Source organism: Streptomyces sp. NPDC055013, from assembly GCF_053608645.1.
The window spans coordinates 115343-229796 of record NZ_JBSGVW010000011.1 but is presented as its reverse complement, the minus strand read 5'-3'; the positions used below and the strand labels follow the sequence as shown (position 1 = coordinate 229796).

Genomic DNA, 114454 nt, shown 5'->3' with positions numbered 1-114454 from the left:
ACCGCGGCCGACCGCGCCGGAATGCGCGAGCACCTGCTGGCCGAGGGCCTGCTCGACGGGTACGAGACCGTCGATCAGGCCCTCGTGCGCTGGCGGCAGGTCACCGATCAGCAGTGGGCACGGTTCTCGGCGGGGGAGGCGACCTTCGAGGGCCAGCGGCGTGATCGCGTACGGGTCTTCCTGGGCGAGGAGCTGACGGACGCCGAGGCGGAGGCGTGGTTCCGGCGGTACATCACGCACTACGAGGCCGCCTGGGCCCTGTTCCCGGACGTCCTGCCCGTCCTGGACGCCCTCGCGACCAGTCATCGGCACGCCGTCCTGTCCAACTCCAGCCTCGTCGTCCAGGACCGCAAGCTCCGGGTGCTCGGGGTCCACGACCGGTTCGAGGCGATCCTGTGCGCCGCCGAGCTCGGCATCTCGAAACCGGAGGCCGGCGCCTTCCACGCCGCCTGCACGGCACTGGAGCTCGCCCCGCACCAGGTGGCGTACGTCGGTGATCACCCGGAGATCGACGGGCGGGGTGCCGCCGACGCCGGACTGCTGTCGGTGTGGATCAACCGTGACGGCGTGTACACCAGCGATGACGCCCCCGGCGGGCCGCAACGGATCGCCTCCCTCGCCGAACTCCCCGCGCTCCTCCGCGCGGATACCCGTTTTGGAGCCCCGTCCACCTTCGGGTAATGTTCTTCCTGCGCCGCCGGAGAGCGGGCCGAAAGGCCGGAATCCGGGGGAGCAAACTAGAACGACATCGCCCTCAGGGGCTTGCGTTCCAGTGGCCTATGGTGTAATTGGCAGCACGACTGATTCTGGTTCAGTTAGTCTTGGTTCGAGTCCAGGTAGGCCAGCTCGCAGAGCTCATCTGCGTCGCGGATCTCATCCGCAAAGCCCCCGTTGTGTAGCGGCCTAGCACGCTGCCCTCTCAAGGCAGTAGCGCCGGTTCGAATCCGGTCGGGGGTACAGATCCTTCCCGCGAGGACGGCTCGGGTAGCTCCCACCGACTTCGATGCAGGATCGCTAGGGCCCCCGTTGTGTAGCGGCCTAGCACGCCGCCCTCTCAAGGCGGTAGCGCCGGTTCGAATCCGGTCGGGGGTACTGACTGGTCTAAACCACATTGGTCTATGGTGTAATTGGCAGCACGACTGATTCTGGTTCAGTTAGTCTTGGTTCGAGTCCAGGTAGACCAGCTCGGACCTGCGGAAACGCAGTGTCCAGGCCCCCGTTGTGTAGCGGCCTAGCACGCCGCCCTCTCAAGGCGGTAGCGCCGGTTCGAATCCGGTCGGGGGTACAAAAACGAAGGCCCTCCGCTCAGGCGGAGGGCCTTTCGCTGCGTCTGGGGCTTTCCCGGGCCCCTCAACCGGGCGTACGCCAGCAGCAGTTGAGGGACCGGTCGTAGGTGGGCCGGGGGGCGACGGCTCCCCGTCGGTCAAGAACCTGCCGCGGCGTTGAGGCTGGTCCTGTTCCGGCGGGGGCACGACGCCCCGCGACTGATCAGCCCGAGCGGCGCAGGGCCTCGGAGAGACGGGCTGCCGCGTCGATGACGGCCTGGGCGTGCATACGGCCGGGGTGGCGGGTGAGGCGCTCGATGGGGCCGGAGACCGACACGGCGGCCACCACGCGGTTCGACGGGCCGCGTACCGGCGCGGAGACGGACGCGACGCCCGGCTCCCGCTCGCCGATCGACTGGGCCCAGCCTCGGCGTCGTACGCCGGAGAGGGCCGTCGCCGTGAAGCGGGCGCCCTGCAGGCCCCGGTGCAGGCGCTCCGGCTCCTCCCAGGCCATGAGGATCTGTGCCGAGGAGCCCGCCTTCATCGTGAGCGTCGAGCCGACCGGGACCGTGTCCCGCAGGCCGGACAGACGCTCCGCCGCGGCGACGCAGATGCGCATGTCGCCCTGGCGGCGATAGAGCTGTGCGCTCTCGCCGGTCACGTCGCGGAGGTGGGTGAGGACCGGGCCCGCCGTGGCGAGAAGGCGGTCCTCACCTGCCGCCGCGGCCAGTTCCGAAAGGCGGGGGCCGAGAATGAAACGGCCCTGCATGTCACGCGCCACCATGCGGTGGTGTTCCAGAGCCACGGCCAGTCGATGGGCCGTGGGTCGTGCCAGTCCGGTGGCCGAGACGAGCCCTGCGAGGGTGGCCGGACCGGACTCCAGGGCGCTCAGGACAAGGGCTGCCTTGTCCAGAACGCCGACGCCGCTACTGTTGTCCATGAAACGATACTCGCGTCTCACTCTGTGAAACGCAAGTTCAATTTTCCGTGGAACACGCCACTCTGGAAGAACGAAGGCAGAGCGGCCCGTAAACCAGAGCGGGCCTGGCGGCGGACGCCCGGAAAGCAGGGGCGCGGGCGCAGGTCGCCTTCTCAAGATCTCTAGTTGGGCCGGCAGACCGTAAGCCGGCCGGAGGGAAAGCGATGGGTAGGACACTCGCGGAGAAGGTCTGGGACGACCATGTCGTCCGGCGCGCCGAGGGCGAGCCCGACCTCCTCTTCATCGATCTGCACCTGCTGCACGAGGTGACCAGCCCGCAGGCCTTCGACGGCCTCCGCAAGAGCGGTCGCCAGGTGCGCCGGCTCGACCTGACCATCGCCACCGAGGACCACAACACCCCGACCCTCGACATCGACAAGCCCATCGCGGACCCGGTCTCCCGCGTCCAGCTGGAGACGCTGCGCAAGAACGCCGCCGACTTCGGTGTGCGCCTGCACCCGCTGGGCGACGTGGAGCAGGGCGTCGTGCACGTCGTCGGACCCCAGCTGGGACTGACGCAGCCCGGCATGACCGTCGTCTGCGGTGACTCGCACACCTCCACGCACGGCGCCTTCGGCGGTCTGGCGTTCGGTATCGGTACCTCCCAGGTCGAGCATGTGCTGGCCACCCAGACGCTGCCCATGGCCCGTCCGAAGACCATGGCCATCACGGTCAACGGCGAACTGCCCGAGGGCGTCACCGCCAAGGACCTGATCCTGGCGATCATCGCCAGGATCGGCACCGGCGGCGGCCAGGGCTACGTCCTGGAGTACCGCGGCTCCGCCATCGAGAAGCTCTCGATGGAGGCCCGGATGACCATCTGCAACATGTCGATCGAGGCCGGCGCCCGCGCGGGCATGATCGCCCCCGACCAGACCACCTTCGACTACCTCGAGGGCCGTCCGCACGCCCCCAAGGGCGAGGACTGGGACGCGGCCGTCGCGTACTGGAAGACGCTGAAGACGGACGAGGGCGCCGAGTTCGACGCCGAGGTCGTGATCGAGGCCGCCGAACTGTCGCCGTTCGTCACCTGGGGCACCAACCCCGGCCAGGGTGCGCCGCTTTCGGCGGCCGTCCCCGATCCGGCTTCGTACGAAGACGCTTCGGAGCGCTTCGCCGCCGAAAAGGCCCTGGAATACATGGGGTTGGAGGCCGGTCAGCCGCTGCGCTCCATCAAGGTGGACACCGTCTTCGTAGGCTCGTGCACCAACGGCCGCATCGAGGACCTGCGCGCCGCCGCGGAGCTCGTGAAGGGCCGCAAAGTCGCCGACGGCGTACGGATGCTGGTCGTCCCCGGCTCCGCGCGGGTGGGTCTGCAGGCCGTTTCCGAGGGTCTGGACGTCGTCTTCAAGGAGGCCGGCGCCGAGTGGCGGCACGCGGGCTGCTCGATGTGTCTGGGCATGAACCCCGACCAGCTGGCCCCGGGTGAGCGCTCCGCGTCCACCTCCAACCGCAACTTCGAGGGCCGGCAGGGCAAGGGCGGTCGTACGCACCTGGTGTCGCCGCAGGTCGCGGCGGCCACCGCGGTCCTGGGCCACCTGGCCTCCCCGGCCGACCTGTCCGACGCCGAGACCCGTACGCCCGCTGGAGTCTGATCAGCCATGGAAGCATTCACCACGCACACCGGCCGGGCCGTCCCGCTGCGCCGCTCCAACGTCGACACCGACCAGATCATCCCTGCTCACTGGCTCAAGAAGGTGACCCGGGACGGGTTCGAGGACGGGCTTTTCGAGGCCTGGCGCAAGGACCCGGAGTTCGTGCTCAACCGCCCCGAGCGCGAAGGCGCCACGGTGCTGGTCGCCGGTCCCGACTTCGGCACCGGTTCCTCCCGTGAGCACGCCGTGTGGGCGCTGCAGAACTACGGCTTCAAGGCCGTCATCTCCTCGCGTTTCGCGGACATCTTCCGCGGCAACTCGCTCAAGAACGGCCTGCTCACAGTGGTTCTGGAGCAGAAGATCGTGGACGCGCTGTGGGAGCTCACCGAGCAGGACCCGCAGGCCGAGGTCACCGTCGACCTTCAGGCCCGTGAAGTGCGCGCCGAGGGCATCACCGCCTCCTTCGAGCTGGACGAGAACTCCCGCTGGCGGCTGCTGAACGGCCTCGACGACATCTCGATCACCCTGCAGAACGAGGCCGACATCGCCACCTACGAGGCGAAGCGGCCGTCCTTCAAGCCGCGCACCCTTCAGTCCTGATCCCAGGGCCTGACCCCGAGGCGCGAGCCGAGACTTCGAAACAAGGCCACTTTCGGCCACCACAACACCCCCGCAGTACCCCCGATCAGCCCGATCGGGGGTACTGCCATGTCTGCACCCGAACGGCCCTGCGCCGCTCGCCGGTGGCGCTCAACTTCCCACGTTACGAAGGATGTTGAAGGGGTACGCGAGTGTTGTCATCGCGGCTTCCGCAAGTGCCCGGAAGGCCATTTGAGGCCGGAGTTGCACCCCTGGCAGGCGACAACTCGCCCCAGATGGCACAATCTGTGCATGGAACACGACGGCCAACTCGAGCTCTATGCGGCAGTCGCGGACCAACTCAAGGAAGCGCATGGAAGGGTGCGCGCACTGCAAGTCCCGGAGGGCGTACGGATGGCGCTGACCCGGAAGCTGCTGGTCATTACGGCCGCGGCCAAGCACGACGTCGCCGAAGCGACAAGGCGTCTGGAGCGGTTCATGGCGGACCTCGACGCGGGGCGATTCCCCGAAGAGGAACGCTGAAACACCTTCGAGACTGTCGAGTCTGTTGCGGCACAAGGGTGATTAGCCCGTTTCGTGTTTGATTTGCGGTATATATCTGCCTAACGTGCGAAAAAGCTTGAACACTTTCGTTCTGGCGATGTCTCCGAAGGGGAAGACGTGAACAAGGCGCAGCTCGTAGAAGCGATTGCCGACAAGATGGGCGGCCGCCAGCAGGCCGCCGAGGCTGTCGACCACGTACTGGACGCCATCGTCCGCGCGGTCGTCTCGGGTGAGCGGGTCTCCGTCACCGGCTTCGGTTCGTTCGAGAAGGTCGACCGGCCTGCTCGCTACGCCCGTAACCCTCAGACGGGCGAGCGGGTTCGGGTCAAGAAGACCTCCGTTCCGCGCTTCCGTGCGGGTCAGGGCTTCAAGGACCTGGTGAGCGGCTCGAAGAAGCTCCCCCGGGGCGGCGAGGTCGCCGTCAAGAAGGCGCCCAAGGGCAGCCTGACCGGTGGTGCCTCGGCGACGGTCAAGAAGGCCGCCGCGAAGAAGACCACCAAGGCGGCGGCGAAGAAGACGACCGCGAAGAAGACGACGGCCAAGAAGACCACGGCTGCCGCCAAGAAGACCACCGCGAAGAAGACGACGGCCAAGAAGACCACGGCTGCCGCCAAGAAGACCACCGCGGCGAAGAAGACCACGGCCAAGAAGGCGACGGCCAAGAAGGCCCCGGCGAAGAAGGCGACCGCCAAGAAGGCGCCCGCAAAGAAGTCGACGGCTCGCAAGACCACGGCCAAGAAGGCCACCGCCCGCAAGAGGTAGAACTGCGGGTCACAGGTAGAACCGCAGGGCACTCACGCGCCGGGCCGGACTCCGAGTGGAGTCCGGCCCGCGGCGCGTTCTAGAGCGTCACCAGCGTGATCCGCAGGGCCTCGCCGTCGCCTTCCGTCTCGATACGGACCCGCTGCCCGGGGCGCAGCAGCCTCAGGCCGCCCGCGTCGAACGCCGGGGCGTCGAAGGAGACGGGGGTGCCGTCGTCCAGGAGGACGCTGCCGGAGCGGGTGGCTTCGTCGTAGGTGTAAGCGGTGGCCTGCATGGTTGCAACCCTACGACGGGTTGTGGTTCGGGTGCGGTGCGGTGAGCAGACGTGCAGCGGCCGCCGTCGTTCGCGGGCCCACGCCCAGGGCCAGTGCGGCCCGCAGATCCTCGCCGGTGTCCACGTCCTGGCGTACGGAATCCACCTCGTCGAGGCAGAGTTCCGCTGCCCCCGACTCACGATGGCGGGCCCGGGAATCCTCGCCGAATGCCGGCCGCAATTCATGTCCGGGGGCAGCGGCCAGCAGAGTGGTGCCGATTGTCGCGGCGTCCGGGAGAAAAGCGCGGGAAAATTCCGCCGCCGCGTCCAGGACGCGGGCCAATTCCAGCGGGCGCAGGGCGGGGAGATCGGCGTTCAGGGCCGCCACGGGGCTTTCGGGACGGGATGACCGTACGAGTGCCGCCGCGTGTGCCAGTGCCGCGTTCAGGCCGCCGCCGGGCTCGTCGGGGACGATGTGCGCGCCAAGTGCGCCCAGCTCGCGGCCTGCCAGTGTGTCGCCCGTGACGACTGCCACATCCTTCACCGCCGGGCAGGCCAGCGCCGCCACCACGGTGTCCTGGGCGAATGCGAGGGCCAGGCCGGGGCGCAGCCCGTCCGAGGCGGTGTCCGAGAGCCTGCTCTTCGCCCGCGCCAAGGGTTTCAGGGGTATGACCAAGGTCCACTGCACGCGCGTTCCGTCCCTCTCTAGTCGCGGCCATTGTCACTCAGCCGTCACCGGGGCCATGTGGCAGCCGCGGCAATGGGAGGGGTGCGAAGCTCCATGCAAGGGTGGGGGCGGGAGACGGGCGGGCGTACGGTGTTCTCGACAGACCGGCGGCCTGGGGCGACACTTGTGCGGCTCCCGGGTCCGATGTCCTTGATTCCTAGAGGAAGGTGCTCCGCGTGCCCCGCCGCAGAATCGGCTTCTGGTACCGCTTCGCAGCGGTGCTCTGCAAACCGCCGCTGGTGGTTCTGATCAAGCGGGACTGGCGTGGAATGGAGCACATTCCGGCCGAGGGCGGATTTATCACCGCGGTGAACCACAATTCGCACATCGATCCCTTCGCGTACGCGCACTTTCAGTACAACACCGGCCGGGTTCCGCGATTCCTGGCGAAGAGCGGGCTTTTCAAGAAGGGATTCGTCGGCGCCGCGATGCGCGGTACCGGCCAGATCCCCGTCTACCGGGAGACCACGGACGCGCTGAGTGCCTTCCGCGCCGCGATCGACGCCGTGGAGCGCGGTGAATGCGTGGCGTTCTATCCCGAGGGCACCATCACCCGGGACCCGGACCAGTGGCCCATGACGGGCAAGACCGGTGCCGCACGCGTCGCCCTGCAGACCAAGTGCCCGGTGATCCCCGTAGCGCAGTGGGGCGCCAACGAGTTGCTGCCGCCGTACGCCAAGAAGGCCGACGTCCTTCCGCGCAAGACCCACCGGGTGCTCGCGGGTCCGCCGGTCGACCTCGTGCGCTTCTACGACAAGGAGATGACCCCGGAGTTGCTGAAGGAGGCGACCGAGGTCATCATGGCCGCCGTCACTCGCCAGCTGGAGGAGATCCGCGGCGAGAAGGCGCCCGAGACGCCGTACGATCCGCGTCAGGAGCGCATCGAGCAGCGGCGCCGGACCGCCGCGCAGAACCAGCAGACGCCGGTCCAGCCCAAGGCCGGGCAGGAAGAGGGGCAGGGCACGTGAGCAAGCCCGTCAAGGCGGCCGTCATGGGCACCGGATCGTGGGGCACCGCCTTCGGCATGGTCCTCGCCGACGCGGGCTGCGAGGTGACCCTGTGGGCCCGCCGTCCCGAACTCGCGGAAGCGGTCAACTCCACCCGTACGAACCCCGACTACCTCCCCGGCGTCGAGCTCCCGGAGAACCTGCGGGCGACGCCCGACGCCGCCGAGGCCGCGCACGGCGCCGACTTCACCGTCCTCGCGATCCCCTCGCAGACGCTGCGCGGCAACCTCGCCGAGTGGACCCCGCTCCTCGCGCCCGGCACGGTCCTCGTCTCACTGATGAAGGGTGTCGAACTCGGCTCCGCGATGCGGATGAGCGAGGTCATCGACGATGTCGCCAAGGTCGGTTCGGACCGGATCGCCGTGGTCACCGGACCGAACCTCGCCCGTGAGATCGCCGCGCGGATGCCCGCCGCGGCCGTCGTCGCATGCACCGACGAGGCCGTCGCCCAGCGTCTCCAGGCCGCCTGTCACACGCCGTACTTCAGGCCGTACACCGAGACCGACGTGGTGGGCTGCGAGCTGGGCGGTGCCGTGAAGAACGTCATCGGGCTCGCCGTCGGCATCGCGGACGGCATGGGGCTCGGCGACAACGCCAAGGGCTCGCTCATCACGCGCGGCCTCGCCGAGACCGCGCGGCTCGGAGTCCGGCTGGGCGCCGACCCGCTGACGTTCGCCGGACTCGCCGGCCTCGGCGACCTGGTGGCGACCTGCTCCTCTCCGCTGTCGCGCAACCACACCTTCGGCACCAACCTCGGCAAGGGCATGACCCTGCAGGAGACCATCGCGGTCACCAAGCAGACCGCCGAGGGCGTCAAGTCCTGTGAGTCCGTGCTGGATCTGGCCCGCCGGCACGGCGTCGACATGCCCATCACCGAGACGGTCGTCGGCATCGTGCACGAGGGCAAGCCGCCCGTGGTCGCCCTGAAGGAGCTCATGTCGCGCAGCGCGAAGCCCGAGCGACGCTAGGCGCTCCGCTGGGGGCACCGGGCGGGTCGTTGTCCGGGTGCGGCCCGGTGGGGGCTGGTGGCGCAGTTCCCCGCGCCCCCAGAAAGGGGCGCTGCGCGAACCGCCAGCCGTCAACGGACGCTGACTCCGGCCCCTACCACCGGGTACCCTCAACGCGATATGAGCACCGAGAACCTCCCCCAGAGCCCTGACCAGCAGCCGCGCAAGCCGCGCGTGGCCGTCGTGTTCGGCGGCCGCAGCTCCGAGCACGGGATCTCCATGGTCACCGCCGGCGCCGTGCTGCGTGCGATCGACCGGACGAAGTACGACGTCCTGCCGATCGGCATCACGCAGAGCGGCCGCTGGGTGCTCACCGCCGACGAACCGGAACGCATGGCGATCACCGAGCGCCGTACGCCCAACGTCGAGGAGCTGGCCGAGTCGAGCGAGGGCGGCGTGGTGCTCCCCGTCGACCCGGCGAACCGCGAAGTCGTCTACACCGAGCCCGGATCGGTCCCCAAGGCGCTGGGCGAGATCGACGTCGTCTTCCCGGTGCTGCACGGGCCCTACGGCGAGGACGGGACCCTCCAGGGCCTCCTGGAGCTCTCCGGGGTGCCGTACGTGGGCGCGGGAGTGCTCGCCTCGGCCGTCGGCCAGGACAAGGAGTACATGAAGCGGGTGTTCACCTCGTTCGGGCTCAAGGTGGGCCCGTATGTGGTGATCCGGCCCCGCGAGTGGGAGCGGGACGAGTCCGCCGCCCGCAAGAAGATCATCGACCTCGCCGGCGACCACGGCTGGCCCCTCTTCGTGAAGCCCGCGCGTGCGGGTTCGTCGATCGGCATCACCAAGGTCGAGGACCTGTCCGGCCTGGACGAGGCGATCGCCGAGGCCCGGCGGCACGACCCGAAGATCCTCGTCGAGGCAGCACTGCGCGGCCGTGAGATCGAGTGCGGGGTGCTGGAGTTCGAGGACGGCCCGCGCGCCTCCGTCCCCGCCGAGATCCCGCCGCCGGACGCGCACGCGTACTACGACTTCGAGGCCAAGTACATCGACTCGACGCCGGGGATCGTGCCGGCGCCCCTGACGCCGGAGGAGACGGCGGAGGTCCAGCGCCTGGCGGTGGACGCCTTCGAGGCGGCTTCGTGCGAGGGGCTGGTGCGGGCGGACTTCTTCCTCACCGAGGACGGGGAGTTCGTGATCAACGAGATCAACACGATGCCCGGTTTCACGCCGATTTCGATGTACCCGCAGATGTGGCAGGCGAGCGGGATCAGCTACCCGGACCTGGTGGACCGGCTGATCGAGGCGGCTCTGCGCAGGTCGACGGGTCTGCGGTAGGAGCGGGACGGTTCCGGTCGGTTCCCGTCAGACCCGCACAGTTCAGTTGGCGATCCCCTCGGGGATCGCCTTCTTGATCGCCGGGGCCAGATCGATCAGCACACCCGAGCTGTCCCGGCCCTCCGGCACGCTGACCTCGACATACGCGAGACGACTGGCGGTCGTGAACCGGTACCCGCCGTCGTCCTGCTTCTCCATCAGCCATTTGACGTCTTCCACGCCACCGGCCACCGCGTCCGGATCCCGGCCCTCGGCCACCTTCGGATCGACCATCTTCGGCGGCTGCGGTACACCGCACCGCAGTATGATCGCCGAGTCCCCCCAGCCCGCGGTCAGCGCGGACGCGGGCGAGGGGTCCTCACGGCTCTCACCGTCCACCTTGGCCGGCAGCACCTTGTCGAGGTTCCGGCACAGTTGCCCGGCCTTCGCGCCGGGGCTGGGAACCGCCGCCGACGCGCTGCCGTCTGCTGATGAGCAGCCCGCTGCGGTGATCAGCAGGACGAGCGCGGGCAGCCCGAGGACAGAAATGTGCCGGTGACGCAAAGAGTTCACCGGCCAAGGGTAGACGGGGGCTACAGATGTACGACCGGGCAGGTCAGGGTGCGGGTGATGCCGTCCACTTGCTGGACCTTGGCGACCACCAGACGACCCAGCTCGTCGACGGTGTCGGCCTGGGCGCGCACGATGACGTCGTACGGTCCTGTGACGTCCTCGGCCTGGATGACTCCAGGGATCTTGCTGATCGTCTCGGCGACGGTCGACGCTTTGCCGACCTCCGTCTGGATCAGGATGTACGCCTGTACCACGGAACCTCCAGGGCGGCCACGAGGATCATGTGGGGAAAAGGAACGCCACGGTATCGCGTCGCCGCTCGCCGCGGGGAGACCTGCGGTGGCCGGGGCTTGCGCGCCGGGGTGCAGGCACGACAGAAGTTGACGTACACGTCGACCGTAGCGAGGACAGTAGTGACGCGCGACCGGGTGCGGACAGGGACAGAAGGGGCGTAAGGGCAATGAAGGGCACTGTTGGTGAGCTCGGCGAGTTCGGGCTCATCAGGGAGCTCACCTCCCGTCTGACCACCACCCCGGCGGTCCGGGTCGGCCCGGGCGACGACGCCGCGGTGGTGGCCGCGCCCGACCGCAGGGTGGTCGCCAGCACCGACATCCTGCTGGAGGGGCGGCACTTCCGCCGCGACTGGTCCACGGCGTACGACGTGGGCCGCAAGGCCGCCGCGCAGAACCTCGCGGACATCGCCGCCATGGGCGCGGTGCCGACGGCGCTGCTGCTCGGCCTGGTGGTCCCCGCCGAACTCCCGGTGACCTGGCCGACCGAGCTGATGGACGGCCTGCGCGACGAGTGCCAGGTCGCGGGTGCCTCCGTGGTCGGCGGGGACGTCGTACGGGGCGACACGATCATGGTGTCGATCACCGCGCTCGGCGATCTGCGCAACCAGGAGCCCGTGACCCGGGCGGGCGCGCAGCCCGGCGACCTCGTCGCGGTGACGGGCTGGCTGGGCTGGTCCGCGGCCGGATACGCCGTGCTCGCCCGCGGTTTCCGCTCGCCGCGCGCCTTCGTCGAGGCACACCGGCGCCCCGAGCCGCCGTATCACGCGGGTCCGGCCGCCGCCGGGCTCGGCGCGACCGCGATGTGCGACGTGAGCGACGGGCTGATCGCCGACCTCGGGCACATCGCCGAGGCCAGCAAGGTCCGTATCGACATCCGCTCGGGTGCGATCGACATCCCCTCCCAGATGAACGACATCGGCCAGGCCGTCGGCGTCGATCCCATGCAGTGGGTGCTGACCGGGGGAGAGGACCACGCGATCGTGGCGACCTTCCCGCCGGACGTGAAGCTGCCGGCCCGCTGGAAGGTCATCGGCGAGGTCCTCAACCCCTCGGCGCTGCCCCAGGTGACGGTGGACGGGGCACCGTGGACCCGCAAGGGCGGCTGGGACCACTTCGGAGGGGACATCGAGTCATGATCGCCAACGTCCTTACGGTCGCCGGCTCCGACTCCGGCGGCGGCGCGGGCATCCAGGCCGACCTGAAGACGATGCTCGCGCTCGGCGTGCACGGCATGAGCGTGATCACCGCTGTCACCGCCCAGAACTCCCTTGGTGTGCAGGGCGCTTGGGAGCTGCCTGTGGAGGCGGTGCGGGCCCAGTACCGCAGCGTCGTCGACGACATCGGCGTACAGGCGGTCAAGACGGGCATGCTCGCGTCGGCCGAACTCGTCGAGACGGTGGCCGAATTGATCGCCGGCACCGACGTGCCGGCCGTGATCGACCCGGTGGGCGTGTCCAAGCACGGCGACTCGCTGCTGGCGGCGTCCGCGCTGGATTCCGTACGTACGAAGCTGCTGCCGGTGGCGACCGTGGCGACCCCGAACCTCGACGAGGTGGCTCAACTCACCGGAGTGCACGTCGAGGCGGAGGACGACCTCAGGCGGGCCGCGGCGGCCGTGCTGGCGTACGGGCCGCGGTGGGTCGTGGTGAAGGGCGGCCATCTCGCGGGCGACGCCGTGGATCTCCTCACCGACGGCTCCGAGGAGCACTGGCTGCGGGCCCCGCGCCACGACAACCGCCACACCCACGGCACGGGCTGCACCCTCGCCTCCGCGATCGCGTCGCATCTCGCGAAGGGGCTGTCGGTGCCGGATGCGGTGGCGGCCGCCAAGAAGTACGTCACGGGCGCCATCGCCGCCGGTTTCGCACTCGGCGGGGGGATCGGGCCCGTGGATCACGGCTGGGCGCTCACGCGGGGTAGCACGGCCCGTTGACCCCGCGGGGAATCTTGCCTCGCGCACGGTGAAAAGGCCGGTCCACGGGCATGCAAAAAGCCGGTCCACCCTGCGGTGGACCGGCTTACTGCAGCGAACCAGCTGTGGCCGCGCGCTTTAGCTGTGCGTCAGCGCGAGACCTTGCCGGCCTTGATGCACGAGGTGCAGGCGTTCACGCGCTTCGGCGTCCCGCCGACCACGGTACGCACGCGCTGGATGTTCGGGTTCCAGCGACGGGACGTACGGCGGTGCGAGTGCGAGATGTTGTTGCCGAAGCCCGGCCCCTTGCCGCAGACGTCGCAGTTGGCAGCCACGGGTCACTCCAAAGACTTCAGATGCTCTTACGGATAATCCCGGCATGCCGGGATCGAGATCTACGATGAGAGATCTGAGTGGCGTTGCCAGGGGAACGGCCCGATTTTCATCGGGCAACCGGAGCAGCATACAACGACTGCGCCAGTCCAACGAAACTACCATGCCTGATCAGGGGCCCGCTCCCGGCCCGCTTCCGGCGCGCACCGTCCCTGGGTCTACGCTGCGTGCCACGGTCGGCAGCTCAAGGAGGCGCAGGTGGCGCAGGTGCCGCAGACATTCTTCGATGCTCTCGCGGTGCGCACCTGGTGCGGCCTCGCGCTCGACTCACTCGGCCGGGCGCGTGAGGAGATCGACGCGATCAACGTCTATCCCGTGGCCGACGGGGACACCGGGACGAACCTGTACCTGACGGTGGAGTCGGCGGTCGCGGCGGTGGAGGCCGTGTTCGCCGCGTACGAGGTCGGCAAGCCCACCCTGGCGGACGCCGCCCGAGCGATGGCGCACGGGGCCCTGATCGGCGCCCGGGGCAACTCCGGGACGATCCTCGCCCAGCTGCTGCGTGGCATGGCTCAGGTGCTCGCCGCCGAAGGTGAGTCGGCTCACACCGATGGCACCGGCCTCCGCCTCGCCCTGCGGCAGGCCGCGGACGCCGCCCGCCAGGCCGTGGCCCACCCCGTCGAGGGGACCGTCCTCACGGTCGCCTCGGCAGCCGCCGACGCGGCCGACGGGGCCCCGCACGACGACTGCGGGGCCGTCGCGCGGGCCGCCTACGAGGGCGCGCGCGTGGCGTTGGCCGAGACGCCCGGGCAACTGGCGGTCCTGGAGCGGGCGGGGGTCGTCGACGCCGGCGGACGGGGGCTGCTGGCGGTTCTGGGCGCGCTGGTGGAGACGTTCACGGGGGAGGCGGCGGCCCCGGTGGCCCACCAGGCCTCCGGAACGCACGCGCGCGTGCAGAGCGGTTCACCCGGTGACGGGACCTCCCTCGCCGACGTCGAGGACTGCACCGACGTCGTCGCGGCGGGCGCGCCCGCCTTCGAGGTGATCTACCTGCTGGAGGCCGAGGACGCGGCCGTGGCGCGGCTGCGGGGGCGGCTCGACGCCCTCGGGGACTCGCTTGTGATCGTCGGCGGTGACGGGCTGTGGAACGTGCACGTGCACGTCGACGACGCCGGGGCCGCTGTGGAGGCCGGCGTCGAGGCGGGGCGGCCGTACCGGATCCGGATCACCCACTTCGGTGCCGGGGACGTGCACACCACCGGTGCCGAGCGGCCGCCCCGGGAGCGTGCCCAGCGTGCCGTCGTCGCCGTCGTGCCCGGCGAGGGCCTGGCCGGGCTGTACAGCGAGGCCGGCGCGACCACGGTCCTCGCGCGCCCGGGGGAGCCGCCGGCGAGCGGGGAGCTCGTGCAGGCCGTACGGCGTGCCCACGCGCGTGAGGTCGTGCTGCTGCCCAACGACGCCGAACTGCGCCACACCGCCGCCGCGGCGGCCGAGCAGGCCCGCACGGAGGGCATCCGCGTGGCACTGATCCCCACCCGCTCCGCGGTCCAGGGCATCGCGGCGCTCGCCGTGCACGAGCCGGACCGCCGCTTCGACGAGGACGTCGTGTCGATGACCTCGGCGGCCGGCGCGACCCGCTACGCCGAGGTCGCCGTCGCCGAACGCCAGTCCTGGACCATGGCCGGCATCTGCCAGGCCGGCGACGTCCTCGGCCTCATCGACGGGGACGTGGCCGTGATCGGGACGGACGTCACGACCACCGCCGGGACGGTCCTCGACCGGATGCTCTCGGCCGGCGGTGAACTCGTCACCCTCGTCCTCGGCGACGAGGCGCCCGAGACGATCGCCGAGCACCTCGAAGCACGCGTGCGTGAGTCGTATCTCGCCGTCGACACCGTGGTGTACCGGGGCGGGCGGCAGGGAGCGCTCCTGCTCATCGGCGTGGAGTAGCGCCACGCCGAAGGGCCCGCCCGGCCGGGGCTACGCCCTGTCCCGCTCCGCGTCGGCCTGCTCCTGCACCACCTGGAGCATCTGCCCGGCCTCCGCCCGCCGCTCCTGCGCCGCCTCGTCGTCCTCGTCGTGGCCGTCGTACGCCACCAGCACCGCACGTGCGCGTGCCGCGGCCTCGGCCGGGCGGCTCAGGTCGGCCTCCAGCCAGCCCGCGGCGAGTTCGGCGCCGGTGCGGCTGTGCAGGGCGTCCTCGCCGAGGGAGCCGAACACCGCGACGGCCCGCGTCATTTGAGACAGGGCCTCCTCCAGCGCGGTCCGGATCGACTCGTCCTCGGCGTCCTCCGTCGCCGAACGGGCGAGCAGGTCACCGAACTGCCGGTGGGTCTGGCCGAGTTCGGCGACCAGTCGTTCGCGCGCCTCGTCGTCGTCGACGGCCTCCAGCGCAGCCCTGCACTCCTCGACCGCGCTCGCCATCAACTCGGACGCGGTGTCCGCCCCGCCCTGTCCGTCCTCCACCCGCAGCGCCAGCCACGCGCGGGCACGCAGGGAGCGGACCAGGCCGTGCACATTGCCGAGGGTGCGCCACAGCGCACCCGCGCGCGCGTACGCCTGGTCGGCCTCGGCATGCAGGCCCGCGTGGCCGAGGGACTCGGCGGCGAGGTGGGCCAGCGTGGCGTGGTCGTGCTGCTCGGGCCAGTGCCGGGCGATCTCGGCCGCCTGCAACCGGCGTTCGGCCGCCTCGCGGTGCTCGCCGAGCTCGCTCAGGCAGTCGCCGAGCCACCACTGCGTCTGGACGACCGCGCCGTCGCCATGCGTCTCGGCGGTCACGTCGGGCAGCGCCGACTCCAGCACCTCGGCGGCCTCGGCGAACCGTCCCTGCCGCAGCAGGAGCCCGCCCAGCTGCTGCCGCGCCCAGGCGCCCAGCGTCCGGCTCTCGCCCGCCTCGTCGGCCCAGTGCGCAGCCTCCAGGGCGTGTTCGGCAGCCTCCTCGGACAGCCCACGGCCGCCGAGCACCTCGGCCAGCTGAAGATGCAGCTGGGCCCGCCCCGTCGCCTCCAGGTGCGGCCCGCCGTGCTCCAGGGCCGCCCGCAGCGCCCGCTCGGCCTCCGCGGTGTCGCCGAGATGGTGCGCGAGCCCGGCCAGCCGGGCCTCGTACTCCACCGCGAACCACGGCAGCCCGGCCCCGACGAACTCCGCCGAAGCCCGCGCGAACAGCTCGGCGGCCCCCTCCACGTCCCCGGTGAGCGCCGCCAGCTCCGCGAGCATCGCCTGCGCCTCCGCGGCCCGCGAAGCAAGCCGTACGTCGTCCCCGGCCCGCCCGTCGACGAGCGCGAGCACCTCACGGGCGGCGGTCTCCGCGTCGGCGAGAACAGCCTCCGGCACCGCGTCGTCCGCCTCGTGCACCCGCCGCATCACAATCCGCGCCCGGCTCATCAGCACGGCCGCCGTCTGACGTACGCCCGTGCCGTCCTCGGCGTACAGCGCGAGAACCCGGTCGTACAGGTCGGCGATCGCCGTGAGGGCCCGCGGCACCTCGCCCGTGAGAGCGCCTACGTACGCCCCACGCGCGCGTGCCGCCAGCGCCTCCCCGGGGTCGCCCGCCGCCGCGTACAGCTCGGCGGCCTCCTCGAAGAGAGGGATGCCCTCGGGGCCCAGGTCCATCGCCCGGTGGTCCGCGATCTCCGCGCGGTCGAGGGCGTGCAGCTCGACGCCCTCGGCGGCGCGGGAGACGGCGGCCCAGGCCTCGATGGCGTTGGGCTGCAGGGTGTCCGACAGCCGCCGTGCCTCGGCGAGCAGCGCGGGCAGGTCGGCCTCCGCGTCGGCCCCTTCGCCGGCGCCGGGTGCGGCGGCCGCAGCCGGCGCGGGCATCGCCACCGCCTTCGGGCGGGCAGCCGTACGCACCCCCAGCGGCAGCCGCTCCACCAGTGGCCGCTGTTCCATACGCGCGCGTGCCCGCTCGCTGACGTGTTCCGTGCCGTTGCGCCCGTCGAAGCCCGCCGCCAGCGCGAGGGCCTGCGCACGCGCGTGTGCGGCCAGCTCACCGGCGGTCCAGTCGCGGCCCGCCGGCCCCGGAACCCGCTGCTCGGACAGCCCCAGCTCGGTGAGGCGGTCCATGAGCAGGGCCACGACCGCCATGAACTCCAGCTTGCTGCGCGGATGCCCGGCGTCCGTGAAGTAGGCCGGCCGCTCCGCGAGCAGCTCCAGGCCGCGCGCCTCGTTGCCGGTCAGCACACAGAACTCGACGTGGTCCGCGTAGGCGCCACGCATGCTCTCCATGGCCCGTACGAGCCTGAAGCCCCGCAGATGGTTGGCGCGGGCCTCGTCCACGCGGCCCAGACGCAGCAGCGGCGTCAGGGAGGACGCGAGGACCGTGTGCGGCTCGTGGGCGCAGGCGAACTCGCCCTCCAGGACCGGCGCCCACAGTTCGAGCGCCTCCGTGTCTCGGCCCTGCTCGGCCTGCCACCAGCCCTGCCCGTGCAGCTCGCACGCGTGGCAGTCGGCCATGCCGTCCCGGTCGGCGGCCAGCCAGGCGCCGTAGGCCCGCTCGGCCCGCGCCACGTCCCCGACATGCGCGGCCACACTGAACTCGGCGCTGCGCACGGCCCGTTCGGAGTGCCCGGCGAGCCGGTAGCGGTGCTCCATCTCGCCGAGCCACTTCTCGACCGAGGCGAGCGGGATGTGCGGCTGGTCGAGCATGCCGGACGACATCCACTTGAAGACCCAGTGCAGCGAGTGCGTCTCGTACTCGTCGAAGTCCTCGGGCCGCTCGTCCCACATGCGCAGCAGACGCGCGAAGGGGACGAACATCTTGTCCTTCTCGGAGCTGTAGTTGTAGACCTTCAGCTGGTGTCCGAGCGCCTCGATCACGGCGAGCGGGATGCCCAGCTTCTCGGCCTCGGCGAGCAGCTGCTCCGCGCGCGCGTTGCGGGCGGGACCCTCCGGCTCCTCGGAGTTCTCCGCCATCGCCCGGCGCAGCGAGTCGAAGTCCGTGACGTCGCTCATCGGCGGCCCTCCTCGCCGTTCGTGGCCCACTCCAGCAGGCCGATGAAGGCCCGGTTCAGCAGCGCGGAGTCCGCCGGCCTGAGCGGGCGCTGCGCCATCAGCAGGGCCTGCCCGTAGAGGGACTCGGTGGCGGTGCCGATCAGCTCCGGATCGCCCAGTGAACTGATCCGCCGGATCAGCGGGTTGAGGTGGTTGAGGACCAGACGCGCGCGGGGCGCGCTGCCGCGCAGCGAACCGAGGATGCCAGCCCACAGGTCGTCGGCCTGCTCCTCGGCCTCCGCGCGCGCCTGCTCGTGCCGGGCCGCCCGGTCGTCGAGGTGCAGCGCGGGCACGGACAGCGGATGGAAGGCGCGCAGGACGACGTCACAGCCCAGCGGGTCGAGCTTCGCCCGCGCGGCCGCCAGGAAGCCCGCGAGGGCCAGCTCCTCGGCCGGGTCGACCGAGTCCAGATGGGCGGTCACGGTGTCCGCGTCGAGCTCGGCGACGACCGTCCCCGGCCGCACCGACGGCAGCGCCTCGACGAGCTCGCTGTCGTACGTGTACCCGCCGTTGATCACCCCGACGCCCTGCGCGGACGCGATCGGCGCGACCTGCCGGTACTCCTCGACCGTCCGCGTGAAGTGCACCACCGGGTGCCGCTGCGCGAACTCCTCCAGGGACAGCCGCCCGTCGGTCGTCTCGAAGGGCAGCCACGGCAGCATCGTGCGCAGCATCTCCTTGTCGTGCCGCGCCAGCGATTTCACGCCCAGGTGGTGCACGGACAGGAACGCCGCCAGCCGTTCCGGATCACCGGCCGCCAGCCCCGTCAGCCAGGACCGAATCCTTTCGCCGAGCGCTTCCCGTACGCCCGCCAGCGTCTCGTCCTCGTACAGCGACTCGCGCGAGGCCGTCGGTCGCAGGCTGTCGGTGTCCAGGACGCAGCGTACGAAGAACGCCCAGTCGGGCAGCAGCTGTTCGGCGCGCTCGGTCAGCAGCATGCCCTTGAGGTGGACGCGATGGCCGGCCCGCTGGGCGGGGCTGACCGCCGACGGAAGGACGTACGCCACACCACGGATCCCCGCGAGCGGCACGTCCAGCTCGATCGAGTCCAGCGGCGTGAAGCCGAACAGGTCGTGACAGTGCCGGGCCAGGGCCACCCTGCGGTTGGCGGGGGAGGGGTAGGGCCGGTCCCAGGGCGCTGGCAGGTCGGTGACCGCCTCGTCGCCGACCCGGACGTCGTACGGCAGCAGCGAGCCGAAGTCCCGCGCCAGCACCAGCACCCGGTCCTGCGCCAGCCACTCGCCGGCCCCTGCCCGCGCCACCAGGTGCACGGTGGTGCCCGGTTCGGCGCGTGCGTCGTGGGGCAGCGTCCGCACGGTGTACGAACCGTCGTCCGTCGCCGTCCACTCCACGGGCGCCGCGTCCGGCGTACGGGCGCTGCGGCTGACCACCCGGATGCGCTCGGCGACCACGAAGCAGGCCAGCAGACCGATGCCGAACTGGCCGAGGAAGTCGGACCGGGCCTCCTGAAGCCCCTCGGCACGCTTGGAGCTACGGCCGATGGTGGCGAGGAGGTTGTGCACGTCCGCCTCGGTCAGCCCGACTCCGGAGTCCTCGACCCGCAGGGTGCCCGACTCGGCGTACAGCCGGACCTTGGCGGGCGCGTCGGGCTCTTCGGCGCGTCTGGCGGTGATGGCGTCGACCGCGTTCTGCAGCAGCTCGCGAAGGTAGACCTTCGGGCTGGAGTAGAGGTGATGAGAGAGCAGGTCCACCAGACCGCGCAGGTCGACCTGGAACGTATGAGGTGACTGGGACGGCTGAGGTGCCTGGGATGACTGTGAGGTCTGGGAGTCCATCGTCGCTGCGCCGGTGGGGGGACTTCGCGACGGCGCGGGGTCGGGCGGTCCCGGTGAGGCGGTGACCGCGAAAGGATGGCCGGAGCGCGTCATCCTAGGGCCGAAACGAACCGTCTGACCAGGGGTTTCCGGGACGTTTACCCGGACTGCCGCGCTGACCTCTACGGCATTGTCAGTGCCGTGGTGTGGAATGGATCTCGTGCCCGCACTGGAAGAACCACTGAAGAAGGTGCTCGGCCCTCCCACCGCGAAGGTGATGGCCGAGCACCTCGGCCTGCACACCGTCGGCGACCTTCTGCACCACTACCCGCGCAGATACGAGGAGCGCGGCCAGCTCACCCACCTCGCCGACCTCCCCATGGACGAGCACGTCACGGTGGTCGCCATGGTCGCCGACGCGCGCCTGCACACCTTCGCCTCCAGCAAGGCCCCGCGCGGCAAGGGCCAGCGCCTGGAAGTCACGATCACCGACGGCAGCGGCCGGCTCCAACTGGTCTTCTTCGGCAACGGCGTTCACAAGCCCCACAAGGAGCTCCTGCCGGGCACCCGTGCGATGTTCGCGGGCAAGGTCTCCGTCTTCAACCGCCGCCTCCAACTGGCGCATCCGGCATACGAGTTGCTGCGCGGTGACTCGGAGGAAACGGTCGAGACATGGGCCGGCGCCCTCATCCCGATCTACCCCGCCACCGCCAAGCTGGAGTCCTGGAAGATCGGCAAGGCCATCCAGACCGTCCTGCCCAGCGCCCAGGAGGCGGTCGACCCCGTCCCGGCCACTCTCCGCGAGGGCCGCGGCCTGGTTCCCCTCCCCGAAGCGCTCCTCAAGATCCATCGACCCCACACCAAGGCGGACATCGAGGACGCCCGCTCCCGCCTCAAGTGGGACGAGGCCTTCGTTCTCCAGGTGGCCCTGGCCCGCCGCCGTCACGCCGACGCCCAACTCCCGGCGGTCGCCCGCAAACCCAAGCCCGACGGCCTCCTGACCGCCTTCGACGACCGGCTCCCCTTCACCCTCACGGAGGGCCAGCAGAAGGTCTCGAAGGAGATCTTCGACGACTTGGCCACCGTGCATCCGATGCACCGGCTGCTTCAGGGGGAGGTCGGTTCGGGGAAGGCTCAGCCGATGGACTCCCTCGTGCTCACGCCCCGCGGTTTCCGGCGGATGGGCGACCTCGGGATGGGTGATGAAGTCGTCGTGCCCTCCGGAGAGATCGCTCTGATCAACGGGATCTTTCCCCAAGGCGAGCGAGATGTGTGGCGCATCGTGCTCTCCGACGGAAGTTCGGTGGAGTGCGATGACGAGCACCTCTGGATCGTCGGTACGAGTTGCGGCTGGGACCGTGGTCAGCCTCCGAAAATGCTGACCACCCGAGAAATCCGACATGACCTGTTCAAGGCCAACGGCTCGTCGAAGTGGTACATCCCGGCAGCGACCCCCGTGGACCTTGGCGACGACTCCGGGCTCCCCCTGGATCCCTATCTGTTCGGGCTCCTGTTGGGTGACGGCTCGTTCCGGCGCAACCTGCGGTTCTCCACCGTGGACGCGGAGATCCGCGATGCCTTGGCGGCCTCGGTGGCCCCGGACTGTCGCATGGTCCCTGTCACCGGTTCGCGGTGCGACTACACGATTCAGCTGACCCGACGCTCGGGCGGCAACCGAAATCCGGTCATCCAGGCCCTGCGTGATCTGGGGCTTTGGGGACTGACGTCACACGGCAAGTTCATTCCCGCCGAATTCAAGAACACGTCGATCAAGAACCGCCTTGCTCTCCTGCAGGGGCTCATGGACACCGACGGCACGGTTGATCAGAACGGTATGAGCATTTCCCTCTGCTCGGCCTCGTCGACCTTGGCGCAGGACGTGGCCTGGCTCGTGCGCTCCCTGGGCGGCCGGGCGCGTGTTCTGCCCAAGAAGGCCGCTTTCAACGTCTCGGTTGCCTTGCCCGAGTCGTACCCCCCGTTCCGGCTCACCCGCAAAGCCGAACGCGTACGCCCACGACCGAAGTACAACACGTTCCGCCGGGGTATCCGCGCTGTGGAGCATGTAGGTCGAAAGCCGGTCCAATGCATCAGCGTCGCCCACCCCAGTCACGCCTACGTCACGGATCACTTCACGGTGACCCACAACACGATGGTGGCGCTGCGCGCCATGCTCGCCGTCGTCGACGCGGGCGGGCAGGCCGCCATGCTCGCGCCCACCGAAGTGCTCGCCCAGCAGCATCACCGGTCGATCGTCGAGATGATGGGCGAGCTCGCCGAGGGCGGCATGCTGGGCGGGGCGGAGCAGGCCACGAAGGTGGTCGTGCTGACCGGGTCCATGGGCGCCGCCGCCCGCCGGCAGGCGCTGCTCGATCTCGTCACCGGCGAGGCCGGCATCGTCATCGGCACACACGCCCTGATCGAGGACAAGGTGCAGTTCCACGACCTGGGCCTGGTCGTCGTCGATGAACAGCACCGGTTCGGCGTGGAGCAGCGCGACGCCCTGCGCAGCAAGGGCAAGCAGCCGCCCCACCTCCTGGTCATGACGGCCACCCCCATCCCGCGCACCGTCGCCATGACCGTCTTCGGCGACCTGGAGACCTCGGTCCTCGACCAGCTCCCGGCCGGCCGCTCACCGATCGCCAGCCATGTCGTCCCGGCCGCCGACAAGCCCCACTTCCTGGCCCGCGCCTGGGAACGCGTGCGCGAGGAGGTGGGCAACGACCATCAGGCGTACGTCGTCTGCCCCCGCATCGGGGACGAGGAGGACGACCCGAAGAAGGCCGGCAAGAAGAAGTCCCCGGAGGACGAGGCGGAGAAGCGCCCGCCGCTCGCCGTCCTGGACGTGGCGGACCAGCTCGGCAAGGGACCTCTCCAGGGCCTCGCGGTCGAGGTCCTGCACGGTCGTATGCACCCCGACGACAAGGATGCGGTCATGCGCCGCTTCGCCGCCGGCGAGACCGACGTCCTGGTCGCCACGACGGTCATCGAGGTCGGCGTGAACGTCCCCAACGCCACCGCGATGGTGATCATGGACGCCGACCGCTTCGGCGTCTCCCAGCTCCACCAGCTGCGCGGCCGGGTCGGCCGAGGCACCGCCCCCGGCCTCTGCCTCCTGGTCACGGAGATGCCCGAGGCCAGCGCGGCCCGCCAGCGCCTCAAGGCCGTCGCCGCCACCCTCGACGGCTTCGAACTCTCCCGCATCGATCTGGAACAGCGCCGCGAGGGCGACGTCCTGGGCCAGGCCCAGTCCGGGGCACGTTCCTCGCTGCGCGTCCTGGCCGTCATCGAGGACGAGGAGATCATCGCCGAGGCACGGGACGAGGCGACGGCGCTGGTGGCGGCGGATCCGGAGCTGGAGCACCTCCCGGGCCTGCGCACAGCCTTGGACGCCCTCTTGGACGAGGAGCGGGAACAGTACCTGGAGAAGGGGTGAGGGACGCCGGCCCCTGGGCGCGGGGCTGTATGGACCCATGCGGCTACCGCCTCGGGGGCGCGACCAGCCACACTGAACCCAAAGCCGCTCACACCCAAGGACCAAAGATGACCCGCGTGATCGCCGGCGCAGCCGGCGGACGTCGTCTAGCCGTGCCGCCAGGCACGGGAACCCGGCCAACATCAGACCGCGCACGCGAAGGTCTCTTCTCCACCTGGCAGTCCCTCCTCGGCGGCCCGCTGGACGGCGTGCGCGTCCTCGACCTCTACGCCGGTTCGGGCGCCGTCGGCCTGGAGGCGCTCTCCCGCGGCGCCGGCCACACCCTCCTGGTCGAGGCCGACGCCCGGGCCGCCAGGGTCGTCCGCGAGAACGTGAAGAGCCTCGGACTCCCCGGCGCCGAGGTCAGGTCGGGCAAAGCCGAACAGATCATCCAGACCCCGGCGCCGACCGAGCCGTACGACCTCGTCTTCCTCGATCCCCCGTACGCCGTCTCTGACGACGATCTTCGGGAGATTCTCCTCACACTCCGCTCGGGGGGCTGGCTCGCGGCCGAAGCGCTCGTCACCGTGGAGCGCAGCACCAGAGGCGGAGAGTTCCGGTGGCCGGACGGTTTCGAAGGGATCCGGGCCCGTCGTTACGGCGAGGGAACGTTTTGGTACGGTCGCGCCGCCTCCACGTGCGAAGACGCACGATGACCGGACCCGAGAGCGAGGGATCACAAGTGCGCCGAGCCGTATGTCCCGGGTCGTTCGACCCGATCACCAACGGACACCTCGACATCATCTCCCGCGCCTCAAGGCTGTACGACGAGGTCTACGTCGCCGTCATGATCAACAAGGCCAAGAAGGGCCTGCTCGAGGTGGACGAGCGGCTCGACCTGATCCGCCAGGTCACGGCCGAGTACGGCAATGTCCGCGTCGAGGCCTTCCACGGCCTCCTCGTCGACTTCTGCAAGCAGCGCGACATCCCGGCCATCGTCAAGGGCCTGCGTGCCGTCAGCGACTTCGACTACGAGCTGCAGATGGCCCAGATGAACATCGGCCTGTCGGGCGTGGAGACGCTCTTCGTGCCGACCAACCCCACCTACAGCTTCCTGTCCTCCTCCCTGGTCAAGGAGGTGGCGACCTGGGGCGGCGACGTCTCCCACCTCGTGCCGCCGGTGGTTCTGGAGGCCCTCAACAAGCGCCTGCGCAAGGACTGATGGGGCTACAGTCGTCCCGTCCGTCTCCATCACAGCAGTAGAGAGTGGCGAGCACACGGTGGACGTGCAGAAGAAGCTCGACGAGATCGTCTCCTCGGTCTCGGGTGCCCGGTCGATGCCCATGTCGGCCTCGTGCGTGGTCAACCGCGCGGATCTGCTCTCGATGCTGGAAGAGGTCCGTGCGGCCCTGCCCGGCTCCCTCGCCCAGGCCCAGGAGCTGATCGGCGGCCGTGAGCAGATGGTCGAGCAGGCCCGTCAGGAGGCCGACCGGATCATCCAGGGCGCGCATGCCGAGCGCGGTTCGCTGATCTCCGACACCGAGGTCGCCCGCCGCTCCCAGGCCGAGGCCGACCGCATCCTCGCCGAGGCCCGCAAGGACGCCGAGGACATCCGCGCGGAGGCCGACGACTACGTCGACTCCAAGCTCGCCAACTTCGAGGTCGTCCTCACCAAGACCCTCGGCTCCGTCGGCCGGGGCCGCGAGAAGCTCCTCGGCACCGGACCCGGCACCGACGAGCACGGCTACGAGGACGAGGACGCCCCCGAGCGCAGCCACGACCCGGAGACCCTGCGCCGCAACGCCGACGAATACGTTGACGTGAAGCTGGGCGCCTTCGAGGCGGTCCTGGCCAAGACCCTGGAGGCGGTCGGCCGCGGCCGGCAGAAGCTGCACGGCCGTATCGCCAGCGACGACCTCGGCGCCCTCTCCGACGACCCCAGCACCGTCCAGCACTCCAGCGACGCCGACTACCTCGCCGACCTCGCCGCGCTCGCGGAGCAGGACGCCGCGGCCGCTCCGCCGGCGCCGGCCCAGCAGCCCGCCGTACCGGCGCAGCAGCAGTACGACCAGCAGGCCGTACAGCCCGCGTACGGCTATCAGCAGCAGGCCGCGGACCCGTACGCCGGCTATCAGCAGTACGCGGCCCAGCAGGATCCTTACGGCTACCAGCAGGCCGATCCCTACGCCTACCAGGGCTACGACCCCCAGCAGGCGGCCTACGACCCGCACCAGGCCCAGCACGCCCAGCAGCAGGTCCCGCAGCAGGCCGCGCAGGGCGGCCAGGGCTACGCCCTCGACGAGACCAGTCTCTTCGACACGAGCATGATCAGCGCGGAGCAGTTGCGGGCCTACGAGCAGGGGCGCGGCCAGTGAGATGCCACCGGATTGGGCCGTGAGCGAAAGGTCCAGTATCCTGGCTCTTCGGTCGTGTGTACGTCCGCGATCAACGCTGCCCGGGAACATCCAAGGGCAGTAACCCCCTGAGCTCAGCAGATCGAAAGCAGGAATGGCGTGACAGCCCGCCTCGACCACCGCAACCCTCTCGTGTTCGACACGCACGAGCTGGGTCGGCGGCCCGGTGCGCTGCAGCGCCTGACCCGCACGGTCGACGCCCCCAAGGATCTCGGTATCCAGAAGGTCATCGGAGTGCCGGAAGGTGCCCCGGTTGAGCTCGAACTCCGACTCGAGTCGGTCATGGAAGGTGTGCTTGTCACAGGCACCGGCCGTGCACAGGCCGAGGGGGAGTGCGTAAGGTGTCTGGAGCCGCTTCAGCTCGACGTCGAAGCGGAATTCCAGGAGATGTTCTCGTACCCTGACGCCGATGACCGGGGCCGTCACAGCACGGAACCCGGCGACGACGCCGAGGACGACGAGGACAGGCTCTTTCTCGAGGACGGCTTGTTCGACCTCGAACCAGTGCTGCGTGATGCGGTGGTGCTCGCACTGCCGATGCAGCCGGTGTGCCAGGAAGACTGCCCTGGACTGTGCGCCGAGTGCGGAGCACGTCTCGCGGACGACCCGGACCACCACCACGACGCCGTCGACATCCGTTGGGCGGCACTGCAGGGACTCGCCGAGACCATGACGGACGGCGAGAAGGACGAGATGAGCGGCGCCGAAGCGGGCGTCGACGAGAAGCAGGAGAAGTAGCCGTGGCTGTTCCGAAGCGGAAGATGTCGCGCAGCAACACGCGCCACCGCCGGTCGCAGTGGAAGGCTGCGGTCACCCCCCTGGTTGCGTGCGAGCGCTGCCACGAGCCCAAGCAGCAGCACATTGCGTGCCCGTCTTGCGGCACCTACAACAAGCGCCAGGTCCTCGAGGTCTGAGCGGCTGGTGAGAGGCACTGTGTCCACTGCCAAGAAGGCGGAAGACGCCAAGGCGGACCCACACGCCCGTAAGAAGGCGGACAACCAGGCCTCGTCCCACACGCTGTTGGAAGGGCGGCTCGGGTACAAGCTCGAGTCCGCCCTTCTGGTGCGTGCGCTGACCCACCGTTCGTACGCGTACGAGAACGGCGGCCTGCCCACCAACGAGCGCCTGGAGTTCCTCGGGGACTCCGTCCTGGGCCTCGTTGTCACGGACACGCTGTACCGCACCCACCCCGACCTGCCTGAAGGCCAACTGGCCAAGCTGCGGGCCGCGGTGGTCAACTCGCGTGCACTGGCGGAGGTCAGTCGCGGGCTCGACCTGGGCTCCTTCATCCGGCTCGGCCGCGGTGAAGAGGGCACGGGCGGCCGGGACAAGGCGTCCATCCTTGCCGACACCCTGGAAGCGGTGATCGGCGCGGTCTATCTCGACCAGGGCCTGGACTCGGCGGCGGAGCTGGTGCACCGCCTGTTCGATCCCCTGATCGAGAAGTCCTCGAACCTCGGAGCCGGCCTGGACTGGAAGACCAGTCTCCAGGAGCTCACCGCGACCGAGGGGCTCGGCGTGCCCGAGTACCTGGTCACGGAGACCGGCCCCGACCACGAGAAGACCTTCACTGCTGCCGCCCGCGTCGGAGGCGTCTCGTACGGCACCGGCACCGGCCGCAGCAAGAAGGAGGCGGAGCAGCAGGCCGCGGAATCCGCGTGGCGGGCCATCAAGGCCGCCGCGGACGAGCGCGCCCGCAAGTCGGCGGCTGATGCCGCCGAGCCCGACGCAGATGCGTCGTCGGCCTCCGCCTGACCGAACAGCGCGATCCGAGCGCCCGTACCCCGCCGTGGGGCGGGCGCTCGGCCCATTGAGCGGCCCTGCCGGGCCACCCAGGTGTTACAGGGGATCCCCATGCCCGAGTTGCCCGAGGTCGAGGTCGTACGGCGCGGACTGGAGCGGTGGGTCGCCCACCGTACGGTCGCCGATGCCGAGGTGCTGCACCCGCGTGCCGTACGCCGGCACATCGCGGGCGGCGACGACTTCGCGCACCGCCTCAAGGGCCACCGCATCGGCACGCCGAGCCGCCGCGGCAAGTACCTGTGGCTGCCCCTGGAGGACACGCACCAGTCGATCCTGGCCCACCTCGGCATGAGCGGCCAGCTGCTGGTCCAGCCGAGCACCGCGCCCGACGAGAAGCACCTCAGGATCCGGGTGCGGTTCGCGGACACCCTCGACACCGAACTGCGCTTCGTCGACCAACGCACCTTCGGTGGCCTGTCGTTGCACGACAACACCCCTGACGGCCTGCCCGACGTCATCGCGCACATCGCCCGCGACCCCCTCGACCCGCTCTTCGACGACGAGGCGTTCCACCAGGCCCTGCGCCGCAAGCGCTCGACCATCAAACGGGCCCTGCTCGACCAGTCGTTGATCAGCGGTGTCGGCAACATCTATGCGGACGAGGCCCTTTGGCGTGCCCGCCTCCACTACGATCGCCCGACCGCGACCTTCACGCGCCCGCGCAGCCTCGAACTCCTGGGCCACGTAAGGGACGTCATGAACGCCGCCCTCGCGGTGGGCGGCACCAGCTTCGACAGCCTCTACGTCAACGTCAACGGTGAGTCGGGCTACTTCGACCGGTCGCTCGACGCGTACGGCCGTGAAGGGCTGCCGTGCAAGAGGTGCGGTACGCCCATGCGCAGGCGGGCCTGGATGAACCGGTCCAGCTACTTCTGCCCGAAGTGTCAGAGGGCGCCGCGCGTCTCGTCGTAGCGCGCACGGGCTCCGAGGACGTCGTCCATCTGCCCCTCCACGAAGTGGATGAGGTTCAGCAGCCGCTCCGCCACTCCGCGTCCCAGAGGCGTCAGTTCGTAGTCGACGCGCGGCGGGTTCGTCGGCTGGGCGTCGCGGTGCACCAGGCCGTCCCGCTCCAGGGCGTGCAGTGTCTGGGACAGCATCTTCTCGCTGACGCCGTCGACGCGGCGGCGCAGCTCGTTGAAGCGCAGCGAGCCCTCGTACAGAGCACCGAGCGTGAGCCCGCCCCAGCGGCCCGTGACGTGCTCCAGCGTGCCGCGCGAGGGACAGGCCTTGGCGAACACGTTGTACGGGAGGTCCTGCGCCTCCGTGCGCTCCTGCGTGGTGTCCATCCCTCAAGCGTACTCGAACGCAGCGCTAACCGGTAGGTTGCACTAACTAGAAGTTAGTGCTTTCCTTTCGTCATCGCCAGCGAGCTGCTTCTCGCTGGGCTGCCTACGTTCAGGAGCGCCCAAGTGACCACGCCCGTCGTCTCCATCGCCTACCACTCCGGCTACGGCCACACCGCCGTCATCGCCGAGGCCGTCCGCTCCGGTGCCGTCGAGGCCGGTGCCGAGGTGCACCTGATCAAGGTGGACGAGATCACCGAGAAGCAGTGGGCGACCCTCGACGCCTCGGACGCGATCGTGTTCGGCTCGCCCACCTACATGGGCACCGCCTCCGGCGCCTTCCACGTCTTCGCCGAGGCCACCTCGAAGCGCTGGGCCGACCAGGCCTGGACGGACAAGCTGGCCGCCGGCTTCACCAACTCCGCCTCCAAGAGCGGCGACAAGCTGCACACCCTGCAGTACTTCCAGATCCTGGCCGCCCAGCTCGGCATGCACTGGATCAACCTCGGCCTCCTCCCCGGCTGGAACAGCAGCGCCGGCTCCGAGAACGACCTCAACCGCCTGGGCGTCTTCACGGGGGCCGCCGCCCAGACCAACGCCGACCAGGGGCCGGAGGCCGTCCACAAGGCCGACGTGGCGACCGCCGAGCACCTGGGTCGCCGGGTGGCGGAGACGGCCAAGGCGTTCGCGCGGGGGCGCGTGGCCGCCTGAGCGACGCCGTAATGAGCGCGCACGAGGCGCCGTCCCCGCTGTAGCCTGCCGACCGAGCCGGCCGCGGGGGACGGTGTCTTGGGGGAAGCATGTGGGACGGCCCGTTCTATCGGGTGCGCAGGGACGGATACGAGATCTGCTTCGTACCGGACGCGGGGGAGGGCCTCGACGAGGTCTGCAACGTCGACATGTGGGTGACGTTCGCCGATGGACAGCGCTGGTCCGGGACGGTCTTCACCCTCGACGAGGCGCGCCGCCTGATGGACCGCTGGAAGGGCACCGGGGAGTGTCTCGACGGCCGGTACTTCTACTGCTGGGACAACCTGATGGTCCGGGACGCCGGCATCCCCGCGATGGTCGAGGTCATCGACCACCTCGTGGTCACCGGCGACTACACGTCGGCTCTGCGGCCCCTGGGGCTTGCCGAGGACTGAATCGGCAGCCCGGTCCGTCCAGGGGTCGTCGGAGGGTGCCCCACGACAACGCGGGAGCGCCTCGGCGCCGGAATGCCGACGGAGTGCCGTCGTGCCACGCTGAGATCAGGGGATCGAGTCAGTCAGTCGAGGAAGCTCGGCTGGCCGGATGGCTTTGCGACCCAAGGAGGCCGACATGGCCCGTGACGTCCCCCAACCCGAATGGGCCAACGCCGAACCGCGCCCCTGGCATGCGCCCACGTCCGGTACCACCGTCCTTGCGGCAGCACTGATGATCTTCGGTGGGGCAATGGCGATCTTCGAGGGAATCGCGGCCATTGCTGAGGACGACCTGTTCCTCGCGACACGTCACTATGTGTTCGAGTTCAGCCTGGCGGGCTGGGGCTGGGTCCACCTGATTATGGGAATCCTCCTTGTCATTGCAGGCTGCTCCGTACTCAGCGGAGCGCTGTGGGCACGCTTCTTCGGCGTCTTCGTGGCCGGGCTGGGCGCGCTCGCCAACTTCCTGTGGGTGCCGTACTACCCCCTGTGGGCCTTGACGCTGGTGGCCGTCAACCTCTTCGTCGTCTGGGCCCTGTGCGCGGGCATGCACAGGGAGGCCGACGACGGCCGGACGGCCTGACGCGCGGGCCGGTGGGCGCGCCCCCGGTTCGAATCCGGGTGATGGCCACCTCAGCCACCCCGCTTCCCAAGCGACAGGATCGGAGAAAGGCCCGGTCGTGACGATGCGGCCCGCAGGTCCGAGATTTTGATGAGCGGCCTCATCCTCATCAGGTCGATCATGGGGTGCCTGGAACGTCGGCCGTCTCCCCAGCACGGGCAGGGGTGGCTTTCCTGAAGCTCGGCACCCGGAGCCGGAGAGGACGATCCAGGCGGGCATGGTGATCGCCGACGGTCGCCGGACCGCTCGCCTCGCCTGCAGCGCACCTCCGTGCTGCGATGGAAAGGGGCGTCGGAGGGAAAGAGCGATGATCCCACCAACAGCGGAGCGCAAGAGTGACGCGGCCCCGGTCCCAGTCCGCCCGCTGGGTGAGGCGGACCTGGATCGGGCCGATGAGATCTGCAGGGTCGCTTTCGGGACGTTCCTGGGGGTCCCTGATCCTTTCGGGGCCGTCGACTATGTTCGTACGCGTTGGGCGGCCGATCCGCGGGCGGCATTCGCGGCGACGGTCGAGGGCGAAGTAGTCGGATCGAACTTCGCCACCAACTGGGGCAGCGTCGGGTTTTTCGGACCGCTGACCGTGCGTCCGGATCTGTGGGACCAGGGCATCGGCAGGCGTCTGATGGAGCCGGTCATGGACTGCTTCGACGCCTGGGGGAACCGCCACCTCGGCCTGTTCACCTTCGCGCACAGTCCCAAGCATCTTGAGCTCTACCGCCGGTACGGTTTCTGGCCTCGATTCCTCACAGCCATCATGAAGAAGCAGGTCGCAAACGGTGCCGCAGTCCCCGGCCGGGTGCTCTACGGCGAACTGCCCACTGCCGAGCGGCCTGACGCGCTGAGTCTCTGTCGCGCACTGACCGGAGCCGTGTACGAGGGCCTGAGCCTGGAACGCGAGATCGTGGCCGCGCACGCGCAGGGAGTCGGTGACACCATCCTGCTCCAGGGCGCTGCCTCCGAGCTCGACGGCCTGGCCGTCTGCCACTGCGGAGCCGGGTCGGAGGCCGGCGCAGACGTGTGCTTCGTCAAATTCGGGGCCGTACGTCCTGGTCCGGAGGCCGCCGACCGGTTCGATCGACTGCTCGACGCGTGCGAGCTGCTGGCCGCCGAGCGCGGCCTGGGGCAACTGGACGCCGGCATGAATCTGGGCCGCCCGGATGCCTACCGGCGCATGGTCGACCGCGGTTTCCGCACCTGGTTGCAGGGCGTGACCATGCACAGGCCCAACGAACCCGGGTACAGCCACCCCGACGCGTATGTGATCGACGACTGGCGCTGAGACCTCCGCCGAGCTCGGCTGGGTAGCGGCGTCTTCGTGGCCGGGCTGGGCGCGCTCGCCAACTTCCTGTGGGTGCCGTACTACCCCCTATGGGCCCTGACGCTGGTGGCCGTCAACCTCTTCGTCGTCTGGGCCCTGTGCGCGGGCATGCACAGGGGGGCCGACGACGGCCGGACGGCCTGACCCGAGCGCCCGCCCACCGGCCGCGACCTTCTGCGGCCGGCTGGCTCAGTACCCGAAGTCCTGCGTCCACCAAGGGCCGCCGGCGCCGAGCTGCACGCCCACGCCGAGGGTCTTGAAGTCGCAGTTCAGGATGTTGGCCTTGTGGCCCGGGCTGTTCATCCAGGCCTCCATCACGGCGGCCGCGTCGGACTGGCCGCGGGCTATGTTCTCGCCGCCGAGGTCGGTGATGCCGGCCTTTGCGGCCCGGTCCCACGGGGACGCGCCGTCGGGGTCGGTGTGGTCGAAGAAGCCCCGATTGGCCATGTCCGCGCTGAAGTCCTGGGCGAGCTCGGTGAGCGAGCTGTTGGCGGCGACGGCGCTGCAGCCGACCTGAGCGCGCTCCTCGTTGACGAGCTTCAGCACCTCGGCCGCGGCGGCGGCCTGTGCGGACACCGTCACGGGAGCGCTGGTCTGCTCCTTCGCGGGCTTCTTCTCAGGCTCCTTCTCCGGCGTCTTCGTGGCCGTGCGGGAAGGGGTGTCCTTCGGCTTCTGGCTGGGCGTGGCCGAGGGCTTCTTCGACGGGGTCTTCGTCGGTGCGGCCGACGAGGTCGACGGGGCCGGCGAGGTGGGGCGTTCGTTGTCGCGGCTCGTCGAGGCGCCGTTGTCGTGGCTGTCGGCGCTGCCGGACGTGCCGCCCTGCTCGTTGGGGGAGTTGGTCGGGGTGTCGGCGGCCTGCACCTTGTCCGCGCCGTTGCCGCCGCCGAGCCTGTAGTTGTCGATGCCGGGCACCACACCGGTGGCGACCGCGACCGTGCCCAGGGCGACCGCCGCGGAGACGCCGAGCAGACCGGTCTTCACCGGCGCCACCGCCTTCTTCTTGCGGCGGCGGTGCGTGCCGCTCCCGGGGCGACGGGAGCCGGAGCTGGGCGTGAAGCCGTCACTGCGGAAGACCGCGGTGTCCGCACCCGAGGCCGATCCGCCCATGGAGCCGGCGTCGCCCGGGAAGGTCGCGGTGTTGGTGATCCGGTCGTAGTCGTCGTCCTCGGCGAAGAGGTACGCGTCACTCTTCGCGTAGGCCTCGGCGTACGCCTCCGGGTTGAGATACGGCGCGATGCCCATCGTGGGCCGGTCGCCGTCGTACGAGTTGAGCGGGTCGTGGCCCTCCGTGAAGGAACCGTCCGTATGTGTGACCCCCGTGGCGCGGCCCGTGGCGGCGCGTCCGGCGGCGGAGCGTCGGTGGCGTCCCATGTCCTGGCCTTCCTCGTCCTTGCGGTCTCAACGTCCTCACAGAACTCACTCCATCGTGTGAGTTTCATATGAGATTCATTGGGTGGGGACGGTACCGCATGGCGCCTGTGGAGGAAGTGCCCGAAGAGACATTGGCCCGTTAGGTTGCAGTCATGAGCGAGGATGTGCGGCTGGTCGCCTGGGTGCGTGGACGCGTCCAAGGTGTGGGTTTTCGCTGGTTCACGCGGGCCAAGGCCCTCGAGATCGGCGACCTGAGTGGTTTTGCTCTCAATTTGGCCGACGGCCGGGTCCAAGTGGTCGCGGAGGGTCCGCGCAAGGGTTGTGAAGGACTCCTCGACTGGCTCCAGGGCGACGACACGCCCGGGCGGGTGGACGGTGTCACCGAGATCTGGGACACGCCTCGCGGGGGCTACGACGGCTTCGCCATCCGCTGAGCCGGTTCTGTAAAGCGGCCCTGGCGCGAGCGGAGGAACCTGCCACCGGCAACTGCCCCAAGCAGAAATGGGCAGGTGGTTGCCAAGAACGGCTCGCGATGGCAGGCTCCGCCCTTAAGGATGATCGCCACGCCCCGAAGGGCCCGCAGGAGTCGCCGCGCAGCCGTCTGAAGGCCGTGTGCCCCCGGGTTTGCCCGCCAGTACGGGGCGTGATCGTGTTGACCGTCAAACTTTTTGGTGAGACGCTGAAAGCCCCGCGCACCTTAGCTGTTTGGCGTGGCTGAACGGCAGCACAACTCCGGTCCTGCCAAGCAACCGCGGGTGCGAATCCCTCACGACCCACACCGCTTCGGTCGGTCACTCATTGTGGAGGACCATCCATCATGGCAAAGGCGCTTCTCGGTTACGTCGGCGGCTCCGACCCTCGACTCCTCGCCGAGATGCGACGGCTCCAGCAGCGTGTCCAGGACCTGGAATCCGAGCTCGGACGGATCCAGGCGGAGAACGACGCGCTGACGGCTGCCGCTTCTCACGACAGGATCATGGAGAGCATCGACGCACACCAGGCGGAGCCTGCGCTCACCTGATCACTGCACCGCTCCACGACAGCACAAGCAGTGGTTTGGGCGGCTCATATCCAACCGCTAGGTAGTTGTCAGGCGACTGGTCAGCCAGTCGTCAGAAGTTGCAAGGGACGCTTCGGCGTCCCTTCTTTCTTGCCCCCGGCTTACTGCCCCGCGCATCCTTTCACCCTCTTTAACGTCTGGTGTGCCCTGCACGTTCATCGGTGAAACCGCGGGTTCATGGAGCGAGATAGAGGCGGACGGTAGAGTCCAGCGGCGTGCACCTCAAGGCCCTGACCCTCCGTGGGTTCAAGTCGTTCGCCTCGGCGACCACGCTCCGGTTCGAGCCGGGCATCACGTGCGTCGTCGGACCGAACGGCTCGGGCAAGTCCAACGTGGTGGACGCGCTCAGCTGGGTCATGGGTGAGCAGGGCGCCAAGTCGCTGCGCGGCGGCAAGATGGAGGACGTCATCTTCGCCGGCACGACCGGCCGTCCGCCACTTGGCCGAGCCGAGGTTTCGCTGACCATCGACAACTCGGACGGCGCACTGCCCATCGAGTACGCCGAGGTCACCATCACGCGGATCATGTTCCGCAACGGCGGCAGCGAGTACCAGATCAACGGCGACACGTGTCGCCTCCTCGACATCCAGGAACTGCTCTCCGACTCCGGCATCGGCCGCGAGATGCACGTCATCGTCGGCCAGGGCCAGCTCGACTCCGTCCTGCACGCCGACCCGATGGGCCGCCGCGCCTTCATCGAAGAGGCGGCCGGCGTCCTCAAGCACCGCAAGCGCAAGGAGAAGGCGCTCCGCAAGCTGGACGCCATGCAGGCCAACCTCGCGCGCGTGCAGGACCTGACCGACGAGCTGCGCCGACAGCTCAAGCCCCTGGGCCGCCAGGCGGCGGTGGCGCGCCGGGCCGCCGTCATCCAGGCGGATCTGCGCGACGCCCGCCTCCGCCTCCTCGCCGACGATCTCGTACGGCTCCGGCAGGCGCTCCAGACCGAGGTCGCCGACGAGGCCGCGCTGAAGGAGCGCAAGGAGGCCGCCGAGCAGGAGCTGAAGAAGGCGCTCCAGCGCGAAGGACTCCTGGAGGACGAGGTACGGCAGCTCACGCCGCGCCTGCAGCGGGCCCAGCAGACCTGGTACGAACTGTCCCAGCTCGCCGAGCGGGTGCGCGGCACGATCTCGCTGGCCGACGCACGCGTGAAGAGCGCGACCTCCGCGCCGCCGGAGGAACGGCGGGGCCGCGACCCCGAGGACATGGAGCGCGAGGCCGCCCGCATCCGCGAGCAGGAGGCCGAGCTCGAAGCGGCCCTGGAGGCGGCCGAGCGAGCCCTGGAGGACACGGTCGCGCACCGCGCGGAGCTGGAACGCGATCTCACGCAGGAAGAACGGCGCCTGAAGGACGTCGCCCGCGCCATCGCCGATCGCCGCGAGGGTCTCGCCCGGCTGAACGGGCAAGTTAACGCGGCCCGTTCCCGTGCGGCCTCCGCCCAGGCCGAGATCGACCGCCTGGCCGCCGCACGGGACGAGGCCCAGGAGCGGGCCTTCGCCGCCCAGGAGGAGTACGAGGCGCTGAAGGCCGAGGTCGACGGCCTGGACGCCGGCGACGCGGAACTCGCCGATCAGCACGAGGCCACCAAGCAGCAGCTCGCCGAGGCCGAGGCGGCCCTCACGGCAGCCCGCGAGGCGGCCACCGTGGCGGAACGGGGCCGCGCCGCGACGCAGGCCCGCCACGAGGCGCTGGCGCTCGGCCTGCGGCGAAAGGACGGCACGGGCGCGCTGCTGGGCGCGAGGGACCGCCTCGCCGGCCTGCTGGGCCCGGCGGCGGAGTTGCTGACGGTGACGCCGGGCCACGAGGTGGCACTGGCGGCGGCGTTCGGCGCGGCGGCGGACGCCCTGGCGGTCACCTCACCCTCGGCGGCGGCGGACGCCATCCGCATGCTGCGGAAGCAGGACGGCGGAAGGGCGTCACTCTTGCTCGCCGGGTCACCGGAGGCGCCGCAAAGGGGCGCGGGGCTGTATCAATCCGCGGCTCCGCCGCAGGGCGCGACCAGCGACGACGAGCTCGCGGACGGCACCCAACAACACGCGGCGGATCTGGTCCGCGGGCCTTCCGACCTCATGCCGGCAGTACGACGCCTCCTGCACGGCATCGTCGTCGTCGGCACGCTCGAAGACGCCGAAGACCTCGTCTACAACCACCCCCACCTCACCGCCGTGACCGCAGAAGGCGACCTCCTCGGCGCTCACTTCGCCCACGGCGGCTCCGCCGGCGCCCCCAGCCTCCTCGAAGTACAGGCTTCTGTGGACGAGGCCGCCGCCGAGCTGGAAGAGCTGGCAGTGCGGTGCGAGGAACTCGCGGAGGCCCAGCACGCGGCTGCCGAGCGGCGCAAGGAGTGCGCCGGGCTGGTCGAGGAGCTGGGGGAGCGGCGCCGGGCGGCCGACCGGGAGAAGTCGGCGGTCGCCCAGCAGCTCGGCCGGCTCGCAGGCCAGGCGAGGGGCGCGGCCGGCGAAGCGGAGCGCTCCGTCGCCGCCGCCGCGCGGGCGCAGGACTCGCTCGACAAGGCCCTCCAGGAGGCCGAGGAACTGGCCGAGCGGCTGGCCGTCGCCGAGGAGATGCCGGTCGAGGAGGAGCCCGACACGTCGGTACGGGACCGTCTGGCCGCCGACGGTGCCAACGCACGGCAGACCGAGATGGAGGCCCGGCTCCAGGTCCGTACGCACGAGGAGCGCGTCAAGGGGCTCGCCGGACGGGCCGACTCCCTCGACCGTGCCGCCCGCGCCGAACGCGAGGCACGCGCGCGTGCCGAGCAGCGGCGGGCCCGGCTGCGCCACGAGGCGGCCGTCGCGGAAGCCGTCGCCTCCGGTACCCGGCAGCTCCTGGCGCACGTCGAGGTCTCCCTCGCCCGCGCCGACGAGGAGCGCACCGCGGCCGAGGCCGCCAAGGCGCGCCGCGAGCAGGAGCTCACCGTCGCCCGGAACGAGGGCCGCGACCTCAAGGCCGAGCTCGACAAGCTGACCGACTCCGTCCACCGCGGCGAGGTCCTCGGCGCCGAGAAGCGGATGCGGATCGAGCAACTGGAGACCAAGGCGCTGGAGGAGCTGGGCGTGGAGCCCGCCGGGCTCGTCTCCGAGTACGGGCCCCACCAGCTCGTTCCGCCGTCCCTGGCCGCCGAGGGCGAGCAGCTCCCCGAGGACCCCGAGCATCCCCGCAACCAGCCCAAGCCCTTCGTCCGGGGCGAACAGGAGAAGCGGCTCAAGGCCGCCGAGCGCGCCTACCAGCAGCTCGGCAAGGTCAATCCGCTCGCGCTGGAGGAGTTCGCGGCGCTGGAGGAACGGCACAAGTTCCTCAGCGAGCAGCTGGAGGACCTGAAGAAGACCCGCGCCGACCTGCTGCAGGTGGTCAAGGAGGTCGACGAGCGCGTCGAGCAGGTCTTCACCGAGGCCTACCGGGACACCGCCCGGGAGTTCGAGGGCGTCTTCAGCCGGCTGTTCCCCGGTGGCGAGGGACGGCTGATCCTGACCGATCCCGACAACATGCTCACCACGGGTGTCGATGTCGAGGCGCGTCCGCCCGGCAAGAAGGTCAAGCGGCTGTCGCTGCTCTCGGGTGGTGAGCGTTCACTCACCGCCGTCGCGATGCTGGTCTCGATCTTCAAGGCCCGCCCGAGCCCGTTCTACGTCATGGACGAGGTCGAGGCCGCCCTCGACGACACCAACCTCCAGCGGCTGATCCGCATCATGCAGGAGCTGCAGGAGGCCTCGCAGCTGATCGTGATCACCCACCAGAAGCGCACGATGGAGGTCGCCGACGCGTTGTACGGCGTCTCCATGCAGGGTGACGGGGTGTCAAAGGTCATCAGCCAGCGACTGCGTTGACGCCGGTCACTGCCGACCTTCGGGCGCGATCAACTTTCGCCTCCACCTAGCCTCCGCCATTGCCTTCACCTTCACTTCAAGAAGTGAACACAATTCACTTGCTCGCGTCTCCAAGGTCACAGCTTCCTGGGTATTGACTTCGATACTTGAAGGCATAGTCTCTGCAACGTTGCTTTTAACTTCAGGTATCACTACTTGGAGCGGCTGACCCCCCACCCGGCAGCGTTGCCGGCGCCCGAGGAGTACACGTGACCAGCACAGCGCAGGCATCCACGGCAGGAGCGAGGACGGCGCACCCCGAACATCTCGGGCACGTCGTCTTCATCACCGCGGCGGCCGCCATGGGCGGCTTCCTGTTCGGCTACGACAGCTCCGTCATCAACGGAGCCAACGGCGGCATCCAGGCCCGGTTCGACCTCAGCTCCGGCGTCACCGGCACCGTCGCCGCCAGTGCCCTGCTCGGCAGCGCCCTCGGCGCCGCAATCGCCGGCCGCATAGCCGACCGCATCGGCCGCATCCGCGTCATGCAGATCGCGGCGGTGCTGTTCGCTGTGAGCGCCGTCGGCTCCGGCCTCCCGTTCGCCGCGTGGGACCTCGCCGCCTGGCGTGTCCTCGGCGGCATCGCCATCGGTATGGCTTCGGTCATCGGCCCCGCCTACATCGCCGAGGTCGCCCCGCCCGCGTACCGAGGCAGGCTCGCCTCCTTCCAGCAGGCCGCCATCGTCATCGGCATCGCCGTCTCGCAGCTCGTCAACTGGGCCATCCTCAACATGGCCGACGGCGAGGAGCGCGGGACCGTCGCGGGCCTGGAGGCCTGGCAGTGGATGCTCGGCGTGATGCTCGTGCCCGCCATCGTCTACGGTCTGCTGTCGTTCGCCATCCCCGAGTCCCCGCGCTACCTGATCAGCGTCGGCCGTACCGAGGACGCGAAGAAGGTGCTCGCCGACGTCGAGGGCGGCGTGGACCTGGACGGCCGCGTCACCGAGATCGAGCAGGCCATGAAGAGCGACCACAAGTCGACGTTCAAGGACCTGCTGGGCGGCCGGGCCGGCCTGCTGCCGATCGTGTGGATCGGTATCGGCCTCTCCGTCTTCCAGCAGCTGGTCGGCATCAACGTCATCTTCTACTACTCGAACCTGCTGTGGCAGTCGGTGGGCGTCGACCCGTCGAGCTCGTTCTTCTACTCGTTCGAGACCTCGATCATCAACATCATCGGCACCGTGATCGCGATGATCTTCGTCGACCGCATCGGCCGCAAGCCGCTGGCCCTCATCGGCTCCGTCGGCATGGGTATCTCCCTCGCGGCGGCAGCCTGGGCCTTCTCCTTCCAGAACGGCAGCGATCCGCTGCCGACCGCGCAGGGCTACGTCGCGCTGATCGCCGCCAATGCCTTCGTCCTCTTCTTCGCCCTGTCCTGGGGCGTGGTCGTCTGGGTCATGCTCGGCGAGGTCTTCCCGAACAAGATCCGTGCCGCCGCCCTCGGTGTGGCCGCCTCGGCCCAGTGGATCGCCAACTGGGTGATCACGATCACCTTCCCGGACCTGTCGGACTGGAACCTGTCGCTCACCTACGTCATGTACGCGGTGTTCGCCTTCCTCTCCATCCCCTTCATTCTCAAGTTCGTGCCCGAGACCAAGGGCAAGAAGCTGGAGGAGATGGGCTGAGCCTCCAAGGCTCCCCGGACTCGGGGGGAAGGGCCCAATCCCCGCTGCCCCTCTCCCCGTAACCCCGCCGCCGCCCCGGCTCGGCCACTGCCCGAGCCGGGGCGGCGGTGTCGTGTGCGAGGGGACACGACACCGCAGACGACGGGATCAGTCACCGAGCCCCGGCAGCACCCGCTCGCAGAACAACCGCAGGCTCCGCCACCCCTCCTCCACCGGCATCCCGCCGGACAAGGGGTGCAGTACGTAGTTGGCGTGGCCCAGCGCCACGCACTCCTCCGGCGTCACGATCCGGTACACGCCCTCCGCGCGCAGTTCCTCCACCGTCGAGGCCCCCGACTTCACCGCCGACCGGATGTCGCCGGACTGCCAGGAGGCGTACGTCCGTGCCTCGTGCAGGAAGTGCCTCCCGTACTGCGCCCACGCCCGGTCGGGATCCTCGGCCACGTGCAGCAGCGGCGTCTCGGCGGCCGGCATCATGGTCCAGCCCTCGGTGCCGTACTCGACGAGCCGCTCCTTGTAGTACGCCTCCAGCTCCGGCAGATGCGCGCTGGGGAAGAACGGCAGGCCGAGCCGGGCGGCCCGGCGGGCGGCCGCCTTCGAGGAGCCGCCGACCAGCAGGAGGGGGTGCGGATCGGTGTACGGGCGCGGCGTGACCCGTACCGTACGGCCCCGGTACTCGAAGGGCTCGCCGGTCCAGGCCTTCAGCAGTGTCTCCAGCAGTTCGTCCTGGAGCCTTCCGCGCCGCTTCCAGTCCACGTCGAACAGGGCGTACTCCTCGGGCCGGTACCCGATCCCGGCGACCGTCACCAGCCGGCCGCCGCTCAGCAGATCCAGTACGGCGATCTCCTCGGCGAGCCGCAGCGGGTCGTGCAGGGGGCCGATGATCGCCGAGACCGTGACGGCGAGGCGGCGCGTCGCGCCGAAGACCGCGGCCGCGAAGGCGAACGGGGACGGCAGCCAGTTGTTGTCGGCGCCGTGGTGCTCCTCGGTCTGCACGGTGGTGATGCCGTGCTCGTCGGCGTACGCGGCCATCTCGAGGGCCGCCCGGTAGCGGGCGGCGAGTGAGGCGGGGGTCGCGTCGGGCTCGACGAGGTTGAAGCGTACGACCGTGACGGGCATGGGGGTCCCCCTTCACCGGGCGGGTGTGAAGGCGGACGTTAGCTGACGGTGTGTCAGACATCCAGAGCGGTGTCGCCGGGCTCCATGGCCGATACTGGACGGGTTATGGACATCGTCATCCTTGCTGTAGTCATCGCCGTGGTCGTGCTCGGCGCGCTCGGCGGGCTCATCATCGGCAGCAGGCGCAAGAAGCAGCTGCCCCCGCCGCCGCCCGCCGCCCCCGACATCACCGCCCCTCCGGCCGAGCCGCACGTCGGCGACGAGGCCGAGACACCGCGCGACGAAGAGCGCCGGACCATAGAGGAGGTGGATCTTCCCGACGGCTCGACCGGGGTCGCCGTCGAGGAACCGCCCGTCGTCGAAGAGCCCCCGCCGATCGAGATCGAGGTACCGGAGCCCACCGCCGGCCGCCTGATCCGGCTGCGCGCCCGGCTCTCCCGCTCCCAGACCGCCCTCGGCAAGGGACTGCTCACGCTTCTGTCGCGCGAGCACCTCGACGAGGACACCTGGGAGGAGATCGAGGACACGCTGCTCACCGCCGACGTCGGTGTGCAGCCCACCCAGGAGCTCGTCGACGGGCTGCGTGAACGCGTGAAGGTGCTCGGCACCCGCACCCCCGACGAGCTGCGCGGCCTGCTGCGCGAGGAGCTGCTCAAGCTGATCGGCACGGACATGGACCGTGTGGTCAAGACCGAGCCGGAAACCAGCAAGCCCGGCATCGTGATGGTCGTCGGCGTCAACGGCACCGGCAAGACCACCACCACCGGCAAGCTCGCCCGCGTCCTCGTGGCCGACGGCCGCAGCGTCGTGCTGGGCGCCGCCGACACCTTCCGTGCCGCCGCCGCGGACCAGCTGCAGACCTGGGGCGAGCGGGTCGGCGCCTACACCGTGCGCGGGCCGGAGGGCGGCGACCCCGCCTCCGTCGCCTTCGACGCGGTGAAGGAGGGCAAGGAGATGGGGTCGGACGTCGTCCTCATCGACACCGCCGGGCGCCTGCACACCAAGACCGGCCTCATGGACGAGCTCGGCAAGGTCAAGCGGGTCGTCGAGAAGCACGCGCCGCTCGACGAGGTGCTGCTCGTGCTGGACGCGACGACGGGGCAGAACGGCCTGGTCCAGGCCCGTGTCTTCGCCGAGGTCGTCGACATCACCGGCATCGTGCTCACCAAGCTGGACGGCACGGCCAAGGGCGGCATCGTGATCGCGGTCCAGCGCGAGCTGGGCGTGCCGGTGAAGCTGGTCGGACTCGGCGAGGGCGCCGACGACCTGGCGCCGTTCGAGCCGGAGGCGTTCGTGGATGCCCTTATCGGAGAGTGACCTACGAGATTCGTACCTGCTCGAATCGAAGAAGCGCCCGCCTCCCAAGGTGCAGTTGGGGGACGGGCGCTTCGCTGTGTACGAGTGTGACGGTTGTGCCCGTTGGTACGTGCTAGGCCCGCGACCGATGTGCCACGTAGGCCAGGGTCCCGAGCAGCAGTCGCGCGGCGGGTGGCTTCGTGGTCGTGTCCAGCTGGGGCGCCCGCAGCCAGCGCACCGGTCCCAGTCCGCCCCGGTCGGACGGCGGGGCCGTGATGGACGTGCCGGGGCCGAGGCCGCGCAGGTCGAGGTGGGTCGGGTCGTCCCAGCCCATGCGGTAGAGGAGCTCGGGGAGCTCGGCGGCGGCGCCCGGGGCGACGAGGAACTGGGCGCGGCCCTCGGGCGTGGCGGTGACCGGGCCGAGGGGGAGACCCATCCGCTCGAGTCGGGCCAACGCTCGGCGTCCGGCCGGCTCGGCCACCTCGATCACGTCGAACGCCCGGCCGACCGGCAGCATCACCGAGGCACCCGGGAACTCCGACCACGCCTTGGCGACCTCGTCGAGCGTGGCCCCGGCCGGGATCTGCGGTGCGAAGTCGAGGGGGTGTGCGCCGGGTGCGCCGCAGTCGGAGCGGCCGCACGAGCAGGCGCCTGCGGCGGCTCGCGCGCCGGGCGCCACGTCCCAGCCCCACAGCCCGGTGAACTCGGCGACGGCGGTGCACTCCGAGGCGCGGCCGCGTCGACGCGTGCCGGACCGGATCTCCCGGATGCCGCCGATCGTGAAGCCCATGCCCCCTCCAACGGGTCCAGCGCGCCGGTGGTTACGGCGCGAAACCGGAACGTGACCCTATGTGTTCCTGGGGAGCCGGTTACCCTCCGGCGCCGTTCGGTTCACACGGCGCTTGGAAGCATCCAGGGTTGTGGACTCGGCGACGCGCGCCTCGGGGTGCTTCGCTCCGCCCACTTCCGGCCGTCCTATGTCAAGTGAATCGCGTGGCGGCGTACGTTAGTTCATTCGAAGGGGTGGCGAATGGTGGCGTTTCCCGGATCGCCATGGCTGGAGGCGTGATCGTAGGATTACCGTGTGTGCACGGGACCTCGGGGCACATGCACTTGTGGGTATGCCGGGGGCAAGTCGGCTTTCCGTTCGAAGGGTGACAACTGCCGGACGGGAGACCGTATTTACCGGCATTCTGATAGGGCTTGGCGCACTCGGTGACAAGTGGTCCAAGGGATGGGGGCGTTCCAGTGAGCGGCAACAGCGGAAGCGGTACGAGCGCCGGTGGCGCAGCGCACGCTGCCAAGAGCCCGAACGAGCTGCTCGCGTCCTGGTTCGTGCGCAGCGGCTGGTCGAAGGGCGAACTGGCCCGCCAAGTGAACCGCCGCGCACGCCAGTTGGGTGCCAACCACATCTCGACCGACACCTCGCGGGTACGCCGCTGGCTCGACGGTGAGAACCCCCGCGAGCCGATCCCGCGGATCCTGTCCGAGCTGTTCTCGGAGCGGTTCGGCTGCGTCGTCTCCGTCGAGGACCTCGGCCTGCGCGCCGCCCGCCAGTCACCCTCCGTGTCCGGAGTCGACCTGCCCTGGACGGGTCCGCAGACGGTGGCCCTGCTCAGCGAGTTCTCGCGCAGCGACCTGATGCTGGCGCGGCGCGGCTTCCTCGGGAGCTCGCTGGCCCTGGCTGCGGGCCCGGCTCTCATCGAGCCGATGCAGCGCTGGCTGGTCCCCGCGCCGTCCGCCCCGCGCCAGGAGTCCCGGCCCGTCCCGTCCTCCCGCGCGCGTGGCCGGCTGTCCAAGCCCGAGCTGGACCTGCTGGAGTCCACCACCGTGATGTTCCGGCAGTGGGACGCCCAGTGCGGCGGCGGCCTGCGCCGCAAGGCGGTCGTGGGGCAGCTGCACGAGGTGACCGACCTGCTCCAGGAGCCCCAGCCCGAGGCCACCACCAGGAAGCTGTTCAAGGTCGCCGCCGAGCTGGCGGAGCTGGCCGGCTGGATGTCGTACGACGTGGGGCTCCAGCCCACCGCCCAGAAGTACTTCGTCCTCGCGCTGCACGCCGCCAAGGAGGCCGGTGACCGGCCGCTCGGCTCGTACATCCTGTCCAGCATGAGCCGCCAGATGATCCACCTCGGCCGGCCCGACGACGCCCTGGAGCTGATCCACCTCGCGCAGTACGGCAGCCGGGACTGCGCGAGCCCGCGCACCCAGTCGATGCTGTATGCGATGGAGGCCCGCGCCTACGCCAACATGGGCCAGCCCGGCAAGTGCAAGCGGGCGGTCCGGATGGCCGAGGACACTTTTTCCGAGTCCGACGAGTGGGACGAGCCGGACCCCGACTGGATCCGCTTCTTCTCCGAGGCCGAGCTCTACGGCGAGAACTCCCACTCCTACCGCGACCTCGCCTATGTCGCCGGCCGCAGCCCGACGTACGCCTCGCTGGCCGAGCCGGTCATGCAGCAGGCCGTGGACCTGTTCGCGAAGGACGGCGAGCACCAGCGGTCGTATGCGCTGAACCTCATCGGCATGGCCACGGTGCATCTGCTGCGCCGCGAGCCCGGGCAGAGCGCGGTGTACGCCGAGCACGCCATGCAGGTCGCCAAAAAGGTGCGCTCCGAGCGCGTCAACACTCGTATTCGAAAGACGGTGGACACGGCCGTGCGCGACTTCGGGGATCTCGCCGAGGTCGTGGACCTGACGGACAAGCTCGCCGTGGAGCTGCCGGAGACCGCGGAAGCGGTCTGACGACCGCGGGCGAATCCCGCGAAACCCCAGAACCCCGGCCGCGGCCGGCCCTCCCGAACTGCCCGACTCGGCTCCCCCATGCCAGGTCATCGGAAGGCCGCCCGCGGCCGGTCCTGCGTACCTTCAGTGAAGGTTGCGCCACGATAACGATCCGACAGCCGGAGATCAGGCAGTTCATCGACGCGTAACACGCAAGGCGCCTTCGTCACGGCGGCGAAACAACGAGGGGCTTCGACCGAAACCGCGCTGCGCCAATCTCATGGCGCATAACCGGCCCACCCCTCAATCCGCTCAGGCTTCGCCCGCACGGGGCCGTACCAATGACGAGGAGACGCCGATGGCCCCAGCCATCACGCTTGCCGCAGAGACGGAGCTCTCTGCCGCGAACACAGGTTTCATGCTCATCTGTTCCGCCCTGGTGATGCTCATGACCCCGGGCCTGGCCTTCTTCTACGGAGGCATGGTCCGCGTCAAAAGCACCCTGAACATGCTGATGATGAGCTTCATCAGCCTGGGAATCGTCACCATCCTGTGGGTGCTGTACGGCTTCTCCATGGCGTTCGGCACCGACTCCGGCAGCCTCATCGGCTGGAACTCGGACTGGGTCGGCCTCAGCAACATCGGCCTGACGCAGCTGTGGGACGGATACACCATCCCGATCTTCGTCTTCCTGGTCTTCCAGCTGATGTTCGCGATCATCACGCCGGCCCTGATCAGCGGCGCACTGGCCGACCGCGTGAAATTCACCGCGTGGGCGCTGTTCGTCGCCCTGTGGGCCACGGTCGTCTACTTCCCGGTCGCGCACTGGGTCTGGGGTGCCGGCGGCTGGGCCTTCGAGCTCGGTGTGATCGACTTCGCCGGTGGTACGGCGGTCCACATCAACGCGGGTGCCGCGGCGCTCGGCGTGATCCTCGTCATCGGCAAGCGCGTCGGCTTCAAGAAGGACCCGATGCGTCCGCACAGCCTCCCGCTGGTCATGCTCGGCGCCGGTCTGCTGTGGTTCGGCTGGTTCGGCTTCAACGCGGGCTCGTGGCTCGGCAACGACGACGGCGTCGGCGCGCTGATGTTCGTCAACACGCAGGTCGCCACTGCCGCCGCCATGCTGGCCTGGCTCATCTACGAGAAGATCCGCCACGGCGCGTTCACCACGCTGGGCGCCGCCTCCGGCGCGGTCGCCGGTCTGGTCGCCATCACTCCCGCCGGTGGCGCGGTCAGCCCGCTCGGCGCGATCGCCGTCGGCGCCATCGCCGGTCTGCTGTGCGCCATGGCCGTGGGCCTGAAGTACAAGCTCGGCTACGACGACTCGCTCGACGTCGTCGGTGTCCACCTGGTCGGCGGTGTCGTCGGCTCCCTGCTGGTCGGCCTCTTCGCCAGCGGCAAGGGCCAGTCCACGGTCGAGGGCCTCTTCTACGGCGGTGGCCTGACCCAGTTCTGGAAGCAGTGCGCCGGTGTCTTCGCAGTCCTGGCCTACTCGCTGATCGTCTCCGCGCTCCTCGCCTTCATCCTCGACAAGACCATCGGAATGCGGGTCCCCGAGGACGACGAGGTCGCCGGCATCGACCAGGCCGAGCACGCCGAGACCGCATACGACTTCAGTGGCGCCGGTGGCGGTGCCGCCCGTACCGCCGCCGGCCCGGCACCGGTCGCCGCGGCCGCGAGCAAGAAGGTGGACGCATGAAGCTCATCACCGCCGTCGTCAAGCCCCACCGGCTCGACGAGATCAAGGAAGCCCTCCAGGCCTTCGGCGTGCACGGCCTGACGGTCACCGAGGCCAGCGGCTACGGTCGTCAGCGGGGCCACACCGAGGTCTACCGCGGTGCCGAGTACACCGTCGACCTGGTCCCGAAGATCCGAATCGAGGTCCTGGCCGAGGACGACGACGCCGAGCAGCTGATCGACGTCATCGTCAAGGCCGCCCGCACCGGCAAGATCGGTGACGGCAAGGTCTGGTCCCTCCCGGTCGAGACGGCCGTACGGGTCCGCACCGGCGAGCGCGGCCCGGACGCGCTCTGAAGCAGGGCAACAGAACAGGAGTCGCTGGGTGACGGGTACGGACGTTCGTAAGGATGCAGAGGACTCGGGACCCAGCGGCTATGCGGCGGCCCGGCTGCGCCTCCTCACCGAGGGGGCGCGGTCCGGGCCGCCGCGCCGTACCGCCCTCGCCGAACTGACCGACGACTGGCTGACCGGCCTGTTCGCCGCCGGCGCCGAGGGGCTGCGCGGGGTCTCCCTGATCGCCGTCGGCGGATACGGCCGCGGCGAGCTGTCCCCGCGCAGCGACCTGGACCTGCTCCTGCTGCACGACGGCGGCGACAGCACGGCGGTGGCCGCGCTGGCCGACCGCATCTGGTACCCGGTCTGGGACCTCGGCCTCGCCCTCGACCACTCCGTGCGCACCCCCGCCGAGGCCCGCAAGACGGCCGGCGAGGACCTCAAGGTCCAGCTGGGCCTGCTGGACGCCCGGCACATCGCGGGCGACCTGGGACTCACGGCCGGGCTGCGGACGGCGGTCCTGGCCGACTGGCGCAACCAGGCGCCCAGGCGGCTGCCCGAACTCCAGGAGCTGTCCGCCGAGCGCGCCGAGCGGCAGGGCGAGTTGCAGTACCTCCTGGAACCCGACCTCAAGGAAGCCCGCGGTGGCCTGCGGGACGCCACGATCCTGCGCGCCGTCGCCGCCTCCTGGCTGGCCGACGCCCCGCGCGAGGGCCTCGACGACGCCCGGCGCCGACTGCTCGACGTGCGGGACGCCCTGCACCTGACCACCGGGCGCGCGACCGACCGGCTCGCACTGCAGGAGCAGGACCAGGTCGCCGCCGAGCTCGGCCTGCTCGACGCCGACACGCTGCTGCGGCAGGTGTACGAGGCGGCGCGGGTCATCTCGTATGCGAGTGATGTCACGTGGCGTGAAGTGGGACGCGTACTGCGCTCTCGCGCCGTGCGGCCCCGTCTGCGCGCCATGCTGGGTGGTGGGAAGCCGACCACCGAGCGCTCCCCGCTGGCCGAGGGCGTGGTCGAGCAGGACGGGGAGGTGGTGCTCGCCCGCGCCGCGCGCCCCGAACGCGACCCCGTGCTTCCGCTGCGCGCCGCGGCCGCCGCCGCGCAGGCCGGACTCCCGCTCTCCCTGCACGCCGTTCGGCGCATGGCTGCCACCGTCCGCCCGCTGCCCACGCCCTGGCCCGCCGAGGCGCGCGAGCAGCTGGTCACCCTGCTCGGCTCCGGCAGCCCCACCGTCGACGTCTGGGAGGCGCTGGAGGCCGAGGGGCTGATCACCCGCCTGCTGCCCGACTGGGAGCGGGTCCGCTGCCGTCCGCAGCGCAACGCCGTGCACATCTGGACCGTCGACCGGCATCTGATCGAGACGGCCGTGCGCGCCTCCGAGTTCACCCGCCGCGTCCACCGCCCCGACCTCCTCCTGGTCGCCGCGCTGCTGCACGACATCGGCAAGGGCTGGCCCGGCGACCACTCGGTGGCCGGCGAGATCATCGCCAGGGACGTGGCCGGGCGCATCGGCTTCGACCGCGACGACGTGACCGTGCTCGCCACCCTCGTACGCCATCACCTGCTCCTCGTGGACACGGCCACCCGGCGCGACCTGGAGGACCCGGCCACCGTGCGCTCGGTCGCCGAGGCCGTCGGCTCGCAGGGCACGCTGGAGCTGCTGCACGCCCTGACCGAGGCGGACGCCCTGGCCACCGGTCCGGCGGCGTGGTCGTCGTGGCGCGGCTCCCTGGTCGCCGACCTGGTGAAACGGGTCGCGGCCGTACTCGCCGGGGACGACCCCGACGAGCCCGAGGCCGCCGCGCCGACCGCCGAGCAGGAGCGGCTCGCCCTGGAGGCGATCGCCACCGGCAGCCCGGTGCTGGGGCTGCGCGCCCAGACCGAGCCGCCGATCGAGGAGCAGCCTGCTGGCGACCCCGAGCCGCTCGGCGTGGAGCTCCTCATCGCCGTACCGGACCAGCCGGGCGTGCTGCCGGCCGTGGCGGGCGTTCTGGCGATGCACCGACTGACCGTCCGCACCGCGGAACTGCGCGCCCTGGATCTCCCGGACGGCGTCGACGGCTCCGTCCTGCTGCTGAACTGGCGGGTCGCCGCCGAGTACGGCTCCCTGCCGCAGGCCGCCCGGCTGCGCGCCGACCTCGTACGCGCCCTGGACGGCTCACTGGACATCGCGGGCCGTCTGGCCGAGCGGGACGCGGCGTATCCGCGCCGCCGGGGCGTGGTGGCGCCGCCACCGAGGGTGTCCGTCCATCCGGCCGCCTCCCGGCTGGCCACGGTGATCGAGGTACGGGCCCAGGACGCTCCCGGGCTGCTGTTCCGGATCGGCCGGGCGCTGGAGGACGCGAGCGTGCGGGTGCGCAGCGCCCATGTCAGCACCCTGGGCGCCAACGCCGTCGACGCGTTCTATGTCACAGGGCCGGAGGGGGCTCCGCTGCCCAGGGAAGAGGCGGCATCCGTGGCCCGCAAGCTGGAGGAGACACTGCGGGGCTGAACGGGGGATCCCGGCAACCTGTGCCGCCGGGATACCCTGGAGGGCGATTGCCAGCCGCCACCGACCCCGAGGACCGCGAGCGCCGTGTTCGATACTCTTTCCGATCGCCTCTCAGCGACTTTCAAGAACCTGCGCGGCAAGGGACGGCTCTCCGAGGCGGACATCGACGCGACCGCGCGCGAGATCCGCATCGCCCTCCTCGAAGCGGACGTGGCGCTGCCCGTCGTCCGCACGTTCATCAAGAACGTCAAGGAGCGTGCCCTCGGCGCCGAGGTCTCCAAGGCGCTGAACCCGGCCCAGCAGGTCCTGAAGATCGTCAACGACGAGCTCGTCACGATCCTCGGCGGGGAGACCCGCCGCCTGCGGTTCGCCAAGCAGCCGCCCACCGTGATCATGCTGGCCGGTCTGCAGGGTGCCGGTAAGACCACCCTCGCGGGCAAGCTCGGCCGCTGGCTGAAGGAGCAGGGCCACTCGCCGCTGCTGGTGGCCTGTGACCTCCAGCGCCCGAACGCCGTGAACCAGCTGAGCGTCGTCGCCGAGCGCGCCGGCATCGCGGTCTACGCGCCCGAGCCGGGCAATGGCGTGGGTGACCCGGTCAAGGTCGCCAAGGACTCCATCGAGCACGCCAAGGCCAAGGTCCACGACATCGTGATCGTGGACACCGCCGGCCGCCTGGGCATCGACCAGGAGATGATGCAGCAGGCCGCCGACATCAGGGACGCGGTCTCGCCGGACGAGATCCTGTTCGTCGTCGACGCGATGATCGGCCAGGACGCGGTCAACACCGCCGAGGCCTTCCGCGACGGCGTCGGCTTCGACGGCGTGGTGCTCTCCAAGCTCGACGGTGACGCCCGCGGTGGCGCCGCCCTGTCGATCCGGCAGATCACCGGCAAGCCGATCATGTTCGCGTCGAACGGCGAGAAGCTCGACGAGTTCGACGCCTTCCACCCGGACCGGATGGCCTCCCGCATCCTCGACATGGGTGACCTGCTCACCCTGATCGAGCAGGCGGAGAAGACGTTCGACCAGGCCGAAGCCCAGAAGATGGCCGAGAAGCTGGCCTCCAAGAAGGGCCAGGACTTCACCCTCGACGACTTCCTGGCCCAGATGGAGCAGGTCAGGAAGATGGGCTCCATCTCCAAGCTGCTCGGCATGCTCCCGGGCATGGGCCAGATCAAGGACCAGATCAACAACCTCGACGAGCGGGACGTCGACCGCACGGCCGCGATCATCAAGTCGATGACCCCGGCCGAGCGCCAGGAGCCGACGATCATCAACGGCTCGCGGCGCGCCCGTATCGCCCGCGGTTCCGGTGTCGAGGTCGGCGCCGTCAAGAACCTCGTCGAGCGGTTCTTCGAGGCCCGCAAGATGATGTCCCGCATGGCGCAGGGCGGCGGCATGCCGGGTATGCCGGGGATGCCGGGCATGGGTGGCGGTCCCGGCCGGACGAAGAAGCAGCCGAAGAAGGCCAAGGGCAAGCAGCGCTCCGGCAACCCGATGAAGCGCAAGCAGCAGGAGCAGGAGGAGGCCGCCCGCCGGGCCGCCGCCGCTGAGGGCGGCGCCTTCGGGCTGCCGGGCCAGCAGGCCGGGCAGGACTTCGAGCTGCCGGACGAGTTCAAGAAGTTCATGGGCTGACGGTTCGTTTCGTACGGCTGACTCGTCCCGTACGGCCATCCCGTCTCCTGCGTCACTGGGGGCGCCCCCTCGCTCTGGGGGGCGCCCCCAGCGCATGCCACGGCTCGGTATCTGCCGTAACGTCCAGATATGAGCAATGCCGCGCCGCCGCGCAAGGCTCCTGACCAGCCGTGGCGCTCCGAGGGCACGCCGGACGAGCCGCCCGGGCGCCCCCGCGGTCGACGGATGCGCGGTCGCTGGTGGGGTCTGCTCCTCACCGCGGTGATCGTCTTCCTGCTCGCCTATGTGGGGCTGACCTATCTCGACCGGGGCAACGAACCGACCATCTCGTACACGGAGTTCAGCAGGCAGGTCGACGCCGGCAACGTCTCCAAGATCTACTCCAAGGGCGACGCGATCCAGGGCGAACTCAAGAGCGCCCGGGACAACCCCGACGGCGACGGCGACTACACCAAGTTCAAGACCCAGCGCCCGGCCTTCGCGGACGACGAGCTCTGGCAGGACCTGAGCAGCCGCGATGTGACGGTGACCGCCGAGCCGGTCGTGCGGGAGCGCGGCGTCCTGTCCAACCTGCTGTTCTCCCTGATCCCGATCGTGCTGCTGCTCGCCGTCTGGATCTTCGTCGCCCGGCGGATGGGCGCCGGCCTCGGCGGCGCGGGCGGCATGCTCGGCCGCAAGGCGCCCCCGAAACCGGTGGAGCTCCAGCCGGGCACGGAGCGCACGACCTTCGCCGACGTCGCCGGCATCGACGAGGTCAAGGGCGAGCTGGACGATGTCGTCGACTTCCTGGAGCATCCCGACGCCTACCGCAGGATGGGCGCGAAGATGCCGCGCGGCGTGCTGCTGGCCGGCCCGCCAGGAACCGGCAAGACCCTGCTGGCCCGCGCGGTGGCGGGCGAGGCGGGCGTGCCGTTCTTCTCCGCCTCCGCCTCCGAGTTCATCGAGATGATCGTGGGTGTCGGCGCCTCCCGCGTCCGGGAACTGTTCGCCGAGGCCCGCAAGGTGGCACCGTCGATCATCTTCATCGACGAGATCGACACCATCGGACGGATGCGCGGCGGCGGCGCGTCGGTGAGCGGCCACGACGAGCGCGAGCAGACGCTGAACCAGATCCTCACGGAGATGGACGGCTTCTCCGGCTCCGAGGGCGTGATCGTCATCGCGGCGACGAACCGCGCCGACATCCTGGACCCGGCGCTGACCCGGCCCGGCCGCTTCGACCGGGTCGTCAACGTCGCACCGCCGGACCGCGGGGGACGCGAGGCCATCTTGCGCATCCACACCCGCGAGATCCCGCTCGCCAAGGACGTGGACCTGACCCAGCTGGCCCGCACCACCCCGGGCATGACGGGCGCGGATCTGGCCAACCTCGCCAACGAGGCCGCCCTCCTCGCCGTCAAGCGCAAGCAGGACCGGGTGACCCAGCCGGACCTGTCCGAGGCCCTGGAGAAGGTGCAACTGGGCGCCGAGCGCACCCTGGTGATGCCTGAGGAGGACCGCCGGCGCACCGCGTACCACGAGAGCGGACACGCCCTCCTCGGCATGCTGCAGCCGGGTGCCGACCCCGTCCGCAAGATCACCATCGTGCCCCGCGGCCGGGCGCTCGGGGTGACGATGTCGACCCCCGAGGTGGAGCGGTACGCGCACTCGGAGGGCTACCTGCGCGGGCGGATCATCGGTGCCCTGGGCGGCATGGCGGCGGAACAGGTGGTCTACGAGGTCGTCACCACAGGTGCGGAGAACGACCTCGAACAGGTCAGCAACATCGCGCGCGCCATGGTCGCCCGCTGGGGCATGAGCGAGCGCGTGGGCCGGCTGTCCGCCCTGCCCAGCGACGCCCAGCAGGCGTACGGGCTCGCGGCGGCCCCGCAGACCCTCGACGTGATCGACGCCGAGATGCGCCGGATCGTCGACGAGTGCTACGAGGAGGCCTGCCGCAAACTCCGGGACCACCGCGGGCAGTTGAACGCCCTGGCCGAGGCGCTGCTGGAGAACGAGACGCTGGAGGAGGCCGAGGCGTACCGGATCGCCGGGATCACGCGGCTGAAGAAGGACGACGCCCAGTAGGGCTCAGGGCACGCGGGCGATCAGATACCGGAACACGTTCGGCATCCATACCGTGCCGTCCTGCCGCAGGTGCGGATGCAGCGCCTCCGTCACCTCCTTGTCCACCTGGGCCTGGTCGGTCGCCGCGATCGCCGCGTCGAACAGCCCCGTCGACAGCAGCCCCCGTACGGCACTGTCGACGTCCGCGTACCCGAACGGGCAGGCCACCCGCCCGGAACCGTCGGGCCTGAGGCCCGCGCGCTGGGCGACCTCCTCCAGGTCGTCGCGCAGGGCGGGGCGCCAACTGCCCGTACTGCGCAGGGGATCGGCCAGCTTGGTGGCCACCCGCAGCACGGACGACGTGGCGCAGCGCTCCGGCGGACCCCAGCCGGCGAGCACCACGGGCGCCCCCCGCTCGGCGAGCGGCGTCACGGCCGCGAGCGCCTCACCGAGCCCTTCCGAGTCACCCGCCAGGCACCCGATGGGCTCGAACGCGGTCACCAGGGTGTACGCGGGCGTCCGCGCGTCGGCCGCGGCGACCAGATCGCCGGGCGTGCCGTCCACGAGCCGTGCCTCGCCATGCGCGCGCGTGCCCGACGCCTCGGGCAGCAACCGCTGCCGCGCGAGGGCCAGCCGTTCGTGGGAGGAGGACTCGACACCGGTGACGGCCGCGCCTCTGGACGCCGCCATCAGCAGGGCGAGGCCGCTGCCGCAGCCCAGACCCAGCAGCCGGGTGCCGGCGCCCACTTCCACTCGCTCGTAGACGGCCTCGTAGAGCGGAACCAGCATCCGCTCCTGGATCTCGGACCAGTCACGCGCGCGTGCACTCGGGTTCACGCGGGGCGTCGCGCCCGCATGAGGTGGGTGCTGCCGCACGAGCGTAGGTGTCATCTAAAGCGCCCCAATCGCCGTGAGTTGCCGCTGTACCTGATTCCGTGGCCCCCGTGACATGCGCTCACATCCCCCCGTATGCCAGGAAACTCCGCACCCGTCGTTGCGTCCAGGGGTCGCGGAGCCCGGCTTGTGAGATCCCTGCGTTCGTGGCCAAAATTCACATTCCGGCAACGTGGACCCGTACCATCGCGCCATGGCAAAGGCACCCGTACTCACGCCACGGGCGGACGACTTCCCGCGCTGGTACCAGGATCTGATCGCCAAGGCGGAGCTGGCCGACAACGGCCCGGTGCGCGGCACGATGGTCATCCGGCCGTACGGGTACGGGCTGTGGGAGCGGATGCAGGCCGAGATGGACTCCCGGATCAAGGAGACGGGCACGCAGAACGCGTACTTCCCGCTCCTCATCCCGCAGTCGTATCTCACGCGCGAGGCGGACCACGTCGAGGGCTTCGCGCCGGAGCTCGCGGTCGTCACGCACGGCGGCGGCAAGGAGCTCGAGGAGCCGGCGGTCGTCCGCCCCACCTCCGAGATGATCATCAACGACTACTTCTCGAAGTGGGTGCAGAGCTACCGCGACCTGCCCCTGCTGATCAACCAGTGGGCGAACGTGGTCCGTTGGGAACTCAGGCCGCGCCTCTTCCTGCGCACGACCGAGTTCCTGTGGCAGGAGGGCCACACCGCGCACGCCGGCTACGAGGACGCCCGCGACTTCGCCGCGCACATCCACCGCGCGGTCTACGAGGACTTCATGGTGAACGTCCTCGCGATGGACGTCGTCCCCGGCCGCAAGACCGTCAAGGAGCGCTTCGCCGGCGCCGTCAACACCCTCACGCTCGAAGGCATGATGGGCGACGGCAAGGCCCTGCAGATGGCCACCAGCCATGAGCTGGGGCAGAACTTCGCCAAGGCCTTCAACACCTCGTACCTGTCGAAGGACGGCACCCAGGAACTGGTCTGGCAGACCTCCTGGGGCTCGACCACCCGCATGATCGGCGCCCTGGTGATGATGCACGGCGACGACAACGGCCTGCGGGTCCCGCCGCGCCTCGCGCAGATCCAGGCCGTCGTCCTCGCCATCAAGGGCGACGAGGCGGTTCTGGCCAAGGTCCGCGAGATCGGCGACCGGCTGAAGGCGGCCGGCATCCGCGTCCACGTGGACGACCGCACCGACACCCCTTTCGGCCGCCGCGCGGTCGACTGGGAGCTCAAGGGCGTGCCCGTTCGCATCGAGGTCGGGCCCCGTGACCTGGAGAACGGCACCGCGATGCTGGCCCGCCGCATCCCCGGCGGCAAGACGCCGATCGCGATCGAGGATCTCGTACGGCTGCTCCCCGCCGTCCTCGAGGAGGACCAGGCGCTGCTGCTGACCCAGGCCCGCGAGCGCCGCGAGTCCCGCACCACCGACGTGACGACGATCGAGGAGGCCGTCGAGGCGGCCGTCGCCGGCGGCTGGGCGCGCATCCCGTGGGCGACGCTCGGCGAAGAGGGCGAGGTCAGGCTGGCCGAGCACGCGGTGACCGTACGGTGTCTGGTCGCCGAGGACGGGTCGGTGCCGGACGCCGATGACGCACCCGGTAACGTCGCCGTCGTGGCGCGCGCATACTGAGACGACGCCCGTGTGGAACGAGAGCGGCCGAAACGCCTCTTGCGCATTCGCGGACCACAGTCGCACCGGCGCGTGGACGGGGCGTACGCGCCGGGGCGTACGTCAGGCTACGCACCGGCTTGGTATGAGCTGTGAGGCTTCTCCGCAGATCAGCGCACCCGCCCTCGTCCGGGCGCATCATTCGGAACTGACGGGTACGTGCAAATTATTTGGGATGCCCCGGAATCGGAACACAGCGGCACTCCGGCTCGTTGTCATTACGTGAGCACGACACAGACACCACCTGTACTCGCCGCAGAGCTGGCGCAGGCGTGGGCCGACATTCAGCGGTACCACCCCGAGCTGCCGGATCTCGCCGCGCCAGAGTCCCTGATCGGGGAGTCGTCGTCCGCGTGCGGTCACGAGCTCTCCTTCGAGCGACTGCTTCACGAGGCAGTCCATGGCATCGCCGCCGCACGCGGCGTCCGCGACACCTCCCGGGCCGGCCGCTACCACAACCGCAGATTCCTCGCCGTCGCCGAGGAGCTGGGCCTGGACCATCCCGAGGAGCCGCACCCGAGCAGCGGCTTCTCCCTGGTCACGCTCAACCCCGAGGCCAAGCGCCGCTACCGCCCGACCATCGAACGCCTCCAGCGCGCCCTGAAGGCCCACACGGCGGCCACCTCCGCCGACACGAGCAGGACCTTCCGGGGCCCGGCCGCCCGTCACGGCTCCTCCGGGGGCGGGGTCCGCGTCAAGGCGGTCTGTGACTGCGGCCGTAACGTCCGGGTCGTCCCGTCGGTGCTGGCGCAGGCGCCGATCGTATGCGGCGGCTGCGGGAAGCCGTTCCGGATTCCCGAGGTGGTCGGAGCGGCGTAGCGACGCCTCGTCGGACACCGGCATCTCGTGGCTGCCGGTTCACTACGTGGCGTCGACGCCGGGGTGCCGTTGTCCAGCCGTATCGACGGCACCCCAGCAGCGTCGGCCTGCGCGCCCCACCCGACGCCATCCGTGTCGCCGGGTGCCTCTCAGTCATGCCCGGGCACCCTCCCGGCCCCCTCGGCTCAAAAGCGCTCCGCAGGGTGTGGCACAATGGCTAGCTGTACTCGACAGCCGCACAGGAACCCTCTCGCCTCCGGCTGACGCGTCCATCGGGCACTCGGGTACCGCAACCCCACGCGGCAGTCTCGCCGTGCCCAACCACGTCAAAACCAGGAGAACCCACTCCCGTGGCAGTCAAGATCAAGCTGAAGCGTCTGGGCAAGATCCGTTCGCCTCACTACCGCATCGTCGTCGCCGACTCCCGCACCCGCCGTGACGGCCGTGCGATCGAGGAGATCGGCAAGTACCACCCGACGTACAACCCGTCGGTGATGGAGGTCGACGCCGAGCGTGTGGCGTACTGGCTCGGCGTCGGCGCCCAGCCGACCGAGCCCGTCCTCGCCATTCTGAAGAAGACCGGCGACTGGCAGAAGTTCAAGGGCGAGCCCGCCCCGGCTCCGCTGCTCGTCGCCGAGCCGAAGAAGGCGCGCCCGACGTTCGAGGCCCTCAGCGGCGAGGACGAGGGCAAGGGTGAGGCCATCACCCAGAAGAAGAAGGCGGAGAAGAAGGACGAGGCCAACGCCGAGTCCGCGTCGGCCGAGGCCTGAGCATGCTCGAGGAGGCTCTCGAGCACCTCGTGAAGGGCATCGTCGACAACCCGGACGATGTGCAGGTCGCTTCGCGCAACCTGCGTCGCGGGCGTGTGCTGGAGGTCCGGGTCCACCCCGACGACCTCGGTAAGGTGATCGGCCGCAACGGCCGTACCGCACGCGCTCTGCGCACCGTCGTGGGCGCCATCGGCGGCCGCGGTGTCCGTGTCGACCTCGTCGACGTGGACCACGTCCGCTGACGCCGAACGCAGCACCGGCTCGGGCCGGGGAGGGCCACTGGGCCGTCCCCGGCCCGTAGTCGTACGGCGGTCCATGGCCGCCGTACGGCCAGTCGCATGACAGGAGAGCAAGCACAGTGCAGCTGGTAGTCGCACGGATCGGCCGCGCCCACGGCATTAAGGGCGAGGTCACCGTCGAGGTTCGCACCGACGAGCCGGAACTGCGGCTCGCCCCCGGCGCCGTCCTGGCCACCGACCCGGCCGCCACTGGGCCACTGACCATCGAGACCGGCCGCGTCCACAGCGGCCGCCTCCTCCTGCGCTTCGAGGGGGTCAAGGACCGCACCGGCGCCGAGGCGCTGCGCAACACCCTCCTCATCGCGGAGATCGACCCGGACGAGCTGCCCGAGGAAGAGGACGAGTACTACGACCACCAGCTCATGGACCTCGACGTGGTGACCGTGGACGGGGTCGAGGTCGGTCGTATCACCGAGATCTCGCACCTGCCGTCCCAGGATCTCTTCATCGTGGAGCGGCCCGACGGGAGCGAGGTGATGATCCCCTTCGTCGAGGCGATCGTCACCGAGATCGACCTGGAGGAGCAGCGCGCCGTCATCACCCCGCCGCCGGGTCTGATCGACGACAACGCGGAGATCGCCTCGGCCCGCGATGCGGAGGCCGAGGGCTGATGCGGCTCGACGTCGTCACGATCTTCCCCGAGTACCTGGAGCCCCTGAACGTCTCCCTCGTCGGCAAAGCACGCGCGCGTGGGCAGCTGAACGTCCAGGTGCACGACCTGCGTACCTGGACGTACGACCGCCACAACACGGTCGACGACACCCCGTACGGCGGCGGCCCCGGCATGGTCATGAAGACCGACCCCTGGGGCGACGCACTGGACTCCGTCCTGGCCGACGGCTACGAGACGGGCTCCCGCGGGCCCTGCCTGATCGTCCCCACCCCCAGCGGCCGCCCCTTCACCCAGGAACTCGCCGTCGAACTCTCCGAGCGGCCCTGGCTGATCTTCACGCCGGCCCGCTACGAGGGCATCGACCGCCGGGTCATCGACGAGTACGCGACCCGTATGCCGGTGCACGAGGTGTCCATCGGCGACTACGTCCTCGCCGGCGGCGAGGCCGCCGTACTGGTCATCACCGAGGCCGTGGCACGCCTGCTGCCCGGCGTCCTGGGCAACGCCGAGTCCCACCGGGACGACTCCTTCGCGCCCGGCGCCATGGCGAGCCTCCTGGAAGGCCCCGTCTACACCAAGCCGCCCGAGTGGCGCGGCCGGGACATCCCCGACGTGCTGCTCAGCGGCCACCACGGCAAGATCGCCCGGTGGCGGCGTGACGAGGCTCTCAGGCGTACGACGGCCAACCGGCCCGACCTGATCGAGCGTTGTGACCCCAAGGCCTTCGACAAGAAGGACCGCGAGATGCTCTCCATCCTGGGCTGGATGCCCGACCCGGAGGGGCAGCGGTTCGGCCGATTTTGGCGCAGGACCGAGGGCGTGGAAGAATAGGCCGCTGTTGTGCGCCGTCCGGCATGCGCCCCTGCCACAGGGGGACACGACGCCCGCCCCGACGCGAACAGCAACCTCACGAAGAACCTATCTCCCGCCTATGACCTGTGGCATGGGCGAAGAAAGCAGACGAAATGTCTCACCTGCTCGACTCGGTCGACTCCGCGTCGCTGCGCAGCGACGTCCCGGCCTTCCGCCCCGGCGACACCGTCAACGTCCACGTCCGCGTCATCGAGGGCAACCGCTCCCGTGTGCAGCAGTTCAAGGGCGTTGTGATCCGCCGCCAGGGCGCCGGCGTTCGCGAGACCTTCACGGTCCGCAAGGTCTCCTTCTCCGTCGGCGTCGAGCGCACCTTCCCGGTGCACACCCCGATCGTCGAGAAGATCGAGCTCGTCACCCGCGGTGACGTGCGTCGCGCCAAGCTGTACTACCTGCGTGAACTGCGCGGCAAGGCGGCGAAGATCAAGGAGAAGCGCGAGAACTGAGCGCTTCAGGGGGCCGGCCCCCGCGGGGTCCCGAGCGGGGCCGGATAACATCTGGCCCCGATGGACACCGAAGCACAGCAGACGGAGCGCGACCGCTCCTCCCGCCCTTCCGACTCCGAGGCGATCTCGGACACCGAGGGGCAGGAGGGACGGTCGCGCTTCGCGTTGGTGTCGCGGATCACCGCATGGGTCCCGGGCGGGCGGATCAGCCTCACCCTGCTGGTCTTCCTGGTCTTTCTGCTGCTGCTCAACACGTTCGTGCTGCGGCCGTTCGAGATTCCCAGCGGATCCATGGAGTCCGGATTGAGGATCGGCGACCGCGTTCTCGTAAATAAGTTGGCGTACCGTTTCGGTGCCGAGCCGCGACGCGGCGATGTTGTCGTGTTCGACGGAACTGGGTACTTCGGGGATGCGGACTACGTCAAGCGCGTTGTGGGTGCGGGGGGAGACCGCGTGGTCTGCTGTGACAAGGAGGGGAGGATCCAGGTGAACGGCCGGTCGGTCGACGAGTCGACGTTCCTGTACCCCGGTGACAGCCCGTCCACGGTGCCCTTCGACGTCGTCGTGCCCGACGGCACCCTGTTCGTCCTCGGCGACCACCGCAGTGAGTCCAGTGACTCCCGCGACCATCTCGGCTCGCCCGGCGGCGGCATGATCCCGCTCGACGACGTCATCGGCCGCGTCGACTGGATCGTATGGCCGACCGCCCACTGGACCCGCCTGGACCGTCCGGACGCCTACGCGCGCGTGCCCGCCGCGGAGGGCGCGCATGGGTAACCGTGGCAAACCGCGCGGCATCGCGAGCAGCCCCGCCGAGAATCTGCTGCCCACCGGTTCCCGGCGCGCCGCCAGCCCCGCAGGCGGTCGTACGCGCGCGGAGCGGCGCAAGCTCCAGCGCAAGGTCAAGCGCCGCCGCAGGCGCTCCGCGATCAAGGAGATACCCCTCCTCGTCGGCGTCGCGGTCCTCATAGCGCTGGTCCTGAAGACGTTCCTCGTCCAGGCCTTCGTGATCCCGTCCGGCTCGATGGAGCAGACGATCCAGATCGGCGACCGCGTCCTGGTCGACAAGCTCACCCCCTGGTTCGGCTCAGAACCGCAGCGCGGGGACGTCGTCGTCTTCAAGGACCCCGGCGGCTGGCTCCAGGACGAGCAGACGACGGTGAAGAAGGAGGACCCCGTCGTCATCAAGCAGGTCAAGGAGGCGCTCACCTTCATCGGCCTGCTGCCGTCCGAGGACGAGAAGGACCTCATCAAGCGCGTCGTCGGGGTCGGTGGCGACCGCGTCAAGTGCTGTGACACGCAAGGGCGAGTCACCGTCAACGGCGTTCCCCTGAACGAGGACTATCTCTATCCCGGCAACGCCCCCTCCGAGTCGAAGTTCGACATCACCGTCCCGCAGGGCCGGCTGTGGGTGATGGGCGACCACCGCGCCAACTCCGCGGACTCCCGCGCACACCAGAACCAGGGCTACGGCGGCACGGTCTCCGAGGGCGAGGTCGTGGGACGGGCCATGGTCATCGCCTGGCCCTTCGGTCACTGGAACTCACTCGAGGAACCGAAAACTTACGCATCGGTGTCCGACGCGGCGACCGGGTCGACCGCGGCCGCCCAGCAGTCGCATAGGGTTGCTTCCGACGAATCGATCGGAACGATTCAGCTCCCGAGCCCTGCGGAACTCCCGCTCGTTATGGGAGTGGTGGGCCTGCACCGTCTCTCGGGCAGGCAGCGGCACAGAGTGAGGAGTTGGCGTGGGGGATGTGGCGGTTGGCGCACGATCCGGGCACGACGGCGAGGAGCACCGCGGACGCCCCGTGGGCGCAGCCGACCCGGCCGCGGACGGCGCCGTGACCTCCGGGAATGACCCCGGAGGGCCGGGCGACGGCGATGGGTCCGGCGGACGGCCGCCGACCGACGGTCAGGGGTCGGGCGGGGCCTCCCCCCAGTCGAAGAAGCAGCGTTCCTTCTGGAAGGAGCTGCCCATCCTGATCGGTATCGCGCTCGTTCTCGCGCTGCTGATCAAGACGTTCCTGGTGCAGGCGTTCTCGATCCCCTCCGACTCGATGCAGAACACCCTCCAGCAGGGTGACCGCGTCCTGGTCGACAAGCTCACGCCCTGGTTCGGCTCCGAGCCCGAGCGCGGCGAGGTCGTCGTCTTCCACGACCCCGACCAGTGGCTGGCCGGTGAGCCCACTCCCGACCCCAACGCCCTGCAGACCTTCCTCAGCTGGATCGGCCTGATGCCGTCCGCGGAGGAGAAGGACCTCATCAAGCGCGTCGTGGGCGTCGGCGGCGACACCATCCAGTGCGAGGGCACCGGCCCGCTGACGGTCAACGGCAAGGCGCTGAACGAGCCGTACGTCTACCCGGGCAACACCCCGTGCAGCCAGGACGACCAGGGCGGCCAGTTCAAGGTCAAGGTCCCCGAAGGCAAGATCTGGGTCATGGGCGATCACCGGCAGAACTCCCGGGACTCGCGCTACAACCAGTCCGACAAGAACCACGGCATGGTCCCCGTCAACGAGGTCGTCGGCCGCGCCATCGTGATCGCCTGGCCGATCAACCGCTGGGACAACCTGCCGGTTCCGGACACCTTCGACCAGAACCTGAGCGCCCGTTCCGCCGCTCTGACCGTCGCCCCGCAAGGCCTTGCGCTCGCGGGTGCGGTGCCGCTGGTGCTGTGGCGCCGACAGCGGATCAAGGCGGCGCAGACCCGCTGACCGCCTGACGCCCTTCCTGGGGTGAGGCCCCCGCCGCGGAGAGCTTGGGAAAGCTTTGCCGAGCCCGTGGCCCGAGGCGCTCAGGAGGGGCTGCCCGGTGTCGGTACCGCCGGGTAGGGTGCGGACCCATGGGTGGCGAGAGCACGACACGTACGGCGCCGCGTGGCGGTGGCGCGAGCAGTGGCCCGGCGGGCAGCCGGACCGGAGAGCGGTTGTCCGGGCTGGCCGTGGCGCTGGGCCTGGTGCTGTTCCTGGCCGGGTTCGCCTGGGGAGCGGTGGTCTACCGGCCGTACACCGTGCCCACCAGTTCGATGGCGCCGACGATCGGCGCGGGCGACCGGGTGCTGGCCCAGCGGGTCGACGGCGGTGATGTGCGCCGCGGTGACGTCGTCGTCTTCACCGACAAGACCTGGGTGACCGACGCACCCGTCGTCAAGCGCGTGGTCGCCGTCGGCGGTGACACGGTCGCCTGCTGCACGGACGGCAAGCTGACCGTCAACGGCAAGCAGATCGACGAGCCCTACCTGGCCAAGGACGGCCTGGCAGAGCTCCAGAACTTCCCGACGGTGACGGTGCCGAAGGACCGGCTCTTCCTGCTCGGCGACGAGCGCAGCGGCTCCCTGGACTCCACGGCCCACCTCACGGACGCCGCCAAGGGCACCGTGGCGCGCAGCGCCGTGTCGGCCCGCGTGGACGCCGTCGTCTGGCCCATGGACGGCATGCTGGAGCCCGCCGCGAGCTTCGAGCAGCTCGGCTCGCTGTCGTCGCCGGGGCCGCTGCGGACGATGGTCGCGCTGATCGTCGGCGGGGGCGTGCTCGTCCTGGCCGGCGGCGCCTACGGCCCGATCGCCAAACGAATGAGCAAGCGCTCCCAGACCCGTACGGAGCCTGCGGGTGCCCGCTGAGGCGACGGGCGTGGGGAACGGGACGTACGGCGGGACGGGCCTCGGGAACGGGCCGTACGGCGACTCGTACGACGGCGGACTGCGCAAGGTCGCCCGAGTCGTCCTCCTCGATCCGCAGGACCGCATTCTGCTGCTGCACGGCCACGAGCCGGAGGATCCGGCCGACGACTGGTGGTTCACCCCGGGCGGCGGCGTCGAGGGCGACGAGAGCCGTGCCCAGGCCGCCCTGCGGGAACTCGCCGAGGAGACCGGCATCACGGAGGTCGAGCTCGGCCCCGTGCTGTGGCACCGGATGTGCTCGTTCCCGTTCGCCGGCCGCCGCTGGGACCAGGACGAGTGGTACTACCTGGCCCGTACGACTCAGACGGCGACGCGGGCCATGGGCCTCACCGAGCTGGAGCGTCGCAGCGTCGCAGGAGCACGCTGGTGGACGTGTCGGGAACTTGCCCAGGCACATGAGACGGTGTATCCGACCAGACTCGCCGAGCTACTGCGCACACTGCTCGACGAAGGTCCCCCCGCTGGGCCCGTGACCCTTGACCCTGAAATTGTCTAGGTGCGGACGGGACTGGCGCACAATGGTGGGATCGCACGGCTGAAGGGGAACATGCCATGAGCGCCGAGGACCTCGAAAAGTACGAGACCGAGATGGAGCTCAAGCTCTATCGGGAGTACCGCGATGTCGTCGGTCTGTTCAAGTACGTGATCGAGACCGAGCGGCGCTTCTACCTGACCAACGACTACGAGATGCAGGTTCACTCGGTCCAGGGTGAGGTGTTCTTCGAGGTGTCCATGGCGGATGCCTGGGTGTGGGACATGTACCGGCCGGCCCGGTTCGTGAAGCAGGTCCGAGTGCTCACATTCAAGGACGTGAACATCGAGGAGCTCAACAAGAGCGATCTCGAGCTCCCGAGCGGGTGAGGTTCACTCGCAGGGGTGAGGAAGTTTTCCACAGTCACGGACTTGTCCACCAAGATCCAATAGCTTGCTGAGCTGCACTCATCGTTGGCGCCGGAGGTGGTGCCGACATGAGCACGAGCAAGGGAAGCGCACGCAGCGCACTGGGCAGGTACGGCGAGACGCTGGCCGCACGACGGCTGGTCGAGGCCGGGATGACGGTTCTGGAGTGCAACTGGCGCTGTGGCAGGACCGGAGAGATCGACATCGTCGCCAGGGACGGCGATGTGCTGGTCGTCTGTGAGGTGAAGACCCGCAGGGCGGGTGCCTTCGAGCATCCGATGGCCGCGGTGACCCCGGAGAAGGCGGAACGCCTGCGCGGCCTCGCGGAACACTGGATCCACACTCACGGCGGGGCTCCACCCGGAGGCGTCCGCATCGACCTCGTCGGCGTGATCCTGCCCGGCCGCGGCGCGCCCGTGGTCGAGCACGCGCGAGGGGTGGCCTGAGATGGGGTTCGCGCGTACGTGCTCGGTCGCTCTGGTGGGCGTCGAGGGCGTTGTGGTGGAGGTCCAGGCGGATCTGGAGCCGGGGGTGGCGGCGTTCACCCTGGTGGGACTGCCGGACAAGAGCCTGTCGGAGAGCCGGGACCGGGTACGGGCGGCCGTCGTGAACTCGGGCGGGGAGTGGCCGCAGAAGAAGCTCACCGTCGGGCTCAGCCCCGCGTCGGTGCCCAAGGCGGGCAGCGGCTTCGACCTGGCCGTCGCATGTGCCGTCCTCGGCGCCGCCGAGCGGATCGACCCACGGGTCCTCGCGGACATCGTGATGATCGGCGAGCTGGGCCTGGACGGACGGGTGCGTCCCGTGCGGGGCATCCTGCCGGCGGTGCTGGCCGCCGCGGACGCAGGCTACGAGCAGGTCGTCGTCCCCGAATGCGCCGCTGCCGAGGCCTCGCTGGTGCCGGGCGTGTCCGTACTCGGCGTGCGCAGTCTGCGCCAGCTGATCGCCGTCCTCGCGGACGAACCCGTGCCCGACGAGGAACCGGAGGATCAGGGCCGCCCGGACCCACTTCTCGCGGGCTTGCGGGTGCCGGGCACCGGGGCGGCCACGGGCATGCACAGCATGGGTGCCACCGACCCCGACGACGGGCACGACCTCGCCGACGTGGTGGGTCAGATCTCGGCGCGTACGGCCGTGGAGGTCGCCGCGGCGGGCGGGCATCACCTGTTCCTCGAGGGGCCGCCCGGCGCGGGCAAGACGATGCTCGCGGAGCGGCTGCCGGCCATCCTGCCCCGGCTGCGCAGGGAGGAGTCGCTGGAGGTCACGGCAGTGCACTCGGTGGCGGGGCTGCTGCCCCCGGGCAAGCCCCTGATCGACGTGGCTCCCTACTGCGCACCGCATCACTCGGCGACCATGCAGTCGCTCGTCGGCGGCGGCGCGGGCATCGCCCGGCCCGGCGCGGTGTCCCTCTCCCACCGGGGGGTCCTCTTCCTGGACGAGACGCCGGAGTTCAACAGCCACGCCCTCGACGCCCTGCGGCAGCCGCTGGAAGCCGGGCATGTGGTGATCGCGCGCAGCGCCGGCGTGGTGCGCTTCCCGGCGAAGTTCCTGATGGTGCTCGCGGCCAACCCCTGCCCCTGCGGCCGTTTCTCCCAGACGGGCGACCTGTGCGAGTGCCCGCCCTCGGCGATCCGCCGCTATCAGGCGCGGCTGTCGGGGCCGCTGCTCGACCGGGTCGACCTCCGCGTCGAGGTGGACCGTGTCACGCGCGCCCAGCTGACCGAGCGCGGGGCCCGGGGCGAATCCACGGCCACCGTCGCCGACCGGGTGCGCGCGGCCCGCGAGCGGGCCTCGGACCGGCTCGCCGGTACCCCGTGGCGGACCAACAGCGAGATCCCCGGACGGGAGCTGCGCAGCCGCTGGTACGCGGCGATCGGCGCCATGGACGACGCGGAACGCAGCCTGGAACGCGGCGTGCTGACCGCACGAGGACTCGACCGTGTGCTGCGGGTCGCCTGGACCGTCGCCGACCTGGTCGGCCACGACCGTCCCGACGCGACGGACGTCGCCCTGGCCCTGCAACTGCGCACCGGTGTGCCGCGCGGCGTGCCCATGGCCATCGGGGCGCTGACGTGAACGGCACCGAGGAGCCGGACGACGAACTGCTCGGCCGGGTCTTCCTCAGCCGGGTCGTCGAGCCGGGGGACGAGGTCGCCGGGCGGTGGGTGCGGGAGTACGGCGTCGGGGAAGTGGTGCGGCGGTTACGGGACGGGGCGGAGGCCTTGCCTGGGGTGAGTTACAAGCGGTGGGACGGGCTGCGGGCCCGGGGGCTGCGGGCCGAGCCCGACCGGGATCTCGCCGTCGCCCGGGAGACAGGCGTGCGGTTTCTGTGCCCCGGGGACATCGAGTGGCCGGGGCAGCTCGACGACCTGGGGGACGCCCGGCCCCTCGGGCTGTGGGTGCGCGGGCGGGCCAGTCTGCGGATGTGGGCGTTGCGGTCCGTGGCCGTCGTCGGGGCCCGCGCCTGCACCGAGTACGGCGCACACATGGCGGCGACCCTGGCCGGCGGGCTCGCCGAGCGGGGCTGGGTGGTCGTGTCCGGAGGGGCCTACGGGGTCGACGGTGCCGCTCATCGCGGTGCCCTCGGCTCCGGTGGAGCCACCGTCGCCGTGCTCGCCTGTGGCGTCGACCGGCCTTACCCGCGCGGGCACACCCAGCTGATCAACAGGATCGCGGAGCAGGGGCTCGTCATCGGGGAGCTGCCGCCGGGGGACCATCCGACGCCCACCAGGTTCATCGTCCGGAACCGGGTGATCGCGGCCCTGACGCGGGGCACGGTCGTCGTCGAGGCCGCCCACCGCAGCGGCTCACTGGTCACCGCCCGGGCCGCCCAGCGGTTGGGCCGTCACACGATAGGGGTCCCCGGCCCGGCCACCAGCGGCCTCTCGGCGGGCGTGCACGAACTGCTGCGCGGGGACGCCGTCCTGGTCACCGACGCCGCCGAGGTCGTCGAACTCGTCGGCGACATGGGAGAGCTCGCGCCCGAGCGGCGCGGGCCCGTCCTGCCCCGCGATCTGCTGGAGCCTCGGGCGCGCAAAGTCCTGGCGGCGCTGCCCGGGCGGCGCGCGGCGAGAGTGGACGAGGTCGCGCGCGGGGCGCAGACCACCGAGGACGACGCGATCGCGAGACTGTACGAACTCCGCTCACTTGGTTACGTCGAACGACACGGCGACAGCTGGAAGTTGACACGCCAGGCGATGATGTCCGTTCACGCCGGTCGGAGTCGATGCTGACCGAGCGTGTTCGGCCGTACGGGGGAACACGGACGCCCTTGAGAATTCCCCCAGTTGGGGTGTTCGGGTGATCACGTAGAGCGACCGGTATGACCCTGCGGGGCGTCCAGCGGAACGTATCTGCGTACGGCGTGCGCTCCGCCCTTCGCGCACCGCGACACTTCAGTCACGCTACGCTCACGAGGATTCCGGCGCAGACCGGCACCTCGACCCCAGAACGGCAGCAGAACGACATCCGACCGGTTGCTCCCCCAGGCACCCCCACTTCACGGCAGAACGGCACAAGGCAACGAATGCCCCAGCACACCTCCGGGTCCGACCGGGCGGCGATCCCCCCAGCCGCCCGTGACGGTGGCAGCGTGCGGCCGCCCGCTCCCTCGACACTCGACGAGCTGTGGCGGTCGTACAAGGCGACGGGGGACGAGCGGCTGCGCGAGCAGCTGATCCTGCACTACTCGCCGCTCGTCAAGTACGTGGCGGGCCGCGTGAGCGTCGGTCTGCCGCCCAATGTGGAGCAGGCGGACTTCGTGTCGTCGGGGGTGTTCGGGCTGATCGACGCGATCGAGAAGTTCGACGTCGACCGGGAGATCAAGTTCGAGACGTATGCGATCACGCGGATCCGGGGCGCGATGATCGACGAGCTCAGGGCGCTGGACTGGATCCCGCGGTCGGTGCGGCAGAAGGCGCGCAACGTCGAGCGGGCCTACGCCACGCTGGAGGCGCGGCTGCGGCGCACGCCCACGGAGGCGGAGGTGGCCGTCGAGATGGGCATCGCGGTGGACGAACTCCACTCGGTCTTCAGCCAGTTGTCGCTGGCCAACGTGGTGGCGCTGGAGGAGTTGCTGCACGTCGGCGGCGAGGGCGGCGACGGGCTCAGCGTCATGGACACCCTGGAGGACACCGCCGCGGACAACCCCGTGGAGGTCGCCGAGGACCGGGAGCTGCGGCGGTTTCTGGCGCGGGCGATCAACACGTTGCCCGAGCGGGAGAAGACCGTGGTGACGCTGTACTACTACGAGGGGCTCACACTGGCGGAGATCGGGAACGTACTGGGCGTGACCGAGAGCCGGGTGAGTCAGATCCACACCAAGTCGGTGCTGCAGCTGCGGGCGAAACTGGCCGGCTTCGGTCGTTGACCTGGCGCGACGGGTGTCGGGTTGGCCGGAGAGACTCCCGTCGGCGCGGGTGCGTCCGTAAAGTGGTTGACGTGCCAAGGATTCGAGCGGCCTCCGTGGCCGAGCACCGGTCGATGCAGCGAGCCGCCCTGCTGGACGCGGCTCGATCCCTGTTGTCCGAGGGCGGGACGGAGGCGCTGACATTCCCTGCCCTCGCCGAGCGGACGGGGCTTGCGCGCTCTTCCGTGTACGAGTACTTCCGGTCGCGGGCCGCCGTGGTCGAGGAGTTGTGCGAGGTCGACTTTCCCGTGTGGGCCGCGGAGGTCTCGGCTGCCATGGAACGCGAGGCCACGGCCGAGGGCAAGGTCGAGGCGTACGTCCGGCGGCAACTCGCGCTGGTCGGGGACCGGCGGCACCGGGCCGTGGTGGCGATCTCCGCGAGTGAGCTGGACGCGGGGGCCCGGGAGAAGATCCGGGCGGCGCACGGCGGCCTGGTCGCGATGATCGTCGAGGCCTTGGGGGAGATGGGGCACGCCGAGCCCCGGTTGGCGGCGATGCTGTTGCAGGGTGTCGTGGACGCGGCCGTACGGCGGATCGAGCTGGGGGCGGCGGAGGAGCCTGTGGCGATCACGGAGGCGGCTGTGTCGATGGCGCTGAGGGGTGTCCGGGGCTGATTTCGGCCCGGCGAGGCCGGTCTAATTGAGCTGCTGCGGGTGCTGGAAGGCGGCCTGTGTCGGGGCTGAGGTCGCGGCCAGGGTTGGGTGGGGCTCGATGCCGGCGGGTGCCGCCTCAGTGGGTCGGAGCGAGGTCGGGGTCGGGTGCGGTCCGGTGTCGGCGGGTCCCCCTCTGTGGGCCGTGCTGAGTCAGGGTCGGGCGCGGCCCGATGCCGGCGGGGCCGCCTCAGTGGGCTGGGACGAGGCCTGGGTTGGGCGCGTCCTGACACCGGGGGGTGCCGCATGAGTCGGCCGGGAGCAGCCTCATCGACGTGAGTGCCCGCAGCTACGCGAGTCTCCCCGCTGGGCGACGTTCGGTCCCGGCGCCTGGGCGGAACGAGCGTCCGCGGTCGGGCGGCTAGTGCGGTGGTGCTGTGTGTGGCCGTGGCGCGTCGAACGGCCCCGGGCCAGGTCGGCTGCGAAGGGCGAGTCGACCACGGCGAACGGGTCGGCTATGACGGCAGCGGCACCCCCAACACCGGCAGCAGCCTCGACGGCCCCCTGCGCAGCAGCCCCGGTGGCAGGAGTGACAGCGGGTCCAGGTAGGTGTCACCCCTGCGTAGGCCCCAGTGCACGCACGTTCCCGTGCAGTGCGAGCCCCTCGGCTCCACCGTCCCCACGACGTCCCCCGCCGCCACCTCGGCGCCCTTCTTCAGTACCGCCCGCACCGGCTCGTACGTCGTCCGCAGCGGCGGATCCCCCGTCCCCGTCAGCTCCACCGACACGACCCCCTTACCCGCCACCCGGCCCGCGAAGGAGACCCGCCCCGCCGCCACCGCCCGTACCGGTGTCCCCGCCGGGGTGCCGAGGTCCACGCCCCGGTGACCACGCCCGTACCGTGTCGCCGGGGGTTCCCAGGCGCGGAGGATCGGCGGGGGTGACCCCACGGGCCATGCTCGGCCGACCCTCGGCACTGCGGGGTCCGGGGCCGACGCGGCGCCGGCGCTCGTGGCGGTCGGGGTCAGCCGTGGCGCCGGGGACAGCAGGACGGTCGCGGTCAGGAGCAACAGCACCACCAGCCGCCCGCATGTCCTAATCGTCCTGGCAGTCCTCGCCGTCATCGGGGCATTCGTGGCCCTCACCGCCCTCGCAGATCGTTTCGCTCGCATGCGAGAACCGTCCCCCACCCCCGCAGATCACGGTCGGGATCTGTGGATAACTCCCGGGTTGTGGACAGCGGCGTCACCCGGTACCTCGCGGGTCCCGTACACTTCTTCTGGCGATCCGGGTCACCGGGTCGACTTCGCACGCCCCGATACGACAACCGGAGACGGTCCGTATCAGCGCCTCTCGGTCCTTGTGGCACGGCGCATGTGGGCGTCAGGCGCGGAAGCCGTCCGGCATCCGCGGCACAACCGAGAACATTCAAGGAGATACGGCCATGGCCGTCGTCACGATGCGGGAGCTGCTGGAAAGCGGCGTCCACTTCGGTCACCAGACCCGTCGTTGGAACCCGAAGATGAAGCGCTTCATCTTCACGGAGCGCAACGGCATCTACATCATCGACCTGCTCCAGTCGCTGTCGTACATCGACCGCGCCTACGAGTTCGTCAAGGAGACCGTCGCCCACGGCGGCACGGTCATGTTCGTCGGCACGAAGAAGCAGGCGCAGGAGGCCATCGCCGAGCAGGCCACCCGCGTCGGCATGCCCTACGTCAACCAGCGCTGGCTGGGCGGCATGCTCACCAACTTCTCGACCGTCTACAAGCGCCTGCAGCGCCTGAAGGAGCTCGAGCAGATCGACTTCGAGGACGTGGCCGCCTCCGGCCTCACCAAGAAGGAGCTGCTGGTTCTCTCCCGCGAGAAGGCCAAGCTGGAGAAGACCCTGGGCGGTATCCGCGAGATGCAGAAGGTGCCCAGCGCCGTCTGGATCGTGGACACCAAGAAGGAGCACATCGCCGTTGGTGAAGCCCGGAAGCTCAACATTCCGGTCGTCGCGATCCTCGACACCAACTGCGACCCCGACGAGGTCGACTACAAGATCCCGGGCAACGACGACGCGATCCGCTCCGTCACCCTGCTCACCCGCGTGATCGCCGACGCCGTCGCCGAGGGCCTCATCGCCCGCTCCGGCGTCGCCACCGGCGACAAGGGCGAGAAGGCCGCGGGCGAGCCGCTCGCCGAGTGGGAGCGCGACCTGCTCGAGGGCGAGAAGAAGGCCGACGAGGCTCCGGCCGCTGCTGAGGCCCCCGCTGCTGAGGCCCCCGCCGCCGAGGCGCCCGCTGCCGAGGCCCCGGCCGCTGAGGCCCCCGCCGCCGACGCCCCCGCCACCGAGGCTCCGGCCGCCGAGGGCGAGCAGGCCTGACACCGTCAGCGTCAGGGTTGACGGCGGGAGCGGTACTGCACCCACTTGCGCCTCCGGCGCGGTGAAGTCCGCTCCCGCCGTTCACCCGTAGGTCGACGAAAGGTCAGCGGTCTCCGACTACATGGGGGCCGCAGACCCCGTAGATCTTCGATCTTCCAGACTTCGAGAAAGATTCACAGACTCATGGCGAACTACACCGCCGCTGACGTCAAGAAGCTCCGTGAGCTCACCGGCGCCGGCATGATGGACTGCAAGAAGGCGCTGGACGAGGCCGAGGGCAACGTCGAGAAGGCCGTCGAGGCGCTCCGCATCAAGGGCCAGAAGGGCGTCGCCAAGCGCGAGGGCCGCTCCGCCGAGAACGGCGCCGTGGTCTCGATCATCGCCGACGACAACTCCTCCGGTGTCCTCGTCGAGCTGAAGTGCGAGACGGACTTCGTCGCCAAGGGTGACAAGTTCCAGGCCGTCGCCACCGCGATCGCCGAGCACGTCGCGAAGACCTCCCCGGCCGACATCGAGGCCCTGCTCGCCTCCGAGATCGAGGCCGGCAAGACCGTCCAGGCGTTCGTGGACGAGGCCAACGCCAACCTGGGCGAGAAGATCGTCCTGGACCGCTTCGCGCAGTACGGTGACGGCTTCGTGCTCGCGTACATGCACCGCACGATGCCCGACCTGCCCCCGCAGATCGGTGTCCTCGTCGAGCTGGACAAGCCGAACGCCGAGGTCGCCAAGGGCATCGCCCAGCACATCGCCGCCTTCGCGCCGAAGTACCTCGCCAAGGAGGACGTGCCGGCCGAGGTCGTCGAGTCGGAGCGTCGCGTCGCCGAGGAGACCACCCGCGCCGAGGGCAAGCCCGAGGCCGCCCTGCCGAAGATCGTCGAGGGTCGCCTCAACGGCTTCTTCAAGGACGCCACGCTGCTCGGTCAGCCGTACGCGCTCGACAACAAGAAGTCCGTCCAGAAGGTTCTGGACGAGGCCGGTGTCACCCTGAAGCGCTTCACGCGCATCAAGGTCGGCATCTGAGTCCGTACCGCGATCGGCGCCCGACCCCGATAGGGTCGAGGGCAGTCGTCCGCGGACGCCGTCACCACGCACGCGCGCGTGACGGACGACAGCAGATCTGACGAGGAGGCCATTGCCGCGCATGGGATGCGAAACACACCCCAACCGGCAGTGGCCTTCTTCGTATGTGCACCACGTAACAAAGGCGGGATCTCCATGACCACCAAGGCCCAGAAGAGCGACGACGGCAAAGTACGCGGCCGGTACCTGCTGAAGCTGTCCGGAGAGGCCTTCTCCGGCGGCGGGGGCCTCGGCGTCGACCCGGACGTGGTGCACAAGATCGCCCGCGAGATCGCGGCCGTCGTGCGCGACGGCGCGCAGGTCGCGGTCGTCATCGGCGGCGGCAACTTCTTCCGCGGCGCCGAACTCCAGCAGCGCGGCATGGACCGGGCCCGCTCCGACTACATGGGCATGCTCGGCACCGTGATGAACTGCCTCGCCCTCCAGGACTTCCTGGAGAAGGAGGGCATCGACAGCCGGGTCCAGACCGCCATCACCATGGGCCAGGTCGCCGAGCCGTACATTCCGCTGCGCGCCGTACGGCACCTGGAGAAGGGCCGCGTGGTCATCTTCGGCGCCGGTATGGGCATGCCGTACTTCTCCACCGACACCACCGCCGCTCAGCGCGCACTGGAGATCGACGCCGAGGCGCTGCTGATGGGCAAGAACGGCGTGGACGGGGTCTACGACTCCGACCCGAAGACCAACCCGGACGCCGTCAAGTTCGACTCCCTCGGCTACGGCGAGGTCATCACCCGCGACCTCAAGGTCGCCGACGCGACCGCCGTCACGCTGTGCCGCGACAACAAGCTCCCGATCCTCGTCTTCGAGCTTCTGGCGGAGGGCAATATCGCGCGCGCCGTCAAGGGTGAGAAGATCGGCACGCTTGTGGGTGAGCAGGGCGGCCGGGGCTGACGCTCCGACAACAAGCCCGTCCGGGGGACGGACGGGACGGACCCTGACCGGGGGATGGACAATGTCCTGCCGGTCGGGAACCGTGCAGGAAGAAGACGCGACGCAGCCGGCCACCGCCTCACCGAGGAACCGCAGCCGGGCCTTACTCAAGACACGCAGGAGCAAGTGGTGATCGAAGAGACCCTCCTCGAGGCCGAGGAGAAGATGGAGAAGGCCGTCGTGGTCGCCAAGGAGGACTTCGCCGCGATCCGCACCGGCCGTGCGCACCCGGCGATGTTCAACAAGATCGTGGCCGACTACTACGGTGCGCCGACGCCGATCAACCAGCTGGCTTCGTTCTCCGTGCCGGAGCCGCGCATGGCGGTCGTGACGCCGTTCGACAAGAGCGCGCTGCGCAACATCGAGCAGGCGATCCGCGACTCCGACCTCGGCGTCAACCCGAGCAACGACGGCAACATCATTCGAGTGGTGTTCCCCGAGCTCACCGAGGAGCGCCGCCGCGACTACATCAAGGTCGCCAAGGGCAAGGGCGAGGACGCCAAGGTGTCCATCCGCTCCGTCCGCCGCAAGGCCAAGGACGCCATCGACAAGCTGATCAAGGACGGCGAGATCGGCGAGGACGAGGGCCGCCGCGCGGAGAAGGAGCTCGACGACACCACGCACAAGTACGTCGCTCAGGTGGACGAGCTCCTCAAGCACAAGGAAGCCGAGCTGCTCGAGGTCTGATGAACGACTCTTCCTGGGGGGCGCCGCCACAAGCCGGGCAGGCCGGGCAGGCCGGGTACTGGGGGGCCGCCGCGCGTGGACCTGTCCAAGGGGCTGCCCCGGCGGGTCCCGCGTACGATGCGCCTGAGGCGCAGCAGACTCGCCCCATGCCCATCGTGCCCGACGTACCCGCGTATGGCGGAGACCAGGATGACGATCGGGGGGCCGCTCGGCTGAGCGGCCCCTTGTTCCGCGAACAGCCGCCCCGAGCGCGGCCGTACGACACGTCGCAGGCGCGGCCCTTCGAGGCGGCGCAGCAGAATCCGGAGCCCATGCACGACTCCCCGCAGCCGGCGCCCCAGCCGCCGAAGAAGAGCGCGGGGCGCGACCTGGGTGCGGCCATAGGGGTCGCTGTCGGGCTCGGCGTGGTGATCGTCGCTTCGCTGTTCGTCGTCAAGGCCGTGTTCGTCGGTGTGGTCGCGGTCGCCGTGGTCGTGGGCCTGTGGGAACTGACCAAGCGGCTCGAGGAGCGCAAGGGCATCAAGGCGCCCCTCGTCCCGCTCGCGGTCGGCGGTGCGGCCATGGTGGTCGCCGGGTACGCCCGGGGTGCCGAGGGCGCCTGGACGGCGATGGCGCTGACCTCGCTGGCCGTGCTGGTCTGGCGGATGACGGAGCCGCCGGAGGGCTACCTCAAGGACGTCACCGCGGGCGTCTTCGCGGCGTTCTACGTGCCGTTCCTGGCGACGTTCGTCGCGATGATGCTGACCGCCGACGACGGGCCCTGGCGGGTCCTGACGTTCCTGCTCCTGACGGTCGTCAGCGACACCGGCGCATACGCCGTCGGCTGGCGCTTCGGCACGCACAAGCTCGCCCCGCGCATCAGCCCCGGCAAGACCCGCGAGGGCCTGCTCGGCGCGGTGAGCTTCGCGATGGTGGCGGGCGCGCTGTGCATGCAGTTCCTCATCGACGACGGCACCTGGTGGCAGGGCCTGCTCCTGGGCCTCGCGGTCGCGGCCACCGCCACGCTGGGTGACCTCGGCGAGTCGATGATCAAGCGGGACCTGGGCATCAAGGACATGGGCACGCTGCTGCCGGGTCACGGCGGGATCATGGACCGCCTGGACTCGCTGCTGCCCACGGCGCCGGTGGTGTGGCTGCTGATGGTGCTGTTCGTGGGCTCGGGCTGACGTCCGTACGTGTCCGTACCTGGGGGCCTCCGCTCTGATCGAGCGGAGGCCCTTTGGTTTCTGTTGGGTGAGGGGCCGGAGTTGGGCGGTAAGTGGAAGAGGCCGACGCCTACGGCAAGCCGCAGGCTCGCGACCCAGCCGCGGCGCTCAGCACAACGACGGTGACTCCACCTTGCCTGCGTAGCCGCCTGTCATCGCCAGACCTGGATCCGAACAGAGAAGGCCCCAGACCCGTTGCCGGGTTTGTTGTCGTTGATGCGAAGGGCCAAGCGGGTTTCTCCTGGCCCGAGGCTCTCGATGCGGTAGGGGCGCCGCAGCGAGGAGCCGACGAAGAAGTATCCGTCCTCGGACGTCTTTCCGAGGAGGCTGAACGGCGCTGCGCCGGGAAGGGGACTGTCGTTGCTGGCGCTCCATCCAGGCCAGCCATTGGGGCCGTTTTCGCCCGTGAACCACACACCGGCCCAAATGTTGCCGCTTGCGCTGATGTCGATCCAGTCACCGTTCTTGAGGTTCACGGTGGTATCTACGTCGGTGTTCCATTCTGCGACGGTGATGTACTTGTCTACAATGACAGGCATTTCCCCTCGTTTCTCTGTTCGAGTTGTCCTTATCTGCCGATCAATTCGGCCATCGTCATCCGTCTCGGACAGCCACCTGTTGCACTCGAATGGCCACTTCGAGGCGTCCGACTCGTTGGTTACTTAGATTCGCTCCAAGTGTCACCCCGGACGAGTGCCACTGTTGTCGGGTCGAATGCGGAGTGACTTCAGCGGCCCAAGTTCCCGGAAGGTGAATGTGCGGAGGCATACGCTTCCCGGCACGAAATCGTCTGCAGACGAGTCGACTTGGACTTCGCCGCTACTGCCTCCGTACAGGGTGAGGAGACGTTGGCGTCTGTGCCGACCCCATCGATGTCGGCGGTGTGGATGACGCTGCGGTACTCGGCCATGCAGCCCCCAGGTATCGGACGCTGCAAACTTCCCTTTTCGTGCTCGCTGATCGCAACCCAAGCGGAGTCGTAGATTTCCTCGTCCGTGATTTTCGACTACGTCTCTTGCTGCCCGTGATTTCCGCAAGTGATGACGTTGAGTGCTGCCCGGTAGTCGTATTGCGTACGGATTGGTGACCCCGATGAGTATCAGTCGTTGCGCCAGTGGCTGTGTCGGAAAAACGTAGGACGTCATCGACCGCTTAGCGGGTCCGGTCCTGACTCGACGGCATGACGTGTGCGTAGGTGGAAGTGCCTCAGGGGCGCATGTGGGCACGCCAGGCGCCTTCCATCGCTCGATGCGTCATGATCCAGCGGTGGACGAGTATGCGTGGGCCGCGAGCCCTGAAATGCCGGCCGCCGAGGCGGTGCGGGCGGGCTGGGTGGCGACCGTCGCGGCTCTGCCTGCAGGGAGCAAGATCACCGGAGCGGTTATCGGTCGCCAGCCCTTTGGGGTCTTCGTACGAATAGATGGTGCGCGGGACGCCATCGCGCTGGCGGAGATCACGCGCATGCCGCTGGGGATGGAGCTTCCGGCCCTCGGGGCCTCGGTCAGTGGTGAGGTCTACTGGCACGACGACCGCAACCACCAGGTCAGGGTCCGGCTCGATGAGTGGCAGGTAGCCGGCGCGTGATCGAACCTGGGCCGTCTCTGGGCCGTCCGAGGGTGCTCAGTGGCGACCGGTGACGGCTACTAACGACAGTCGTAGCCGGTGGCAGCCGCAGGTCACCCAAGTGGATCTGCGACACTGGGGGAGTTATGCCTGCACCCGGAGAACTCACTTTCGTCGCCCCCCGCGGAGCCAAGAAGCCGCCGCGGCACCTTGCCGACCTCACGCCTGCTGAGCGCAAGGACGTCGTCGCTGCGATCGGCGAGAAGCCGTTTCGTGCCAAGCAGCTGTCGCAGCACTACTTCGCGCGGTACGCGCACGAGCCGGAGCAGTGGACCGACATCCCGGCCGGGGCGCGGGCCAAGCTGCGGGAGGAGCTGTTCCCCGAGCTGATGACGGTCGTACGGCATCTGTCGACCGACGAGGGCACCACGCGCAAGACGCTGTGGCGGCTGTTCGACGGGACGCTCGTCGAGTCGGTGCTGATGCGGTATCCGGACCGGGTGACCATGTGCATCAGCTCCCAGGCGGGATGCGGGATGAACTGCCCGTTCTGTGCCACGGGGCAGGCGGGACTGGACCGGAATCTGTCGACCGCCGAGATCGTGCACCAGATCGTGGACGGGATGCGGGCGCTCCGGGACGGGGACGTGCCCGGTGGGCCCGCCCGGCTGTCCAACATCGTCTTCATGGGGATGGGCGAGCCGCTCGCCAATTACAACCGGGTCGTGGGCTCCATTCGGCGGCTGACCGATCCGGAGCCGGACGGGCTCGGGCTGTCCCAGCGCGGGATCACCGTCTCGACCGTCGGTCTCGTCCCGGCCATCCACCGGTTCGCCGACGAGGGCTTCAAGTGCCGGCTCGCGATCTCGCTGCACGCGCCCGACGACGAGCTGCGCGACACCCTCGTCCCCGTGAACACGCGGTGGAAGGTGCGCGAGGTGCTCGACGCCGGGTTCGAGTACTCCGCCAAGTCGGGCCGTCGGCTGTCCATCGAGTACGCGCTCATCCGGGACATCAACGACCAGGCCTGGCGAGGTGACCGGCTCGGGCGGCTGCTCAAGGGCAAGCCGGTGCATGTGAACCTGATCCCGCTGAACCCGACTCCGGGCTCCAAGTGGACCGCGTCGCGCCCCGAGGACGAGAAGGCGTTCGTGGAGGCCATCGCCGCCCATGGTGTGCCGGTGACGATTCGGGACACCCGTGGTCAGGAGATCGACGGGGCGTGTGGGCAGCTCGCCGCGACCGAACGGTAGTCTGACCGCCGTAGGTACATTTTCATATGGCGTGAATACATCTTCATATTCCGACAGGGGAGCGCCACAGCGCTGAGAGTGCGGCATCGGCCGCAGACCCTCCGAACCTGGCCCAGGTCATTCTGGGTAGGGAGATCGGTCACCACTCGAGCTGTTGCGCCCTGCCCGGAGCCCTCCCAAGGGTTCCGGGCAGGGCCGCGTCTCTTCCTGGTCACCCCCAGGAGGAATTAGTGAGCATCACCAAGAAGTCCACGGTGAAGACCATGGCCCTGGCCGTCGGGCTGGGCCTCGTCGCGCTGCCCGGGCTGACCGCGTGCGGGTCGTCCGACGCCGGCAGCGGCGACGGCGGCGGATCCAAGACCGTCACGCTCGTCAGCCACGACTCGTGGGCCGTCTCGAAGAGCGTCCTCGCCGCCTTCGAGAAGCAGTCCGGCTACAAGGTCAGGGTCCTGGAGGACGGCGACGCCGGCCAGGCCGTCAACAAGGCCATCCTCACCAAGGACAACCCGCAGGGCGACGTCTTCTTCGGCGTCGACAACACCCTGCTCTCGAGGGCGCTCGACAACGGGCTGTTCCAGTCGTACGAGCCGAAGGGCTCGGACAAGATCAAGGCCGAGTACCTGGCCGACCAGGACAAGCACCGGGTCACCCCGATCGACACCGGCGACATCTGCGTCAACTACGACAAGGCGTACTTCAGCGAGCACAAGCTGAACCCGCCGACCTCCCTCGACGACCTGATCAAGCCCGAGTACAAGAACCTCCTCGTCACCGAGAACGCCTCCGCCTCCTCGCCCGGCCTCGGCTTCCTCCTCGGCACCGCCGCCAAGTACGGCGACGACGGCTGGCAGGACTACTGGAAGAAGCTGAAGGCCAACGGCGTGAAGGTCGTCGACGGCTGGGAGCAGGCCTACAACGAGGAGTTCTCCGGCTCCGCCGGCGGCAAGAAGGCCAAGGCCGACCGTCCGCTCGTCGTGTCGTACGCCTCCTCGCCGCCCGCCGAGGTGATCTACGCCGATCCGAAGCCGACGACGGCCCCCACGGGGGTCGCCCAGGGCACCTGCTTCCGCCAGGTCGAGTACGCCGGCCTGCTCAGCAACGCCCGGAACACCGAGGGCGGCAAGGCGCTCCTCGACTTCCTGCTCACCAGGACGTTCCAGGACGACATGCCGCTCAACATGTTCGTCTACCCCGTGGTCGAGGGTGCCCAGGTGCCCGCGGAGTTCGCGAAGTACGGACCGCAGGCCAAGGACCCCGAGACCCTGGACCCGGCGAAGATCGCCGACAACCGTGACGACTGGGTCAAGTCGTGGACCTCGCTCGTTCTGAAGTAGCCCCCCACGAGGGCACCCCCGACGAGGGCACGCCCCGCAAGGGCGCCTTCCGCAGGGGACGCGCGCGAAGCGCGGCGGTGCGGTTCGGCCTCATCGCCGTGCCCGTCGCGTTCTTCGCGGTCTTCTTCGCCCTTCCCGTCGCCGCGATCGTCGCGCGCGGCCTGAAGGCCGACGGGGTCTGGCAGTTCGGGCGCCTCCTGGAGGTGCTCGGGCAGTCCGACATCCGGCATGTCCTGTGGTTCACGACCTGGCAGGCGCTCGCCTCCACCGCGCTGACCCTGCTGATCGCGCTGCCGGGCGCCTACGTCTTCGCCCGCCTGGAGTTCCCCGGCAAGCAGATCCTGCGAGCCGTGGTGACCGTCCCGTTCGTGCTGCCGACGGTCGTCGTCGGCACGGCGTTCCTCGCGCTGGTCGGCCGTGGCGGACTCCTCGACGAGCTGTGGGGCGTACGGCTCGACACCACCGTGTGGGCCATCCTGCTCGCTCACGTCTTCTTCAACTACGCCGTCGTCGTACGGACGGTCGGCGGGCTCTGGTCGCAGCTCGATCCGCGGCAGGAGGAGGCCGCGCGGATGCTGGGGGCGTCGCCCCTGAAAGCCTGGCGCCAGGTCACCCTCCCGGCGCTCGGGCCCGCCGTGGCCGCCGCCGCGCTGATGGTCTTCCTGTTCACCTTCACCTCCTTCGGTGTGGTGCAGATTCTCGGCGGCCCGACCTTCTCGACGCTCGAAGTCGAGATCTACCGGCAGACGTCGGAGATCTTCGACCTGTCCACGGCGGCCGTCCTGACGATCGTCCAGTTCCTCGCCGTCGGCGCGATCCTCGCCGTTCACGCCTGGACGGTACGGCGGCGGGAGAGCGCCCTGCGCCTGGTGGACGCGTCGGTGACCGCGCGGCGGCCGCGCGGGGCGGGGCAGTGGTCGCTGCTGGCCGGTGTCCTGGTCGTCATCGCCGTACTCCTGGTGTTGCCGCTGGCCGTGCTGGTGCAGCGGTCGCTGGACGCGCCCGACTTCGGCTACTACCGGGCGCTGACCAGTGCCGACGTCGGCGTCTTCCTCGTCCCGCCCATCGAGGCCATCGGCAATTCGCTGCAGTACGCCGTCGCCGCCACCGCCATCGCCGTGCTGATCGGCGGTCTGGCCGCGGCCGCGCTGACCCGACGGGACGCGGGCCGGTCCGTACGGGGCTTCGACGCGCTGCTGATGCTGCCGCTCGGGGTGTCCGCGGTGACGGTCGGCTTCGGGTTCCTGATCGCCCTCGACGAGCCGCCGCTGGACCTCAGAAGTACGTGGATCCTGGTCCCGCTCGCGCAGGCGCTGGTCGGCGTGCCCTTCGTCGTGCGGACCATGCTGCCCGTGCTGCGTGCCGTGGACCAGCGGCTGCGCGAGGCGGCTTCGGTGCTGGGGGCGTCGCCGTGGCGGGTCTGGCGTGAGGTGGATCTGCCGATGGTGCGGCGGGCGCTGCTGATCGCGGCCGGGTTCGCCTTCGCGGTGTCGCTGGGCGAGTTCGGGGCGACCGTGTTCATCGCGCGGCCCGACAACCCGACGCTGCCGGTGGCCGTGGCGAGGCTGCTCGGGCGGGCCGGCGATCTCAACTACGGGCAGGCGATGGCCCTTTCGACGATTCTGATGATCGTGTGCGCGGTGGCGCTGCTGGTGCTGGAGCGGCTGCGCACCGACCGGACCGGGGAGTTCTAGATGCTGCTGAGCCTTGCGGACGCGACGGTGCGGTTCGACGGGCGTGCCGTGCTGGACGCGGTCGGCCTCGACGTAACCGAGCACGAGATCGTGTGCGTGCTGGGGCCGAGCGGCAGCGGCAAGTCGACGTTGCTGCGGGTGGTGGCCGGGCTCCAGCCACTGGACGAGGGGCGGGTGTTGCTCGACGGGCGGGACCAGGAGGGGGTGCCCGCGCACAAGCGGGAGGTCGGGCTGATGTTCCAGGACCACCAGCTCTTCCCGCAGCGGGACGTCGGCGGCAACGTGGCCTTCGGGGCGCGGATGCACGGCGCCTCGAAGGCCGAACAGGCCGATCGGGTAGGGGAGTTGCTCGATCTGGTCGGACTGCCGGGCGCCGCCCGCCGCGCCGTCGCCTCCCTGTCCGGCGGTGAGCAGCAGCGGGTGGCGCTGGCCCGTGCGCTCGCGCCGAGGCCGCGGTTGCTGATGCTGGACGAGCCGCTGGGTCAGCTCGACCGCTCGCTGCGGGAGCGGCTCGTGGTCGAACTCCGGGAACTGTTCGGCCGGTTGGGCACCACTGTGCTGGCCGTGACGCACGACCAGGGCGAGGCCTTCGCGCTCGCCGACCGGGTCGTGGTGATGCGGGACGGGCGGATCGCCCAGACCGGTACGCCGCTCGAGGTGTGGCAGCGTCCGGTGGACGAGTTCGTGGCGCGCTTCCTCGGGTTCGAGAACGTGGTCGAGGGCACGGTCGCGGGGGAGGTCGCGGACACCCCCTGGGGCAAGCTGCCCGTGGGCGAGAACGCCGCGCAGGGCACCCGGACGCTGCTCGTGCGGCCGGCCGGGGTGCGGCTCGTGGCCCCGGACTCGGGGCTGCGCTGCACGGTCACGGCGCGCACGTTCAAGGGCACGCATGTCGCCGTGCACCTCCAGCCGGAGGACGCGCCGCGCCTGGAGGCGGCGTGTGCGCTGCGGGAGGCGCCCGAGGTCGGGGACGCCGTCGGCGTGGGGTTCGACGCGGCGGAAATTGTGGTGCTGGGCTGATCACCCCGCACATAGGGTGCGGGGCATGACGTCACTCCCGCATGATCGTTACTGCGACGAAATCGCCCACCAGATCGGCCTGTTGAGGGCCCTGGTGACTTCGGGCGCCGACCTGTCGGCCACCGTTCCGACCTGCCCGGACTGGTCGCTGGAACAGCTCGTCCGGCACACGGGCGGCGCCCTGCGCTGGGTGGAGCTGACCGTGCGGACGCGGGCCGAGGAGGAGGTCCCGGAGGAGCAGGTGCCGGGATTCGCCGGCCCCGAGGGCGAGGGTGACGCCGCCGCGCTCGACGCATGGCTCGCTCAGACCGGCGAGATGATCGTCGGCACGCTGCGGGAGGCCGGTCCCGACGCCAAGGTGTGGGGCTGGGCCGGCGTGCTCAACGCCGGATTCTGGGCCCGGCGTATGACCCACGAGATCACGATCCATCGCGCGGACGCGACACTCGCCGCCGGACTGCCCTACGAGGTGGCGCCCGACGTCGCCGCCGACGCGATCGACGAGTGGCTGGAGATCGTCGAGTGGGCGCAGCGGACGCTTCCGGACGACCCGGCGCGAGAGCTGTGCCGGCCAGGGAGCAGCATCCATCTGCACGCCACGGACAGTACCGCCGAGGTGAACGCCGAATGGCTTGTCGAACTCGACCACGAAGTCGTCGCCTGGCGGCGCGGCCACGAGAAGGCGACCGTCGCGCTCCGCGGCCCGCTCACCGCCGTACTGCTCGCCTTCTACCGCCGACTGCCGCTGGACAGCCCGGAGCTGGAGGTCCTCGGCGAGCGGGAGCTGCTGGAGTTCTGGCTGGAGCGGGCGACGTTCGGCTGACAGGCGCGGGGCGTGGCTCTGTGGAGCAGGCGTGTGGCCCGCCCCCGGGGGAAGGGGACGGGCCACAGCGGAGGTGCTCTACGGGCGCGTCAGCGGTCGCTGCTCGCCCCGCGGCGCCGCAGTCCGAAGAAGACCGCGCCGCCACCGATGGCGACCAGGCCGACCGCGATGCCGGCGATCAGACCGGTGTTGGAGTTCGCACCGGTCTCGGCGAGGTTGGAGTCGTCGGTCGCCGGAGACGGGGCGCTGCTCGCCGTGTCCGCGGGAGCGGTGCTCTCGCTCTCCGAGGGCGCGGGGGCCGGCGTCTCCTCGGCCGGGGTCGAGGCGGAGTCGGACGGGGTCGGGGTGTCCGACGGAGCCGGCGGCTCCTCCTCTTCCTTCTTGCAGGCCGTCGACGGGGTCGTCAGGTTCGGCTTGATGTCCTCGTCGACGTAGCCCGCGGCCTTGACGTGGACGCGGTACTCGGCGTCCGGCTTCCAGTTCTCGGCGAAGGTGATGGTGACACCCTCGCGGGAGCCCTTGACCACCTGCTCGCCGACCTTCTTCAGGTCGGCGCCGTTGTTCTGCAGGTAGACGCTGACGGTCGCGGGGATGCCGCTGGGGTCCACGTCGGTGACCGTGATGACGCCCTTGTCGCCGTCGCACTTGGCTTCGGCGGAGAATTCACTGATGTTGCAGGCGAGGGCGTTGCCCGCGAAGCCGAGCGTGAGGGCGGCGGAGGCGGACGCAACACCAAGAGCGCGCACGGAGCGCGCAACGGTACGGCGGTTTATGGACACGTTTGTCCTTACGAGTTGCACCACTGAGGGGGGTTGAACGAGGCGGCGATGTGACATCACCGTCCCCAGGAGTCTCACAGGTTTATAAGCGTGGCATAAGCAGTGTCAACGCGTACGCCCCCCACGCACGTTGCCTTTGCCCTCTTATTGCTCGCTGAGGCGTTTCAGCGCCTGCGGAGCCTGCTCGATCCGGTCGACCAGGGCGATACGGGACTCCATCGACCGATCCCGGGCGAGGGCCTGCAACAGCGGCCAGGTCGGCAACTGCTCCGTCCAGTGCGCCCTGTTCACGAGCACCATCGGGGTGGGCTCGCCGCGCGACTCGTAGTAGTTGGGCGTCGCATTGTCGAAGATCTCCTGCACGGTGCCGGCGGCGCCCGGCAGGAAGACGACGCCCGCGTTCGACCGGGCCAGGAGGCCGTCCTCGCGGGTGGCGTTGGCGAAGTACTTCGCGATGTGGGAGGCGAAGGGGTTCGGCGGCTCGTGGCCGTAGAACCAGGTCGGGATGCCGACGGAGCGGCCGCCCTGCGGCCAGCGGGCGCGCACCTCGAAGGCGGCCGTCGCCCACTCGGTGATCGAGGGTGTGAACAGGGGCGCCTTCGCCAGGAGCCGGAGGGCGTCGCCGAGCATCTCGTCGTCGTGCGGGGCGGCGTACGCGCCGAGGTTCGCCGCTTCCATCGCGCCCGGGCCGCCACCGGTGGCGACCGTGAAGCCGGCGCGGGCCAGTTCCCGGCCGAGCCGCGCGGCCCCCTCGTACGCCTCCGTGCCGCGCCGCATCGCGTGGCCGCCCATGACGCCCACCACCCGGGTGCCGGACAGGAGTTCGTCGAGCGCGTCCGATATGGAGTCGTCGTGGATCGCGCGGAGCATGGAGGCGTGGATGTCGCGGTCCGCCTTGGTCTGCTGGAACCAGGCGTACGCGTGGGCGTCGGGCGTGTTCTCGTAGCCGTCCGCCAGCGACGCGAAGAGATCGTCGGGTGAGTAGACCAGGCCCCGGTACGGGTCGAAGGGCAGGTCGGGGACCGGCGGGAAGACCAGGGCGCCGTCCGTGCGGATCTTGGCGGCCGCGTCCTCGCGCATCGGGCAGCCGAGGAAGACGGCGCCCGCCGTGTCCGCGGTGAGCAACTCGCGCGTACGGTCCGTCAGGTCGACGGCCTGGACACGGAATCCGGCCAGGGAGCCGCGCGCCGAGACGGTCGCGTCGAACTCCTCCAGCGTCTCTATCTCACGGTCGTCGTGGTGGGCCGCATGGGCGGGCATCGTCTGCACCCGCCCATGCTAGGCACCCGGCAAAGGACGGTGGGGATCAGCCCTCGATGGCCGACGGGTCCATCCACACGACCTCCCAGGTGTGGCCGTCGAGGTCGTCGAAGGCGCGGCCGTACATGAAGCCGTGGTCCTGGGTCTCGCCGGTGACGGAGCCGCCCGCGGCGACCGCCTTCTCGACCAGCTCGTCGACCTTCTCGCGGCTCTCCGAGCTCAGCGCGATCAGCACCTCGCTGGTCTTCGTCGCGTCCGCGATCGGCTTCTTCGTGAACTGGGCGTACTTCTCGTGGGTGTGCACCATCGCGACGATGGTCTCGCTGATCACGACCGACGCGGTGGTGTCGTCGCTGAACTGCTCGTTGATCGCGAAGCCGAGCTCGGTGAAGAACTTCCTCGAGGCGCCGAGGTCGTTCACGGGCAGGTTCAGGAAGATCATCTGCTGGTAGGCGGGGGCGGTCATCGTGGTCTCTCCCTCGGGTGGCTGCTGCTTTCGCTGTTGTTCGGTGGGATAGACCGGGGGTCCGAGCGGAAGTCATCGCCTTGCGGAGATTTTTTTCCTACGAGTTTTTCGACCGGCTCGGTGGGGCCCGTCGGGAGGCTTCAGCGGGACAGGGGCGCCGCGGCCAGTTCGGCCACGATCAGGGTGAGCGGGCAGAAGAGGACCAGCAGCGCGCCGACGCGCACGGCTGCCGCGCTGCGGAGCAACGTGGCGGGGGCGCCGAGGCGGAGCAGTGCGGCCGTGGTGTCGGCGCGGGCCTGCTTGGCCTCCACGGCGGCTGTGAGGAGGGTGGCCACGGCACAGCCGGCGACCACGGTGGCGCCGACGGCGGTGAGGGGGCCGATGGCGTCGGTGGCCGCGGGGGCGGACAGGGGCGCCATGGCGTACGCCGCCGAGGCCACGGCGCTGACGACGCCGAGGGGACGGCCGATGCGGGTGGCTTCCGCCATCAGGACGCGGCCCGCGAGGAGGCGTACCGCGCCCGGTCGTACGGCCTGCAGGACGCGGCCGCAGAGGTGGGTGAGGCCGGGGGCGGCGAGGGCCAGCCCGAGGGCCGTCAGGAGCCAGCCGACCAGGACTCCGGCGGGGCCGGTGGGGAGGGCGGCGGGGACGGTGAGCGGAGTGGGGGTGGCGGCCCGGCCGGCGTAGGCCTCCACGGCGATGCCGGCGGCGAGGACCGCGATGCCCCAGGGCAGGCCGGCGGGGTGATTGCCGGGAGCCGGCAGATGGGTCGCGTGGTCCGGCGTCTGCCAGGTGTCGTCGACCGCCGCCGGGGCGTCACTCGCGTGGCCGGGCGCCGGTGGGGTGCCGTCCTTCTCCGGAGCGGGCGCCACCTCGGCGGCACGACTGTCCGCGGCCGGCGCGGCAGCGCCCCCGCTGTCCTCCGTGGTGCCCGGCGCGGCCGCGCGGCCCCGCCTCACCTGGCCCCCGAACGGCCGTCGCGCGCCCCGCGCCCCGGTGGGCCCGGGCTCCTTCGGGCGCAGGGCCAGCGCCACCGTCGTCGACGCGATGGCCGGGGTCAGGGTCAGCAGGGTCAGAGCGGCCGGCAGAGGGAGGGGGGCGTTCGCCGCCAGGAACTGCGAGGCGGCGCCGTCGAAGGGCATTCCGGTCAGGTCGCCCCGTAGGTGGAGGAAGACGAGCAGGGCGAGCATCGAGCCGAGAGCGCAGGACAGGGCCGTGGTGGTGGCCGAGACCAGCATCAGGCGGGCCGGACCCAGGCCGATCGCCGACAGGCCGGGGCGCGGCTTGGTACCGGGGTCGGTGCGGGCCACCGCCACCGCGAAGTGGATCGTCGCGGCCATCGGGGGCACGCACCAGGCAAGCCGCAGCGCCGACGCGGCCGAGTCGGCGTGGGACATGGCGTAGCCCAGGGCGCACAGCAGCAGGAAGCCCGTGCCCGCCGACGCCGTGGCCAGGAGCAGGCGGCGCAGCTGTACGGCGGGCTGGGCGCCGCGGCTCAGACGGAGAGCGAGCACGCGGCCCGGCCTTCCGTCGCGGTGACCGGGGGCAGGTGCACCGTGTTCACGCGCCGGCCGTCGAGCAGGGCGAGGGTGCGGTCGGCGAAGGCCGCGTTCTCCGCGTCGTGGGTGGCCAGGACCACGGTGATGCCGTGCGAGCGGGCCGCTGTCGTCAGGGTGCGCAGGACGTGCGCGCGGTCGGTGCGGTGCAGCGGGGCCGTCGGCTCGTCGGCGAACAGGACCGTGGGGGAGGGGGCCAGGGCTCGGGCGAGACACACGCGCTGGCGTTCGGCCTGGACCAGCTGGTGCGGGCGCTTGCGGGCCGCCTCGCCGACATCGAGGCGGTTCAGCCACTCCAGCGCGGTCGTCTTGGCGCGGCGACGGCTGGTGCCGCGCAGCATCAGCGGGAGCGCGGCGTTCTCCCAGACGTTCAGCTCGGGGACGAGCGAGGGGGCCGGGTCGATCCAGGTGAAGCGGTCGCGGCGGAGCCGTTCGCGCGCCATCGGGGTCATGGTGTGCACCGGCACGCTGTTGAACCAGACCTCGCCGCTCCGGGCGGGGGCCAGGCCGGACAGACACTGCAGGAGAGCCGTCTTGCCGCTGCCGCGGGGACCGGTGACGGCGAGGATCTCACCCTCACGCACACCCAGCGAGACCCCGCCGAGCGCGGGGGAGCCGTCGCGGTGCGTGAAGTGCAGCGCGCGTGCCCAGAGCACGTCGTTGTCCGGCGGAGCCTCCATGGGCGTACACCTCGTCAGATCCGTAGTTCCCGGGCCGTTCCCCCGTGCGGGGGAACGAAGACAGGGCCGATCGGTTACAAGGCACGCTAAGGATCCGGGGGCGCAACGACGGACAGCACGCGGCGGGGGTGCACCCTTCTCACTCCTACGGGTGCACCCCCGCCGTCGCGCGAACCTCGTGAGGTCAGAGCTTGGTCCAGGCCTCCGTGAGCGTCGCGCGCAGGATCTGCTCGATCTCGTCGAACGTCTCCTGGTTGGAGATCAGCGGCGGCGCGAGCTGGACGACCGGGTCGCCTCGGTCGTCGGCACGGCAGTACAGGCCGTTGTCGAACAGGGCCTTGGAGAGGAAGCCGTACAGAACCCTCTCGGTCTCCTCGTCGTTGAACGACTCCTTGGTCGCCTTGTCCTTGACGAGCTCGATGCCGTAGAAGAAGCCGTTGCCGCGGACGTCGCCGACGATCGGAAGGTCGTGCAGCTTCTCCAGCGTCGCGCGGAACGCGGCCTCGTTGTCGAGGACGTGCTGGTTGAGCTTCTCGCGCTCGAAGAGGTCGAGGTTGGCGAGGCCCACCGCCGCCGACACCGGGTGGCCGCCGAAGGTGTAGCCGTGCAGGAAGGTGTTGTCGCCCTTGTAGAACGGCTCGGCCAGGCGGTCGGAGATGATGCAGGCGCCGATCGGGGAGTAGCCCGAGGTCATGCCCTTGGCGCAGGTGATCATGTCCGGGACGTAGCCGAACTTGTCGCAGGCGAACATCGTGCCGAGGCGGCCGAAGGCGCAGATGACCTCGTCCGACACCAGCAGGACGTCGTACTGGTTGCAGATCTCGCGCACCCGCTGGAAGTAGCCGGGCGGGGGCGGGAAGCAGCCGCCCGCGTTCTGGACCGGCTCCAGGAAGACCGCGGCGACGGTCTCAGGGCCCTCGAAGAGGATCTGCTGCTCGATCTGGTCGGCGGCCCAGCGGCCGAAGGCCTCCGGGTCGTCACCGAAGATCGGGGCGCGGTAGATGTTGGTGTTCGGCACCTTGTGCGCGCCCGGGACCAGCGGCTCGAAGGGGGCCTTGAGGGCCGGCAGGCCCGTGATGGACAGGGCGCCCTGCGGGGTGCCGTGGTAGGCGACCGCGCGCGAGATGACCTTGTGCTTGGTGGGCTTGCCGGTCAGCTTGAAGTACTGCTTGGCCAGCTTCCAGGCGGTCTCCACCGCCTCGCCGCCGCCGGTGGTGAAGAAGACCTTGTTGAGGTCGCCCGGCGCGTGGTCCGCGATACGCTCGGCCAGCTCCACGGCCTTCGGGTGCGCGTAGGACCAGATCGGGAAGAATGCCAGCTCCTGAGCCTGCTTGAAGGCGGTCTCGGCCAGCTCGACGCGGCCGTGCCCGGCCTGCACCACGAACAGGCCGGCGAGCCCGTCGAGGTAGCGCCTGCCCTTGTCGTCGTAGATGTAGGTGCCCTCGCCCCGGACGATCGTCGGGACGGGGGCCTTCTCGTACGAGGACATACGCGTGAAGTGCATCCACAAGTGGTCGTACGCGGTCCTGCTGAGGTCCTGAGGGCTGTTGGTGCTCACGGTTATCGGGTCCTCACGGTTATCGGGTTCCCCACATGTAGGTCTGCTTCTTGAGCTTGAGGTAGACGAAGCTCTCCGTCGAGCGCACTCCGGGGACGGCGCGGATGCGTCGGTTGATGACGTCCAGGAGGTGGTCGTCGTCCTCGCAGACGATTTCCACCATCAGGTCGAAGGACCCGGCCGTCATCACCACGTACTCGCATTCGGCCATGGCGGTCAGTGCGTCGGCCACGGACTCCACGTCGCCCTCGACATGCACGCCGACCATCGCCTGCCTGCGGAAGCCCACGGTGAGCGGGTCCGTGACGGCGACGATCTGCATGACGCCCTGGTCGAGCAGCTTCTGGACGCGCTGGCGCACGGCGGCCTCGGACAGGCCGACGGCCTTGCCGATGGCGGCGTACGGCCGGCGGCCGTCCTCCTGAAGTTGTTCGATGATGGCAAGGGAGACGGCGTCCAGCTGAGGACCGCCGTTCCTGGACTCGCGGGAGTCCCTGTGCTCTGCGCTTCGACTGGCCACGACGTCACTGTGCACGACGTCTCGATAGTTCCGCAAGGTCGAGGCGATGAAATTCGTTGTTTACGCGACCGAGACCTGCGGATTTCGCAGAAGGGGCCCCAGTGGGGGTGTTGAAAACGTGGGTCAGCCGATTAGGGTGGGTGTCTCAGAGAATGGACAGTTCGACCTGACAGGAGGCCGGCAGTGAGCACCGAGCTGCGTCGTCTGCGCAACTACATCGACGGTGAGTTCCGGGACGCCGCCGACGGACGGACCACCGAGGTGGTCAACCCCGCGACGGGCGAGGCGTACGCAACCGCACCGCTGTCCGGGCAGGCGGACGTCGACGCCGCGATGGAGGCCGCCGCGCGCGCCTTCCCCGCGTGGCGTGACGCGACCCCCGCCGAGCGACAGAAGGCCCTGCTGAAGATCGCCGACGCGTTCGAGGAGCGGGCCGAAGAGCTCATCGCGGCCGAGGTGGAGAACACGGGCAAGCCGATCGGACTCACGCGGTCCGAGGAGATCCCGCCGATGGTCGACCAGATCCGCTTCTTCGCGGGCGCGGCGCGGATGCTCGAGGGCCGCTCGGCCGGTGAGTACATGGAGGGCCTGACCTCCATCGTCCGCCGTGAGCCGATCGGCGTCTGCGCGCAGGTCGCGCCCTGGAACTACCCGATGATGATGGCCGTATGGAAGTTCGCGCCGGCTCTCGCGGCGGGCAACACGGTCGTCCTGAAGCCGTCGGACACCACTCCGGCGTCGACCGTCCTGATGGCCGAGATCATCGGAGGCGTCCTGCCCAAGGGTGTCTTCAACGTCATCACCGGCGACCGTGACACCGGGCGGCTGATGGTCGAGCACCCGACTCCGGCGATGGCTTCCATCACCGGTTCGGTGCGGGCCGGTATGTCGGTCGCCGAATCCGCGTCCAAGGACCTCAAGCGGGTCCACCTGGAGCTGGGCGGCAAGGCGCCGGTCGTCGTCTTCGCCGACACCGACATCGCCAAGGCCGTCGAGGACATCTCCGTCGCGGGCTTCTTCAACGCCGGGCAGGACTGTACGGCCGCCACGCGCGTCCTCGTCCACGAGGCCATCCACGACGAGTTCGTGCAGGCGCTCGCGAAGGCAGCCGCCGACACCAAGACCGGGCAGCCGGACGACGAGGACGTGCTGTTCGGCCCGCTCAACAACCCGAACCAGCTCAAGCAGGTCTCCGGGTTCATCGAGCGGCTGCCCGCCCACGCCAAGGTCGAGGCCGGCGGTCACCGGGTCGGTGACAAGGGGTACTTCTTCGCGCCGACCGTGGTGTCCGGCCTGAAGCAGGACGACGAGATCGTCCAGAAGGAGGTCTTCGGCCCGGTCATCACCGTGCAGTCCTTCTCGGACGAGGCGCAGGCCGTCGAGTGGGCCAACGGCGTCGAGTACGCCCTCGCTTCGTCGGTTTGGACCAAGGACCACGGGCGTGCGATGCGGATGTCCAAGGCGCTGGACTTCGGGTGCGTGTGGATCAACACGCACATCCCGCTGGTTGCGGAGATGCCGCACGGCGGGTTCAAGAAGTCCGGGTACGGCAAGGATCTGTCGGCGTACGGGTTCGACGACTACACGCGGATCAAGCACGTGATGACGTCCCTGGATGCGTAGGCCGTAGGCCGTATTTCGGCCGCGGGGGCGTGGGGGCTGATCGCGCAGTTCCCCGCGCCCCTGAGGGCGTGATCGACAGGGTGTCTGCTTGGCACCGTTCCGCTTGACGGGGCGTCCATTGCCCGGCTCCGTGTCGCGGCGGCATGCTGCGGCAATGGACCTCCCACCAGTGCACTCCCCGCTGTCCCGCCGGACTTTGCTGCGCACCCTCGGTGCGGGCGCTGCGCTCGGTGGGCTCGCCGGCTGCGGTGTGCGGCCCGCCTACGTGTCGCCCGGCGACCGGGCCGCCACCGATGTCTCCGCCACCGACAAGCGGCTGACGTGGGCGAACTGGCCCCTGTACATCGACACGGACGACGAGGACGCGACGCGCCGGCCGACCCTCGAGGGGTTCGAGAAGCGCACGGGCATCTCCGTCGACTATGTCGAGGAGATCAACGACAACGACGAATTCTTCGGCAAGATCAGCCCCGCCCTGATGAACCATCAGCGCACGGGCCGCGATCTCGTCGTCATCAGTGACTGGATGTGCGCCCGGTTCGTACGTCTGGGCTGGGTGCAGGAGATGGACCGGGCGCGTCAGCCGAACGTGACGAAGTACCTGGACCCGCTGCTGCGTTCACCGGCCTTCGATCGCGGACGGAAGTACACCGTGCCGTGGCAGTCGGGCATCACGGGCATCGCGTACAACCGCCGTCGGCTGGGCCGCGACATCCACAGCGTGGCCGAGCTGTGGGCGAGCGACCTGAAGGGCCGGGTGACCCTGCTCTCCGGTCTGGACGAGGCGTTCGCGCTGCTCATGCAGGGCAACGGCGTCGACATCACCCGCTGGACGGCGGACGACTTCCACACCGTCTGCGACCAGGTCGACAAGCAGGTCCGCAAGGGCCAGATCCGCCGCTTCACCGGCAACGACTACATCAAGGACCTGTCGAGCGGCGACGTCCTGGCCTGCCAGGCCTACTCGGGCGACGTCATCCAGCTCCAGGCGGACGACCCCGACATCCGCTTCGTCGTCCCCGAGGAGGGGGCCGAGCTGTGGTCGGAGTCCCTGATGGTCCCGAACCTGGCCCGCCACAAGGCCAACGCCGAGCGGCTGATCGACTACTACTACGACCCGGAGGTCGCCGCCGAACTGGCCGCCTGGGTCAACTACGTCTGCCCGGTCCCTGCCGCCCAGGACGTCCTCGCCTCCGCCAAGGACGAGGAGACGGCCGCCCTGGCCGAGGATCCGCTGATCTTCCCGGACACCGCGATGCGCCGGCGTCTCGCGATCGCTCGGGACATCACGTCGGACGAGCGGGTGGACTTCGCCCGGCGGTGGAACGCGATCGCGGGGTTGTAGGCGGCCCCCACGGCGCCTGTGCCCCTACCTGTGCCCCTACCTGTGCCCCTACCAGTGCCCCTGCCGGTGCACCGCCGTACGCCCCACCGTCGCCGCCAGTTTGCGCAGTCGGCGCCAGTCCAGGCGGGGGCCGCGCTGGGGGACGCCGGGGCGTTTGCGGGGGACGCGGACGCGCAGGGCGCCCGAAGTGATGCGGATGTGGACCGGAGCCGGCAGGACCAGGGCCTCGCCGTCGATGCCGGCCTCGATCTCCTCACGGTCGGCCTCGATGACCACTTCGGTCGCGGTGAGGATGCTCAGGCCGGGCGGCGCGGGGTCGAGGAGCAGTGCGGCGGCCTCGGCCGCGCTGTCCACCCTGATGCCGAGGACGCCCAGAGCGGCGGCGTCGAGGCGGTCGCGGCGGCCGAGCCCGAAGGGATCGTCCGTGCGGTAGGGGTTGTTGCTGACCAGCACGGCATGCGGGGCGTGGAGCGTCGTGTTCGCCGCCCGGACGGTCAGCAGCGGGCCCTGCTGGCGGGTGAGCAGGTCGGGCAGCAGTTCCAGGCTGGTGCCGATCTTGTCGTCGCGGTAGCCGGGGCTCTGCACGATGGCCGCGTACGCGCCGAAGGAGGCGTTGTTGACGAAGGGCCGGCCGCCGGCGAAGCCGAGGTCGACGCGCAGCTCCACGCCGTCGACGAGCGCGTCGAGGCAGGCGGCGGGATCCTCGCGGTCGAGGCCCAGGTCCATGGCGAAGTGGTTGCGGGTGCCGGCGCTGATCACCAGGAACGGGATGTCGTACGCGGCGGCGACGGCCGCGACCAGTGCCTGGGTGCCGTCCCCGCCGGCGACACCGAGCAGATCCGCGCCGTCCGAAACGGCCTTGCGGGCCAGGGCGGTGACGTCCTGATGCTCCTCGGGGTCCAGGAGGACGACCTCGGCGCCGAGCCGTTCCGCCTTCTCCTTGAGCGCGAAGCGTTCCACCTTCCCGCCGCCCGAGCGGGGGTTCATGATCAGGATCGCCCGCCGCGGTGGCGCCGCCCTGCGTCCCCGCATCACCCGCACCCGTGAGCTCCCGGTGCCCCGCAGCGCGTACCGGCCGCTCCACACGGCCACCGTCCACAGCGCCACGGACGCCAGCAGCGCCCAGAACAGGGTGGCAGCGAACAACGTGATCACGGCGGCCGGTACGACCAGGGCCACGACGCCCGCCAGCCAGCGCACCGGTCCGCGCAGCGTCAGCGTCCACCACACCGCGACGGCGCCGATCCCCAGGCCCGCCACACCGGCCACCAGCAGCAGCACGCCGCCGACCCCGCCGTAGGCGAGCGGCACGAGCAGCGCGAGCCCCGCTGCGGCAAGTGAGGCCCGTGCCGCCCAACGTTGCCCCCGGTAAGCCCGTTCGCTCAGGTCCAGGCCCATGCATCCTCCCTCGTCGGCGGACATCGTAGGGCCGGGCCGGTGCGGGCCGCATGGCGGCCGTCGGTTCGGGCTCCTCGACGGGAACCCGCTTTGAACGTGTTCAACTCCAAGCGTACGCTGCTCCCATGAGCGACAGAGCCGCCCTGCTCAAGGGCATCCGCGTCTGGCTGGCCTTCTTCGTCGTCTGCCTGGTGCTCAGCGGCGCCACGGCCTTCCCCCTCGTCCACGAACTGCGCTGGACCGAGGACCTGTTGCGCGCCCTGTCCGTGCCGGAGCACCTCCCCGGCCTCATGGACTGGATCGAGCGCGTCCGGCGTGGTCTCGACACCGCCGACGCCGACTACCCCTTCCTGCTCTACGGCACCGACTGGCTCGCCTTCGCCCATCTCGTCATCGCCGTCGCCTTCTACGGCCCCTACCGCGACCCGGTACGCAACATCTGGGTCGTCGAGTTCGGAATGATCGCCTGCGCGGGCATCATCCCGCTCGCCCTGATCTGCGGGCCGATCCGCGGCATCCCCTTGTGGTGGTCGGTGATCGACATCTCGTTCGGCGTCTTCGGGGTGATCCCGCTGTACGTCGTGCGCAAGAGGATCAAGCAGTTGGAAGCTCTGACGGATGCGTCGGCGCCTCCGGCCGCTGCCGCCGTCGTCACCGGTTGAACGCCGGGAAGCCGAAGCGCTGGACGAGGGCCAGGCCGTCGCCCTCGGGGGCTGCGACCCTGCGGAAGCTCTGAGCAAGCGCCCTGCACAACAAGGGGGTTGTGAGGGGTCGTCCTTGCGGGGCGTCGGTCGGCGAAAAAGTGTTATCGCCGGCCCCGTCACCGCGTCTCCACTCCCGGAATGTGATCTCCGATATAGCCAACCGTGCTGGTCAGGCTGAGAAGGTGCGTACGGGCAGCGCATGAGCCGGGAGAGGGCGTACGTGGACGAGGGAGCCGGCAGGCAGTGGCGCTCCACCATCGCGGCGGCGCAGGCCGGTGACCGGCAGGCGCTGGACGAACTGGTGGAGGGCTGGCTGCCGCTGGTCTACAACGTCGTCGGACGCGCCCTGAACGGCCATGCCGACGTCGACGACGTCGTCCAGGAGACCATGCTGCGCGCCGTCGGCAACCTCGGCTCGCTGCGGGACCCGGACAGCTTCCGCTCCTGGCTCGTCGCGATCGCCATGCGGCAGATCCGGGACCGGGCGCGCCGCAGACAGCCCGCCCGCCTCGACGAGTCCGCCGCGCACGAGGCCACCGACTTCGCCGAACTCACCGTCCTTCGGCTTCAGTTGGAGGGGCAGCGGCGCGAGGTCGCGGAGGCGGTGCGCTGGCTGGACGACGAGGACCGGCAGTTGCTGTCGCTGTGGTGGCTGGAGGTCGCGGGCGAGCTGACCCGGCGCGAACTGGCCGCCGCGGCCGGGATCAGCCGGCAGCACGCCGCGGTGCGCGTCCAGCGGGTGAAGGAACGGCTGGAGACCGCGCGCGGCATCGTCCGCGCACTCGACGGCGCCTGCCCCGACCTGCGCGAACCGACCGCCCGCTGGAACGGACGCCCGGACTCCGTCTGGCGCAAGCGACTGGCCCGGCACATCAGGGGCTGCGGCTACTGCGGCGACACCCGCGAGGCCGTCGTCCCCGCGGAACGCCTCCTCGTCGGCATCGCGCTCGTCCCGATCCCGGTCGGCTTCACCCTGTCGCTGGCACTGGGCGGCAAGACGGCGGTCGCGGCGACCGCCACGGCGGCCTCCGTCGGCTGGTCCGCGAAGGTGATGGCCGCGATCACCCAGCCCGCCGTGGCGGTGACGGCCGGGGCGACACTCGTCGCGGGCGGCGCGTACGTCGTCACCCAGACCCCGCAGGCCCCGCCGCGCGCGGCCGCCCCCACCGCGGCGAGCACGGCCCGCCCGCCCGCGCGGACCCCGCCCGTGACCCCGACGGCCACGCTCTCACCGCCATCCTCCCCCTCACCGTCTCCGTCACCGTCGCAAAAGACCGGGCTGTACGGCACGGTCGTCGACGCCGTCGACAAGGCTCCGGACCCCAACGCCGAGCCCGCCTCTCTGCCGCACCGCCGCGAGTCCGGCATCACCAGCACCTGGGGCGCGAAGGCAGTCATGCAGCACCGGGGCGAGAAGGTGACGCTCAGCGGTCAGGGCTACGTCCTGGTGCGCTGGCAGATCTCTCCGCAGTCACGGCCGGGCGCGCTGGTCATGCCGACCTGGACCGGCCTCAAGGGCAGGCTCTTCCATGTCGCCTCCGGCGGCGGCCGCCGCATGGACGACACCACAGGCCCCGGAACCACCGGCATGGGCGGCCCCGACACCGGCTACACGGTCCTGCCGGACGGCACCCAGCAGATGTGGCAGAACGAGTACTTCTACGTCGACGGCTCGGTCACCCTCAACCAGAACGAACGGGGCGCCGACTACGGCGTCATCGTCTTCCCGTCGACCTGGGAGGCGGCCGAGAAGGACGTGCGGACCGGACCCGACCAGGGCGCGATCCGCTACGGCCAGGTCCGCGACAACGGCAAGGAGACCGCACCGGTCCCGCAGTACGTCACCCGCGGCACCCCGGCCGATCCGGCGACGGTGTCTCAACGCTCGCGCGTCTAGCGGCCTCAGGCGTCGGACCGGGCGGCGAGCAGGCCGAGGAGGACGTCGACGCGGTTGGTCGTGATCGAGTCGACGCCGAGGTCCAGCAGGCGGCGCATGGAGCGCCGGGTGTCCGGGGTCCAGACGGACAGCAGATGACCGCCGCGGTGGACGCGCTCGGCGAGGGCGTGGTCGACCAGGCCGAAGCGGTAGTTGAGCCAACGCGGGCGCACCGCGTCCAGCAGGGCGGGGCGCGGCGGGGCCAGCGTCGTCCAGGTCAGGGCGATCTCGGCGGCCGGGTCGGCGGCCCGTACGGCGAGCATGGCCGGGGCGCCCGCGCAGTAGTACACGCGGTCCTGCGCCCCGCACTCGCGTACGACGTCCACGACCCGGCGCGCCGCCCGCACGTCGGGCGTGCCCGGCAGGTCGAGCATCACCCGGCTCCCGGCACACGCCGTCAGCGCCTCCCGCAGCGTCGGCACCCCGCCCGCCGTCAGACCGCGCACCTCGGCCGCGGACAGCGCGAGCAGTGGACGGTCCTGCTCCCACAGCCGCTTCAGCGTGTCGTCGTGCAGCAGCACCGGCACGCCGTCCTTGGTGAGCCGTACGTCGATCTCCACCGCTTCCGCGCCCCGTTCGAGCGCGGAGCGCAGGGAGGCGAGCGTGTTCTCGCGGACGCGGTAGGGGTCGCCGCGGTGGGCCACGGCGGTCACGTTCTGCATGAGGGCATTCCGGTCGGGGGCGGGGGCCATCGTGGACGGGTCGAGGCGTGGGGGGCGCCGCCGGCTCAGGAGGCGAGCCAGCCGGTGGTGTACGTGTCGATCTCGGCCCTGATCCGGGCCTTGCCCGGTTCGTCGAGGAAGGACACGTCCACGGCGTTCTTGGCCAGGTCGGCCAGGCCCCGCTCATCGAGGTCGAGGAGGCGAGCGGCGACCGCGTACTCGTTGTTGAGGTCGGTGCCGAACATGGGCGGGTCGTCGGAGTTGATGGTGACGATGACGCCGGCCTCGGTGAACTGCTTGATCGGGTGCTCGTCGATCGTGCGGACCGCGCGTGTGGCGATGTTGGAGGTCGGGCACACCTCCAGCGGGATCCGGTGCTCGGCGAGGTGCGCGAGCAGCTTCGGATCCTGCGCCGAGCTGGTGCCGTGCCCGATGCGCTCGGCGCGCAGGTGCGTGAGGGCGTCCCAGACCGTCTCGGGGCCGGTGGTCTCGCCCGCGTGCGGCACGGAGTGCAGTCCGGCGGCGATGGCCTGGTCGAAGTACGGCTTGAACTGCGGCCTCGGTACGCCGATCTCGGGCCCGCCGAGCCCGAAGGAGACCAGCCCCTCCGGGCGCAGCCGGTCGTCGGTGGCGAGCCGCACGGTCTCCGCGGCGGACTCCAGGCCGGCCTCGCCGGGAATGTCGAAGCACCAGCGCAGCACGGTCCCGAACTCGGCCTCGGCGGCCTTGCGGGCGTCTTCGATCGCCGCCATGAAGCCGCTCTCGTCGATGCCGCGGCGGGTGGAGGAGAACGGGGTGATGGTCAGCTCGGCGTACCGCACCTGCTGCCGGGCCAGCTCGCGGGCCACCTCGTACGTCAGCAGCCGTACGTCCTCCGGGGTGCGGATCAGATCCACGACGGACAGGTATACGTCGATGAAGTGCGCGAAGTCCGTGAACGTGAAGTAGTCGACCAGGGCCTCGGGGTCGGTGGGGACCTTGGAGTCGGGGTGGCGGGCGGCGAGTTCCGCGACGATGCGGGGGGAGGCGGAGCCGACGTGGTGGACGTGCAGTTCGGCCTTGGGCAGTCCGGCGATGAAGGCGTGCAGATCGCGCGGGACGCGGGCGTCGACGAGGTTGTCGGTCAAGGTTCCTCCCCAGGAACGGCGTCCCCGGCCGGATGTGTGGTCGGCGGGACGCGGGTGATCGGCTGATCGGTGACTCCGGATCATCGTATGCCGGGGCCGTGCCGGGAATGCCCGGGCCTTAGCATGACGGCACAAACGACGGAGGGGGGCCGGACATGTCCGACGACGCGCAGACGCCGGGGGCGGCGGAGGATGCGGCGGCCGGGGGGCCGGCTTCGCCCGGTGCGTCGGAGACGGGGGCGAGGACCTCGCTGGAGAAGACGGGGAGCGCCCCGTCCTCGGCCGAACGGGATCCGTGGGCGCCTCCGGTCGAGGGCGGGCAGGCTCCCGCCGCTCCGGCCGCGCCCGGGGGAGCCGGCTACACCGTCGCCTCGAACGACCCGCTGACCTGGCCCGCACCATCCGTGCACGACCAGCAGACGGTGACGTCCATGCCGTCCTCGGGCATGCCGACGCCGCCGTCGTGGGTGAACCCGTCGACCGGGCCGAACCCTGCGGTGCCGCCGAGCGGGTCGAACCCCAACCCCTTCGCGGCGCCGGGGTCCACGCCGCCCCACTCGCCGGCCGGGCCCTTCGCGCCTCCGACGGCGTCCCTTCCCTACGCCGCCCACGGCGAGCCCGTTCCGCCGCCGCCCATCGCGCCCGGCGGGCCGGGGCAGGTTGCGTACGGCTATCCCGGGCCTGTCCACGGTTACCCGCCGCCAGGTGGAGGCGTGGGTCCCGGTGCCGGGGGCTACTACGGGTGGCCCGGTGTGCAGCCCATGCCGAGCAATGGGATGGGCACGGCGGGGCTCGTGCTCGGGATCATCTCCGCGGCGATCTTCTGTCTGTGGCCGGTGGCCATCGTGATGGGTGCGCTGGCGTTGATCTTCGGCGCGATCGGGCGGGGGAAGGCGCGGCGCGGGGAGGCGACGAACCCGGGGCAGGCTCTGGCGGGGATGATCTGTGGGTCGGTGGGCTTGGTGCTGGGGTTGGGGATGCTGGCGGTGTTGATCTCGACGGTGTAGTGAGCGAGGAGGCTTTTCGCCCCCGCCGCCCTGGCCGGTCCCGTACCTGGGGGCTGCCGCCCCCGGACCCCCGCTTCGGCCTGAACGGCCTCGTCCTCCAACTCCCCCAGAGGGGGCACCCCCAGACGGGCTGGAGTGCCTGGACCGGCGCTGGAAAATCAGCGCCCTGCCGCCTCCTGCTCCCGCAACCGCCCCTACCCCCGCAACCGCTCCCGCGCCCCCATCAACGCGAACCCCAACAGATTCGGCCCCCGCCACCGCTCCGGATCCCCCGCCCCGTCATCCCCGGCCGCGAGCCCGATCCCCCACACCCGATCCACCGGACTGGCCTCCACCAGCACCCGATCCCCCGTCCCCAGCAAGAACCCCCGCAGCTCCGCGTCCGCCGAGAACTTGTGGACCGACCCCTCGACGACGATCCGGAACCGCTCCCGCTCCCACACCGCGTCATCGAAGCCGCGCACGAGCCGCCCGGCCTTCTTGGCCTCGGACGGATGCCCCGCCCCCAGCACCCGCCGTTCCGCCTCCGCGTCCCCGAAGAGCCGGGCCTTCTCGGCCATCATCCAGTGCTCGGCGGTCGCGTACGCCACGCCGGCCACCGTGAACGGCGACGGCCACCACTGACTCAGGCAACTCGCGCTCACCTGTCCGTCCGGTCGTGGCCGGTGGCCCCAGAAGTGCAGATACTTGACTCTCGTCCCCGCACGGACCTCCCTGATCAGGACGTCCCAAGAATCGATCTTCGCCATGTGGCCGAGTCTGGCACGCACCACCGACAATCCGTCCCGGGTTTTCAAGGCCAACTCGACACCTGGTCGACAGATTCCGTTGCGTAACCAAAAGGCAACAACGGAATCACTTGTTGGACCCTTCCTGCTCTGTCAGGATCGGCACTCAAATCGAGCCTGAGCCACGCCACCCCACGCCGACCCCACTGCGGTCCCTCCAGGGGGACACGGAGGAGAGCGACATGCACAACCCGGGCACCGCCACCCCGGAACGATTCCCGGCCCAAGACCGCTTCGCGGACGGCGCGCAGTTCATCGCGGGCCGCCTGGTGAAGGGAACCTCGGGTCGCACGCACGCGGTCGTCGACCCCGCCACCGGCGAAGAGGTCTACACGTACGACCTGGCCGGCACCGAGGACGTCGACGCCGCCGTCGCCGCCGCGCGTGAGGCGTTCCCCGCCTGGGCCGCAGCCACCCCGGGCGAGCGTTCGGACGCGCTGCACCGCTTCGCGGCCGTCCTCGCCGAGCGCGCCGAGGACTTCGCCCGCGCGGAGTCCCTGCAGTGCGGGAAGCCGCTGAAGCTGACCCGTGAGTTCGACGTGCCGGGCACGATCGACAACACCTCATTCTTCGCGGGCGCCGCCCGCCACCTCGCCGGCCAGTCCGCGGGGGAGTACTCCGGCGACCACACCTCATACGTCCGCCGCGAACCCATCGGCGTCGTCGGGTCCATCGCCCCCTGGAACTACCCGCTCCAGATGGCCGCCTGGAAGGTCCTCCCGGCGATCGCCGCGGGCAACACCATCGTGCTCAAGCCCGCCGAGCTCACCCCGTTGACCTCGCTCCTCTTCGCCCAGGCAGCCACGGACGCCGGCATCCCCGACGGTGTCATCAACATCATCACCGGGACCGGCAAGGAGGCCGGCGAGCATCTCGTCGGCCATCCCGACGTGGCCATGACCTCCTTCACCGGCTCCACCGCCGTGGGCAAGCGCGTCGCCGAGATCGCCACGGCCACGGTGAAGCGGCTCCACCTGGAGCTGGGCGGCAAGGCGCCCTTCGTCGTCTTCGACGACGCCGACGTGGAGGCCGCCGCCAACGGCGCCGTCGCGGGCTCGCTCATCAACACGGGGCAGGACTGCACGGCAGCCACGCGCGTGTATGTGCAGAGGCCGCTCTACGAAGAGTTCGTCTCGCGCACCGCCGCCCTCATGGAGAGCGTCCGCCTCGGAGACCCCTTCAGTCCCGGCACCGACCTCGGGCCCCTCATCTCGCACGTCCAGCGCGACCGTGTCGCCGGGTTCGTCGACCGTGCGCGTGCCTACGCGCGCGTGGTCACCGGCGGTGAGGCCCCGCAGGGCGACCTCAAGCAGGGTGCGTACTATCGGCCCACCCTGGTCGCCGACGCCGCCCAGGACAGCGAGATCGTCCAGTCCGAGATCTTCGGGCCGGTCCTTGTCGTTCTGCCGTTCGACAGCGACGATGACGGGATCCGGCTCGCCAACGACACCCCGTACGGGCTCGCCGCCTCCGCCTGGAGCCGCGACGTCTACCGGGCGAACCGCGCCACCCGCGAGATCCAGGCGGGCTGCGTGTGGGTGAACGATCACATCCCGATCATCAGCGAGATGCCGCACGGCGGCTACAAGGCCTCCGGCTTCGGCAAGGACATGTCCGTGTACTCCTTCGAGGAGTACACGCAGATCAAGCACGTCATGTTCGACAACACGGCGGTCGCCAGGAAGGACTGGCATCGCACCGTCTTCGGGGACCGATAGCCGGACCGGACCCGGCCTGAGCGGACCGGACCAGGCGGGACGCCGGACCGGACCGGATCAGATCGGCGCGGCCGCCTCGCCCCTCCCGCGGTCGGCCTCCCCTCCCTCCCGATCTCCCGAAAGGGCACCACGCGCATGGAGCAGTACGAGCCCGACCGCCTGTCCCCGGCCCAAGTGGCCGCCATGCGGCGCAGCCTGCGCAACGGCCGGGCCGCCATGACCCGCCGTTCCCTGCTGCGCGCCTCCACCGGCGGCGCTCTCGCGGTGGGCGGACTCGGTGCGCTCAGTGCCTGCGGGATCCCCGCGGCCGGCAAGACCGAGGGCGGCACGTCCGCCGAGGACCACTCGGCGAAGGAGAAGCAGGTCAGCTTCTCCAACTGGACCGAGTACATGGACGTCGACGACAGCGGCAAGCACCACCCGACGCTGGAGCAGTTCGCGAAGCGGACCGGCATCAAGGTCAAGTACACCGAGGACATCAACGACAACAACGAGTTCTTCGGGAAGATCAAGCCGCAGCTGGCGGCGGGCCAGGAGACGGGGCGCGACATCGTCGTCCTCACGGACTGGCTCGCCGGGCGCCTGATACGCCTGGGATGGGTCCAGAAACTGGACCCGTCCAACCTGCCGCACGCCTTCGCCAATCTCTCCCAGCAGTTCCGCAACCCCGACTGGGACCCGGGACGGGCGTACTCGTACCCGTGGCAGGGCATCTCGACCGTCATCGCCTACAACAAGAAGGCGCTCGACGGCGTCGAGGTGAAGACGGTCTCCGACCTGCTCGACAACCCCAAGCTCAAGGGCCGCGTCGGATTCCTGACCGAGATGCGCGACACCATCGGGATGACCCTGCTCGACATGGGCAAGGACCCCGCCAAGTTCACCGACGACGACTACGACGCGGCGATCGCCCGGCTCCAGAAGGCCGTCGACAACAAGCAGATCCGCCGGTTCACCGGCAACGACTACACCTCCGACCTCACCAGCGGAGACTTCGCGGCCTGCCTCGCCTGGGCCGGTGACGTCGTCCAGCTCAAGGCCGACAGCCCGGACATCGACTTCCTCATCCCGGACAGCGGCTACATGACGTCCAGCGACAACATGCTGATCCCCAACAAAGCCCGTCACAAGACGAACGCCGAGCGGCTCATCGACTTCTACTACGAGCCGAAGCCCGCCGCCGAGCTCGCCGCCTACATCAACTACGTCTGTCCCGTGGACGGCGTGAAGGAAGAGCTCGCGAAGATCGACGAGGACGCGGCGAACAACCCGCTGATCCTCCCCGACAAGGCCATGCAGGCCCAGTCCCGCGCCTTCCGCTCACTGAGCTCGAAGGAAGAGACGGCCTACGAAGAGAAGTTCGCGAAGCTCACAGGGGCGTGACCACCATGACGAACGACACCAGCGGCGACGTCCGCCTCTCCGGCATCAGCAAGACCTACGGCTCCTTCCATGCCGTCCACCCGCTCGACCTGACCGTGCCCCAGGGCTCCTTTTTCGCCCTGCTCGGCGCCTCCGGCTGCGGCAAGACCACCACCCTGCGCATGATCGCCGGCCTGGAGGAACCTTCCTCCGGCACGGTTCACCTCGGCGAGCAGGACGTGACCGCGCTCCCGCCGTACAAGCGGCCGGTGAACACGGTCTTCCAGTCGTACGCGCTCTTCCCGCATCTCGACATCTTCGAGAACGTCGCCTTCGGCCTGCGCCGGCGCGGCATCAAGAGCGTGAAGAAGCAGGTCGAGGAGATGCTCGACCTCGTCCAGCTCGGCGAGCAGGCCCGCAAGAAGCCGCACCAGCTGTCGGGTGGCCAGCAGCAGCGGGTGGCCGTCGCCCGCGCGCTGATCAACCACCCCAAGGTGCTCCTCCTCGACGAGCCCCTCGGCGCCCTCGACCTCAAGCTGCGCCGCCAGATGCAGCTGGAGCTCAAGCGCATCCAGACCGAGGTCGGCATCACCTTCGTCCATGTCACGCACGACCAGGAGGAGGCCATGACGATGGCCGACACGGTCGCCGTGATGAACGCGGGCCGCGTCGAGCAGCTCGGCTCGCCGACCGACCTCTACGAGAACCCGCGCACGACGTTCGTCGCCAACTTCCTCGGCACCTCCAACTTCATCGAGGCCGAGGTCGACTCCAAGAGCGGCGGCGACATCGTGCTGAAGGCGGCCGGCGGCAAGCTCGTCCTGCCGGAGTCACGGTGCAGCGCGGCCACGGCGACCGGCGGCAAGGTGCTGGTCGGCGTACGCCCCGAGAAGATCTCCCTCACGCATGCCGACGAGGCGGGCGAGATACCCGAGGGCCGCAACCGCATCACCGGCAGGATCGCGGACTCCTCGTTCATCGGCGTCTCCACGCAGTACGTCGTCGACAGCCCCGCCTGTCCCGAGTTCGAGGTCTACGCCCAGAACATCGACCGGGACGACCGGCTCGTGCCCGGCGCCGAGGTCGTCCTGCACTGGAACCCGGCGCACACCTTCGGCCTCGACGCGGCCCAGGACATCGACGCCGGCATCCAGGAAGAGGCGGCGGTCTGATGGCGACAGTCACCGAGGCGCCGCCGCCTCTCACCCCCTCCGCCCCGGAGAAGAAGCCGCCCCGCAAACGCGGCCGCCTGGTGCCGTACTGGCTCCTGCTGCCCGGCATCCTGTGGCTGGTCGTCTTCTTCGCGCTGCCGATGATCTACCAGGCCTCCACGTCCGTGCAGACGGGCTCGCTGGAGGAGGGCTACAAGGTCACCTGGCACTTCGCGACCTACTGGGACGCCCTGACCGACTACTACCCGCAGTTCCTGCGCTCGGTGCTCTACGCCGGCTCGGCGACGATCCTGTGCCTGGTCCTCGGCTACCCGCTCGCCTACCTCATCGCCTTCAGGGCGGGCCGCTGGCGGAACCTGATCATGATCCTGGTGATCGCGCCGTTCTTCACCAGCTTCCTGATCCGCACCCTCGCCTGGAAGACGATCCTCGCGGACGGCGGCCCGGTCGTCGGCGCCCTCAACACGCTGCACGTCCTGGATGTCACCAGCTGGCTCGGCATGACCGAGGGCGACCGCGTGCTGGCCACGCCGCTCGCGGTGGTGTGCGGTCTGACGTACAACTTCCTGCCGTTCATGATCCTGCCGCTCTACACCTCGCTGGAGCGCATCGACCCACGGCTGCACGAGGCGGCGAACGACCTGTACGCCAAGCCGATCACCACTTTCCGCAAGGTCACCTTCCCGCTGTCGATGCCCGGCGTCGTCTCCGGCACGCTGCTGACCTTCATCCCGGCGGCCGGTGACTACGTCAACGCGGACCTGCTCGGCTCCACGGACACCCGTATGGTCGGAAACGTCATCCAGACGCAGTTCCTGCGGATTCTGGACTATCCGACGGCCGCGGCTCTCTCCTTCATCCTCATGGCCGCCATCCTCGTCATGGTGACGGTCTACATCCGCAGGTCCGGCACGGAGGATCTGGTTTAAAAATGACCTTCGTCAACTGGCTCAAGCGCAATCTCGTCGTCATCGCGGGATTGCTGACGCTCGCTTATCTCCTCCTGCCCAACGTCATCGTGACGATCTTCTCCTTCAATAAACCGAAGGGGCGCTTCAACTACGAATGGCAGGAGTTCTCCACGGCCGCCTGGCAGGACCCGTGCGGTGTCTCCGACCTGTGCGGCTCGCTGTCGGTCAGCCTCCAGATCGCGTTCTGGGCGACGATCGGGGCCACGCTGCTGGGCACGATGATCGCCTTCGCGCTGGTCCGGTACCGCTTCCGCGCGCGGGGTGCCATCAACTCGCTGATCTTCCTGCCGATGGCGATGCCCGAGGTCGTCATGGCCGCCTCGCTGCTCACCCTGTTCCTCAACATGGGTGCTCAGCTCGGCTTCTGGACGATCCTCATCGCGCACATCATGTTCTGCCTGAGCTTCGTCGTGACGGCGGTGAAGGCGCGCGTGATGTCGATGGACCCGCGGCTGGAACAGGCCGCGCAGGACCTGTACGCCGGCCCCTTCCAGACGTTCGTCCGGGTCACCCTGCCGATCGCCGCCCCGGGCATCGCGGCGGGCGCGATGCTCGCCTTCGCACTCTCCTTCGACGATTTCATCATCACCAATTTCAACGCGGGCTCCACCGTCACCTTCCCGATGTTCGTCTGGGGCTCGGCCCAGCGCGGAACGCCCGTTCAGATCAATGTCATCGGTACGGCCATGTTCATCATCGCCGTACTGTTCGTCCTGGCCTCCATGGCCATCGGAAACCGCCGTAAGAAGCAAAAGGCATAAACCCCTGTAGGGAGTTGAAATCATGGCCCCAAGCGCCATGAGTTCTGGCAATCACTGGACGAAGGCACTCTCCGACGCCCAGCCGGTCCCGTACTGGCTGGACGACCCCGGCCGCCCGCACCCCGAACCCGCCCTCACCACCGCCGAGACCTGCGACCTGCTGGTCGTCGGGGGCGGGTACAGCGGACTGTGGAGCGCGCTCATCGCCAAGGAGCGCGACCCGCAGCGGGATGTCGTGCTGCTCGAAGGCCGCGAGGTGGGCTGGGCCGCCTCGGGCCGCAACGGCGGCTTCTGCGCCGCCTCCCTCACCCACGGTCTGCCCAACGGGCTCACCCGCTGGCCGAACGAGATCCACAAGCTGGAGGAGCTGGGCGCCCGCAACCTCGACGAGATCGAGAAGGCGGTCGCCCGCTACTCCCTGGACTGCGACTTCGAACGCACCGGCGAGATCGACGTCGCCACCGAGACGTACCAGGCGCGGGAACTGCGCGACTGGTACGAGGAGTTGCAGAACAAGGGTCTCGCCGAGGGCATCGAGTTCCTGGACGCCGAGGCGGTGCGGGCACAGGTCGACTCGCCGACGTTCCAGGCCGGTTTCTACGACCGCCGGGGCGTGGCCATGCTCAACCCGGCCAAGCTGGTGTGGGGCCTGAAGCGGGCGTGCCTGGACCTCGGCGTCCGCGTGTACGAGCACACCCCCGCCCTCACCCTGAAGCCGTACGGCGCGGGGATGGCCGTACGCACTCCGTACGGCTCGGTCCGCGCCCGCAAGGTCGCCCTCGGCACGAACATCTTCCCGAACCTGGTCAAGCGCGTCCGCGCGTACACGGTGCCGGTCTACGACTACGCCCTGATGACCGAGCCGCTCACCGAGGACCAGCTCGCGTCGATCGGCTGGAAGAACCGCCAGGGCCTCGGCGACTCGGCCAACCAGTTCCACTACTTCCGCCTCTCGGCCGACAACCGCATCCTGTGGGGCGGCTACGACGCCATCTACCCGTACGGCGGCCGGGTACGGGCCGAGTACGACGACCGTCCGGAGACGTACGCCAAGCTCGCCGGGCACTTCTTCACCTGCTTCCCGCAGCTGGAGGGCGTCCGCTTCACGCACGCGTGGGGCGGCGCGATCGACACCTGCTCGCGCTTCTCGGCGTTCTTCGGTACCGCCCACCAGGGCAACGTGGCGTATGCGGCGGGCTTCACGGGCCTCGGCGTCGGCGCGACCCGGTTCGGCGCGGACGTGATGCTGGACCTGCTGGCGGGGGAGCGGACGGAGCGCACGCAGCTCGAAATGGTCCGCAGGAAGCCAATGCCCTTCCCGCCGGAGCCCTTCGCCTGGACCGGTATCGCCCTCACCAAGTGGTCGCTGGCCCGGGCCGACGCGCAGGGCGGGCGGCGCAATCTGTGGCTCAAGGCGATGGACCGGCTGGGCCTCGGCTTCGACAGCTGAAGCCCGCACGGCAGGTGTGACTCAGCTCACTCGCAACTGGTGGCGAGAACCCGCGTAATGCCTGCCGGTGGACCTCCCTCTTCCCCGTGACGCGATCAGCGTCCACAAGGAAAAGGGAGGTCACCGTCATGACAGGGGCGAAGACGGCGGTCGAGTGGCTGGCATCCGTTGCGCCGAATCCCGAAGCCTGCCGCTGGGAGTGGGAGCGCAATCCTCTCGGGGTCGCACTGCTGCCGGCCGGCAAGGCCTGGGACGTACTCATCCTGCCGGGCGAGCTCGGCTATCCGACCCTCGATGTGCTCACCCGCGTCATCGACCAACCGGGCCCGGTCCTCGTCGACTTCGGCGATGAACGCATGGGTTTCTTCGTGCCGCCCGGCACGGCCGCCCGCTGGCTCGGCACCGGCATCCGTACGGCCGGGGCCGGCACCTGGATCGTCGTTCCGTACCCGGGCCGCGCCACCGGCGGCACCCGCTGGCTGGTCCCACCGGACGGCACCGGCACCCTCACCGACCCGGCACTTCTCGAACTGGCCATGCACGAGGCCGCGGCGGGGCTCGCGGGCACTTGACAGGAAGATTGGTCTGGACCAAGTTGTGTGCGGCTCCACCCTCCATTTCCCCCATGCCTGGAGGCACTTGTGGATCGCTTCAGACCTCTCGCCCTCCTGACCGCCGCGACACTGACCCTGCCCGGCCTCACCGCGCTCTCGTCGGCCGCCCGTGCGGCCGACGCGGACCTGGCCCGCAACGGCGGCTTCGAAGCCGGCCTCGACGGCTGGACCTGCACGGCCGGTACCACCGTCAACTCACCCGTGCGCAGCGGCAGTTCCGCTCTCCAGGCCACCCCGGCCGGCAGCGACAATGCCCGGTGCGCGCAGACCGTCACCGTGAAGTCGGACTCCCAGTACACCCTGTCCGGATATGTCCGCGGCTCGTACGTCTACCTCGGCGCGAGCGGCACCGGCACCACCGACGTCTCCGCCTGGACCCAGTCCGCCCCCGGCTGGCAGCAGCTCACGACGACCTTCCGGACGGGCCCCTCCACCACCCGCGTCACCCTCTACACCCACGGCTGGTACGGCACCGGGGCCTATAACGCCGACGACATCTCCCTCGTCGGACCCGCAGTGGACGCCGGTCAGCCGCCGGCCGCCCCGACCGGTCTGAAGACGGGGACGGTCACCTCGTCCAGCGTCGCCCTGTCCTGGTCGGCGGTGCCGGGTGCGACCAGCTACGCCGTCTACCGTGACGGCGCCAAGGTCCAGACGGCGACCGGCACTTCGGCCACGATCGGCGGGCTCGCACCCTCCACGGCGTACGGCTTCCAGGTCGCCGCGGTGAACGACGCGGGCGAGTCGGCGAAGTCGGCCACGGTGACGGCCACCACCCCGGCCCGACCGGGCGGCGGCGGCACGGACCTGCCGGCCCACGCCCTGGTCGGCTACCTCCACGCGAGCTTCGCCAACGGTTCCGGCTACACCCGCATGGCCGACGTCCCCGACAGCTGGGACGTCATCGACCTGGCCTTCGGCGAACCGACCACGGTCACCTCGGGCGACATCCGCTTCGACCGCTGCCCGGTCACGGAGTGCCCGAACGTCGAGAGCGACGCCGACTTCAAGGCGGCCCTCAAGGCCAAGCAGGCGGCGGGCAAGAAGGTGCTGATCTCGATCGGCGGTCAGAACGGCCAGGTCCAGCTGACCACCACGGCCGCGCGGGACACCTTCGTCACGTCGGTCTCGAAGATCATCGACGAATACGGCCTCGACGGCCTGGACATCGACTTCGAGGGCCACTCGCTCTCCCTGAACGCCGACGACACCGACTTCAAGAACCCGAAGACACCGGTGATCGTCAACCTCATCTCGGCCCTGAAGTCCCTGAAGGCCAAGTACGGCGACGACTTCGTGCTGACCATGGCCCCGGAGACCTTCTTCGTCCAACTCGGCTACCAGTACTACGGCACCGGCCAGTGGGGTGGCCAGGACCCGAGAGCAGGGGCGTATCTGCCGGTCATCCACGCCCTGCGGGACGACCTGACGCTGCTGCACGTCCAGGACTACAACTCGGGCCCGATCATGGGCCTGGACAACCAGTACCACTCCATGGGCGGCGCCGACTTCCACATCGCCATGACCGACATGCTGCTGACCGGCTTCCCGGTCGCGGGCAACGCGAGCAACGTCTTCCCGCCGCTGCGCCCCGACCAGGTGGCGATCGGCATGCCCGCCTCGACCAACGCGGGGAACGGCCACGTCCCTCCGGCCGAGGTCACCAAGACCCTCGACTGTCTGACGAAGAGGACGAACTGCGGCTCGTACGCCACCCACGGCACCTGGCCGGCACTGCGCGGCCTGATGACGTGGTCGATCAACTGGGATCGTTACTCGAACTGGGAGTTCCAGCGGACGTTCGACGGCTATTTCGGCTGAGGAGCAGCCACAGCAGCGTGAGAAGCACCGTGCACAGGCACCAACTGGCCACTACGTCCAGTGGCCAGTGGTAGCCGCGCCGGACCAGCCCGAAGCCGACCCCGAGATTGAGGACGGCGCAGGTGACGAGGACCGCACGGCGGGCGAGCAGGGAGCTCAGCCACGGCAGCAGCACCAGGGTGGCGGCGCCGAAGGCGATGGCGGCCGTGGCCGTGTGGCCGGACGGGTAGTAGCCGGTCGCGGGCGGCACGACCGGGGTGCCGGGGCGGTCGGTCAGGATCTTGAGGGGGATCACCAGGGCCGGGACCAGCGCCATGAGCAGGGCCGCCCAGGCGGCCGGCAACCACCACTGGTGTGTACCAGTGCTGCGAGCCCGCCAGGCGACGTACACCAGACTCACGGCCAGCACGGGCACCGCGACCGGCACATTGCCCAGGTCGGCGAGGAGTTCGGAGAAGCGGTCCGGATGAGCCAGGGCCCGGCTGGCCGCCGCGTCGAGGTCGACCAGCGGGCCGTCGGCCACCACCTGCCAGGTGATGAGCGCGAAGAGAAGGGCGGGCAGCCCGAGGAGTCCGAGAAGGACGAAGAGGGAGGTCGGCCGCCCCGGAACAGGGGGGGTGGTTCCGGGGCGGCCGTCCGGATCGGATGGTCGCGCGCCCCGGGGGGTTTGGGGCGGGCGACTGTCCGATCGGTGAGGAGATCCGGAGCCGGAAGCTCCGGGTGTGTGCGCGAGGGCACGACCAGGTCGAAGCTGGGGAGGCCTCGGCCCGAAGTCGCCCAGAGTCCCCTCTGGGCGGGGTGTATCTCTCATCTGCTTAGAACCTACGGCAGGGCGATGGTGTTAGACAGCCGGAATGGCGTCCTGACATCCACCTCGCACACCTTCTTCACACGCTCTGACGGTAGCCGCCCCGGCCCCGGAATCACGGAAGGCGCCGGGGTTGGGGCGGACGAGTCGCGTGGGACGAAGCCCCTGTCGCTCACCAGTGGTTTTGCCGTGACCTCAGATGCGGGTGAAGGCCTGTTCGATGATGTCGAGGCCCTCGTTGAGGAGGTCCTCGCCGATCACCAGCGGGGGCAGGAAGCGCAGCACGTTGCCGTAGGTGCCACAGGTCAGGACCAGCAGGCCCTCCTGGTGGCAGGCCTTGGCGAGCGCGGCGGTCGCCTCCGCGTTCGGCTCCTTGGTGGTGCGGTCCTTCACCAGCTCGATGGCGATCATGGCGCCCCGGCCGCGGATGTCGCCGATGATGTCGAACTTCTCGGCCATGGCGGTCAGGCGGGCCTTCATGGCCGCCTCGATGTTCTTCGCCCTGGCGTTGAGGTCGAGTTCCTTCATGGTCTCGATGGAGCCCAGCGCACCGGCGCACGCCACCGGGTTGCCGCCGTAGGTGCCGCCCAGGCCGCCGGAGTGCGCGGCGTCCATGATCTCGGCGCGACCGGTCACGGCGGCGAGCGGCAGACCGCCCGCGATGCCCTTGGCGGTGGTGATCAGGTCCGGGACGATGCCCTCGTCCTCGCAGGCGAACCACTGGCCGGTGCGGCAGAAGCCGGACTGGATCTCGTCGGCGACGAAGACGATGCCGTTGTCCGAGGCGAACTTGCTGATCGCCGGCAGGAAGCCCTTGGCCGGCTCGATGAAGCCGCCCTCGCCGAGCACCGGCTCGATGATGATCGCGGCCACGTTCTCCGGACCGACCTGCTTGCTGATCTGGTCGATGGCCTGCGCGGCGGCCTCGGGGCCGGCGTTCTCCGCACCGGTCGGCCAGCGGTAGCCGTAGGCGACCGGCACGCGGTAGACCTCGGGCGCGAACGGGCCGAAGCCGTGCTTGTACGGCATGTTCTTCGCGGTCAGCGCCATCGTGAGGTTCGTACGGCCGTGGTAGCCGTGGTCGAAGACGACGACGGCCTGGCGCTTGGTGTACGCACGGGCGATCTTGACGGCGTTCTCGACGGCCTCGGCGCCGGAGTTGAACAGCGCCGACTTCTTGGCGTGGTCACCCGGCGTCAGCTCGGCCAGCGCCTCGGCGACGGCGACGTAGCCCTCGTACGGCGTGACCATGAAACAGGTGTGGGTGAAGTCGGCGAGCTGCGCGCTCGCCCTGCGTACGACCGCCTCGGCGGACGCGCCGACGGACGTCACGGCGATGCCCGAACCGAAGTCGATGAGCCGGTTCCCGTCGACGTCCTCGATGATGCCGCCGCCCGCCCGCGCGGTGAACACGGGCAGCACGGAGCCCACACCCTGCGCGACCGCGGCGGTACGGCGGGCCTGCAGCTCCTGAGACTTCGGGCCGGGGATGGCGGTGACGAGGCGGCGCTCCTGCGGAAGTGCGCTCATGAGGGGCTCCTGGGGGTTTTGCGGACGCTTGTCTTGTTCTTTTCTCGCAGGCTAGGGCGGGGAGTGGGGGGTGGGCATGCTCCATGTGGGCGTTGTCAGGGGGACGCGTTGTCCGTGGTGGACATAGCGACGCCGAGCGTCCGGAGCAGTTCGATCCGTTCGGTCGGCCGTGTAAGCGGTGAACTCCCCGGCGGAGGGCGTTAGATTGGCTCGCTGATGGTGGACGGAGCGGCTGGTCAGGGGGCAAGGGCGATGGACAGCGACGGGACGCAGGACGCGCGGGGTACGCACGCGACGCCTGTGCCGCGATCACGCTCCGCCGTGCCGCCGCGGCCCTCGGTGCCGCCGATGCCGGACGGTTCGGCGTTCCTGACCTGGCTGCGGGCGCCGCGACCTCAGGCGCCGGCCGGCGTGTGGCGGTTCGGGCATGTGCCTCGCCCGGACGAGGAGCCCGAGCGGATCCCGGGGCGGCAGTTGCTGAGCGGGGCGGTGATCGCCTTCCTGGTCGGGTGGCTGATCTGGTCGCTGCTCTGGAACGGCTATCTCGGTGGCTGGTGGGTGCTGCCCCTGGAGCTGTTCACTCCGGACTCCTGGCGCGAGAACAACGACGCCGTCGGCAACGCCGTCCTCTGGTACAGCTACTACACGCTCATCGCCCTCGCCATAATGCTCGCCGTCGGCCGACTGGGCCGCTGGGGCGAGGTCTGGCGTCGCTACGGTCCGCCCGCCTGGCGTCGCACGGCAGCGGCGCCCGAGCATGCGCCCGCTCCCGAGCAGGACCCCGCGTCGTGGCCCGGGCTGCGCACCGCCGGTGCCGCGGATGCCGCCGAGCGGCTGGGCGCCGACGCGCGGTCGGGGCTGATGCGTGACGTCGACTACGCCCGCATCGTCCGCGCCTGGCAGGGCGTGCGCAGCGGCCGGCACGACCTCGCCACCTTCAGTGGCGCCGTGCTCAAGGACGGCGCCGCCGCCTGTCTGCACCCCTCGGGTGAGCGTGACGTGCCGGCCCGGGTCGCGCGGCACGACCTCGTCAGCGGTCAGGTGCGGCTCGGCACGACCGCCGACGATCCCCGCAATCCGTACGCCTATCGCGGGACGGGACTGGGCCTCGGGCCCGACCTGCTCGGCACCTCCATGCTCGCCGTCGGACCCGCCGGGTCCGGCAAGACGGGGACCGTGGTGCGGCCCCTCGCCGAGTCGCTGTGCCTGCACGCGCTCGCCGGACGGGCCGCCGTGGTCGTGGTCGGCGCGGCGGGCGCGGGGCTGGGACCGGAGGACTCGTACGACGTCGTCGTACGGATCGGAAACCCGGACTCGGTCCACGACCTGGACCTGTACGGCGGCACCGGCGACCCCGACGAGGCCGCGGCCGTGCTCGCCGAGGCGCTCGTCGGGGATCTCGCCGACCCGCACCCCGGCAGCGAGAGCCGCCGCTCCACCACCGTGCTGGCCCAACTGCTCGGGCCGTTCCGCGCGGTCCATCACCGCTTCCCGTCCGTGGCGGAGCTGCGGCAGATGCTGGACGGGGCCCCGGGAGCGCTCGGCGCGCTGCGCACGGCGCTGGAGGGATCCGGGCAGGAGTCGCTCATCCGTGAACTCGACGCCCGGGAGCGGCAGTCGGGGCATCCCGGGGATGTGGCGGCCGTGCTCGCGGACCGGGTGGCGCTGCTCGACCGGCCTGCCTTCGCCGGGTTCTTCGACACGTCCGGGCAGTCGCGGCCGTTCTCGCTGAAGGCCCTCGACCACCCGGTCCGGGTCCGTATCGACCTGCCCGCGCGCGGGCACGC

At 70.2% G+C, this 114454-nt stretch carries 107 protein-coding genes, 5 tRNA genes and 1 riboswitch (2 of these 113 cut by a window edge); of the genes, 83 read left to right on the top strand and 29 right to left on the bottom strand.

What is annotated here, in order from left to right; genetic code table 11:
• The 6 genes from ACWGDB_RS17185 to ACWGDB_RS17160 all read left to right on the top strand — a co-directional run.
• On the top strand, positions 1 to 681 hold the 3' portion of the coding sequence (locus ACWGDB_RS17185) for an HAD family hydrolase (RefSeq protein WP_453823186.1). It extends 51 nt beyond the left edge of the window; only the last 681 of its 732 coding nucleotides appear in the window; its start codon lies off the left edge, out of view; its stop codon occupies positions 679 to 681.
• 92 nt (positions 682 to 773) lie between these two features.
• Positions 774 to 845 (top strand) — tRNA-Gln (locus tag ACWGDB_RS17180).
• A gap of 39 nt (positions 846 to 884) precedes the next feature.
• Positions 885 to 957: transfer RNA gene (locus tag ACWGDB_RS17175), tRNA-Glu, on the top strand.
• Between the two features lie 62 nt (positions 958 to 1019).
• Positions 1020 to 1092, top strand: a tRNA-Glu gene (locus ACWGDB_RS17170).
• 20 nt (positions 1093 to 1112) lie between these two features.
• Positions 1113 to 1184 (top strand) — tRNA-Gln (locus ACWGDB_RS17165).
• A 28-nt stretch (positions 1185 to 1212) separates the two neighbouring features.
• A tRNA-Glu gene (locus ACWGDB_RS17160) sits at positions 1213 to 1285 on the top strand.
• A gap of 203 nt (positions 1286 to 1488) precedes the next feature.
• Here the strand turns inward: ACWGDB_RS17160 and ndgR are convergent.
• Positions 1489 to 2205 carry an IclR family transcriptional regulator NdgR gene (ndgR, locus tag ACWGDB_RS17155; protein ID WP_369273628.1) on the bottom strand — a complete coding sequence of 239 codons (717 nt, stop codon included), beginning with the start codon at positions 2203 to 2205 and terminating at the stop codon, positions 1489 to 1491.
• Positions 2206 to 2408: 203 nt separating this feature from the next.
• Between ndgR and leuC the strand changes: the two genes are divergently transcribed.
• The 4 genes from leuC to ACWGDB_RS17135 all read left to right on the top strand — a co-directional run bounded on the left by leuC (position 2409) and on the right by ACWGDB_RS17135 (position 5744).
• Positions 2409 to 3839, top strand: a complete 1431-nt coding sequence (gene leuC / locus ACWGDB_RS17150) for a 3-isopropylmalate dehydratase large subunit (protein WP_453823185.1) — start codon at positions 2409 to 2411, stop codon at positions 3837 to 3839.
• Between the two features lie 6 nt (positions 3840 to 3845).
• The gene (gene leuD, locus ACWGDB_RS17145) at positions 3846 to 4439 is read left to right on the top strand and encodes a 3-isopropylmalate dehydratase small subunit (protein WP_383607442.1); all 594 of its coding nucleotides are present in this window, start codon (positions 3846 to 3848) and stop codon (positions 4437 to 4439) included.
• 291 nt (positions 4440 to 4730) lie between these two features.
• A complete protein-coding gene (locus ACWGDB_RS17140; protein ID WP_328878980.1) occupies positions 4731 to 4961 on the top strand; it encodes an SCO5555 family protein in 231 nt (76 codons plus the stop codon).
• 138 nt (positions 4962 to 5099) lie between these two features.
• Positions 5100 to 5744, top strand: coding sequence for an HU family DNA-binding protein (locus ACWGDB_RS17135; protein ID WP_383607441.1), 645 nt, complete (start codon positions 5100 to 5102; stop codon positions 5742 to 5744).
• 79 nt (positions 5745 to 5823) lie between these two features.
• On the opposite strand, the gene ACWGDB_RS17130 is transcribed toward ACWGDB_RS17135, so the two are convergent.
• Both ACWGDB_RS17130 and cofC read right to left on the bottom strand, forming a co-directional pair.
• Positions 5824 to 6018 (bottom strand): hypothetical protein, encoded by a 195-nt coding sequence (locus ACWGDB_RS17130; RefSeq protein WP_453823184.1) that lies wholly within the window; start codon positions 6016 to 6018, stop codon positions 5824 to 5826.
• Between the two features lie 10 nt (positions 6019 to 6028).
• Positions 6029 to 6685 (bottom strand): 2-phospho-L-lactate guanylyltransferase, encoded by a 657-nt coding sequence (gene cofC, locus ACWGDB_RS17125; protein ID WP_453823183.1) that lies wholly within the window; start codon positions 6683 to 6685, stop codon positions 6029 to 6031.
• A 215-nt stretch (positions 6686 to 6900) separates the two neighbouring features.
• Between cofC and ACWGDB_RS17120 the strand changes: the two genes are divergently transcribed.
• The 3 genes from ACWGDB_RS17120 to ACWGDB_RS17110 all read left to right on the top strand — a co-directional run bounded on the left by ACWGDB_RS17120 (position 6901) and on the right by ACWGDB_RS17110 (position 10016).
• Positions 6901 to 7692, top strand: coding sequence for a lysophospholipid acyltransferase family protein (locus ACWGDB_RS17120; RefSeq protein WP_453823182.1), 792 nt, complete (start codon positions 6901 to 6903; stop codon positions 7690 to 7692).
• Positions 7689 to 8699, top strand: a complete 1011-nt coding sequence (locus ACWGDB_RS17115) for an NAD(P)H-dependent glycerol-3-phosphate dehydrogenase (RefSeq protein WP_328422990.1) — start codon at positions 7689 to 7691, stop codon at positions 8697 to 8699. The genes ACWGDB_RS17120 and ACWGDB_RS17115 overlap by 4 nt, the downstream gene beginning before the upstream one ends.
• 159 nt (positions 8700 to 8858) lie before the next feature.
• Positions 8859 to 10016: a D-alanine--D-alanine ligase family protein gene (locus tag ACWGDB_RS17110; protein WP_453823181.1), complete on the top strand. Its 1158-nt coding sequence runs from the start codon at positions 8859 to 8861 to the stop codon at positions 10014 to 10016.
• A gap of 42 nt (positions 10017 to 10058) precedes the next feature.
• Here ACWGDB_RS17110 and ACWGDB_RS17105 read toward each other — a convergent pair whose 3' ends face one another.
• Both ACWGDB_RS17105 and ACWGDB_RS17100 read right to left on the bottom strand, forming a co-directional pair.
• Positions 10059 to 10568: a DUF3515 domain-containing protein gene (locus tag ACWGDB_RS17105; protein ID WP_453823180.1), complete on the bottom strand. Its 510-nt coding sequence runs from the start codon at positions 10566 to 10568 to the stop codon at positions 10059 to 10061.
• A 20-nt stretch (positions 10569 to 10588) separates the two neighbouring features.
• Entirely contained in the window at positions 10589 to 10822 is a 234-nt protein-coding gene (locus tag ACWGDB_RS17100; protein ID WP_383243292.1) for an Lrp/AsnC family transcriptional regulator, read from the bottom strand.
• 206 nt (positions 10823 to 11028) lie between these two features.
• On the opposite strand from ACWGDB_RS17100, the gene ACWGDB_RS17095 reads away from it, so the two are divergent.
• Complete coding sequence (locus tag ACWGDB_RS17095; protein WP_328422982.1) at positions 11029 to 11997, top strand: thiamine-phosphate kinase; 969 nt, start codon at positions 11029 to 11031, stop codon at positions 11995 to 11997.
• The gene (gene thiD / locus ACWGDB_RS17090) at positions 11994 to 12794 is read left to right on the top strand and encodes a bifunctional hydroxymethylpyrimidine kinase/phosphomethylpyrimidine kinase (RefSeq protein WP_453823179.1); all 801 of its coding nucleotides are present in this window, start codon (positions 11994 to 11996) and stop codon (positions 12792 to 12794) included. Before ACWGDB_RS17095 ends, thiD begins: the two co-directional genes overlap by 4 nt.
• Before the next feature lie 128 nt (positions 12795 to 12922).
• Here the strand turns inward: thiD and rpmB are convergent, their stop codons facing one another.
• Entirely contained in the window at positions 12923 to 13108 is a 186-nt protein-coding gene (gene rpmB / locus ACWGDB_RS17085) for a 50S ribosomal protein L28 (RefSeq protein WP_003993230.1), read from the bottom strand.
• 256 nt (positions 13109 to 13364) lie between these two features.
• Between rpmB and ACWGDB_RS17080 the strand changes: the two genes are divergently transcribed.
• A complete protein-coding gene (locus ACWGDB_RS17080) occupies positions 13365 to 15056 on the top strand; it encodes a DAK2 domain-containing protein (protein WP_453823178.1) in 1692 nt (563 codons plus the stop codon).
• A 30-nt stretch (positions 15057 to 15086) separates the two neighbouring features.
• On the opposite strand, the gene ACWGDB_RS17075 is transcribed toward ACWGDB_RS17080, so the two are convergent.
• Together ACWGDB_RS17075 and ACWGDB_RS17070 are read right to left on the bottom strand one after the other, a co-directional pair.
• On the bottom strand, positions 15087 to 18059 hold the full coding sequence (locus ACWGDB_RS17075; RefSeq protein WP_453823177.1) for a tetratricopeptide repeat protein: 2973 nt from the start codon (positions 18057 to 18059) through the stop codon (positions 15087 to 15089).
• On the bottom strand, positions 18056 to 19894 hold the full coding sequence (locus ACWGDB_RS17070; protein ID WP_453823176.1) for an HSP90 family protein: 1839 nt from the start codon (positions 19892 to 19894) through the stop codon (positions 18056 to 18058). Before ACWGDB_RS17070 ends, ACWGDB_RS17075 begins: the two co-directional genes overlap by 4 nt.
• Before the next feature lie 190 nt (positions 19895 to 20084).
• Here ACWGDB_RS17070 and ACWGDB_RS17065 point away from each other — a divergent pair, with 190 nt between their 5' ends.
• The 8 genes from ACWGDB_RS17065 (at position 20085) to mutM (ending at position 28414) form a co-directional block, all read left to right on the top strand.
• Complete coding sequence (locus ACWGDB_RS17065) at positions 20085 to 23306, top strand: helicase-related protein (RefSeq protein ID WP_453823175.1); 3222 nt, start codon at positions 20085 to 20087, stop codon at positions 23304 to 23306.
• A gap of 107 nt (positions 23307 to 23413) precedes the next feature.
• The gene (gene rsmD / locus ACWGDB_RS17060) at positions 23414 to 24001 is read left to right on the top strand and encodes a 16S rRNA (guanine(966)-N(2))-methyltransferase RsmD (RefSeq protein WP_453823174.1); all 588 of its coding nucleotides are present in this window, start codon (positions 23414 to 23416) and stop codon (positions 23999 to 24001) included.
• 26 nt (positions 24002 to 24027) lie between these two features.
• On the top strand, positions 24028 to 24507 hold the full coding sequence (coaD, locus tag ACWGDB_RS17055; protein WP_328422970.1) for a pantetheine-phosphate adenylyltransferase: 480 nt from the start codon (positions 24028 to 24030) through the stop codon (positions 24505 to 24507).
• 58 nt (positions 24508 to 24565) lie between these two features.
• Positions 24566 to 25660 carry an ATP synthase F0 subunit B gene (locus ACWGDB_RS17050; protein WP_453823173.1) on the top strand — a complete coding sequence of 365 codons (1095 nt, stop codon included), beginning with the start codon at positions 24566 to 24568 and terminating at the stop codon, positions 25658 to 25660.
• Positions 25661 to 25798: 138 nt separating this feature from the next.
• Positions 25799 to 26437 (top strand): YceD family protein, encoded by a 639-nt coding sequence (locus tag ACWGDB_RS17045; protein WP_383607428.1) that lies wholly within the window; start codon positions 25799 to 25801, stop codon positions 26435 to 26437.
• A gap of 2 nt (positions 26438 to 26439) precedes the next feature.
• Positions 26440 to 26613, top strand: coding sequence for a 50S ribosomal protein L32 (gene rpmF, locus ACWGDB_RS17040; protein ID WP_015657589.1), 174 nt, complete (start codon positions 26440 to 26442; stop codon positions 26611 to 26613).
• A gap of 7 nt (positions 26614 to 26620) precedes the next feature.
• The gene (gene rnc / locus ACWGDB_RS17035; protein WP_328878962.1) at positions 26621 to 27454 is read left to right on the top strand and encodes a ribonuclease III; all 834 of its coding nucleotides are present in this window, start codon (positions 26621 to 26623) and stop codon (positions 27452 to 27454) included.
• Between the two features lie 99 nt (positions 27455 to 27553).
• Positions 27554 to 28414: a bifunctional DNA-formamidopyrimidine glycosylase/DNA-(apurinic or apyrimidinic site) lyase gene (mutM, locus tag ACWGDB_RS17030; protein ID WP_453823172.1), complete on the top strand. Its 861-nt coding sequence runs from the start codon at positions 27554 to 27556 to the stop codon at positions 28412 to 28414.
• Here mutM and ACWGDB_RS17025 read toward each other — a convergent pair.
• Entirely contained in the window at positions 28387 to 28788 is a 402-nt protein-coding gene (locus ACWGDB_RS17025) for a winged helix-turn-helix transcriptional regulator (RefSeq protein WP_453823171.1), read from the bottom strand. The genes mutM and ACWGDB_RS17025 overlap by 28 nt on opposite strands.
• Before the next feature lie 123 nt (positions 28789 to 28911).
• Here ACWGDB_RS17025 and ACWGDB_RS17020 point away from each other — a divergent pair, with 123 nt between their 5' ends.
• The 5 genes from ACWGDB_RS17020 (at position 28912) to ACWGDB_RS17000 (ending at position 32053) form a co-directional block, all read left to right on the top strand.
• Positions 28912 to 29496, top strand: coding sequence for a flavodoxin family protein (locus tag ACWGDB_RS17020; protein WP_453823170.1), 585 nt, complete (start codon positions 28912 to 28914; stop codon positions 29494 to 29496).
• A gap of 89 nt (positions 29497 to 29585) precedes the next feature.
• Entirely contained in the window at positions 29586 to 29930 is a 345-nt protein-coding gene (locus ACWGDB_RS17015; protein ID WP_453823169.1) for a hypothetical protein, read from the top strand.
• Between the two features lie 175 nt (positions 29931 to 30105).
• The gene (locus ACWGDB_RS17010) at positions 30106 to 30552 is read left to right on the top strand and encodes a DUF7144 family membrane protein (RefSeq protein WP_453823168.1); all 447 of its coding nucleotides are present in this window, start codon (positions 30106 to 30108) and stop codon (positions 30550 to 30552) included.
• Positions 30553 to 30808: 256 nt separating this feature from the next.
• A complete protein-coding gene (locus ACWGDB_RS17005; RefSeq protein ID WP_453823167.1) occupies positions 30809 to 31870 on the top strand; it encodes a GNAT family N-acetyltransferase in 1062 nt (353 codons plus the stop codon).
• A gap of 36 nt (positions 31871 to 31906) precedes the next feature.
• A complete protein-coding gene (locus ACWGDB_RS17000; protein WP_453823166.1) occupies positions 31907 to 32053 on the top strand; it encodes a DUF7144 family membrane protein in 147 nt (48 codons plus the stop codon).
• A 45-nt stretch (positions 32054 to 32098) separates the two neighbouring features.
• On the opposite strand, the gene ACWGDB_RS16995 is transcribed toward ACWGDB_RS17000, so the two are convergent.
• The gene (locus ACWGDB_RS16995; protein WP_453823165.1) at positions 32099 to 33280 is read right to left on the bottom strand and encodes a CAP domain-containing protein; all 1182 of its coding nucleotides are present in this window, start codon (positions 33278 to 33280) and stop codon (positions 32099 to 32101) included.
• A 152-nt stretch (positions 33281 to 33432) separates the two neighbouring features.
• Here ACWGDB_RS16995 and ACWGDB_RS16990 point away from each other — a divergent pair, with 152 nt between their 5' ends.
• From ACWGDB_RS16990 to ACWGDB_RS16975, 4 genes are all read left to right on the top strand, one after another.
• Positions 33433 to 33714, top strand: coding sequence for an acylphosphatase (locus tag ACWGDB_RS16990; RefSeq protein ID WP_453823164.1), 282 nt, complete (start codon positions 33433 to 33435; stop codon positions 33712 to 33714).
• Positions 33715 to 34097: 383 nt separating this feature from the next.
• Positions 34098 to 34301 (top strand): hypothetical protein, encoded by a 204-nt coding sequence (locus ACWGDB_RS16985; RefSeq protein WP_030048901.1) that lies wholly within the window; start codon positions 34098 to 34100, stop codon positions 34299 to 34301.
• A 254-nt stretch (positions 34302 to 34555) separates the two neighbouring features.
• A complete protein-coding gene (gene smc / locus ACWGDB_RS16980; protein ID WP_453823163.1) occupies positions 34556 to 38164 on the top strand; it encodes a chromosome segregation protein SMC in 3609 nt (1202 codons plus the stop codon).
• Between the two features lie 248 nt (positions 38165 to 38412).
• A complete protein-coding gene (locus tag ACWGDB_RS16975; RefSeq protein ID WP_453823162.1) occupies positions 38413 to 39828 on the top strand; it encodes a sugar porter family MFS transporter in 1416 nt (471 codons plus the stop codon).
• 147 nt (positions 39829 to 39975) lie between these two features.
• On the opposite strand, the gene ACWGDB_RS16970 is transcribed toward ACWGDB_RS16975, so the two are convergent.
• The gene (locus tag ACWGDB_RS16970) at positions 39976 to 40947 is read right to left on the bottom strand and encodes an LLM class flavin-dependent oxidoreductase (RefSeq protein WP_453823161.1); all 972 of its coding nucleotides are present in this window, start codon (positions 40945 to 40947) and stop codon (positions 39976 to 39978) included.
• A 105-nt stretch (positions 40948 to 41052) separates the two neighbouring features.
• Here ACWGDB_RS16970 and ftsY point away from each other — a divergent pair, with 105 nt between their 5' ends.
• Positions 41053 to 42264 (top strand): signal recognition particle-docking protein FtsY, encoded by a 1212-nt coding sequence (gene ftsY, locus ACWGDB_RS16965; RefSeq protein WP_453823160.1) that lies wholly within the window; start codon positions 41053 to 41055, stop codon positions 42262 to 42264.
• A gap of 112 nt (positions 42265 to 42376) precedes the next feature.
• Here the strand turns inward: ftsY and ACWGDB_RS16960 are convergent, their stop codons facing one another.
• On the bottom strand, positions 42377 to 43033 hold the full coding sequence (locus tag ACWGDB_RS16960; RefSeq protein ID WP_453823159.1) for a bifunctional DNA primase/polymerase: 657 nt from the start codon (positions 43031 to 43033) through the stop codon (positions 42377 to 42379).
• Positions 43034 to 43491: 458 nt separating this feature from the next.
• Here ACWGDB_RS16960 and nsdA point away from each other — a divergent pair, with 458 nt between their 5' ends.
• The 6 genes from nsdA to ftsH all read left to right on the top strand — a co-directional run bounded on the left by nsdA (position 43492) and on the right by ftsH (position 53176).
• The gene (gene nsdA / locus ACWGDB_RS16955; RefSeq protein ID WP_453823158.1) at positions 43492 to 44985 is read left to right on the top strand and encodes a transcriptional repressor NsdA; all 1494 of its coding nucleotides are present in this window, start codon (positions 43492 to 43494) and stop codon (positions 44983 to 44985) included.
• Positions 44986 to 45322: 337 nt separating this feature from the next.
• Positions 45323 to 46663 (top strand): ammonium transporter, encoded by a 1341-nt coding sequence (locus ACWGDB_RS16950; protein ID WP_453823157.1) that lies wholly within the window; start codon positions 45323 to 45325, stop codon positions 46661 to 46663.
• Positions 46660 to 46998: a P-II family nitrogen regulator gene (locus tag ACWGDB_RS16945; protein ID WP_003997576.1), complete on the top strand. Its 339-nt coding sequence runs from the start codon at positions 46660 to 46662 to the stop codon at positions 46996 to 46998. The genes ACWGDB_RS16950 and ACWGDB_RS16945 overlap by 4 nt, the downstream gene beginning before the upstream one ends.
• A 28-nt stretch (positions 46999 to 47026) precedes the next feature.
• Positions 47027 to 49474, top strand: coding sequence for a [protein-PII] uridylyltransferase (locus ACWGDB_RS16940; RefSeq protein ID WP_453823156.1), 2448 nt, complete (start codon positions 47027 to 47029; stop codon positions 49472 to 49474).
• Between the two features lie 84 nt (positions 49475 to 49558).
• Positions 49559 to 51109, top strand: a complete 1551-nt coding sequence (gene ffh / locus ACWGDB_RS16935; RefSeq protein WP_453823155.1) for a signal recognition particle protein — start codon at positions 49559 to 49561, stop codon at positions 51107 to 51109.
• A 129-nt stretch (positions 51110 to 51238) separates the two neighbouring features.
• Entirely contained in the window at positions 51239 to 53176 is a 1938-nt protein-coding gene (gene ftsH, locus ACWGDB_RS16930) for an ATP-dependent zinc metalloprotease FtsH (RefSeq protein WP_453823154.1), read from the top strand.
• A 3-nt stretch (positions 53177 to 53179) separates the two neighbouring features.
• Here the strand turns inward: ftsH and ACWGDB_RS16925 are convergent, their stop codons facing one another.
• A complete protein-coding gene (locus tag ACWGDB_RS16925) occupies positions 53180 to 54046 on the bottom strand; it encodes an SAM-dependent methyltransferase (protein WP_453823153.1) in 867 nt (288 codons plus the stop codon).
• A gap of 196 nt (positions 54047 to 54242) precedes the next feature.
• On the opposite strand from ACWGDB_RS16925, the gene proS reads away from it, so the two are divergent.
• The 18 genes from proS (at position 54243) to ACWGDB_RS16835 (ending at position 69115) form a co-directional block, all read left to right on the top strand.
• On the top strand, positions 54243 to 55658 hold the full coding sequence (gene proS / locus ACWGDB_RS16920) for a proline--tRNA ligase (RefSeq protein ID WP_453823152.1): 1416 nt from the start codon (positions 54243 to 54245) through the stop codon (positions 55656 to 55658).
• 261 nt (positions 55659 to 55919) lie between these two features.
• Positions 55920 to 56516, top strand: a complete 597-nt coding sequence (locus tag ACWGDB_RS16915; protein ID WP_328422929.1) for a hypothetical protein — start codon at positions 55920 to 55922, stop codon at positions 56514 to 56516.
• Positions 56517 to 56866: 350 nt separating this feature from the next.
• A complete protein-coding gene (gene rpsP / locus ACWGDB_RS16910) occupies positions 56867 to 57286 on the top strand; it encodes a 30S ribosomal protein S16 (protein WP_427839728.1) in 420 nt (139 codons plus the stop codon).
• A gap of 2 nt (positions 57287 to 57288) precedes the next feature.
• On the top strand, positions 57289 to 57528 hold the full coding sequence (locus ACWGDB_RS16905) for an RNA-binding protein (RefSeq protein ID WP_003973401.1): 240 nt from the start codon (positions 57289 to 57291) through the stop codon (positions 57526 to 57528).
• Positions 57529 to 57644: 116 nt separating this feature from the next.
• Positions 57645 to 58196 (top strand): ribosome maturation factor RimM, encoded by a 552-nt coding sequence (rimM, locus tag ACWGDB_RS16900; protein ID WP_453823151.1) that lies wholly within the window; start codon positions 57645 to 57647, stop codon positions 58194 to 58196.
• Positions 58196 to 59029 carry a tRNA (guanosine(37)-N1)-methyltransferase TrmD gene (gene trmD / locus ACWGDB_RS16895; RefSeq protein WP_453823150.1) on the top strand — a complete coding sequence of 278 codons (834 nt, stop codon included), beginning with the start codon at positions 58196 to 58198 and terminating at the stop codon, positions 59027 to 59029. Before rimM ends, trmD begins: the two co-directional genes overlap by 1 nt.
• 134 nt (positions 59030 to 59163) lie before the next feature.
• A complete protein-coding gene (rplS, locus tag ACWGDB_RS16890; protein WP_004924850.1) occupies positions 59164 to 59514 on the top strand; it encodes a 50S ribosomal protein L19 in 351 nt (116 codons plus the stop codon).
• Positions 59515 to 59574: 60 nt separating this feature from the next.
• Entirely contained in the window at positions 59575 to 60291 is a 717-nt protein-coding gene (lepB, locus tag ACWGDB_RS16885) for a signal peptidase I (protein ID WP_453823149.1), read from the top strand.
• Positions 60284 to 61375 (top strand): signal peptidase I, encoded by a 1092-nt coding sequence (gene lepB, locus ACWGDB_RS16880; RefSeq protein WP_453823148.1) that lies wholly within the window; start codon positions 60284 to 60286, stop codon positions 61373 to 61375. Before lepB (ACWGDB_RS16885) ends, lepB (ACWGDB_RS16880) begins: the two co-directional genes overlap by 8 nt.
• A complete protein-coding gene (lepB, locus tag ACWGDB_RS16875; protein WP_453823147.1) occupies positions 61263 to 62231 on the top strand; it encodes a signal peptidase I in 969 nt (322 codons plus the stop codon). Before lepB (ACWGDB_RS16880) ends, lepB (ACWGDB_RS16875) begins: the two co-directional genes overlap by 113 nt.
• A gap of 128 nt (positions 62232 to 62359) precedes the next feature.
• Positions 62360 to 63136, top strand: coding sequence for a signal peptidase I (lepB, locus tag ACWGDB_RS16870; protein ID WP_453823146.1), 777 nt, complete (start codon positions 62360 to 62362; stop codon positions 63134 to 63136).
• Complete coding sequence (locus ACWGDB_RS16865) at positions 63126 to 63692, top strand: NUDIX hydrolase (protein WP_453823145.1); 567 nt, start codon at positions 63126 to 63128, stop codon at positions 63690 to 63692. Before lepB (ACWGDB_RS16870) ends, ACWGDB_RS16865 begins: the two co-directional genes overlap by 11 nt.
• A 56-nt stretch (positions 63693 to 63748) precedes the next feature.
• Positions 63749 to 64057 (top strand): DUF2469 domain-containing protein, encoded by a 309-nt coding sequence (locus tag ACWGDB_RS16860; RefSeq protein WP_003993268.1) that lies wholly within the window; start codon positions 63749 to 63751, stop codon positions 64055 to 64057.
• 107 nt (positions 64058 to 64164) lie between these two features.
• Positions 64165 to 64542, top strand: coding sequence for a YraN family protein (locus ACWGDB_RS16855; RefSeq protein ID WP_453823144.1), 378 nt, complete (start codon positions 64165 to 64167; stop codon positions 64540 to 64542).
• Position 64543: 1 nt separating this feature from the next.
• Entirely contained in the window at positions 64544 to 66169 is a 1626-nt protein-coding gene (locus ACWGDB_RS16850; RefSeq protein WP_453823143.1) for a YifB family Mg chelatase-like AAA ATPase, read from the top strand.
• Positions 66166 to 67326, top strand: a complete 1161-nt coding sequence (gene dprA, locus ACWGDB_RS16845) for a DNA-processing protein DprA (protein ID WP_453823142.1) — start codon at positions 66166 to 66168, stop codon at positions 67324 to 67326. Before ACWGDB_RS16850 ends, dprA begins: the two co-directional genes overlap by 4 nt.
• A 293-nt stretch (positions 67327 to 67619) precedes the next feature.
• Positions 67620 to 68462: an RNA polymerase sigma factor WhiG gene (whiG, locus tag ACWGDB_RS16840; protein WP_453823141.1), complete on the top strand. Its 843-nt coding sequence runs from the start codon at positions 67620 to 67622 to the stop codon at positions 68460 to 68462.
• 95 nt (positions 68463 to 68557) lie between these two features.
• Positions 68558 to 69115, top strand: coding sequence for a TetR/AcrR family transcriptional regulator (locus ACWGDB_RS16835; RefSeq protein ID WP_453823195.1), 558 nt, complete (start codon positions 68558 to 68560; stop codon positions 69113 to 69115).
• Between the two features lie 491 nt (positions 69116 to 69606).
• Here the strand turns inward: ACWGDB_RS16835 and ACWGDB_RS16830 are convergent, their stop codons facing one another.
• Positions 69607 to 70170 (bottom strand): murein hydrolase activator EnvC family protein, encoded by a 564-nt coding sequence (locus ACWGDB_RS16830; RefSeq protein WP_453823140.1) that lies wholly within the window; start codon positions 70168 to 70170, stop codon positions 69607 to 69609.
• Between the two features lie 365 nt (positions 70171 to 70535).
• Between ACWGDB_RS16830 and rpsB the strand changes: the two genes are divergently transcribed.
• From rpsB to ACWGDB_RS16805, 5 genes are all read left to right on the top strand, one after another.
• A complete protein-coding gene (gene rpsB, locus ACWGDB_RS16825; RefSeq protein WP_383607389.1) occupies positions 70536 to 71459 on the top strand; it encodes a 30S ribosomal protein S2 in 924 nt (307 codons plus the stop codon).
• A gap of 183 nt (positions 71460 to 71642) precedes the next feature.
• Positions 71643 to 72479: a translation elongation factor Ts gene (tsf, locus tag ACWGDB_RS16820; RefSeq protein WP_328878931.1), complete on the top strand. Its 837-nt coding sequence runs from the start codon at positions 71643 to 71645 to the stop codon at positions 72477 to 72479.
• A gap of 195 nt (positions 72480 to 72674) precedes the next feature.
• Positions 72675 to 73433 (top strand): UMP kinase, encoded by a 759-nt coding sequence (gene pyrH, locus ACWGDB_RS16815; protein WP_328422897.1) that lies wholly within the window; start codon positions 72675 to 72677, stop codon positions 73431 to 73433.
• A 168-nt stretch (positions 73434 to 73601) separates the two neighbouring features.
• Positions 73602 to 74159, top strand: coding sequence for a ribosome recycling factor (gene frr, locus ACWGDB_RS16810; protein ID WP_062666818.1), 558 nt, complete (start codon positions 73602 to 73604; stop codon positions 74157 to 74159).
• The gene (locus ACWGDB_RS16805; protein WP_453823139.1) at positions 74159 to 75325 is read left to right on the top strand and encodes a phosphatidate cytidylyltransferase; all 1167 of its coding nucleotides are present in this window, start codon (positions 74159 to 74161) and stop codon (positions 75323 to 75325) included. The genes frr and ACWGDB_RS16805 overlap by 1 nt, the downstream gene beginning before the upstream one ends.
• A gap of 191 nt (positions 75326 to 75516) precedes the next feature.
• Here the strand turns inward: ACWGDB_RS16805 and ACWGDB_RS16800 are convergent, their stop codons facing one another.
• Positions 75517 to 75903 carry a hypothetical protein gene (locus ACWGDB_RS16800; RefSeq protein WP_453823138.1) on the bottom strand — a complete coding sequence of 129 codons (387 nt, stop codon included), beginning with the start codon at positions 75901 to 75903 and terminating at the stop codon, positions 75517 to 75519.
• A gap of 727 nt (positions 75904 to 76630) precedes the next feature.
• On the opposite strand from ACWGDB_RS16800, the gene ACWGDB_RS16795 reads away from it, so the two are divergent.
• From ACWGDB_RS16795 to ACWGDB_RS16770, 6 genes are all read left to right on the top strand, one after another.
• Entirely contained in the window at positions 76631 to 76948 is a 318-nt protein-coding gene (locus tag ACWGDB_RS16795) for a hypothetical protein (RefSeq protein WP_453823137.1), read from the top strand.
• Between the two features lie 125 nt (positions 76949 to 77073).
• Entirely contained in the window at positions 77074 to 78180 is a 1107-nt protein-coding gene (rlmN, locus tag ACWGDB_RS16790; RefSeq protein ID WP_453823136.1) for a 23S rRNA (adenine(2503)-C(2))-methyltransferase RlmN, read from the top strand.
• A gap of 45 nt (positions 78181 to 78225) precedes the next feature.
• Positions 78226 to 78331, top strand: a riboswitch (TPP riboswitch).
• Positions 78332 to 78410: 79 nt separating this feature from the next.
• A complete protein-coding gene (locus ACWGDB_RS16785) occupies positions 78411 to 79514 on the top strand; it encodes a thiamine ABC transporter substrate-binding protein (RefSeq protein ID WP_453823135.1) in 1104 nt (367 codons plus the stop codon).
• A gap of 92 nt (positions 79515 to 79606) precedes the next feature.
• Positions 79607 to 81208, top strand: coding sequence for an ABC transporter permease (locus ACWGDB_RS16780; protein ID WP_453823194.1), 1602 nt, complete (start codon positions 79607 to 79609; stop codon positions 81206 to 81208).
• On the top strand, positions 81209 to 82228 hold the full coding sequence (locus tag ACWGDB_RS16775; RefSeq protein ID WP_453823134.1) for an ABC transporter ATP-binding protein: 1020 nt from the start codon (positions 81209 to 81211) through the stop codon (positions 82226 to 82228).
• A 25-nt stretch (positions 82229 to 82253) separates the two neighbouring features.
• On the top strand, positions 82254 to 83051 hold the full coding sequence (locus ACWGDB_RS16770; protein WP_453823133.1) for a maleylpyruvate isomerase family mycothiol-dependent enzyme: 798 nt from the start codon (positions 82254 to 82256) through the stop codon (positions 83049 to 83051).
• 89 nt (positions 83052 to 83140) lie between these two features.
• On the opposite strand, the gene ACWGDB_RS16765 is transcribed toward ACWGDB_RS16770, so the two are convergent.
• The 7 genes from ACWGDB_RS16765 to ACWGDB_RS16735 form a co-directional block, all read right to left on the bottom strand.
• Positions 83141 to 83797 carry an LAETG motif-containing sortase-dependent surface protein gene (locus tag ACWGDB_RS16765; protein ID WP_453823132.1) on the bottom strand — a complete coding sequence of 219 codons (657 nt, stop codon included), beginning with the start codon at positions 83795 to 83797 and terminating at the stop codon, positions 83141 to 83143.
• 177 nt (positions 83798 to 83974) lie between these two features.
• Entirely contained in the window at positions 83975 to 85099 is a 1125-nt protein-coding gene (locus ACWGDB_RS16760; protein WP_453823131.1) for an LOG family protein, read from the bottom strand.
• A 37-nt stretch (positions 85100 to 85136) separates the two neighbouring features.
• A complete protein-coding gene (locus ACWGDB_RS16755; RefSeq protein ID WP_453823130.1) occupies positions 85137 to 85556 on the bottom strand; it encodes a VOC family protein in 420 nt (139 codons plus the stop codon).
• 140 nt (positions 85557 to 85696) lie between these two features.
• Positions 85697 to 87070, bottom strand: coding sequence for a hypothetical protein (locus tag ACWGDB_RS16750; protein WP_453823129.1), 1374 nt, complete (start codon positions 87068 to 87070; stop codon positions 85697 to 85699).
• Positions 87052 to 87792 carry an ABC transporter ATP-binding protein gene (locus tag ACWGDB_RS16745; RefSeq protein ID WP_453823128.1) on the bottom strand — a complete coding sequence of 247 codons (741 nt, stop codon included), beginning with the start codon at positions 87790 to 87792 and terminating at the stop codon, positions 87052 to 87054. Before ACWGDB_RS16745 ends, ACWGDB_RS16750 begins: the two co-directional genes overlap by 19 nt.
• 184 nt (positions 87793 to 87976) lie before the next feature.
• Positions 87977 to 89350, bottom strand: coding sequence for an aspartate aminotransferase family protein (locus ACWGDB_RS16740; protein ID WP_453823127.1), 1374 nt, complete (start codon positions 89348 to 89350; stop codon positions 87977 to 87979).
• A gap of 19 nt (positions 89351 to 89369) precedes the next feature.
• Positions 89370 to 89885 (bottom strand): Lrp/AsnC family transcriptional regulator, encoded by a 516-nt coding sequence (locus ACWGDB_RS16735; protein WP_328422862.1) that lies wholly within the window; start codon positions 89883 to 89885, stop codon positions 89370 to 89372.
• Between the two features lie 168 nt (positions 89886 to 90053).
• On the opposite strand from ACWGDB_RS16735, the gene ACWGDB_RS16730 reads away from it, so the two are divergent.
• Together ACWGDB_RS16730 and ACWGDB_RS16725 are read left to right on the top strand one after the other, a co-directional pair.
• The gene (locus ACWGDB_RS16730; protein WP_453823126.1) at positions 90054 to 91493 is read left to right on the top strand and encodes a gamma-aminobutyraldehyde dehydrogenase; all 1440 of its coding nucleotides are present in this window, start codon (positions 90054 to 90056) and stop codon (positions 91491 to 91493) included.
• Between the two features lie 154 nt (positions 91494 to 91647).
• Positions 91648 to 92838 carry a polyamine ABC transporter substrate-binding protein gene (locus ACWGDB_RS16725; protein ID WP_453823125.1) on the top strand — a complete coding sequence of 397 codons (1191 nt, stop codon included), beginning with the start codon at positions 91648 to 91650 and terminating at the stop codon, positions 92836 to 92838.
• A 48-nt stretch (positions 92839 to 92886) separates the two neighbouring features.
• Here the strand turns inward: ACWGDB_RS16725 and ACWGDB_RS16720 are convergent, their stop codons facing one another.
• Positions 92887 to 94236 (bottom strand): diacylglycerol/lipid kinase family protein, encoded by a 1350-nt coding sequence (locus tag ACWGDB_RS16720; RefSeq protein ID WP_453823124.1) that lies wholly within the window; start codon positions 94234 to 94236, stop codon positions 92887 to 92889.
• A 125-nt stretch (positions 94237 to 94361) separates the two neighbouring features.
• Here ACWGDB_RS16720 and ACWGDB_RS16715 point away from each other — a divergent pair, with 125 nt between their 5' ends.
• Positions 94362 to 94898, top strand: coding sequence for a hypothetical protein (locus ACWGDB_RS16715; protein ID WP_453823123.1), 537 nt, complete (start codon positions 94362 to 94364; stop codon positions 94896 to 94898).
• 241 nt (positions 94899 to 95139) lie between these two features.
• Positions 95140 to 96837: an RNA polymerase sigma factor gene (locus tag ACWGDB_RS16710; RefSeq protein WP_453823122.1), complete on the top strand. Its 1698-nt coding sequence runs from the start codon at positions 95140 to 95142 to the stop codon at positions 96835 to 96837.
• Between the two features lie 5 nt (positions 96838 to 96842).
• On the opposite strand, the gene ACWGDB_RS16705 is transcribed toward ACWGDB_RS16710, so the two are convergent.
• From ACWGDB_RS16705 to ACWGDB_RS16695, 3 genes are all read right to left on the bottom strand, one after another.
• On the bottom strand, positions 96843 to 97538 hold the full coding sequence (locus tag ACWGDB_RS16705) for a glycerophosphodiester phosphodiesterase (RefSeq protein WP_453823121.1): 696 nt from the start codon (positions 97536 to 97538) through the stop codon (positions 96843 to 96845).
• A 65-nt stretch (positions 97539 to 97603) separates the two neighbouring features.
• Positions 97604 to 98665, bottom strand: coding sequence for an adenosine deaminase (locus ACWGDB_RS16700; protein WP_453823120.1), 1062 nt, complete (start codon positions 98663 to 98665; stop codon positions 97604 to 97606).
• 358 nt (positions 98666 to 99023) lie between these two features.
• Complete coding sequence (locus ACWGDB_RS16695; RefSeq protein ID WP_383607368.1) at positions 99024 to 99212, bottom strand: hypothetical protein; 189 nt, start codon at positions 99210 to 99212, stop codon at positions 99024 to 99026.
• 214 nt (positions 99213 to 99426) lie between these two features.
• Between ACWGDB_RS16695 and ACWGDB_RS16690 the strand changes: the two genes are divergently transcribed.
• Positions 99427 to 99672 (top strand): DUF4190 domain-containing protein, encoded by a 246-nt coding sequence (locus ACWGDB_RS16690; RefSeq protein WP_453823119.1) that lies wholly within the window; start codon positions 99427 to 99429, stop codon positions 99670 to 99672.
• Between the two features lie 194 nt (positions 99673 to 99866).
• Here ACWGDB_RS16690 and ACWGDB_RS16685 read toward each other — a convergent pair whose 3' ends face one another.
• On the bottom strand, positions 99867 to 100421 hold the full coding sequence (locus ACWGDB_RS16685) for an NADAR family protein (RefSeq protein WP_453823118.1): 555 nt from the start codon (positions 100419 to 100421) through the stop codon (positions 99867 to 99869).
• 221 nt (positions 100422 to 100642) lie between these two features.
• Here ACWGDB_RS16685 and ACWGDB_RS16680 point away from each other — a divergent pair, with 221 nt between their 5' ends.
• The 8 genes from ACWGDB_RS16680 (at position 100643) to ACWGDB_RS16645 (ending at position 110329) form a co-directional block, all read left to right on the top strand.
• Positions 100643 to 102178, top strand: coding sequence for a gamma-aminobutyraldehyde dehydrogenase (locus ACWGDB_RS16680; protein ID WP_453823117.1), 1536 nt, complete (start codon positions 100643 to 100645; stop codon positions 102176 to 102178).
• Positions 102179 to 102313: 135 nt separating this feature from the next.
• Positions 102314 to 103561 carry an ABC transporter substrate-binding protein gene (locus tag ACWGDB_RS16675; protein WP_328878907.1) on the top strand — a complete coding sequence of 416 codons (1248 nt, stop codon included), beginning with the start codon at positions 102314 to 102316 and terminating at the stop codon, positions 103559 to 103561.
• Positions 103562 to 103566: 5 nt separating this feature from the next.
• Positions 103567 to 104712: an ABC transporter ATP-binding protein gene (locus ACWGDB_RS16670; RefSeq protein WP_453823116.1), complete on the top strand. Its 1146-nt coding sequence runs from the start codon at positions 103567 to 103569 to the stop codon at positions 104710 to 104712.
• The gene (locus ACWGDB_RS16665; RefSeq protein ID WP_453823115.1) at positions 104712 to 105641 is read left to right on the top strand and encodes an ABC transporter permease; all 930 of its coding nucleotides are present in this window, start codon (positions 104712 to 104714) and stop codon (positions 105639 to 105641) included. The genes ACWGDB_RS16670 and ACWGDB_RS16665 overlap by 1 nt, the downstream gene beginning before the upstream one ends.
• Before the next feature lie 2 nt (positions 105642 to 105643).
• Positions 105644 to 106444, top strand: a complete 801-nt coding sequence (locus ACWGDB_RS16660) for an ABC transporter permease (RefSeq protein ID WP_362384090.1) — start codon at positions 105644 to 105646, stop codon at positions 106442 to 106444.
• Between the two features lie 22 nt (positions 106445 to 106466).
• Positions 106467 to 107894, top strand: a complete 1428-nt coding sequence (locus tag ACWGDB_RS16655) for an NAD(P)/FAD-dependent oxidoreductase (protein ID WP_453823114.1) — start codon at positions 106467 to 106469, stop codon at positions 107892 to 107894.
• A gap of 128 nt (positions 107895 to 108022) precedes the next feature.
• Entirely contained in the window at positions 108023 to 108466 is a 444-nt protein-coding gene (locus ACWGDB_RS16650; RefSeq protein ID WP_453823113.1) for a hypothetical protein, read from the top strand.
• A gap of 69 nt (positions 108467 to 108535) precedes the next feature.
• Positions 108536 to 110329 carry a chitinase gene (locus tag ACWGDB_RS16645; RefSeq protein ID WP_453823112.1) on the top strand — a complete coding sequence of 598 codons (1794 nt, stop codon included), beginning with the start codon at positions 108536 to 108538 and terminating at the stop codon, positions 110327 to 110329.
• Here the strand turns inward: ACWGDB_RS16645 and ACWGDB_RS16640 are convergent.
• Positions 110268 to 111110: a phosphatase PAP2 family protein gene (locus ACWGDB_RS16640; RefSeq protein WP_453823193.1), complete on the bottom strand. Its 843-nt coding sequence runs from the start codon at positions 111108 to 111110 to the stop codon at positions 110268 to 110270. The genes ACWGDB_RS16645 and ACWGDB_RS16640 overlap by 62 nt on opposite strands.
• Positions 111111 to 111332: 222 nt before the next feature.
• Complete coding sequence (gene gabT, locus ACWGDB_RS16635) at positions 111333 to 112667, bottom strand: 4-aminobutyrate--2-oxoglutarate transaminase (RefSeq protein WP_453823111.1); 1335 nt, start codon at positions 112665 to 112667, stop codon at positions 111333 to 111335.
• 252 nt (positions 112668 to 112919) lie between these two features.
• On the opposite strand from gabT, the gene ACWGDB_RS16630 reads away from it, so the two are divergent.
• On the top strand, positions 112920 to 114454 hold the 5' portion of the coding sequence (locus ACWGDB_RS16630; RefSeq protein ID WP_453823110.1) for an ATP-binding protein. It continues 565 nt past the right edge of the window; the window shows 1535 of its 2100 coding nt (coding positions 1–1535); its start codon is at positions 112920 to 112922; its stop codon lies beyond the right edge, outside the window.

Bases quoted from the DNA above. Each gene is read 5' to 3' on its own strand.
- ndgR (WP_369273628.1), bottom strand. From the start codon at position 2,205: ATGGACAACAGTAGCGGCGTCGGCGTTCTGGACAAGGCAGCCCTTGTC.
- leuC (WP_453823185.1), top strand. From the start codon at position 2,409: ATGGGTAGGACACTCGCGGAGAAGGTCTGGGACGACCATGTCGTCCGG.
- leuD (WP_383607442.1), top strand. From the start codon at position 3,846: ATGGAAGCATTCACCACGCACACCGGCCGGGCCGTCCCGCTGCGCCGC.
- ACWGDB_RS17140 (WP_328878980.1), top strand. From the start codon at position 4,731: ATGGAACACGACGGCCAACTCGAGCTCTATGCGGCAGTCGCGGACCAA.
- ACWGDB_RS17130 (WP_453823184.1), bottom strand. From the start codon at position 6,018: ATGCAGGCCACCGCTTACACCTACGACGAAGCCACCCGCTCCGGCAGC.
- ACWGDB_RS17110 (WP_453823181.1), top strand. From the start codon at position 8,859: ATGAGCACCGAGAACCTCCCCCAGAGCCCTGACCAGCAGCCGCGCAAG.
- ACWGDB_RS17095 (WP_328422982.1), top strand. From the start codon at position 11,029: ATGAAGGGCACTGTTGGTGAGCTCGGCGAGTTCGGGCTCATCAGGGAG.
- thiD (WP_453823179.1), top strand. From the start codon at position 11,994: ATGATCGCCAACGTCCTTACGGTCGCCGGCTCCGACTCCGGCGGCGGC.
- ACWGDB_RS17075 (WP_453823177.1), bottom strand. From the start codon at position 18,059: ATGAGCGACGTCACGGACTTCGACTCGCTGCGCCGGGCGATGGCGGAG.
- ACWGDB_RS17070 (WP_453823176.1), bottom strand. From the start codon at position 19,894: ATGGACTCCCAGACCTCACAGTCATCCCAGGCACCTCAGCCGTCCCAG.
- ACWGDB_RS17065 (WP_453823175.1), top strand. From the start codon at position 20,085: ATGGATCTCGTGCCCGCACTGGAAGAACCACTGAAGAAGGTGCTCGGC.
- rsmD (WP_453823174.1), top strand. From the start codon at position 23,414: ATGACCCGCGTGATCGCCGGCGCAGCCGGCGGACGTCGTCTAGCCGTG.
- mutM (WP_453823172.1), top strand. From the start codon at position 27,554: ATGCCCGAGTTGCCCGAGGTCGAGGTCGTACGGCGCGGACTGGAGCGG.
- ACWGDB_RS17025 (WP_453823171.1), bottom strand. From the start codon at position 28,788: ATGGACACCACGCAGGAGCGCACGGAGGCGCAGGACCTCCCGTACAAC.
- ACWGDB_RS17015 (WP_453823169.1), top strand. From the start codon at position 29,586: ATGTGGGACGGCCCGTTCTATCGGGTGCGCAGGGACGGATACGAGATC.
- ACWGDB_RS17010 (WP_453823168.1), top strand. From the start codon at position 30,106: ATGGCCCGTGACGTCCCCCAACCCGAATGGGCCAACGCCGAACCGCGC.
- ACWGDB_RS17005 (WP_453823167.1), top strand. From the start codon at position 30,809: ATGGTGATCGCCGACGGTCGCCGGACCGCTCGCCTCGCCTGCAGCGCA.
- ACWGDB_RS16995 (WP_453823165.1), bottom strand. From the start codon at position 33,280: ATGGGACGCCACCGACGCTCCGCCGCCGGACGCGCCGCCACGGGCCGC.
- ACWGDB_RS16990 (WP_453823164.1), top strand. From the start codon at position 33,433: ATGAGCGAGGATGTGCGGCTGGTCGCCTGGGTGCGTGGACGCGTCCAA.
- ACWGDB_RS16985 (WP_030048901.1), top strand. From the start codon at position 34,098: ATGGCAAAGGCGCTTCTCGGTTACGTCGGCGGCTCCGACCCTCGACTC.
- ACWGDB_RS16970 (WP_453823161.1), bottom strand. From the start codon at position 40,947: ATGCCCGTCACGGTCGTACGCTTCAACCTCGTCGAGCCCGACGCGACC.
- ftsY (WP_453823160.1), top strand. From the start codon at position 41,053: ATGGACATCGTCATCCTTGCTGTAGTCATCGCCGTGGTCGTGCTCGGC.
- ACWGDB_RS16960 (WP_453823159.1), bottom strand. From the start codon at position 43,033: ATGGGCTTCACGATCGGCGGCATCCGGGAGATCCGGTCCGGCACGCGT.
- ACWGDB_RS16950 (WP_453823157.1), top strand. From the start codon at position 45,323: ATGGCCCCAGCCATCACGCTTGCCGCAGAGACGGAGCTCTCTGCCGCG.
- ACWGDB_RS16945 (WP_003997576.1), top strand. From the start codon at position 46,660: ATGAAGCTCATCACCGCCGTCGTCAAGCCCCACCGGCTCGACGAGATC.
- ftsH (WP_453823154.1), top strand. From the start codon at position 51,239: ATGAGCAATGCCGCGCCGCCGCGCAAGGCTCCTGACCAGCCGTGGCGC.
- ACWGDB_RS16925 (WP_453823153.1), bottom strand. From the start codon at position 54,046: ATGACACCTACGCTCGTGCGGCAGCACCCACCTCATGCGGGCGCGACG.
- proS (WP_453823152.1), top strand. From the start codon at position 54,243: ATGGCAAAGGCACCCGTACTCACGCCACGGGCGGACGACTTCCCGCGC.
- ACWGDB_RS16905 (WP_003973401.1), top strand. From the start codon at position 57,289: ATGCTCGAGGAGGCTCTCGAGCACCTCGTGAAGGGCATCGTCGACAAC.
- trmD (WP_453823150.1), top strand. From the start codon at position 58,196: ATGCGGCTCGACGTCGTCACGATCTTCCCCGAGTACCTGGAGCCCCTG.
- rplS (WP_004924850.1), top strand. From the start codon at position 59,164: ATGTCTCACCTGCTCGACTCGGTCGACTCCGCGTCGCTGCGCAGCGAC.
- lepB (WP_453823149.1), top strand. From the start codon at position 59,575: ATGGACACCGAAGCACAGCAGACGGAGCGCGACCGCTCCTCCCGCCCT.
- lepB (WP_453823148.1), top strand. From the start codon at position 60,284: ATGGGTAACCGTGGCAAACCGCGCGGCATCGCGAGCAGCCCCGCCGAG.
- lepB (WP_453823146.1), top strand. From the start codon at position 62,360: ATGGGTGGCGAGAGCACGACACGTACGGCGCCGCGTGGCGGTGGCGCG.
- ACWGDB_RS16860 (WP_003993268.1), top strand. From the start codon at position 63,749: ATGAGCGCCGAGGACCTCGAAAAGTACGAGACCGAGATGGAGCTCAAG.
- ACWGDB_RS16855 (WP_453823144.1), top strand. From the start codon at position 64,165: ATGAGCACGAGCAAGGGAAGCGCACGCAGCGCACTGGGCAGGTACGGC.
- ACWGDB_RS16850 (WP_453823143.1), top strand. From the start codon at position 64,544: ATGGGGTTCGCGCGTACGTGCTCGGTCGCTCTGGTGGGCGTCGAGGGC.
- whiG (WP_453823141.1), top strand. From the start codon at position 67,620: ATGCCCCAGCACACCTCCGGGTCCGACCGGGCGGCGATCCCCCCAGCC.
- rpsB (WP_383607389.1), top strand. From the start codon at position 70,536: ATGGCCGTCGTCACGATGCGGGAGCTGCTGGAAAGCGGCGTCCACTTC.
- tsf (WP_328878931.1), top strand. From the start codon at position 71,643: ATGGCGAACTACACCGCCGCTGACGTCAAGAAGCTCCGTGAGCTCACC.
- pyrH (WP_328422897.1), top strand. From the start codon at position 72,675: ATGACCACCAAGGCCCAGAAGAGCGACGACGGCAAAGTACGCGGCCGG.
- ACWGDB_RS16805 (WP_453823139.1), top strand. From the start codon at position 74,159: ATGAACGACTCTTCCTGGGGGGCGCCGCCACAAGCCGGGCAGGCCGGG.
- ACWGDB_RS16800 (WP_453823138.1), bottom strand. From the start codon at position 75,903: ATGCCTGTCATTGTAGACAAGTACATCACCGTCGCAGAATGGAACACC.
- rlmN (WP_453823136.1), top strand. From the start codon at position 77,074: ATGCCTGCACCCGGAGAACTCACTTTCGTCGCCCCCCGCGGAGCCAAG.
- ACWGDB_RS16775 (WP_453823134.1), top strand. From the start codon at position 81,209: ATGCTGCTGAGCCTTGCGGACGCGACGGTGCGGTTCGACGGGCGTGCC.
- ACWGDB_RS16770 (WP_453823133.1), top strand. From the start codon at position 82,254: ATGACGTCACTCCCGCATGATCGTTACTGCGACGAAATCGCCCACCAG.
- ACWGDB_RS16755 (WP_453823130.1), bottom strand. From the start codon at position 85,556: ATGACCGCCCCCGCCTACCAGCAGATGATCTTCCTGAACCTGCCCGTG.
- ACWGDB_RS16745 (WP_453823128.1), bottom strand. From the start codon at position 87,792: ATGGAGGCTCCGCCGGACAACGACGTGCTCTGGGCACGCGCGCTGCAC.
- ACWGDB_RS16725 (WP_453823125.1), top strand. From the start codon at position 91,648: ATGGACCTCCCACCAGTGCACTCCCCGCTGTCCCGCCGGACTTTGCTG.
- ACWGDB_RS16720 (WP_453823124.1), bottom strand. From the start codon at position 94,236: ATGGGCCTGGACCTGAGCGAACGGGCTTACCGGGGGCAACGTTGGGCG.
- ACWGDB_RS16715 (WP_453823123.1), top strand. From the start codon at position 94,362: ATGAGCGACAGAGCCGCCCTGCTCAAGGGCATCCGCGTCTGGCTGGCC.
- ACWGDB_RS16710 (WP_453823122.1), top strand. From the start codon at position 95,140: ATGAGCCGGGAGAGGGCGTACGTGGACGAGGGAGCCGGCAGGCAGTGG.
- ACWGDB_RS16705 (WP_453823121.1), bottom strand. From the start codon at position 97,538: ATGCAGAACGTGACCGCCGTGGCCCACCGCGGCGACCCCTACCGCGTC.
- ACWGDB_RS16690 (WP_453823119.1), top strand. From the start codon at position 99,427: ATGCCGAGCAATGGGATGGGCACGGCGGGGCTCGTGCTCGGGATCATC.
- ACWGDB_RS16685 (WP_453823118.1), bottom strand. From the start codon at position 100,421: ATGGCGAAGATCGATTCTTGGGACGTCCTGATCAGGGAGGTCCGTGCG.
- ACWGDB_RS16680 (WP_453823117.1), top strand. From the start codon at position 100,643: ATGCACAACCCGGGCACCGCCACCCCGGAACGATTCCCGGCCCAAGAC.
- ACWGDB_RS16675 (WP_328878907.1), top strand. From the start codon at position 102,314: ATGGAGCAGTACGAGCCCGACCGCCTGTCCCCGGCCCAAGTGGCCGCC.
- ACWGDB_RS16670 (WP_453823116.1), top strand. From the start codon at position 103,567: ATGACGAACGACACCAGCGGCGACGTCCGCCTCTCCGGCATCAGCAAG.
- ACWGDB_RS16665 (WP_453823115.1), top strand. From the start codon at position 104,712: ATGGCGACAGTCACCGAGGCGCCGCCGCCTCTCACCCCCTCCGCCCCG.
- ACWGDB_RS16660 (WP_362384090.1), top strand. From the start codon at position 105,644: ATGACCTTCGTCAACTGGCTCAAGCGCAATCTCGTCGTCATCGCGGGA.
- ACWGDB_RS16655 (WP_453823114.1), top strand. From the start codon at position 106,467: ATGGCCCCAAGCGCCATGAGTTCTGGCAATCACTGGACGAAGGCACTC.
- ACWGDB_RS16650 (WP_453823113.1), top strand. From the start codon at position 108,023: ATGACAGGGGCGAAGACGGCGGTCGAGTGGCTGGCATCCGTTGCGCCG.
- gabT (WP_453823111.1), bottom strand. From the start codon at position 112,667: ATGAGCGCACTTCCGCAGGAGCGCCGCCTCGTCACCGCCATCCCCGGC.